We start from the raw sequence: 112,268 nt of genomic DNA, 5'->3' as shown, positions 1-112,268 counted from the left end.
GGGTAGGCGGGGTTTTCTGCCATGTCGTTGCGGCTCCTCGCGAGGCGGGGTTGTGCTGGCCGCTGCGGCGGTGGAGCGGCGCTGACGTGCGGGTTCACTCTACGGCCCCACTCGTCTGCGGGCCGTGGGCGTTTGTGCCCACCTGTTCCATCCCCCAGTGCCTGAAGGGCCTGGGGGGGGGGACCCCCAGGCGGAACGGGTGGGCACAAACGGGGCGGCTCACGGGGTGGGCAGAGCCTGCGGAAGGCCTGCCCTCCCCGTGTCGGGCACGGCTACTTCTCGGTTACGCCCGCCGAGTCGAACGTTGCCACCTCGTGCATCGCCCTTGCCGCGCTCTGGACCACCGGGAGTGCCAGGAGGGCGCCTGTGCCCTCGCCGAGGCGGAGATCCAGGTCGACCAGGGGGCGCAGGCCCAGTTTGTTGAGGGCTGCCACGTGGCCCGGCTCCGCGCTGCGGTGGCCCGCGATGCAGGCCGCGAGGACCTCGGGGGCGATGGCACGGGCGACCAGGGCCGCCGCGCCCGCGCTCACGCCGTCCAGGATCACGGGGGTACGGAGGGAAGCGCCGCCGAGCAGCAGGCCCACCAGCGCCGCGTGTTCCAGGCCGCCGATCGCCGCGAGGACGCCGATCGGGTCCGCCGGGTCGGGCTTGTGAAGCTCCAGGGCACGGCGTACGACGTCGACCTTGCGGCTGTGCATCTCGTCGTTGATGCCGGTACCACGGCCGGTCACCTCACCCGGGTCCGTGTCCGTGTAGACGGAGATGAGGGCCGCGGACGCTGTCGTGTTCGCGATGCCCATCTCGCCGGTGAGCAGGCCCTTGTTGCCCGCCGCCACCAGGTCGCGGGCCGTCTCGATGCCCACCTCGATGGCCGCCTTGACCTCCTCGCGGGTCAGGGCCGGGCCCGTCGTCATGTCCGCCGTACCCGCACGGATCTTGCGGGGCAACAGGCCGGGAGTAGCCGGGAGTTCACTCGCCACGCCCACATCGATGACGCAGACCTCGGCGCCCACCTGGTTGGCGAAGGCGTTGCAGACCGCGCCGCCGCCGAGGAAGTTGGCGACCATCTGCGCGGTCACCTCCTGGGGCCAGGCGGTGACGCCCTGGGCATGTACGCCGTGGTCGCCCGCGAAGATCGCGACGGCCGCGGGCTCCGGGATCGGCGGCGGGCACTGCCGGGAGAGCCCGGAGAGCTGCGCGGAGATGATCTCCAACATGCCGAGCGCGCCCGGCGGCTTGGTCATGCGCTTCTGCCTGTCCCACGCCTCGCCGAGCGCCTTCGCGTCCAGCGGCCGGATGTGGGAGACGGTCTCGGCGAGCAGGTCGTGCGGCTCCTCGCCGGGCAGGGCACGGCGGCCGTACGTCTCCTCGTGGACCACCCAGGAGAGCGGGCGGCGCTTGGACCAGCCTGCCTGCATCAGTTCGGGCTCGTCGGGGAACTCGTCGACGTAGCCGACACAGAGATAGGCCACCACTTCGAGGTGCTCGGGCAGGCCGAGGGTTCTGACCATCTCGCGTTCATCGAAGAAGCTGACCCAGCCGACGCCGAGGCCCTCGGCGCGCGCCGCGAGCCAGAAGTTCTCGACGGCGAGGGCGGAGGAGTACGGCGCCATCTGCGGCTGCGTGTGACGGCCGAGGGTGTGGCGGCCGCCGCGGGTCGGGTCGGCGGTGACGACGATGTTCACCGGGGTGTCGAGGATGGCCTCGATCTTCAGTTCCTTGAACTGCTTCGCGCGGCCCTTGGGGAGCGACTTCGCGTACGCGTCCTTCTGGCGCATGGCCAGTTCGTGCATCGTGCGGCGGGTCTCCGCCGAGCGGATGACGACGAAGTCCCAGGGCTGCGAGTGCCCCACGGAGGGCGCCGCGTGGGCCGCCTCCAGGACGCGGAGGAGGACCTCGTGCGGGATGGCGTCGCTGCGGAAGCCGTTGCGGATGTCGCGGCGTTCGCGCATGACGCGCAGGACCGCTTCGCGTTCGGCGTCGTCGTACGCGGGCGCGGCGGGGGTTTCCGTGTGCGGGGCCGGGGCCGGGACCGGGTCCGCGGGGGCAGGCTCTTCGGCGACCTCCGCCGGGTGAGCGACCTCCGCCGCCTGAGCGGGCTCGGGTTCGGGTTCGGCCACGGGCGCTGCTGCCTCCGGCTCCGGGGCCGGGGCCGGCTCCGGCTCGTCGGCGGTCACGGCCGCCGCTTCCGGCGCTTCCGGCGCTTCGGCGGGGGCGTCGATCACTTCGAGGGGCGTGGCCTCGGCCACGGGCACTTCCGCCTCGTCCGGTACGGGAGTTACTGCCGCAGGCTCTCCCCCGTCACGCGGCGCGGGCACGGTGGCCTCGGGCTGCGGGGCGGGCTCGGCGGAGTCGATGAGCGCCGACGGCTCCTGGGCTTCCTGGGCGTCAGGGGCGTCCGGGGCGGCTTCTTGTACGGCTTCCGGTGCGGGGGCCTCAGGCTGCGGGGCCGGGGCCTCGAAGTGCTCCGGCGGTACGGACAGGGGGTGCGGCGGTGTCGGTGCCAGGTGGGGCGTGGTCGGCACCGAACCCTCGACCGGCACGAACTGGCCGAGGGGCGCGGGAGCGTGGGCCGCGGGGGTGTCTGTGTACTGGGGGGCCTGGGGGGCCTGCGGGGCCTGCGCAAGGTGCGGGCCCTGGGGCGCGTGCGCGGCGCCCTGGAGCGGTGCGTCCGACCAGGGCTGTGCGGCGGCCACGGCGAACTGCGGCAGGCCGGAGCCCGAGGCGTGTGCGGGCATACCGACGGCTGACAGCTGCGCCTCGTCGACGGGGAGCGGGAACTCCTGGCTCGCTTCCGGAGCGGGCGCGGCCTGGCCCACGGCCAATGACTGCTCGGCGGCCACGGCGAACGCGGGCTGCCCCACCTCGGCGACGGAGTGCGCGAACTGGTCGGCGGCCTCGGTGCCCTGCGTGATCGCGGGGTCGGCGGCACCCGCAGCCTGCGGGAAAGCGGCGGCGGGCGTTCCGGCTGCCGGGGTTTCGGGAGTGGCAGGAGCTACAGGAGTGGCAGGAGTGGCCTCTGCGGGCTGGGGCAGCTCAGCGGCCTGTGCGGGCTGCGGAGTCGGCGACTCAGCGGCCTGTGCGGGCTGCGGAGTCGGCGCGGCCTCGGCGGCGAGCGAGTCCTGCGTGACCTGTGCGCCCTGCGTGCCGTGTGTGACCTGTGCGTCCTCTGATGCCGGAGCGGCCTCCGGGACGACCGTTTCTGCTGGTTCGACAGCCTGCGCGGGCTGAGACGGCTGCGGCGTCCACGGCGTCGCCCCCTGGGGCGTGATCTCACCGAGCTGCGGACCCGGCAGCATCCCTTCCTCGTCACGCGGGATGTCGAGGTACTCGGGCCCCACGGTCGGCGGCCCCGCGTGCCGCACGGGCACGGCGTGCTGCGGCGCACCACTGGGGCCGCGGTCGGCGAGGGAACGTACGGGACTGCCCGTGCCGTCCGGCACGACGGGCCCCGAAGGCCCCCGGTGGAGCGGGCGGCGGGCAGGGCCCTGGTGCGACGCGGACGTCCCGGCATGCGCGCCGGGCAGCTGGACGCCGTTCAGATCGACCGAGCCGCTGTCGCGCCCCGCCGTCTCGTGCGGGCCCGGCTGGTGCACGACCTGCGGCTGCGGCTGACCGGCCGGGTACGAGTCCGCCACCGGCTGACCGGTCGCGTGCTGGCCCACAGGCTGAGCAACCGGCTGCTGCTGATACTGACCGGCCACGGGCTGAGCGACCCCGTGCTGAGCGGTCACCGGCTGCTCCGGCTGCGGCTGAGCCGACTGCGGCTCGCTCCAGGCGCCCTGGGAGCCCGGCATGAGGAGCAGGTCGTCGTCTTCGGCGGTGGCGACGCTCTCGGCGGGATTTTCGGAGGGGTCGAGGTAGGTGTACGCACCCGGGGCGGGGACGCCCGGCTGCTCCACCATGCCTGCGTTCTCCGGCAGTCCCTCGCCCGGGACCTGGCCGGTGTCGGTCATGCGTAACCCCTCGCCCATCGGTTAGTGCTTCTTCGACCGCCCCTCAGCCTTCGGCCGGGGAAGCCCCATTGCCCGGAGCGGCGCACCGACCGCCCGTCCTTCTCAACGAGCGTGCGCGCCGCGCGGCACGAACCGCGTACGGACTACAGGCATTGTCCCGGTCGGCATGCCTCCGCGGCAGCTTGATCCGCAACGGCCCGCTGTGGACTGCGCCACGTTGCGCGCCCTCCGGTCCTGCCGTACCACACACCCCCCAAAACGGGCGAGTTTTCCGGACATTGACCAACTATTTGCCGGGCACTCGGGTGCGGTACAACGATCGGCCAGCCTACCCCGCACCGTGGCGCGGCAGGGTCACGGGGCGCGATCGGGCAACTGTCCGGAGAGCAGGAACACCACGGTCCGCTCCCGCTCCGTCCACGCGCGCGTGTCGAGCTCGACGGACTGGAGCAGCGCGCACTCCACCACGTATCCGTGCTCCGTCAGGTCCCTGCCGATGAGTTCGGCCGCGTCACGGGTCGACGCGTGCGTCACGATGCGTGCCGGGCGGCGGTCGGCGACGGCGGAGACCACCGCGACTCCCCCGCCCCCGACGCGTACGACATCGGGCTCGGGAAGGTCTTCGAGGATGTACGGCGCCGTGCCGTGCACGATCTGCGGCTGTACGCCGAAGTGGCGGGCGACCGCCGTGGTGCGGGCGCAGGCGTCGGGGTCGGCATCGACGGCGATGACGGCGGCGCCGAAGCGCGCGGCCTCCGCGGTGAAGGCGCCACTGCCGCAGCCGATGTCCCAGACCAGGTCGCCCACGCGCGGGCCGATGCGGGCGAGTTGGGCGGCCCGTAGCCGGTCGCTCTCGCCCTCGCCGAGCTGGGCGTCGCCGCCGTAGGCGGGGGCGGGCAGCGCCCAGCCGCGCGGAGTTCCCTGGTCGCGTCCCGCGATCCAGCCGGTGTCGGACGCGGCGACCGGGCCGCCCATGACGATCACGACGTTCGGGTCGCGCCAGGTGTGGTCGGCTGCCTTGTCCGAGGTGAGAACGGTGACCTGTTCGCGCTCGGTGCCGAGCTCCTCGCAGATCACGAAGGTGCGGTGGACACCATCGAGCAGCAGTCCGAGCTCGGCGGGGCCCGCACCCGGCGAGGTGAGGACGGCGACCTTGGTGTGTGCGCGGCAGACATTCACCGCGCGGCGCAGGGTGCGGGGGTGGGCGACGACGACCTCGGCGTCGTCCCAGGGCATCCCGGCGCGGGCGAAGGCCTGGGCGACGGAGGAGACGGCGGGCACCACTTCGACCTCGAGGCCGAATTCGGGGGCTCGCAGGGTGCGTACGACGCCGAAGAAGCCCGGGTCGCCGTCGGCCAGGACGACAGCGGTGCCGCGGTGCGCCGCGATGCGGCGGGCGGCCAGGCTCACGCTGCCGAGGCGGATCCTTTCGGCGCCCCCGGGCACTTCGGAGAGCGCCAGATGGTGGGCGGCGCCCGCGACGAGGGTGGCGGCGCCGAGCGCCGAGCGTGCCGCGGCGGTCAGCGGCGAGCCGTCCCAGCCGATCACCGTGACGCGGTCGGCCATCGTCGTCAGTCTCCTGGGTTCGTTCTCGCGGGTCGTTCTGAGGGTCCTGGCGTCGCGTGTAGGGGGCAACCGCGTGCGACCAGGGGCGAGCGTACCTGCTGGGGCCCGGTGGTGCCCGAGGGGTCAGTTCCAGTCGGAGAACGCGCTGAATCCGCTGTCCGCGAGCTGCTCGCCGACTCCTTCGAGATCCTCGGGGAGCAGGCTCCAGATGATGAGGTCGGTGCGGACGTCGAGCCAGCCGCCGAACGGATCCCCGCCATTCCTCGTACGCGCTATCCAGGCGCCCCGCAGGACGCCCTCGCTGATGCAGCCGATCTTCTGGGCGACCTGCTGGGCGGCGGTGTTGTCGGCCGCGGTGCGCAGCTCGATGCGCTCGAAGCGCTGGTCGTTGAAGAGCCACTGGGCGGTGGCGAGCGCTGCCTCCGACGCGTAGCCCTCGCCGCGGGCCCAGGGGGCGACGACGTAGCTGAGTTCGCTGGAGCGCACGCGCCAGTCGGTGTCCCGCAGTTGCACTATGCCGACCAGGCGCTGGGTGAGGAACTCGGTGACGGCGAGGGCGATGCCGCGACCCTCGGTGCGCTCGGCGGGCGCGATCCGGGTGATCCAGTCGCGGGCGTCGTCCTCGGTGTAGGGCTGAGGCACGGAAGTCCAGGCGGTGACCATCTCGTCGTTCATCATCTCCGCGTAGGCGGAGACGTCGGCGTCCTCGAACGGGCGCAGCACCAACCGCTCCGTGCTGATGGAGATGTCAGGGAAGGTGGTTGTCATGCGCTGCTCCGTAACCTGGAACCCTCGGGCCTGCTGAAGAGCCCAGCATGCAGCATGTCGGCGCGCAGACCCACCACGGGGTCCGCTCCTTCATCAGGAGAGGACCCCGTGGTGAGGGCGGAAACGGACTGTGCGTCAGCTCGTTTCGACGGGCAGGACGGAGCCCTTGTACTTGTCCTCGATGAACTGCTTCACCTCAGTTGAAGTGAGCAGTTTCGCCAGCTTCTTGACGCGGGGGTCGTCCTCGTCGCCCTTCTTGACGGCGAGCACGTTGTTGTACGGATTGTCCTTCGGCGACTCGAGAAGGATGGCGTCCTTCTTGGGGTTGAGTCCGGCGCCGAGCGCGTAGTTGCTGTTGATGACGGCGGCGTCGACGTCCTCGAGGGCACGCGGCAGCTGGGCGGGTTCCAGCGGCTTGATGACCAGCTTCTTCGGGTTGGACGTGATGTCCTCGGGGGTCGCGGTCGTACCGGCCCCCTTCTTGAGCCCGATGACGCCCTTGGAGGCGAGGAGTTGGAGCGCCCTGCCTTCGTTGGTGGTGTCGTTCGGAACGGCGACGGTCGCACCGGCTGGCAGTTCGGTGACGTCCTTCGTCTTGTTCGCGTACACCCCTATCGCAGGCAGGTAGACCTCGGTGACCGGCACGAGATCCGTCTTCTTGGACTCGTTGAAGTCCTTGAGGTACGGGGTGTGCTGGAACAGGTTGGCGTCGAGGGAGCCTTCCTGGAGCGCGGTGTTCGGCGTGACGTAGTCCGTGAACTCCGTGATCTGGAGGTCGAGTCCCGCCTTCTTCGCGAGGTTGTTCTTGATGTACGTGAGGACTTCGCCGGCCGGGGTCGGGGTGGCGCCGACGGTGAGTGTGTCACCGGCGGCGCTTCCCGATCCTGAGGCCTTCTCCGTGCCGCACGCGGTCAGGCAGAGCGTGAGGGCGAGTGCCCCGGCGGCGGCCGCTATGACGGGCGTACGCATGATCAGAACGCCGCGACGACGGCACCGTCGTACTTGTCGTCGATGAACTTCTTGACCTCGGGCGAGGTGAGGAGCTTGGCGAGCTTCTTCACGCGCGGGTCGTTCTCGTCGCCCTTCTTGACGGCGAGGAAATTGCCGTAGGGGTTGTCCTTGGCGGGCTCGGCGACGATGGCGTCCTTGGCCGGGCTGAGCTTGGCCTCGAGCGCGTAGTTGCCGTTGATCACCGCGGCGTCGACGTCACCGAGGGAACGGGGCACCTGGGCCGCCTCGAGCTCCTTGAACTTGATGTTCTTGGGGTTCTTGGAGACGTCCTTGGGGGTGGCCTCGTAACCGACACCCTTCTTGAGCTCGATCACGCCGTTGTCGGCGAGGAGCTTGAGGGAGCGGGCCTCGTTGGTGGTGTCGTTCGGGATCGCGACCGTCGCGCCGTCCTTCAGGTCCGTGACCTTCTTGACGCTCTTGGAGTAGACGCCGAGCGGCTCCAGGTGCACCGTCGCGTTCGGGACGGGCACGATGTCCGTGCCGTTCTTCTTGTTGAAGTCGTCGAGGTACGGCTTGTGCTGGAAGTAGTTCGCGAAGACCTCGCCCTGCTGGACGGCGGTGTTCGGCGTTACGTAGTCGGTGAACTCCTTCACCTCGAGGTCGAGACCGGCCTTCGTCGCAAGGTTCTTCTTGACGTAGTCGAGGATCTCGCCCTGCGGCGTGGGGGTCGCGGCGACGACGAGCTTGCCGTCCTTGTCGCTAGCGGAGTCTTTGTCGGAGCCGCAGGCGGAGAGCCCGAGGGTGAGGGCTCCGGTGGCGAGGACAGCGGCGGTGATCTTGGTGGTGTTACGCACGAAAAGTGCCTTTCTCCATGGGTGGTACGCCCCGCGATGGGGTGTGCGGGGTGGTTCAGATCGAGGGGGTCGAGGGCGCGGGCGTCTTGAGCTTGAGCAGGCGCAGCTTGGGAGCGGCGCCCGAGTGGCCGCCGCGCCGGTGCAGCCTGCGGGCCGCGTAGTCGCCCGCGAACTGGATGACCGAGATGACGACGGCGAGGACACCGACGGTGATCCACATCAGCTCGGTCTCGAAGCGCTGGTAGCCGTAGCGGATGGCGATGTCACCGAGGCCGCCCGCGCCGACGGCGCCGGTGATGGCCGAGTAGCCGATGATCGTGACGATCGTCGTGGTGGTGCTGGAGATCAGTGAGGGCAGCGACTCCGGCACGAGGACCTTGCGCACGATGGTCCAGGTGTTGCCGCCCATCGACTGCACGGCCTCGACGAGACCGCCGTCGACCTCGCGCACCGCGGTCTCCACGAGCCGCGCGAAGAAGGGCGTCGCGCCGATCGCGAGCGGCACGATGGCGGCCTCGCGGCCGATCGTCGTACCCGTGATCATGCGCGTGAAGCCCATCAGAGCGACCATGAGGATGATGAAGGGCATCGAGCGCGCGATGTTCACGATCTGCCCGATGAGCTTGTTCAGGACCGTGTTCTGCAGCAGCCCGCCGCGGTCGGTGAGGACCAGCAGGATGCCGAGCGGCAGTCCGGCGACGACGGCTATCAGCGTCGACCAGCCGACCATGTAGAGGGTGTCCCAACAGGCCTGCTCCAGCAGGGGCTGCATCTCCGACCAGGTCACTTGGCACCTTCCTTGACCAGCAGCGTGGCGTCCTTCGGCGTGCTCACGGGATCTTCGCCCGCGATGTCCACCTGTAGTCCCTGCTCCCGCAGGAAGCCGATCGGGACGACGTTCTCCTCGAAGCGGCCCGGCAGCTCGATGCGCATACGGCCGACCTGCCTGCCCGCGACGGTGTCCATCGCGGCGCCGAGGATCGAGATGTCGATGTTGTACGTGCGCGACAGCTGGGAGATGACCGGCTGGGTCGCGGCTTCGCCGTGGAAGGTCACGTCGACGACGGTGCGGTCATCGCCCGTCGCCTCGCCGCTGACCGGGAAGAGCGCGGCGGCGAGCTCGGATCCGGGCGTCGCGAGCAGTTCGGTGACGGTGCCGGACTCGACGATCCGGCCGTTCTCCATGAGGGCCGCAGAGTCGCAGACGCTCTTGACGACGTCCATCTCGTGCGTGATCAGCAGGACGGTCAGGCCGAGCTGCCGGTTGAGGTCGCGCAGGAGCTGGAGGATGGAGCGGGTGGTCTCCGGGTCGAGGGCGCTGGTCGCTTCGTCGGAGAGCAGCACCTTCGGGTCGCCGGCGAGCGCGCGGGCGATGCCGACGCGCTGCTTCTGGCCGCCGGAGAGCTGCGCCGGGTAGGACTTCGCCTTGTCGGCGAGGCCGACCAGGTCGAGGAGTTCGAGGGCCTTGCGGGAGCGCTCGGCGCCGCTGAGACCGAGGATCTCCAGGGGCAGCTCGACGTTGTCCTGCACGGTGCGCGATGACAGCAGGTTGAAGTGCTGGAAGACCATGCCGATGCGGCTGCGCGCCCGGCGCAGATCCTTGCTGGCACGGCTGCCGCGGCCCGCGAGGGCGGTGAGGTCCTGTCCCGCGACGGTCACGGTGCCGGAGGTGGGGCGCTCCAGGAGGTTGACGCAGCGGATCAGCGAGGACTTGCCGGCGCCTGACTGACCGATGACGCCGTACACCTCGCCTTCGCGGACGTGCAGATCGACGCCGTCGAGCGCAGTTACTTCACGACCGCGTGAGCGGTAGACCTTGGTGAGGCCGGAAGTGGTGATCACAGGGGTTTCCGTCACTGTCGAGTGCGCGGCCGGGTAAAGCCGGGCACGGGGCATTCGTGGGGAACGCGGCACGGTTTCTCGCGGTGGCGAAAAGAACCGGAGGAGGTGTGCGCGGGGCGGGCTCGCTTCCTACGTCAGGTCGCCGGTAAGGCGTACGTCGCATAGGGGCGCGGCACAGCGGCTTCGCTTCGGGGCGCGATGCTCAGGGGTGGTGCGGGGGCCCTCAGAAGGCGCACATTCGACACATACAACGAGCACCGGGCGTCGTGATCGCCTCGGTCGCAAGGGTGCGGTTGCTCGTCGTGGTCATGTGGACCAGTAAAACACGCGTGCGTCCGCGACCCGCCCCGGCAGTCCGCTATACGGACAACTCGTGGACAGGTGCGGACGGCCGCGGACGCCGCCCTGCGGGCGCTCAGCCCGCGGTGACGATCTCCACTCCACCCGCGATGGCCTGCGCCGACACGGCCGAGAGGTCCTCGACGACGACATCGGCGGAGAGCTCGTCGGCCTGGTGCGTTGTGGTCAACGCCACGGTGGTCATGCCCGCCGCGCGTCCCGCCGTGAGACCGGCGGGGGCGTCCTCGAAGACCACGCAGCGCGCCGGATCGACGCCCAGCTTCGCCGCCGCGAGCAGGAAGGGCTCCGGGTCGGGCTTGCCGCGCGTGATGTCGTCGGCGGCTATGAGCAGCTCCGGGCGGATGCCGACCTCCGCGAGCCGGGCCTCGGCAAGGCGGCGCCCGGCGGAGGTGACGACGGCCCAGCGCTCCGGGGGCAGCGATCCGAGCAGCTCGAGGGTGCCGGGGAGCAGCTTGACGCCGCCCGCGACGTCCGAGACCTCGAGCTCCTCGATGCGGGCGACGGCCTCGGCCACACGCTCGGCGGGCAGCATGTCCGCGATGATCTCGGCGGCGGGGCGGCCGTGCAGCTCTACCCGGGCGAACGTCTCGGCGGTGATTCCGTACTCCTGCGCCAGGCGCGTCCAGCAGCGGTACACCGACTCCATGGAGGAGATGAGGGTGCCGTCGTTGTCGAACAGGAGCGCTTCAGCGTGGATCTTCATGGTGTCCGAGCGTACGGGCCACCCCAGGGGCGAGCGCATCGGGTCAGGTGCCACCCCAGGGGCGAGCGCATCAGGTCAAAGGGCCCGTAATAAAGTCACGTCATGCTTGTTGCCCTGACGATCGCGACCGCCGTGGCCGCGCTCGCGCTCGCCGCGTGGTGCGGTTTCGCCGCCTACCGGGACCAGCCGACCAAGGACTGGCACTTCATCGGCATGGGCGTGGTGACGTTCCTCGCCACCCTCCAGCTGATCGTCGGCATCGTCCAGCTCGCACGCGGCGAGCAGGCCGAGCAGGGCACGACGATCTTCGTGGCGTATCTGATCGGGGCCTTCGCCTGCATCCCGGCGGCGGGCTTCATGTCCCTCGCGGAACGCACCCGTTGGGGCTCCATCACGGTGGCCGCGGGTGGCGTGGTCCTCGCGGTGCTCGAAGTGCGGCTCTACGACATCTGGGGAGGCTGAGGTGACGGTGGCCGAGGAAGAGAAGCCGGGTGCCCGGCAGAAGCTGATCGGCGGGCCCGGCATCCTGCTGGTGTGGCTGTACGGGGTGATGGTGGTCGGTGCCGTGTCGCGCTCCGCCGTGCAGATCTCGACGGACTTCGACAAGGCCCCGCTCGCGTACACGCTGTCCGCCGTCGCGGGGCTCGTCTACGGCTTCATCACGTACTCGCTCGTGCGGGGCGGCGAGAAGGCCCGCACGGCGGCGCTGGTGTGCTGCGCCGCCGAGCTGGTGGGCGTCCTCGCGGTGGGGACCTGGACGCTGGCCGAGCCGTCCGCTTTCCCCGACGCGACGGTGTGGTCGGACTTCGGGATGGGCTATCTGTTCATCCCGGTGATCCTGCCGGTTACTGCGATCTATTGGCTGAACAGGGCACGAAGGGCCCGTTAGGGGCGCGAGGAACTGCGCGACCAGCCACGACCGGCCCGCAGTGCCCGTTCAAGCGCTGGCCACTTCAAGCGCTGGCCACGTAGGCGCTCGCGCCGACCTCCTTCGCGAGGGTGACGAGTGTGAGCCGGTCGTTCACGTGCTGGGTCTTCACCGCCGCGTAGCCATGCTTCCGGTACAGCTGGAGATTCTGCTCGCTGCGATGCCCGCTGAAGAGCTGGAAGCACTTGGTGGCGCCGCCCTCACCGAGGCGCCCCTCTATCGCGTCCAGGAGCCTGCCGCCCAGGCCGTGTCGCTGCATCCTGGGGTGGACGATGAGCTTGTTGATCCGCGCCGTGCCGTCGGGGTCGACCGTGCCGCGCACCGAGGCGACCACCTCGTCGCCGAGGCGGGCCACCAGCACGCTGCCGGTGGTCAGTTCGGCCTTGATGGAGTCGAGGGACTGCGTGAGCGGCTCGATGGAATAGTCGCCGTACAGCTCGGCCTCGCTCTGGTAGCACAGGTACTGCAGTTTGAGGATCTTCTCGGCGTCCTGTTCGTCCGCCTCCGAGATGGTCACGCTCATGCCCATGTGTGCATGCCTCCCGCTCACCTGCTCCGCCGGTTGTCTATCGCTCCTTTCCCCACGGTTCAGGAGCTGCAACCTCCGCCGCGAGCATTCTGCGCAGGCATCCCAGGCAACGGGAACGTTCCGGCCCCAGGCTGCCCTGTGACATTCCCAACTCGCCTGCGATCTCCCGGTAGGTGAGGTCCTTCGGGGAGAGCAGCGCCGCCATCAGGCCGGGGCAGCGGCCGGGCAGTCTGCGGACCGCCGCGTACAGGGTGCGGTCGCGGTCGGCCCGCAGGGCGCGCTGTTCGGGGCCGCGCTCGGTGTCGTCGGCTGGCTCGGCCGCGTACGCCACTTCGCGCTCCGCCGTACGCCGGGTGCGGCGGGCCTCGGACGCGACGGCGGCGCGCAGCCAGGTGGCGGGGTCGGCGGGTGGGTCGGCGGCGTCCATCCGTTCCAACAGACGCAGCCAGACGGCCTGTTCGAGGTCACCGGGGTCGGTGCCCGAGGCGTGGGCCGCGGCGGATGCCTCGGCGGCGAGGAGCGGACGCAGGGTGGGGATGAGCTCGTGAGTCATGCACGGCGGGACGCGGCCGCTCCGGCAGGAGGTTGCCGGAGCGGCCGTCTGTCACCCCAACCGGGGCCGGGCGATCAACGGTTGACGCGGCACCACAGCCCCTGTGTCACCACAGCCCCTGTGTCACCTCAGCCCTTGAGGAAGTCCTCACGGGCGAGCAGCGCGGTGTCGCAGTTGTCCGAGAAGAGCCCGTCGATGCCCGTGGAGAGGTAGGCCTTGAACGCGCCGAAGGCGTCTCCGTAGGCGTTCGGGTCGGTGCCCTTCTTGAAGTTCGTGGGCAGGAAGGTGTTCTCGTTGCGCATCGTGTACGGGTGCAGGATCAGGCCCGCCTTGTGCGCGTCCTCCACCAGCGTGGACGGGGTGCCCAGGCTGCCGTCCGGCTTCTTCGGGATGACCAGGTCGAGCGTGGGGCCGATGCCCTGCGCGAACGACGCCATCCACTTCAGGCCCTCGGGCTTGATGAGGTCGGCGACGGTGCGCGGGTCGCCCGCCTCGACGAAGTCCCAGGGGCGGGAGCTCGCGGTGGACAGGAGCACCACGCGCGGCGGGTCGACCAGCTTGCTCAGGCGCTGGAGGCTGCTGGGCTCGAAGGACTGCAGGAAGTTCGGCGAGTTCTTCTTGTGCCGCCCGTACTGACGAAGGAGCTTGGCCAGCGGCTCCTCCAGGCCGAGACCCAGCTTGCGGAAGTACGTGGGGTGCTTGGTCTCGATGTGCAGCCAGATCCGCCTGCCGTGCTCGCGGCCCTGCTTCTCGGCCCACTGGAAGACCTCCTCCAGGGTGGGCACGTCCCAGCGGCCGTCGTAGAGGGTGTTGCGCTGGCGGGTGCCGGGGATGCGCTCCTTGGCACGCAGCGTCTTCAGCTCGGCGAGCGTGAAGTCCTCGGTGAACCAGCCGGTGAGCGAGGCGCCGTCCACGGATTTGGTGGTCTTGCGGGACGCGAACTCGGGGTGCGCCGAGACGTCCGTCGTCGCGGTGATGTCGTTCTCGTGACGGCATACGAGATGGCCGTCCTTGGTGGGCACCACGTCCTGCTCGATGACGTGGGCGCCCATGTCGAGGGCGAGCTGGTACGAACCGAGCGTGTGCTCCGGCCGGTAACCGCTGGTGCCGCGGTGCGCCACGATCGTGGGCACCGGCAGACCCTTGTAACCCTCGTGCCCGTGCTTCGCGTCGGCTCTCGCCACGCCGGGCAGTCCTACGACGGCTGTGCCCGCCCCGAGGACCGCCGCTCCCAGTACCGCGCGCCGCCCCGGCCGCTGCTCCCCCGGCCCCGACTGCTTCGACTTCTGCGTACCCATAGAGCGCTCCTCCCGATGTGCTGCCTTGCACCTGACAAAGCGGCACGATCGTAGGTGTCCGCGCGTGACAGATGGGAGACCCTGGACCGAACGGAAGGGTGACGCCGGATGGCTACTGGTGTGCGGGGCGGGATCCGTTCGGTGGGTGTTGATGCGGTTCGGTGGTCCCTTCGTGCGGGGGCGGCCCGCTTCGAGGTGGCAGCGCGTGACCACCGCGCGTGACAAGGACCACTAGGACGAGCCACATCGTCCACACGGGGATACGGTCGTCACAGGGAGGGCGGTTCGAGGGCAACGCGACCCAAACTCAGGTCAACTCTGCGTATCGAGTACGTGAACCCGATGTGCGGTGAACGGGGACCCGCGAGTATCGTCCTCACCTGCACATACTCGTCGTTGACCCGTTGACACCGGAGGGCTCGTTGTCCCGTCTCGCGCTCATCAAGGCTGTGCTCGGACCGATCTTGCGTCTGATGTTCCGCCCACGGGTGGAAGGCGCCGAGAACATTCCGGGCACCGGTCCGGTCATCATGGCCGGAAACCACCTCACTTTCATCGACTCGATGATCATGCCTCTCGTCTGCCCGCGCCCGGTGTTCTTCATCGGCAAGGACGAGTACGTCACCGGCAAGGGGCTCAAGGGCCGCCTGATGGCCTGGTTCTTCACGGGCTCCGGCATGATCCCCGTGGACCGCGACGGCGGTCACGGTGGCGTCGCCGCCCTGATGACCGGGCGCCGCGTCCTGGAGGAGGGCAAGCTCTTCGGCATCTACCCCGAAGGCACCCGCTCCCCCGACGGCCGCCTCTACCGGGGCCGTACGGGCATCGCGCGGCTCACCCTGATGACCGGCGCGCCCGTGGTCCCCTTCGCGATGATCGGCACCGACAAGCTCCAGCCCGGCGGCAAGGGCCTCCCGCGTCCGGGCCGCGTCACGGTGCGGTTCGGTGAGCCGATGGAGTTCTCGCGGTACGAGGGCATGGACCGCGACCGCTATGTGCTCCGCGCGGTGACGGACTCCGTCATGACGGAGGTCATGCAGCTCTCCGGCCAGGAGTACGTGGACATGTACGCCACGAAGGCGAAGGCAGCCTGACGGCACGGGATATACGAGGAGGGCCGTACCCCGCGGGGTACGGCCCTCCGTCGTGCTCGGCAGCGCCCCGAAGGGGCGCGGGGAACTGCGCGCCCAGCCACGACGCGCCCGCACACGGCAATCCCCGCGGACGACTCAGTCGCCGTCCTCCAGCTTTGAGCCCTTCAGGAGGAACCACGCCGCCACGGCAGTGGCGATGAGCACCACCGCGCCCGCCCCCGCCGCAAGGCGAAGGCCGTCCACGAAGGCGTCCTGGGCCGAGGCGAGCAGGGCCTGGGACTCGTGGGCCGGGAGCCCCGCCACCGATTCGACGGCGCCCCCGAGCGACTCGTGCGCCGCCGACGCCACGTCGGGCGGGGTCCCCGCCGGAGCGGTGAAGTCCCGGTAGACGCCGGTCACGATGGAGCCGAGCAGGGCGATGCCGAGCGCCGCGCCCAGTTCGTACGCCGTCTCCGAGACCGCGGACGCCGCACCAGCCTGCTCCTTGGGCACGCTGGAGAGGATGACGTCGGCGGTCACCGTGAACGAGAAGCCCGCGCCGATGCCGACGACCAGGAGCGAGGCTCCGAGCAGCGGATAGCCGGTGCTCTGGCTCAGCGTGGTGAGCGCAGCGAGGGCGAGGCCCACCGCCGCGAGCCCGCCGGCGACCACCGCGCGCACGGAGAACCGCCGTGCGACCATGCCCGCGATCAGACCGGCGGCCACCGCGCCCACCGCGGCCGGCAGTTCGGCGAGGCCCGCCTCGAACGGCCGCCGCCCCTGGACCAGTTGCAGGAACTGGGAGAGGAAGAAGACCAGGCCCGAGAGCCCGAGGACCGTGAGGAGATCGGCGAGCACCGCCCCCGAGAACCCCCGGTTACGGAAGAGCCGCATGTCGAGCAGCGGTGCCGTAAGGGTGAGCTGGCGCCGCACGAACCAGGTGAGCGCCGCCACGCCGAGCAGGCCGGCCGCTCCGACGTCCCAGCGGATGCCGTGCGCCGCCGCCTCCTTGATGGCGTACACGATGCCGATCATGCCGATGAGCGAGAGCACGACGCTGATCAGGTCCCAGGGGCCCGGCGCCGGATTCTTCGACTCGGGCAGGAGCTTGATGCCGACCACGACCAGGACGGCCATCACCGGCAGGTTGATCAGGAAGACCGATCCCCACCAGAAGTGTTCGAGCAGGAAGCCGCCGACGACGGGGCCGACCGCCGCACCCGCCGACGCCGCGGCGCCCCAGATGCCGACGGCGAGGCTGCGCTCGCGCGGGTCGTGGAAGATGTTCCGGATCAGCGCGAGGGTGGACGGCATCAGCGTCGCGCCCGCGACACCGAGCAGTGCCCTGGCCAGCATGAGGAGTTCGGGAGTCGTCGCGTAGGCGTTGAGGACCGAGACCGCGCCGAAGGCGACGGCGCCGGTCAGCAGGAGCTTCTTGCGGCCGATGCGGTCACCGAGGCTGCCCATGGAGACGAGCAGACCGGCGATGACGAACGAGTAGATGTCACCGATCCACAGCAGTTGTGTGCCGGAGGGCTTGAGGTCCTCGCTGATGTAGGGCGTGGCCAGGCCGAGCACCGTCGCGTCGACGGCGACGAGCAGCACGGCGAGGACCAGCACGGCGAGCGCGAGCCACCGGGCGGGGCCGCGCTCCGACTTCGCCGACGCGGTCCCCTGTTGGGTGCTGGTCATGATTCCACTCTCCGTTGCGCGCCGCCGATCAGCAGCTCGGCGATCATGTATGAGAAGTCCTTGGCGGCCACTCGGCCGTCCAGTACGGCCCAGGCGCCCGAGCCGATGAGCCCGTACAGCGCCTCCGTGAGCCAGACGGGGGTCAGATCGATGCGGAACTCGCCGCTCTCCTGGCCGCGCCGGAAGAGCGCGCCGATGCTGTCGTCGAGCCGGGCCCAGCCGTCGTGCTGGGCGTCCTCCTCGAAGAGCTGGTTCTCGGTGACGAGGAACGCGAGGAGACCCGCGGCCGGTTCGATCTCCTTCACCAGGCGGCGCAGCGCTTCCCCCGCGCTGTCCGCACCGAGCCTGGCCGCGGCCAGGGCGGCCTCGCACTCCTGGATCCCGAGCTCTTCCAGGGCGCGTACGAGGGCGTCGCGCCCGGCGAAGTGGCGGTGCAGGGTGGCCCGGCTGATCCCCGCCGCGCGGGCCACCTCGTCCATCGTGGCGGAGCCTTTGCGGGTGAGGAGCGCCGCGGCGCGGCGCAGCACCTGGTCGCGATCGACTGACATGAGACAACCATAATCCATGTGAGACAAATTTGTCTCACGAGATATGCGCGGCGCTCACCGAGAGGTCTGACCGGAGTGATCAGAGCGATCAGTGCCAGGGCAGCTGCCCGCGCCGCTCCCAGTACGCGGCGGGCTCCTCGACAAGCCCCGCAAGCCTCTCCAGCTGCTCCGCGTCGAGGTCGACGGCCGCCGCGTGCAGGTTCGACACGAGCTGCACGGAGGTGGCGGCGCCGGAGAGCGCCACGCCCGCCCACGGCTGACGCAGGACAAGCGCGAGGGCCACCGCGTCGCAGCCGAACCCGGTCTCCGCGGCGATCTCGCGCAGCGGCGCCGGAGCGTGCCCGTCGGCGAGGCGGCCGTTGGCCATGGCCTCCTTGACCAGGACGGTGAGCCCCGCGTCATGGGCCTCGGCGAGCGCCGGGCCCGCCGAGGTCTCCAGGGCGTTGTACGTGGCCTGGACGGTACGGAAGAGCGGCTCACCGTCGACGGTCACGGCGAGGGCGGCGCGGATCGCCGCGGCCTGCTCCGGGCCGCTGACGGAGAGCCCGACACTCACGCCGTCAGCCGCCGACTCGGCCAGCCTGGCGTGCAGTTCCTTGTCGGTGAGGGCGGGGCTCTCCGGTGTCACGGAGTGGATCTGATAGAGGTCGAGCCGCTCGCCGAGCAGCTCGGCGCTCTCCTCTCGCTGACGGGCGTACGCGGTGACGCTGTGGTCCTTGACCTCGTGCGGGCCCGCGGCATCGGTGGCCCAGGCAGCCGTGTACGTATAGCCCCACTTGCTGCCGACCACGACGTCACGGATGTCGGGCCTCGCGTGCAGCCAGTCGGCGAGGAACTCCTCGGAGCGGCCGTAGGAGCGCGCCACGTCGATGTACCGGACGCCCAACGCGTAGGCGGCGTCGAGGAGTTCGAGGGTGCGCTCACGCAGGGCCTCGACGCTGCGTGACGGCGGCAGGTCGGCGTCACGGTCGAGCGTGATGTAGCCGGGCCTGCCGACGGCGGCGAGGCCGAAGCCGATGTGGGCGGTGGGGGTGGTCGCTGCGGCCAAGCGGGAGAAGGGCATCGCGGGCTCCGTTCGGTCGGCTCCTTGCACAAGACGACCAACGTAACCCGCGATGCCCACGTCAACGCGGCACCCGCCGCCCCGGCATCACTTACGCGCCGCGGCCCACTCCTGCTGAACCGTCAGATCGGCCTTCACCTCGGCGAGCTGGGCGGCGACGGCCGAGGGGGCGGTGCCGCCGCGACCGTCGCGCGATGCGAGGGCGCCCGGGACGTTCAGGACGGTCCTGACCTCGGGGGTGAGGTGCTCGGAGATCTTGGCGAACTGCTCGTCCGTGAGCTGGTCGAGCTCGATGCCGTGCGCCTCGCACTCCTTGACGCACCCGCCCGCGACCTCGTGCGCGACACGGAACGGCACTCCCTGCTTGACCAGCCACTCGGCGATGTCCGTGGCGAGCGAGAATCCGGCCGGGGCCAGCTCTTCCATGCGCTCGCGGTGGACGGTGAGCGTCGCCATCATGCCGGTGAAGGCGGGGAGCAGGACCTCCAGCTGGTCGCAGGAGTCGAAGACCGGCTCCTTGTCCTCCTGGAGGTCGCGGTTGTACGCGAGCGGGAGTGCCTTCAGCGTCGCCATCAGGCCCGTCAGATTGCCGACAAGACGCCCCGACTTGCCGCGCGCCAGCTCGGCGATGTCCGGGTTCTTCTTCTGCGGCATGATCGACGAGCCGGTCGAGAACGCGTCGTGGAGGGTGACGAAGGAGAACTCCTTCGTGTTCCAGATGATGATCTCCTCGGCGATCCGGGAGAGGTTCACGCCGATCATCGCGGTGATGAACGCGAACTCGGCAGCGAAGTCCCGCGAGGCCGTACCGTCGATCGAGTTGCCCACCGAGCCGTGCTCGAAGCCCAGATCCGCGGCGACGGCCTCGGGGTCGAGACCGAGGGACGACCCCGCGAGGGCGCCGGAGCCGTACGGCGATACGGCCGTCCGCTCGTCCCACTGCCGAAGGCGTTCCGCGTCCCGGGCGAGGGGCTGGACGTGCGCGAGGACGTGGTGCGCGAAGAGCACGGGCTGGGCGTGCTGGAGGTGCGTGCGCCCCGGCATGGCGACGTCCGGGTGCGCCTCGGCGAGGCCGACGAGTGCGCCCTGGAGGTCGGCGATCAGGCCGCCGATGATCCGGGCGTGGTCCCGCAGGTACATCCGGAAGAGCGTCGCCACCTGGTCGTTGCGGGACCGCCCCGCGCGGAGCTTGCCGCCGAGGTCGGGGCCGAGCCGGTCGAGCAGGCCACGCTCGAGGGCGGTGTGGACGTCCTCGTCGGCGATGGTGCCGACGAAGTCGCCCGAGGCCACGTCGGCCGCCAGCTGGTCGAGCCCGCCCGACATGCGGGTCAGCTCGTCGTCGGTGAGCAGCCCCGCCTTGTGGAGCACGCGCGCGTGCGCGCGGGATCCGGCGATGTCGTACGGCGCGAGGCGCCAGTCGAAGTGGACCGACGCGGATAGCTTCGCCAGGGCCTCGGCGGGCCCGTCGGCGAACCGTGCACCCCAGAGCCGGACGTCACCGCCGTTGTTGCTGCTCACTTCACGTGCTCCTTACCCTGCATTCGAGGTCATGCATGAGTATGCAATGTTCCGTATGTTTCGTCAATCTGCCCGTCAATCCGACCCATGGCGCGAGACGCCGCACGAAGTCGTTAGACAGGCGAATGATCTCTGGTGAATAATCCTTAGACATGGGAAAGACTTACGAACGCATAGACGGCAGACTCCGCTCGTTCATCGAGGCACAGCCTCTCTTCTTCACCGCGACCGCGCCCCTCTCCGACGACGGCACCATCAATCTCTCCCCCAAGGGACTCAGCGGCTCGTTCGCCGTCATCGATGAACACACCGTGGCCTATCTGGACTTCGCGGGCAGCAACGCGGAGACGGTCGCGCACCTGCGCGAGAACGGCCGCATCACCCTGATGTGGACCGCCTTCCAGGGCCCGCCCAACATCGTCCGGGTGCATGGCCGCGGCGAACCCGTCTTCCGCGACGACCCGCGCTGGGCAGGGCTGCTCGGGCATTTCCCCGACATCGACCCGACCCCGCACGGCCTGCGCGCGATCATCGTCGTGACGGCCGAACTCGTCCGTGACACCTGTGGATACGCGGTGCCCTTCATGTCGTACGACAAGGACCGCGACCTGCACGGCAAGCGCTTCGCGCGCGAGGACGACGCGTCACTGAGCGAGTACTTCACCAAGAGGCAGATCGCGGAGAGCATCGACGGCCTGCCCGGAGTGCCGTTGCCCCTGCCTCCCACTACCGTCTGAGCCATGCGCCCCCGTGCCGCCGTCCTCGCGTCCGCAGCCGTCCTCGCACTCGCCGGCACCCTCGGCGCCGCGCCCGAGGCACGCCCCCCGCTGCCGGACCGGATGGCCGACACGGGCGGCGGCACCCAGCTCATCACCGCCCGCGCCACGCGCACCGGCTCCACCACCGGCACGGTCACCTGGTGGGACCGGCGCTACGGGCGGTGGGCGAAGTCCGGCTCGGCGGCAGCGAGGTTCGGCGCGAAGGGCCTGACGGAGGGCGGCTCGCGCAAGCAGGGCACGAACACGACACCCACGGGGATCTTCGGCCTCCCGTACGCCTTCGGCATCAGGGCGAAGCCGTCCGGCACGCACTTCACGTACCGCCGTGTGACGAAGAAGTCCTGGTGGTGCCAGGACAACAAGTCCCGCTCCTACAACCGCTGGACCCAGCCACGCCCCGCCGACTGCCGCGCCGCCGAGTCCGAGCACCTCATGACGTACGACCCCCAGTACGCGCACGCCCTGGTGATCGGCTTCAACTACGACCGTCCGGTGCGGGGGCGCGGCGCCGGGATCTTCCTGCACGTCAACGGACGCGGGGCGACGGCCGGTTGCGTATCGGTGTCCGGGGACGCGATGCGGCGGATCCTCGCGTGGGCGGAGCCGGGGCGGCGGCCGCACATCGCGATCGGGACGGCGTCGGGGGCGACGGCGATCACGCGGTACTGAGCGGCCCACGGACGGTTTCGGGCAGTTCCGGGCAGCTTCGTGTAGCGACCACATATCGAGACGGGGTTGCGTCCGCGCGGCACGGCGGCGTTGCATCGCCGGGTGCAAACCGAACAGACGACCCCCAGCTCCGGCTCCAGCTCCAGCTCCGCGGAGAACGGCGACAAGGCCGCACGCCTCGCCGTCACCGTCTTCCCCGTCCTCGTGCTCGCCGCGGGCGCGCTCGGCCTGATGGCGCCGGACGCCTTCAAGAGCTGGGGCACGAACGTCCCGTACCTCCTGGGGCTCGTGATGTTCTGCATGGGGCTCACCATGACCCCGCTCGATTTCCAGGGTGTCGTCAAGCGGCCCTGGGCCGTCGCGCTCGGGCTTGTCGCGCACTACGTGATCATGCCGGGCCTCGGCTGGCTGATCGCCCACGCGCTCGGGCTCTCGCCCCAGCTGGCGGCGGGCGTGATCCTTGTCGGCTGCGCGCCCAGCGGGACCGCGTCCAATGTGGTGACCTATCTGGCCCGCGGCGACGTGGCGCTCTCCGTCTCCGTGGCCACCGTGTCGACCGTGCTCGCGCCCCTCATCACACCGCCGCTGACGCTGCTTCTCGCGGGCGAGTACCTGCCCGTCGACGCGGGCTCGATGGTCACGGACATCCTGAAGACCGTGCTGCTTCCGGTCATCGCCGGTCTCGTCGTACGTCTCCTCTTCGGGCGCTGGATCGGTCGCGTCCTCAGCGCGCTGCCGTGGCTCTCCGCCCTGACCATCGCCGTCATCGTGGCGATCGTGGTCGCGGGCAGCGCGGCGGCCATCAAGTCGGCCGCCCTGCTCGTGTTCCTGGCCGTCGTCCTGCACAACGGCCTCGGCCTCGCGCTCGGCTACGGCGCGGGCAAGCTGGCCCGGCTCGGCCCTCCGGCATCGCGCGCCATGGCCTTCGAGGTCGGAATGCAGAACTCGGGGCTCGCCGCGTCGCTCGCCACGGCCCACTTCAGCCCGCTCGCGGCACTGCCCGCCGCTGTGTTCTCCGTGTGGCACAACGTGTCCGGGGCGCTGGTCGCGGCCTGGATGTCGCACCGGGCACGGCGGTCGGAGCAGGCGGAGCAGGCCTGACGGCCAGCTGACCGGTCCCTTATGCCCGCAGTCGCTTGCCCTGGCCGTCGCAGGGCAGGTCAGCGGATCGGTGGTGGACGAGAAAGTCGCGGGTGGCCTGGCGTTGGACCTCCGCGATGGCCGTCGGCTGGACGTCGATGATGCCGCCGAAGGGGCGGTCGACGTCCCGGATGATGCACAGCGTCGTCGTGAGCAGTGCGGTGATCACGGTGAGCGTGATCAGTTGTCCGCGGTTGCTCCTGCGGGGCAGGCAGATCCCAAGAGCCATCACGGTGATGACGAGGGTGGCGAGCAGGAACCAGAAGATGGCGCCGGGGATGCTGGCGGTCGCCTGGGTGAGGCGTTCCTCCCGATCGTCGGAGCGCTTGTTGTCGGCGGCGACCAACATGCCGAAGACCGGCTTGCCCTCCAGTTCCCGGAAGGTGTGGCGGAAGTCGGTCGACCAGACGCTCGGCGCCCGGGAGCCGTGGCCGTCCGACATGGCGGACCACTCCTGGGTGCGGACGGCACGTGCGTAGCAGACGGCGCCGGCCTGGATCCGCGCGCGCTGGGCCTCGGGCCCGTACTCGGCGGTCTCCACCAGCTGGTCCAGGGCGCGGGCCTCGCCGCGGGAGGCGACCTCGGCCTTGCCGTACGAGCCGTTGGCGGTGACGAGGACGAAGGCCAGCAGCAGGACGGTCAGGGTGAGCAGCGGACCGACGAGATCCTTGACGGCCATGCCCGTGTCGTCGTCCTCACTGACGAGCCGGGGGCGCAGGTAACGGTTCGCCGCGAGACCCGCGAGAAGAGCGAGCACGGCGACAACGATGACGAGAAGCACAGGAATGCACCTCCGGGAGGGGGCGTCCGGGCGGGGGGCATTCATGATCATTTCGTGACCCACGGTATGGGACCCGCAGAAACGCCGGACGGGCTGAGATTCCGCGGTCCTGCGGGAATCTCAGCCCGTCCGGCGTGTGAGGACGAACTCGGCGAAGCCGGTGATGTACAGCCGCCCAAAGGGCCAAGGCTCAAAGCCCAACGCCCAAGGCCCAAGGCCCAAGGCCCAGCTAATGCTCGTTCGACGCCAGCCGCAGCAAATGATCCGCCAGCGCCTGACCCCCCGTAGCCTCCCGGCTGATCAGCATCAGTGTGTCGTCCCCCGCGATCGTCCCGAGGATGTCGTGCAGCTCCGCCTGGTCGATCGCCGACGCCAGGAATTGCGCGGCCCCCGGCGGCGTACGAAGGACGACCAGGTTGGCCGACGCCTCCGCGGAGATCAGGAGCTCCGCGGAGAGCCGCCGCATCCGCTCTTCCTTGGCGGACTCCCCCAGCGGAGCGCGCGGCGTGCGGAAGCCGCCCTCGCTCGGTACCGCGTAGATGAGGTCGCCCTCGGCATTGCGGATCTTCACCGCGTTCAGCTCGTCCAGGTCCCTGGAGAGCGTCGCCTGCGTCACCGTGAGGCCGTCGTCGGCGAGCAGCTTCGCCAGCTGGCTCTGGGAGCGCACCGGCTGCCGGTTGAGGATGTCCACGATCCGGCGGTGGCGTGCGGTGCGGGTCTGCGGCACCGCGGGCCCGGCGTGATCCGGGTGCTCCGCGTGCTCATTGCCTTGCGCCTGGCTCATCGTCGTCTCATTCTCCGGATCGTCCGTCCCCGTCGGCCGCGGTGGCCTGGTCAAGCACGCCGGGCAGGGCCCGGAGGAACGCGTCCACCTCGTCGTCGCGCACGTTCAGCGGCGGCATCAGCCGTACGACATCGGGGGCGGGGGCGTTCACCAGGAAGCCGGCGTCCTGAGCCGCCTGCTGCGCCTGGGGCGCGAGCGGCTCGGTGAGCACGATACCCAGCAGCAGGCCCGCACCCCGGACATGGCCCACCAGCGGGTGCCCCAGTGACTCGATTCCGCCGCGCAGCTTCTCGCTCGCCCGCTTCGTGTTCTCGAGCAGGCCTTCGGCCTCGATCGTGTCGAGCACCGCGAGTCCCGCGGCGCACGCCACGGGGTTCCCGCCGAACGTCGTTCCGTGGTGACCGGGCTTGAGCAGGTCCGCCGTGGCTCCGAAAGCGACCGTCGCGCCGAGCGGCAGGCCGCCGCCGAGGCCCTTGGCGAGCGTGACGATGTCCGGCTGCACGCCCTCGTGCGCGAGATACTCGAACCAGTGGCCGGTACGGCCGATTCCGGTCTGCACCTCGTCGAGGACGAGAAGGGTTCCGGTGGCGGCGGTGATCTCGCGGGCCGCCTTCAGGTAACCCGCGGGCGGCACTACGACGCCGATCTCGCCCTGGATGGGTTCGATGATGACGAGGGCGGTCTGGTCCGTGACCGCCGCGCGCAGGGCCTCGACGTCGCCGTACGGCACGTGCGTGACGTCACCCGGCAGCGGCAGGAACGGCTCCCGCTTCCCGGGCTGGCCGGTGAGCGCGAGGGCGCCCATCGTGCGGCCGTGGAAGCCGCCCTGCGTGGCGACCATGTGCGAACGCCCGGTCAGGCGGCCGATCTTGACGGCGCCTTCGTTCGCCTCGGCGCCCGAGTTGCAGAAGTACACCCGGCCCGCGCGTCCGAAGAGCTGGAGCAGCCGCTCGGCAAGCGCGACCGGAGGCTCGGCGATGAAAAGGTTCGAGACGTGGCCGAGGGAGGCGATCTGGGCGCTGACCGCCTCGACGACCGCCGGGTGGGCGTGGCCGAGCGCGTTGACGGCGATGCCGCCTACGAAGTCGACATACTCCTTGCCGTCGGCGTCCCACAGCTTGCTGCCCGCGCCGCGGACGAGGGGCAGCCTGGGGGTGCCGTAGTTGTCCATCAGCGCGTCCTGCCAGCGCTTGGTCAGTTCCTGATTCCCCGTCATGACCGCACATCCCCCTCTGCGTCCGGCACGACCATCGTGCCGATGCCTTCGTCGGTGAAAATTTCCAGCAGAATCGAGTGCTGGACCCGCCCGTCGATCACGCGGGCCGTCTCGACGCCGTTGCGTACGGCGTGCAGACAGCCCTCCATCTTCGGAACCATGCCGCTCGCCAGCTCGGGAAGGAGCTTCTCCAGCTCCTTCGCGGTCAGGCGGCTGATCACCTCGTCGCTGTTCGGCCAGTCCTCGTAAAGACCCTCGACGTCCGTGAGGACCATGAGGGTTTCGGCGTCCAGCGCCGCAGCGAGTGCCGCAGCCGCCGTATCAGCATTGACGTTGTAGACATGGTGGTCGTCCTGGGAGCGTGCGATCGAGGAGACGACCGGGATGCGGCCGTCCGCGAGCAGCGCCTCGATGGCGCCGGTGTCGATCTCGGTGATCTCGCCGACCCGGCCGATGTCGACCAACTCGCCCTCGATGCGGGGCTGGTGCTTGGTGGCGGTGATGGTGTGCGCGTCCTCGCCGGTGAGGCCGACGGCGAGCGGACCGTGCTGGTTGAGCAGGCCGACGAGCTCGCGCTGGACCTGTCCCGCGAGGACCATGCGTACGACATCCATGGCGTCCTCGGTGGTGACCCGCAGGCCCGCCTTGAACTCGCTGACGATGCCGTGCCGGTCGAGGGCGGCGCTGATCTGCGGTCCTCCGCCGTGCACGACGACGGGCTTGAGGCCCGCGTGGTGCAGGAAGACGACGTCCTGCGCGAAGGCGGCCTTCAGCTCCTCGTCGACCATGGCGTTGCCGCCGAACTTGATGACGACGGTCTTGCCGCGGTGCCGGGTCAGCCAGGGCAGCGCCTCGATGAGGATCTGCGCCTTGGGGAGCGCGGTGTGCTTCCGCGCGGTCGGGTTGCTACTGCTGCTGCCGCTCATGACGCGTACGCGCTGTTCTCGTGGACGTAGTCGGCGGTGAGGTCGTTGGCCCAGATCACGACCGGCTCGGCGGTGCCCGCCGACAGATCCGCGGTGATCTTGATTTCCCGGTACCGCATGTCGACGAGGTCGCGGTCCTCGCCCACACTGCCGTTCTTGCAGACCCATACGCCGTTGATGGCGACGTTCAGCTGGTCCGGCTCGAAGGCGGCCTTCGTGGTGCCGATGGCCGAGAGCACCCGGCCCCAGTTGGGGTCCTCGCCGTGGAGGGCGCACTTGAGGAGGTTGTTGCGGGCGATGGAGCGGCCCACCTCGACGGCGTCGTCCTCACTCGCCGCGTTGATGACCTCGATCCGGATGTCCTTGCTCGCGCCCTCGGCGTCGCCGATGAGCTGGCGCGCCAGGTCGTCGCAGACGGAGGTGACGGCTTCGGTGAACTCGGCGTATTCCGGGGTGACGTGAGCTGCTCCGGAGGCCAGCAGCAGCACCGTGTCGTTCGTCGACATGCAGCCGTCGGAGTCGACCCGGTCGAAGGTGACCTTCGTGGCGGCGCGCAGCGCCTTGTCCAGGACGTCCGCTTCGAGGTCGGCGTCGGTGGTGAGGACGACGAGCATCGTGGCGAGTCCGGGGGCGAGCATCCCCGCACCCTTCGCCATGCCGCCGACTGTCCAGCCACCGTCCTTGGTGACCACGGCCGTCTTGTGCACGCTGTCGGTGGTCTTGATGGCGATGGCGGCCTTCTCGCCGCCGTGCGCGGAGAGTTCACCGGCCGCGGTATCGACTCCCGGCAGGAGCTTGTCCATGGGGAGCATGACGCCGATGAGTCCGGTCGACGCGACGGCGACCTCGCCCGCGTTCAGGTCGAGCACCTCGGCGACCTTCTCGGCGGTGGCGTGCGTGTCCTGGAAGCCCTGGGGTCCCGTACAGGCGTTGGCACCACCGGAGTTGAGGACGACGGCCGAGACGAGCCCGCCCTTGACGACCTGCTCCGACCAGAGGACGGGGGCGGCCTTGACGCGGTTGGAGGTGAAGACGCCCGCGGCGGCCAGGCGGGGCCCGGTGTTGACCACGAGGGCCAGGTCCGGGTTGCCGTTCTCCTTGATTCCGGCCGCGATGCCCGCCGCCGTGAATCCCTGCGCTGCCGTGACGCTCACGGTGCCACTCCGATCGTGGAAAGACCGAGCTCCTCAGGGAGCCCGAGTGCGATGTTCATGCTCTGCAGGGCGCCGCCCGCGGTGCCCTTGGTGAGGTTGTCGATGGCGCTGATCACGATGACGCGCCCCGCCGCCTCGTCGTACGCGACCTGGATCTGTACGGCGTTCGAGCCGTACACGGCGGCGGTCGCGGGCCACTGCCCCTCGGGGAGCAGGTGGACGAACGGCTCGTCCGCGTAGGCCTTCTCGTACGCGGCACGCACGGACTCGGCGGTGACGCCCTCGGTGGCCTTCGCGCTGCACGTGGCGAGGATGCCGCGGGGCATCGGCGCGAGGGTGGGCGTGAAGGAGACGGTGACGGGGGTACCCGCGGCGGCGGACAGGTTCTGGATCATCTCCGGGGTGTGCCGGTGCACGCCGCCCACGCCGTACGGCGACATGGACCCCATGACCTCGGAGCCCAGGAGGTGCGGTTTGAGCGCCTTGCCCGCGCCCGAGGTCCCGGTGGCGGCGACGATCACCGCTTCGGCCTCGGCGAGCCCGGCGGCGTACGCGGGAAAGAGCGCGAGCGAGACGGCGGTCGGATAGCACCCGGGCACGGCGATGCGCTTGGACCCTGCCAACGCCGCCCGCCCGCCCGGCAGTTCGGGCAGTCCGTAGGGCCAGGTCCCGGCGTGCGCGCTGCCGTAGAACTTCTCCCAGTCCCCCGCGTCCTTGAGCCGGAAGTCGGCGCCCATGTCGACGACGAGCACATCCGGACCGAGCTGCTCGGCGACTGCGGCGGACTGACCGTGGGGCAGCGCGAGGAAGACGACATCGTGCCCCGCGAGCACCTCTGCGGTGGTCGGCTCCAGAACGCGGTCGGCGAGCGGAAACAGATGCGGCTGGAGCGCACCCAGGCGCTGGCCCGCGTTCGAGTTGCCGGTCAGGGCGCCGATCTCCACCTCGGGGTGGGCGAGAAGCAGACGCAGCAATTCACCGCCCGCGTACCCACTCGCCCCTGCCACTGCTGCGCGTACCGCCATGGAACCCTCCTCCTAGAGAGCATGACTATACGCATTGCCGCAGTTTTATGCAATGTAAATGCATACGGCCGGGCGCGACGCCGAGCCGCGACTGAGCAGCCGATCTGGCCGAAGCGTCCGCCGGAGACCCAGCCGCTCGTCGCAGTTCGGTGACCCGGGTCACACCCGGCTCCTGTCAGCAATCGGGGCGCCATCCCGTTCAAAGGGCACGCGAACGAGACAGGAGCAACGCCATGAAGCACCGCATCGTCGTACTCGGCGCCGGATATGCCGGGGCCTTCGCCGCCGGAAACCTGGCCCGCCGGCTCTCCCCCGCCGACACCGAGATCACCGTCGTCAACGCCTTGCCCGACTTCGTTGAGCGGATGCGGCTCCACCAGTTCGCGATCGGCAAGGACGTCGCGTTCCGCACGCTCGCCGACGTATTCGCGGGCACCGGGGTGCGGCTGTGCCTGGCCCGCGTCACCGGCGTCGATCCCGAGCGCAGGACCGTTGCCCTGACCGGCGAGGACAACGACAACGACGGGGCCGGCGAGCTCGCGTACGACACGCTTCTCTACGCGCTCGGCAGCTCCGTGGCCCACCACGGCGTCCCCGGCGTGGCCGAGTACGCCTTCGATGTGACCGGCCGGTCCTCGGCGCTGCGGCTGCGCGAGCGCCTGGCGGGCCTGGGTGAAGGCGGCACCGTCCTTGTCGTCGGTGAGGGTCTTACCGGCATCGAGTCCGCCACCGAGTTCGCCGAGTCCCGGCCCGACCTCTCGGTCGCGCTCGCCGCCCGCGGCGAGCTGGGCGCCTGGCTCTCCCCGAAGGCCCGCCGTCACCTGCGCCGGGCCTTCGACCGGCTCGGCGTCACCGTCCACGAGCACACCGGCATCGAAGCCGTCGAGCCGACACGGGCGATCGCCGCAGACGGCACGTCCGTCCCGGCCGACGTGACCGTGTGGACGGCCGGGTTCGCCGTGCACCCCATCGCGGCCGCCAGCGGCCTGGAGGTCGCCGAGACCGGCCAGATCGTCGTCGACCGCACCATGCGCTCGGTCTCGCACCCGGACGTCTACGCCGCCGGTGACTGCGCCTATGCGATCGGCGACAACGGCCGCCCGCTGCCGATGTCCTGCGCATCGGCCGGCTTCACCAACATGCAGGCGACGGCCGCGATCATCGCGCGCCTGACGGGCGGCAAGGTGCCGACCGTCGGGATGCAGTACTACGGAAACCACATCAGCCTCGGGCGGCGGGACGCGATCTTCCAGAAGGTGGACGGGGACGTCCGGTCGAAGTCCTGGTACCTGGGCGGCTGGGCCGCCACGCGGCTCAAGTCGAGCATCCTCAAGGGGGCCCTGTGGAGCATCGTCCACCCGACCTTCGGTGTGCCGAAGCGCAGGCGCCGCCTGGCCACCGCGCCCGACCGGGCCGGTGTGCGGGTCGCCGCATAGGTTGTCTCACATGAACAGCGCAGCCATCGATCGGTTCGAGGCCAGCCGGGGCAGGCTGGCCTCGCTCGCGTACCGTCTGCTCGGCTCGGCCGCCGACGCCGAGGACGCCGTGCAGGACACGTTCCTGCGCTGGCAGGCCGCAGACCGCGCACGGGTCGAGGCGCCGGAAGCATGGCTGACCAAGGTCGTCACCAATCTCTGCCTCGACCGGCTCCGCTCGGCGCAGGCACGCCACGAGCGAGCGGCCGGTGCCTGGCTGCCCGAGCCGCTCCTCGATGGCGACCCGATGCTCGGCCCTGCCGACACCTTCGAGCAGCGCGAATCGGTGTCCTTGGCCGTACTGACCCTCTTGGAGCGCCTCTCGCCGGTCGAGCGGGCCGTCTACGTCCTGCGTGAGGCCTTCTCGTACAGCCACGCCGAGATCGCCCGGATCCTCGACATCACCGAGTCCACCAGCCAGCAGCATGTCCACCGGGCCCGGATCCGGGTCGCCGCCGAACGCCGCCGCGGCGGCGAGGCCGACCCCGCGTCCGCGCGCCGGGTCGTCGAGGAGTTCCTCGCGGCCGCCATGTCGGGGCGCACCGAACGGCTGGTGGCGCTGCTCACCGACGACGTGACGGCCTTCTCGGACGGCGCCGGACTGGCCAAGCGGCTGTTGCGCTACACGACGCGCGAGCGGGTCGCCTCCTACGTACGGGCCGGCTTCAAGCCCACGCCGGCGAAGCGACGCCTGGCCGGCGGCTCGCCCGCGATGCATATCGCGGTGGTCAACGGCTCCCCGGCCGTCCTCGCCGTGGTCGCCGACCGGGTCGTGGGCGCCGTGGCGTTCGAGGTCAGCGACGGCAAGGTCGCGTCCCTGCGCGGCATCGGCGCCGCGGACCGGCTCGCGCGCCTCAATAAGGCCTGGCAGCAGCACGAACCCGACGTGCCGGTCATCACCGCATGGTGACCAGAGCCACCGCCGATGAGTTCCGGTGAGTGCGAGGGTCAGTACAGGGAGAGGCGAGAGGCCCGAGCGCGGGTCTCCCGCGCTCCGCAGAGGAGCAGACCAGCAGACGACAGGAGAGAGCCATGCCCCGCATCACGCCCAACCTCTGGTTCGACACGCAGGGCGAGGACGCCGCCAAGTTCTACGTCTCGGTGTTCCCGAATTCCAAGATCACGAATGTCTCCTACTACGGCGAGGCCGGCCCTGGCCGGACCGGGACCGTCCTGACGGTCGAGTTCGAGCTCGACGGTCAGCGGTACACGGCGCTCAACGGCGGGCCCCAGTTCACCTTCAGCGAGGCGGTCTCCCTCATGGTCGACTGTGCCGACCAGGAAGAGGTCGACTACTACTGGACCAAGCTCGCCGAGGGCGGCGAAGAAGGCCCCTGCGGCTGGCTCAAGGACAAGTTCGGGCTCTCCTGGCAGATCACCCCCCGAGAGCTGATCACGCTCGTCAGCGACCCCGACGAGGGGCGCGCTCAGCGGGCCATGACGGCCATGCTCGGCATGAAGAAGATCGACGTGGCGGCGCTGTACGCGGCGGCGGACAAGGCGTGAAGGCCGCAGAGCCCGCAAGGCCCGGCTAAATGGCTTGACTTGGAGTCGACTCCAACTCCTAGGGTCGGAGCCGTCCGCCCGAACAGGGCACACGGCTCCACCTGGAGGTACCGGCATGACCAGCATTCCCACCCGCCGTCTCGGAGCACTGACCGTCTCGGCGCAAGGGCTCGGCTGCATGGGGATGAGTCACGCGTACGGCGCTGCGGACGACGCCCAGTCGATCGCGACGCTCCACCGTGCCCTCGACCTCGGGGTCAGCCTGCTCGACACCTCGGACTTCTACGGCGAGGGGCACAACGAGGAGCTGATCGGCCGCGCGCTCGCCGGACGGCGCGAGCAGGCCGTCCTCGCCACGAAGTTCGGCTTCGCCAACCGGCTCGGCGAGCCGACGAAGATCAGGGGCGACGCGGCGTACGTACGAGAGGCGTGCGACGCCTCGCTGGGGCGCCTCGGGGTCGATCACATCGACCTGTACTACCTGCACCGCGTGGACCAGAGCGTGCCGATCGAGGAGACCGTCGGTGCGATGGCCGAGCTCGTCGAGGCAGGGAAGGTGCGCCACCTCGGGCTCTCCGAGGCGAGCGCGCAGACGATCCGGCGGGCCCACGCGGTGCATCCGATCGCCGCGTTGCAGAGCGAGTGGTCGCTGTGGACGCGGGACCTGGAGGCGGAGATCGCGCCGGTCTGCCGGGAGCTCGGCATCGGCGTCGTGCCGTTCTCGCCGCTCGGGCGTGGCTTCCTGACCGGGCGGTACACCTCCCTCAACAGCCTCGAGGAAGGCGACATGCGCCGCAAGCAGCCGCGGTTCGCCGACGGGAACCTCGAGCGGAACCTGGCCATCGTGGAGGCCCTGGACGCGCTCGCCGCCGAGAAGGGCGTCACCGCGGGGCAGCTCGCCCTGGCCTGGGTGCAGCACCGCGGCGACAACGTAGTGCCGATCCCGGGCACGCGCCGGGAGAAGTACCTCACGGAGAACCTGGGCGCCCTCGCCATCGAGCTCTCCGCCGATGAGCTCGCCGCGATCGACGCGGTGGCGCCGGCGGGCGCGGTCGCCGGGACGCGCTACGACGAGGGCAGTCTCGGCTTCGTCGACAAGTAGATGTGGCGGGTGGGCGGGGACGTAGCCTGCGGGTATGCCGTTTCCCGATGAGCCTGATGAGCTCGCCGACGCATTGGTGTTCCACCCGGTGCCTGACGTCCTGGCGTACCTGGCCGGGGAGTGGCAGGTGGCCCGGACGGCACAGGATGTGGCGGGGAACGCGGAGGGGCACTTCAGGGGGACGACGGTGTTCTCGTGGGCGGCCGACGGCGGCCTCCTGCATCACGAGTCCGGCACCTTCACCTGGCGCGGCACCCCGCGCCCCGCCGAACGCACCCTCCGCTTCCTGCCGGGCGCCGGCCCGGCCACCGCGCATGTCCACTTCGCCGACGGCCGCCCCTTCCACGACCTGGATCTGCGCACCGGCCACCACTTCGCCGACCATCCCTGCGCGCTCGACCTCTACCGGGGCGAGTTCGAGGTGTACGACGCGGACCGCTGGCGGACGCGGTGGCGGGTCGCAGGGCCCGCCAAGGATCTGATCCTCACCACGGATTACGTCCGGTCGCCGCCGCCCGCATGAGGGGCTAGAGCGCGGCCGCGCCCTCCCCTTCCGTCGCGATCCGCAGGTTCCAGCGGCCGCCGTACCCGGTCAGGGTGACCGTGGAGAGGGGGCGCACGTCGATGTTCCAGTACGTCGACGGGGGCGCCTTCAGGGCATAGACGAGGGCGGCACGGACCACCGCGGGTTCGGCCACCGCGAGGATCCGTGAACCGTCGCCGACCGGGCGCGTGTCCAGCCAGCCGCCGATGCGCGAGATGAACGCGAGCAGCGATTCTCCGCCGTGCGGCGCCGAGCGCGGATCGCTCAGCCAGGCATCGACGGCGGCAGGCTCCCGGGCCGTCACATCGGCGAGGGTCAGACCGCGCCAGCGCCCCATGTCGCAGTCCCGCAGGGCCGGTTGGGCCAGCGGTGCGAAGCCGAGGGCGTCGCCGGTGGTGCGGCTGCGCGGCGTGGGCGAGCAGTAGCGCAGCTCGGCCACCCCGAGCGGCACGAGCGTGGGGGCGGCGAGTTGTACCTCGTGCCAGGCCGCCTGGTCGAGCGGCCGATCGTCGTCGAAGCGCTCGGCGAGCAGCGAGCCGCTGCGGGCGGCGGCGATGAGCGAGACGCGAAGGTGCATTCGGTGATCGTGGAGTGCGCGACTGCGCGGGTCAAGGCTTCACGAGCAGTACGCGGACGGCTCGCACGCCCCGGCAACGGCTCACTGCCGACCGAGCGCCATCCACTTCTCGGGCACGTCGAGGACACTGAATCCGACTTTCTCGTACACCCCGTGCGCATCGGCCGTAGCCAGCAGAATCCGCCGCAGACCGCACGGCTCCAGGTGGTCCCTGACAGCGGCCACGAGCGCGCTGCCGAAGCCCTTGCCGCGCACCGAACGGTCGACGTACACATCACAGAGCCACGCGAAGGTCGCGTGATCGGTCACCACGCGTGCGTACGCGACCTGCTCGCCGGAGGCCGTGTCGTAGACCCCGAAGTTGAGCGATCCGGCGATCGCCCGATCCTGCTTCTCGCGGGGCCGCCCCATCGCCCAGTACGCGTCCGTGGAGAGCCACTGATGGACGCGGGCGGCATCGATGCGAGCGGCATCGGCTGATATCTCGTACCCGGTGGGGAGGGTGGGGAGGGTGTCGTGTGCGTCGGTCATGGCGGCAGGCTCGCAGGCGCCCCGCTCGGCCGTCGAGCGGGTTTCACCTGGTGGGACCGCATGGATCTCAGCCCGATTACTCTCAGCCCGCCGCACCCCACACCTCGTCACATGCGGCCCGCAGCCTCCGCACCCCTTCCTTGATCTCCCCCACCCCCGCGACCGCCGCGAAGCTCAACCGCAGGTACGCCGCGGTGGGTTCGGCCGCGAAGTACGGGCGGCCGGGGGCCACCGCGACGCCCGCGCGCAGGGCCGCGCCCACCAGGGCCGCCTCGTTCGTGCCGTCGGGGAGGCGGAGCCACAGGAGGTAGCCGCCCGCGGGGATGTGCGGCACGGCGAGTTCGGGGAGCCCCAGGCGCAGGGCCGCCACCATCGCGTCCCTGCGGTCCTTCAACTCCCCTGCCACCTGCCGGAGATGGCGCGGCCAGGCCGGGGAGCCGACCAGTTCGAGCGCGGCCTCCTGCAACGGCCTCGGCACGAAGAAGTGGTCGACGACCTGGATCGCGCGCAGCCGCTCGAGGACGGGACCGCGGGCGGACAGCGCGCTCACCCGGAAGCTCGGCGATGTCGCCTTGGTGAGCGAGCAGACGTGCACGACGACGCCGTCGGGGTCGTCGGTCTGCAGCGGCCTGGGCAGCGGCCCCGCGTCCTCGTGGACGAGGCGGCGGACGAAGTCGTCCTCGATGACGAACGCCCCGGCCTCACGGGCGATGCGCAGCACCTCCGGGCGGCGCGCGGCGGAGAGCACCGCCCCCGTCGGGTTCTGGAACAGCGGCTGGCAGACGAACACCCGGGCCCCGGTGGCCTTGAACGCCGCCTCGAGCAGTTGGGGGCGTACGCCGTCGATGTCCACCGGCACCGGCACGGGACGCAGCCCCGCCGCGCGGGCGATCGCCAGCATTCCGGGGTAGGTCGGCGACTCGACGAGGACCGGCGATCCGGGCGGGGCGAGCGCCCGCAGTGCCGTGGTGAGCGCGCTCTGGCCGCCCGCCGTGATCAGCACCTCGGCAGCTGTGATCGCGCCGCCGATGCCCCGCGCGAACCACTCCCGCAGCTCGGGAAGCCCGTCGATGGGCGGGCGCCCCCACGCGCCGGGCCGCCGCCCCGCCCGCGCGAGCGCCGCGGCCATCGCCCGCTCGGGCTGGAGGGAGGGGTGCAGATAGCCGCCGTTGAACTCGATGACGCCCGGCGGAGGCGCGGCGAGCGTGACGAGCACTCCGGAGGCGTCCACGGCGCGCGGCACCAGCTCCGTCGCCGCGTCGGCGCTCAGGGACACCTCCTGCCACGAGGTGTCCCCCGCGGGCGCGGCGGCGGCCTGCGGCTCGGCCCGGTAGACGCCCGCGCCGGGCCGCGTGACGACCAGGCCCTCGGCGGCCAGCTGTCCCAGGGCCCGCGAAACGGTCACTGGACTCACCCTGAACCGCTCGATCAGAGCCCGGCTCGACGGCAGCTTTCCACCTGGTGAGTAGCGGTCCAGCTCGGCCCGCAGCTGTTTCGCCAAGTCACCCACACTGCTACTCTCATGCATGACAGCACAGGATAGCGCTACTCGCCCGAGTCGGATAGCAGTCACCGAAGCCGCAGCCACCAGCTCAGGCACAGGCGCAGGCACTCGAGAAGCCGCGCGCACCCGGCAGGCGGGACCCCCGCAGCACAGCTCCCACCGCGCAGGCACCGTCATGGCCGCGCTCGGCGTCACCGCTTTCTCGCTCACCTTCCCCGCCACCGCCTGGGGCCTCGAGGGCATCGGCCCCTGGTCGTTCGTGGCCCTGCGCGTCGTGCTGAGCGCGGTCATCGCGGGCGGCGCGCTGCTCGCCCTGCGTGTCACGTTCCCGGCACGCCGCCACTGGGCGGGGCTCGCGGTCGTGGCCGCCGGAGTCGTCTTCGGCTTCCCGCTGCTCACCACGCTCGCCCTACAGACGTCCACCACCGCCCACGCGGCCGTGGTCGTCGGCCTGCTTCCGCTGACCACCGCCGTGTTCTCGGCGCTGCGCACGGGGGCGCGGCCCTCACGGATGTTCTGGGCCGCCGCGCTCGCGGGGGCGGCGGCGGTGATCGCGTTCACCGTCGTACAGAGCGGCGGCGCCCTGTCGACCGCCGACCTCTACCTCTTCGGCGCGCTCCTCATCTGCGCGGCCGGTTACACCGAGGGCGGCCGCCTCGCCCGCGAGATGCCGGGCTGGCAGGTCATCGGCTGGGCGCTCGTCCTGTGCCTGCCGCTGGCCCTTGCCGGGGCGGCTCTGGCCCTCCAGCACGAGTCCTTCCAGCTCACCGGGCACAGCACCGCGGGGCTGCTCTACTCCGCCATCGGCTCGCAGTTCCTCGGCCTGGTCGTCTGGTACCGCGGCATGGCCGTGATCGGCGTCCCCAAGGCGAGCCAGCTCCAGCTCGCGCAGCCGCTGCTCACCCTGGTCTGGTCGGTGTTCCTGCTCGGCGAGCACCTGACGCCCGCGGCTCCGCTGACCGCCGCCGCCGTCCTCGTCTGCATCGCGGTCACCCAACGGGCCCGCGGTTAGGGCCAGGCTCGCGGCACCGGACGTAGACTGACGGCCACGGACAGCAACCGCAGGGTGGGACGAGGAGGTCGCTCCAGATGCGTGCAACCGTAGGCGACAAGCTGGTGGTCCACGGCAGGACCGTCGGACAGCACGACCGGATCGCGGAGGTCGTCGAGGTGCTCGGCGCGGACGGCGGCCCGCCCTATCGCGTCCGCCTCGAGGACGGCCACGAGACGCTGATGTCGCCGGGCCCCGACACTGTCGTACGGCACGAGGACCCGGCCCAGTAGCTGCTGGACCAGTAGCTCCCGGTCCAGCAGTTCCCGGCCCGGCACGGGATCAGCGCGGGGGCTGCACGCGCTTCCGGTAGTGGTCGGCGACCAGCTGTGTCATCGCGCCGATCTTGTCCACGCCCACTTCCTTCGCGGAGAAGTAGACGTGCCCGCGCACCTGCGGGAACCCCTTGGCGTACGCGAGGTGGCGGGACAGCTCGGCCGGGTCCTGCCAGGCGGCGGGCTGCGCGGGATCGCCCGCCTTGTAGAGGGCCTCCCCCACGTAAAGACGCACGCCCGTGCCGTCGACGACATCGGCCCACCAGGGGAGCAGCTTGCCGTAGTCCGCGACGGTGAAGCCGATGTTCCAGTAGAGCTGCGGGCAGATGTAGTCCAGCCAGCCCTTCTTGACCCAGCCGCGGGTGTCGGCGTGCAGGTTGTCGTAGGTCTGCACGCCCGCCTGGGTGTCCGAGCCGAGCGGGTCGGTCGACGCGTTGCGCCAGACCCCGAAGGGGCTGATCCCGAACTCCGTGCGCCGCCGCACCTCCTTCACGCGCGTGGCCATCTCGCGCACCAGGCGGTCGATGTTGTCGCGCCGCCAAGCCGCCCGGTCGGGGAAGCCGCCGCCGTAGCGCGCGAAGGCGTCGTCGTCGTCGAAGACCTGCCCGGCGACCGGATACGGGTAGAAGTAGTCGTCCCAGTGCACCGCGTCGATGTCGTAGCGCCGGACGGCATCGAGCATCGCGTCCTGGACGAAGCGCCGCACCTCGGGCAGGCCGGGGTTGTAGTAGAGCTTCCCGCCGTACGGCACGACCCAGTCGGGGTGCATCCGGGCCGGGTGCGTCGGAACGAGGCGTGAGGGGTCCGTGTGGTTGGCGATGCGGAAGGGGTTGAACCAGGCGTGCAGTTCGAGCCCTCTGCGGTGCGCCTCCCGCACGGCGGTGCCCAGCGGGTCCCAGCCGGGGTCCTGCCCCTGCACGCCGGTGAGGTACTGGGCCCACGGCTCATACGGCGAGGGCCACAACGCGTCGGCGGTGGGCCGCACTTGGAAGACCACGGCGTTCAGTCTTCGCCGTACGGCCGTGTCGAGGTGACCGATCAGCTCGGCGCGCTGCTGTGCCGCCGTGAGGCCCGGCTTCGAAGGCCAGTCGCGGTTGGCGACCGTGGCGAGCCACATGCCCCGTAGTTCGCGACGCGAAGGCGCATGCCCGGGAACGGCCGCCGCGTCCCCCGCCGCTGTGAGCCCCGCCACCATCGCGGCCGCCGCCACCGTGAACCCCCGGCGTGACATACGCCTCATCCGCTCGCCCCCTGAGCTGTATATCCCGCGGCACCGTTGCCGTCAGGGGACAGCATGCCCGACCCGGCACGTCATGCACCCGAGGTTCCGGAGTAACGTTCACGGCCGAGGCAGGCACCGAAATCGTACGGGGACCTGCCTGCCCCGTTCATCAGCGAAAGGCACGAGGTGACCGACTCTATGCCCGACATCGCACGCGTCGGAGTAGTGGGCTGTGGCCAGATGGGCGCCGGGATCGCGGAGGTCTGCGCCCGCTCCGGACTGGATGTGAAGGTCGCGGAGACCACCGGCGAGGCCCTGGAGATCGGCCGTACCCGGCTGCACAACTCCCTCTCCAAGGCTGCCGAACGCGGCAAGATCTCGGAGGAGGAGCGGGACGAGACGCTCGCGAGGCTGAGCTTCACGACCGACCTCGGGGAGTTCTCCGACCGCGATCTGGTGATCGAGGCGGTCGTCGAGAACGAGGCGGTCAAGACCGAGATCTTCCAGGTGCTCGACCAGGTGGTGACCCGGCAGGACGCGATCCTGGCCTCCAACACCTCGTCCATCCCGCTGGTGAAGCTGGCCGTCGCGACGTCCCGCCCCGACGCGGTCATCGGCATCCACTTCTTCAACCCGGCCCCGGTGCAGCAGCTCGTCGAGCTGATCCCCGCGCTGACGACGTCCGAGGGGACGATAAGCCGGGCGCAGTCCATGGTCGAGAAGGTGCTCGGCAAGCACGCGATCCGCGCCCAGGACCGCTCGGGCTTCGTGGTCAACGCGCTGCTCATCCCGTATCTGCTCTCCGCGATCCGGATGTTCGAGTCGGGCATCGCGAGCCGCGAGGACATCGACAACGGCATGGAGCTCGGCTGCGCCCACCCGATGGGCCCGCTCAAGCTTGCCGACCTGATCGGCCTCGACACCGTCGCCTCGGTCGCGGACAGCATGTACGCCGAGTACAAGGAGGCGCTGTACGCCGCCCCTCCGCTGCTCCAGCGGATGGTGGACGCGGGCCGGCTCGGCCGCAAGTCGGGCTCGGGCTTCTACCCCTACAGCTGATACGACCGATACGCCTGATACGGCTCGTACAGCTGAAATCAGCCAACTGCCGCTTGATCTGCGGCACTTGACACCCCGAGTGGGCCCGGCACTCTTTCGAGTGCCGGGCTCACGTCGTTCACACACCGTGTGCGCCACGGGCTCGCATATGCCCTTCGCACACTCTCGCGCCGTGGCCGCCGGGCAGGGTTCACTTTCCGTGCGCTCAGGGGGAAGGACAGCTACAGAGAGGAACGGGCTTGTGACCGCCGACCCTGAAACTCGCGTGGTCCCCGGAGAACTCGCCGAGTTACGCCGAAGCTTGGACGTGGGTCTCGCCCGCGTCGACGGACAGCTGGCGCTGCTCACCCAGCACGACGAACAGAGCATCAAGAGCCAGGACGACCTGACCCTCAGGATCGCCGCACTGGAGCACACGCGCTGGCCGCTGCCCGCCCTTCTCGCCCTGACGGCGGTCGGCGCGCTCGCCGTGGCGGTCTGGCAGGCCATCGGCCGTTAGTCAGTCAGTGCGTGTCCTGGCCTAGTCGCAGATGGTGCAGGAGGAGGAGCGCCGCCGCCATATTGGCGGCCGGCACTTCACCGCGCGCCACCATGTCAGGGACGAGTTTGAGCGGGACCCATTCACGGCGGTCGGACTCGAAGTCGTCTTCGGGATGACCGATGTAGGTGCACTCGTCCGACCAGTAGATGTGGTGCTTGGCATCGGTGAGCCCATTGGACGGCTCGACACTCAGCAGGTGTCGTAACGGGCCCGGCCGCCAGCCGGTCTCCTCCTCCATTTCCCGGGCGGCCGCGTACGCGAGATCCTCCCCGTCCTCGACGACACCCGCGGCGAGCTCCCAGCCCCAGCTGTCGGTGATGAACCGGTGCCGCCACAGGAGCAGCACCTCATTGGCGTCATTGACGACGGTCGCCACGGCAACGGGCCGCAGCCGTATGAGGAAGTGGTCGAGGTGCCGGCCGTCGGGCAGTTCGACATCCGCCAGATTGACCGTGAACCATCGGTTTTCATACACAGTTTGTTCGCTTTGTTTCGTCCACTGCACGGTTCTGCCACCTTCCGCCGAGTAGATGGCAATATCGCAGCAGGAGGGTGTTCAGAGCAGTGGTACGCGGTTCACATCACAGGGGCACGCGCAGCGCTCCGTCGATGAGTTCGGCCGCCTCGGCCGTGCCCGCGCAGTCGCTGCGTACGAGATGCTCCCGCACGGCCCGCAGCCGGTCGCGCAGCCGCTGGGACTCCATCCCCCGTGCCTGTTCTGCCATTTGCACCGCCGTGGCCACGGCCTCGTCGGTGTTCCCCTGGCGCAGTTCGATCTGGCTGAGCATGGCGAGCCGGTGGACCCGGCCCCGGTCGTGCGCCGGTGTGTCCACGGCTGCCGCAGCGTGCTCGTACGCTCCCGTGAGGTCGCCGAGGCTGAGCAGCGCCTCCGCCACTTGTACGTTGACGAGTCCGGGCTGGACATAGCCGGTCTCGTCCGGCTCGCGCCCACGCCGGATGCGTTCCGCGGCGACCTCCGCACGCCGGATGCAGGACAGCGCGCTGCTGCCGTCGCCCAGGTGTGCGTACGACTTGGCCTGCATGGCGTAGAGATCGGATGCGAGCGCCGGGGTGAGTTCGCGCCCCGCGGCGCGCAGCGCTGCCTCCGCGAAGGCCACCGCCTGGCGGTACTCCCTCATGAACAGCGACTGGTTGACAAGCAGCGCGATGACGTACGCCCCGAGCCCCCGGTCCCCGCTGGCCTTCGCGAGACGCAGGGCCTGGTGGAAGTAGCGCTGGGCCAGGCCGTGTGCGTCCGAGTCGTAGGCGCAGATCCCGGCGATGGCGACCAACCCGCCGGTGGAGCGGTGGAGTTGGCGTCCCGTCTCGTCCGTGTAGCTGCCGCGCAGCAGAGGCGCGGCCTCGGCGTTGAGGAAGCCGACGATGCGGGTGCGGGTCGCGATGCCGCCCGTCTTGCGGTACATCTGCTCGTAGTGGGCGCGGGCCGCGCGCATCATGTCGATGTCCGCCGTGCTGACGGCGTGCCGCCCGCCACGCGAGACGTCCACGTCCTCGGGAGGGTTCTCCCACTCCCAGACGGGCATCACGGCGGGCGTTCCGGTCACCGCGGGGGCGCCGAGCAGATGCGGGCGCTGCTGTTCGTCGGAGCGCCACAGGGCGGTGGCTCTCTCCACGAAGCCCGAGAGCGTCGATCCCGCGGAGCCGTGCCTCGCCGCCGGTACACCGGGCACGCCGAGGCCGATGTCGTCGAGGGTGACGGTGCGCTGGAGCCGTCCCGCGAGGACCTCGCAGATCAGGTCCGGCACCTGGCCGCGTGGGCGCTGGCCCTTCAACCACCGGGAGACCGCGGTGTGTTCGTACCGCAGGGCGAGGCCTCGTTTCCTCCCCGCCTGATTGACGTGGGCGGCTAGGCCCGCGTGAGAGATTCCCGCTTCGTCGAGGATCGCGTCGAGCAGGGTATTGGGCTGCATGGAGGCCCTCCGGTCGCTCGGTGGTGTCAGCGTAGTAGAGGTGACTTCACACGGGGTGTGAACGGAATACCCGAATCCGGGGGGTGTGCGCTCTGCCGTCGACACTCCTGTCACGCTTGACTGAGGTTCCTCACAAGGAGGCCGGCCGGGCCGCCGGCTCCCCCTCGAAAAGTGCGGCGGCCCTCACTGCCGCCGTCCGACCCGCCGTCTGCCCGACACTCCAAGGCGGGGCCGGACGGCGCATGGCCGGGACGAGGAGACGGTGCGTCATGTCATGGTGCTTTCCCGGCGCGCCGTCTCCCCCTGTTGCAGCGGCACGCGTTTGCGGTCGTTGCGCAGGATGAGAAGCGCGGCATCGTCGACCGGCAACCGCCCGGTGTGACGCAGGAGTCGGGAGTAGACCGCGCGGATCACAGTCTGGGGCGCGACCGGTGGGACCCGCACCGCTTCGGTGAGCGCCGCCTGGAGCGGGAAGAACCGTCCGGCCGCGTCCCGTGCGTCCTCCATCCCGTCCGTGTGCAGCGCGAGCGCCTCCCCCGGCAGGAGTGCTCCACAGTGCAGTACGGAAAGGTCGGCGGGGAGCGGGAACGGGCCGAGCGGTGGCAGCGGATCCCCACCGCGGACCGGCTCGGCATGGCCGCTCAGGCGATAGGGCCAGGGGTGGCCGCAGTTGAGCGCGGTCACCTCGCCGTCCGGGCTGATCTCGATGAGGAGCACGGTGACGAACTCCTCGGCCAGTGGGCTGTCCGGCGCCGCACCGCCGTTCGCCGGATGCTCGGCCCGCGACCGCTCCCGAAGATGCCGTCCGAGGGCCCGCTCCAGTCTCCTGAGCACCAGCGGCAGTTCGGGCTCCTCGTGCGCGGCCTCGCGGAAGCTGCCGAGCACGGCGGCGGCGGTCGCGATGGCGGCCAGACCGTGCCCGCGCACATCGCCCATGACGACACGGACGCCGTGGTCGGTGGCCGCCACCTCGTACAGATCGCCGCCGACGGAGGCGCCGCGTGACGCGGAGAGCCGCCCGGCCGCGACCGCGAGGCCCTCGACGCGTGGCGGCAGCGGACGCAGGAGCACGTTCTGAGCGGCGCCCGCGATCTCGCGGAGCTGACGCACCTCCCGAAGGAGCGCGCCACGGACATGAAGTATCAGACCGGTGCCGACCGCGAAGAAGACGGCGCTGGTGACGATGCGCGCGCCGAGGCCGTTCTGCTGGGCGAGCGGGCAGACCAGTTTGTACGTGATGGCGACGGCGCCCCATGCCGTCGGCAGGCCGAGCGCGAGAGCACGCCGGATCCGCGGCGGCGCCATGCACCGCGCCCTCTTGCCGCCCTTCGCCCGGAGTGTGGTGCGGCCCCTCACCCGGAGCGGCATCCGGCGGGGAGCCCAAGACCTGAAACGCATCATGCCGACGGCCCCCCTAAGGCCCTGTCCAGCGTGCAGGCTGTGCGGTCCGCGGGAGAGATCACTGCCCCCTGCGGCCGGACTGATTCTGTCGACCGCCTGGGCCGATCGGGCCAGAGAGGGCTTACTTGCCACTCAAACGAGTGAAGGGCGCACCCGGAAGCCCGGATACGCCCTTCTTTGCGCCTCTTGTGCGCCTGGCGGCGACTACTGGCGGTGACTACGCTCCGCGCAGCACTGCGCCCGTACGCTCGGTCGCCAGGGCGACGGCCGCGTCACGGGCCGCGGAGGCCTCGTCGACGGTCAGCGTGCGGTCTGCGGCGCGGAACCGCAGCGCGTACGCCAGGGACTTCTTGTCCGCACCGATCTGCTCGCCGGTGAAGACGTCGAACAGGCGCAGGGACTCGAGGAGTTCACCCGCGCCCTCGCGCAACGCCTTCTCGACGTCGGCGGCGGGGACGCCCCCGTCGACGACGAGCGCGACGTCCTGCGTGGCGACCGGGAACGTGGAGATCTTCGGCCCTCGCGGAACACCCGCGCTCGCGTCCTCGAGACGGTCGAGGTCGAGCTCCATCGCGCAGGTGCGCGCGGGCAGACCGAGCGCCTTGACGACGCGCGGGTGCAGCTCGCCCGCGTGCCCGATGACCTGCTCCGCACCGTCGATCACGACTGCGAGCTCGGCACACCGGCCCGGGTGCCACGGGCCGTACTGCCCCTGGCGCACAAGCAGTTCGGTGCCCGACTCGGCGGCCAGCGTGCGCGCGGCCTGGACCGCGTCCGCCCACTCGGCAGGACGGCCCTTGCCCCACCAGCCCGCCTGCTCGCGGGCGCCCGCGAGGACGACGGCGGCATGGCGGGGCTGCACGGGGAGCGCCTCGGTCAGGGAGGCGATCTCCTCGTCGGTGGGCCGCCGGTCGACGGGAAGGCGCACCGCGATACGGGCTTCCTCACGCGGCTTGAAGACAAGCCCCGTCTCGAAGAGCGCCAGGTCGTGGCTGCCGCGGCCCTCATTGCGGCGCAGCGCGCCGAGCAGCCCCGGAAGCAGCGTCGTACGAAGAGCGGGCTCCTCGTCGGAGAGCGGGTTGACCAGCTTCACGACGCGACGAGCGGGGTCGCCGGGCTCCAGGCCGAGCTGGTCGAAGACCTGCTCGCCGATGAAGGGGTAGGTCGGCGCCTCGACGAATCCGCTCCCGGCGAGCGCGCGGCCGATGCGGCGGTGCAGCCGCTGCCGGTCGGTCAGGCCGCGGCCCGCGGGGGGCTTGGGCAGCGTCGACGGGAGGTTCTCGTACCCCTCGAGCCGGATGACCTCTTCGGCGAGGTCGTTCGGCTCGGCGAGGTCGGGACGCCAGGACGGCACGGTGACGGTCAGGGCGTCCTGGCCGTAGACGTCACAGCCGACCTCCTGAAGACGGCGGACGACGGTCTCGCGGCCGTAGTCCACGCCCGCGACCTTGTCAGGGTGATCGGCGGGCATGTTGATCGTGTGGGGCCCGGAGGGCGCGATGACCTCGGTGACCCCGGACTCGGCGGTGCCGCCCGCGAGCGCGACGAGGAGATCCACCGTGCGCTGCGCCGCGGCGGACGCGGCCTGCGGGTCGACGCCGCGCTCATAGCGCTTGGCCGCCTCGGAGGGCAGCTTGTGGCGCCGGGCCGTGCGGGCGATGGAGATCGCGTCGAAGTGCGCGGCCTCGATGACGACGTCGGTGGTTCCGGCCGTCTCCGCGTGATCCGCGATCTCGGTGTTGGCGCCGCCCATGACGCCCGCGAGACCGATCGGCCCGCGGTCGTCGGTGATGACCAGGTCCTCGGCGTCGAGGACGCGCTTGGCGCCGTCGAGCGTCGTGAACTTCTCGCCCTGCTCGGCACGGCGCACACCGATCGTGCCCTCGATGCGGGAGCGGTCGTACGCGTGCAGCGGCTGGCCGAGCTCGAGCATCACGTAGTTCGTGACATCGACAGCGAGCGAGATCGGCCGCATACCCGCCTTCTGCAGGCGGCGGCGCAGCCAGATCGGGGAGCGGGCCTCGGGCTGCAGGCCCGTGACCGTGCGCGCGGTGAAGCGGTCGCAGCCGCGCGGGTCGGAGACCTTGACCGGGTAGCCGGACGAGTTCGGCGCGGGCACGTCCAGGAGCGCCGGGTCGCGCAGCGGCAGGCCGTACGCGATGGCGGTCTCGCGGGCGACGCCGCGCATCGAGAGGGCGTAGCCGCGGTCGGGCGTGACGGCGATGTCCAGGACCTCGTCGACCAGCTCGAGCAGCTTGATGGCGTCGGTGCCGACCTCGTGCTCGGGCGGAAGAACGATGATGCCGTTACTTCCGTCATCGCCCATGCCGAGCTCGTCGCCGGAGCAGATCATGCCGTGCGAGGTCTTGCCGTACGTCTTGCGCGCGGCGATCTTGAAGTCGCCGGGCAGGACGGCGCCGGGAAGCACGACGACGACCTTGTCGCCGACGGCGAAGTTGCGCGCGCCACAGACGATCTCCTGCGGCTCACCCGTTCCGTTTGCCTGGCCGACATCGACCGTGCAGAAGCGGATGGGCTTCTTGAACTCCGTCAGCTCCTCGATGGTGAGGACCTTGCCGACGACCAGGGGGCCGGTCAGGCCGGCGCCGAGCTGCTCGACGGTCTCGACCTCGAGGCCGACATCGACGAGCTTGGCCTGTACGGCACGGCCGGACTCGGTGGCGGGGAGATCGACGTACTCCCGCAGCCAGGAAAGCGGGACCCGCATCAGATCTCCATCCCGAAGGGCCGGGTGAACCGGACGTCACCCTCGACCATGTCTCGCATGTCTTCGACGTTGTGGCGGAACATCAGCATCCGTTCGATGCCGAACCCGAAGGCGAATCCGCTGTACTTCTGGGGGTCGACGCCGCAGGCGGTGAGCACCTTCGGGTTGACCATGCCGCAGCCGCCGAGCTCGATCCAGCCCTCGCTGCCGCAGGTGCGGCAGGGGCGGTCGGGGTTGCCCACGGACTCGCCGCGGCAGACGTAGCAGACCATGTCCATCTCGGCGGACGGCTCGGTGAACGGGAAGTAGTTCGGGCGCAGGCGCGTCTTCATGTCCGCGCCGAAGAGCGACTGGACCATGTGGTCAAGGGTGCCCTTGAGGTCGGCCATGGTCAGGCCCTCGTCCACGGCGAGCAGCTCGATCTGGTGGAAGACCGGGGTGTGCGTCGCGTCCAGCTCGTCCGTGCGGTACACACGGCCGGGGCAGACGATGTAGACGGGCGGCTCGCGGTCGAGCATCGCGCGGGCCTGCACGGGCGAGGTGTGCGTGCGCAGCACGACACCGGACTCGTCTCCTTCAGTGCCCTTGGGGCCCTGCACGAAGAAGGTGTCCTGCATCTGCCGGGCCGGGTGGTCCGGGGTGAAGTTCAGGGCGTCGAAGTTGAACCACTCCGCCTCGACCTCGGGGCCCTCCGCGATCTCGTAGCCCATGGCGACGAAGACGTCCGCGACGCGCTCCATGAACGTGGTCAGCGGGTGCCGGGCACCGGCCGGGACGCGGTCGTACGGCAGCGTGACGTCCACTGCCTCCTCGACGAGCACCCGGCTGTCGCGCTCGGCCTCGAGCTCACCCTGGCGGGCGGCGAGGGCCTTGCTCACCGCGCCGCGCGCCATGCCGACGCGCTTGCCGGCCTCGGCCTTGGCCTGCGGGGGCAGTGCGCCGATCTCGCGGTTGGCGAGCGCCAGCGGCGAGGTGCCGCCGGTGTGCGCGATCTTGGCCTCCTGAAGCTGTTCGAGGTCGCCCGCGGCGGCGAAGGCGGCGAGCGCCTCGTCCCGCATCCGCTCGATCTCTTCAGGTTTCAGTGCCTCGACCTCAACAGGGTCGTACGACTTGTTCGGTGCCGACATCTCTTCCCGTGCTTCCGTTTGGCTGGTGATGGTCCCCGTCTACGACTCGGAGACGAATCGTCCACATAGGGGGACGCAAACGTGCCAAGGATCGAGTCTAACGGGGGTGGCGCAGGTGAATGAGCCCGCGGGCTGTGCTCGGGCGGATCAGAGGAGATACGCCGGAGTGCCCACGGGCAACGTAAATCGGAACTGGGCGCCGCCACCGGGCGCGCGGCCGACGGTGATCGTCCCGCCGTGCGCTTCCACGATGCCCTTCACGATGTACAAGCCGAGTCCCGTCCCGCCGCGCTTGCTGCCCCGCCAGAAGCGGGTGAAGACGCGGCCCATCGATTCCTCCGGAATGCCGGTGCCCTCGTCGCTCACGGTCACGGCGGTCTCGGCCCCGCCCTGCTCACGCGGGGACGATGAGGGTGCCACGTCGATGGTGACGGTTCCTTCGCCGTGCCGCACGGCATTTTCCAGGAGGTTGCTGAGCACCTGGTCGATCTTGTCGGGGTCGGCCCAGAGATCGGGCATCGGCTGCTGCACCCGGACGAGGAAGCGGTGCGCGTCCTCGCCGGATGCGACATGGGCCTGGATGTGGCGGCCGACGGCGGCACCGATGTCCACGGGCTGGCGGCGCAGTTCGAGGCGCCCCGAGTCGATCCGTGAAATGTCGAGGAGCTCGGCGATGAGCCGCGTGACGCGGTTGGCGTCGGCGTCCACCGTCTCCAGCATCAGTTTCTTCTGGTCGTCGGTGAACCGCTCCCACTTGGCGAGCAGCGTCGCTGTGAAGCCCTTCACGGAGGTGAGGGGCGAGCGGAGCTCATGGGCGACGGTGGCGATCAGCTCCGCGTGGCTGCGCTCGGTGCGGCGGCGGGCCTCGGTGTCACGGATGGAGACGACGACGCGGCGGACGGGGCCGGTGGGCGCGGCGCGGACGTAGCGCGCGGAGACGAGGACCTCACGCCCGCCGGGGAGCAGCAGATTGCGCTCGGGCTGGGCGAAGCGGGTGGCGATGCCGCCGTAGGGATCGGTGAGCTGCCACCAGCGGCGCCCTTCCAGGTCCTCTAAAGGGAGGGCGCGCTCCAGCGGGGCGCCCAGGGCGTCGGCGGCATGGACCGCGGTGATGCGCACGGCCGCGGTGTTGAAGCAGATGACGCGGCCGGTCTCGTCCGCGACGACGAGGCCGTCAGGCAGCTCGTCCGGGTCGAGGCCGAGCCCGCCGAGATCACCGAGGGCGCCATGGTCCGCGCGAGTACCCAGGATGTCCTGTACTCCCGGTGATCTGCTCGTGCCGATGCTCATCTTCCCCGTACCCCACCTCTCGGACCGGCGCAGGAGGCCCCCGAGCCCGTCACACTACTAGCTGGGAGTGACGGAACGGCACCCTCCAACGGCACGCTGTGCACGGGCGGACGCATAGAGGCACACGGCCGCCGCCGTCGCGAGGTTGAGGCTCTCGGCCCTGCCGTGGATCGGAACGCGCACCACGGCGTCGGCGAGTGCGCGGGTCTCCTCCGGGAGCCCCCACGCCTCGTTGCCGAAGACCCAGGCACTGGGGGTGCCCATGGTGCCCTTGTCGAGCTCGTCGTCGAGGTCGTCATCGCCCACCCCGTCCGCCGCGAGGATGCGTACGCCCGCGTCCTTCAGCCCTTGGACGGCCCGCTCGACGGGTACGCCGACGGCCACGGGCAGATGGAACAGCGAGCCGACGGACGCGCGGACGCACTTGGGGTTGTAGAGATCCACGGAGGCATCGGTCAGCACGACCGCGTCGGCCCCGGCGGCATCGGCACACCGCAGTACGGTGCCGGCGTTCCCGGGATCACGGACATGCGCGAGGACAGCGACGAGCTTGGGCCGTGCGGCGAGGATGTCGTCGAACGGGGTGTCCAGAAACCGGCAGACCCCGACGAGCCCCTGCGGGGTCACGGTCGTCGAGATGTCGGCGATGACGTCCTCGTCCGCGAGGTGCACCCGGGCCCCCGCACTCCGGGCCTCCCCCACGATGTCGGCGTACCGCTCGGCGGCCTCGACGGTCGCGAAGATCTCGACGAGCGTGTCCGGATAAGCAGCGGCCTCCCGCACGGCCTGCGGCCCCTCGGCGAGAAACAGCCGCTCCTTCCCCCGGAAGTTCCGCTTGGCCAGCCGCCGTGCGGCGCTGACGCGGGGTGACTTGGGGGAGATCAGCTCGGGAGCGGCGGTCATGAACTCACCTTCGGGTGATGGAGCCCCCGTCAGGGGCGCGGGGAACTGCGCGACCGGCCAAGAACTGACCCGCGGACGGCAACGGACAGACGACGGCAGACGAGAGGCCGAACGCACTCGGACCCGCAAGCCGCTCGGCTTACGGGTCCGATGTCACGCTCAGCTCAGCGCAGCGTTACGCGGCAGCCTTGGGCGCGTTGACGTCGCTCGGCAGAGCCTTCTGCGCGACCTCGACCAGCGCGGCGAACGCGTTCGGGTCGTTGACGGCCAGCTCGGCCAGGATCTTGCGGTCCACCTCGATGTTGGCGGCGTTCAGACCCTGGATGAGGCGGTTGTACGTCATGCCGTTCTCACGGGCCGCAGCGTTGATGCGCTGGATCCACAGCCGACGGAAGTCGCCCTTGCGCTTCTTACGGTCGTTGTAGTTGTAGACCAGGGAGTGGGTGACCTGCTCCTTGGCCTTGCGGTACAGGCGCGAGCGCTGGCCGCGGTAACCCTTGGCAGCCTCGAGGATCGCCCGACGCTTCTTGTGGGCATTGACTGCCCGCTTGACGCGTGCCACTTGTTAACTCCTTGTAGCGGGGCCGTGGTTGGACTCACACGACCCGGTATCGATTGGGTCCCGGTCAGAGTTCAGGCGCGGTGTGCGCCCGGACTCACTTGCCGAGAAGCTTCTTGATCTTCTTGGCGTCGCCCGGGGCCATCTCGGCGTTGCCACTGAGGCGACGCGTCAGACGGGACGACTTGTGCTCGAGCAGGTGGCGCTTGCCGGCGCGCTCACGGAGCACCTTGCCGGAGCCGGTGATCTTGAAGCGCTTGCTGGCACCGCTGTGCGTCTTGTTCTTCGGCATAGCGCCGTTCTCTCCTCGTCATTGGCACTCCCTGCCGGTCTCCGGTTCCTGCGAACCGGGGCAGGGAGCGTCAGATGTATCGGTTGTCATCCAAGGCGCGCGTGGGATGCGCGTCCCGGATCAGGCCTCGGCGGGCTCCTCGGCGGGCGCCTCGACCTCGGCGACGGACTCGGCGACGACCTCGTCGGGCGTCTCCTCGTCGGCGGCGTCGTCCGTGCGGCCCTGTCGCTCGGCCTTACGGGCGGCCTGGGCCTCGCGGGCCTCGGCCATGGCTTCGGTCTTCTTCTTGTGCGGACCGAGGACCATGATCATGTTTCGGCCGTCCTGCTTCGGGTTCGACTCGATGAACCCGAGGTCTTCGACGTCGTTCGCGAGACGCTGCAGCAGTCGGAAGCCGAGCTCCGGCCTGGACTGCTCGCGACCACGGAACATGATCGTGATCTTGACCTTGTCGCCCTGCTTGAGGAACCGGACGACGTGACCCTTCTTGGTGTCATAGTCGTGCGGGTCGATCTTCGGCCGGAGCTTCATCTCCTTGATGACCGTGTGCGCCTGGTTCTTGCGCGCTTCACGGGCCTTCATGGCCGACTCGTACTTGAACTTCCCGTAGTCCATGAGCTTGCACACGGGGGGACGGGCGGTAGCCGCCACCTCGACCAGGTCGAGGTCGTACTCCTGTGCAAGCTCCAGGGCCTTGGCAAGCGGAACAATCCCGACCTGCTCGCCGCTGGGACCGACAAGTCGCACCTCGGGAACGCGAATCCGGTCGTTGATGCGGGGCTCGGCGCTGATGGATCCTCCTCGGTAGCACCACGCGGCGGTCTGGCGGACGGCCGCGTTACGTCTGTTATCTCGACTATCTCGACCAACCGAGTGAGTACATAAAAAATGCCCCAACCGATCACAGGAAGGGGCTCCATTACTACCGGAGCACCTCCGCGGTGATCGCGGGGCGCAACTCGGGCCTGCCGTAGTCTCGAGGACCGCGGCTGCCTGACCGGTGACCTGCCGCTCCAAGGAGCGACTAGGTGGGAAGCGGAGCCTCCACTTGTGGGCCGGGTCCCTGCGTTGGCACGCGAGTATCCGGCCGGTCGTTACACAAGGTTAGCAGCTCTCCGGGGGTGGGGCTAACCAGCGGCACTCACGGACTCCCGCGGCTCAGGCTCTGCGGGGCTCCGCATATCGTGTGGGACATGAGCGACGCCACCCCTGCCCCCGAGTCCGCCCCCACTGACTCCCCCAATTTCGACGCCCTGACCCGTGACATCGCGGACGTCCCCGCGGTCGAGGTGATCACCACGGTCGCCGTCCACCTGATGAGCGCCGCGGCCGTGAACCTGGGCCTCGCCGAGGGCGGCGAGGGCCACAAGGACCTGGACGAGGCACGCAAACTGATCCACTCGCTCGCCGGTCTGATGGACGCGAGCGCCACGGAGATCTCCTCGTTCCACGCGGCCCCGCTGCGCGACGGCCTGAAGTCGCTGCAACTGGCCTTCCGCGAGTCGTCCGACGTGCTGGACGAGCCGGGCCAGGGTCCGGGCGAGAAGTACACGGGCCCGGTCTACGGCTGAGTTCTCACACCGTACGTACGTAGAGGGGCTCGCCCGGTGGCGTCGCCTCGGCCGGCAGCAGTGCCAGGTCGAGGCCGCTCACCAGGCGGGCCCTCAGTGTTTCATCGGCCGCGATGTGCCGGGCCACGCGCCGGGCGGCTTCGGCCGGGTCGGTCGCCGGGTCGAGGACGAGCGCGAGGGTGCCGTCCGCGGTGCCCGCGCCGAGGTAGGCGCGCAGGACGGCAGGCTCGGCGGCGACGGCCGCGCGCACGGCTGCCGTGACGGCGGGGTCGGCGAGCGGGTCCCGGGTGTGGCGCCCTTCGGAGAGAGCGATGAGCGCGGGCCGGTTGATCTCGTACGGGACGGGCCCTGCCAGGTCGAGGACGATCGTGTCGGCCTGCTCGTGGGCGGCGGCCTGGAGCGCCTGGTGCAGCGGGACAGCGACGGGCCTGGCCTCCGGGTCCCACAGGGCGAGGGCCCGGGTCGAGGTGAACGCGGGCAGCGCCTTGCGGTCGCCCGCCTTGAGGGTGGGGACCGCCATGTCGCTCGTCTTCTCGCGGCGCAGGCCGTTCTCGTCTTCCTCGACCTCGCCGAGGACAGCGACGACGGGGACGAGCAGCCGGGCGCCGGTGAGCGCTTCCAGGACGGGGCCGTGGGCCGTGCGGTCAGCGGCCCACGCGGTCAGGGCCGCGGTGAGCCGGGGGTCGGCGGAGCCGTCGTCGTCGGAGAAGCCGGGGTCCGGGATGTTCTTGTTCGCCACGGTCCTGACCCTATCCAGCGAGGCCGTGGACCTGCCGGGCGGTGCCGTGGACTATCGGGCGGTGCCGGGACGGGTTCCCCGGCGGCCACGCCAGAGGTAGACCGCCGCCACGAGGAGCCCTACGCCGAGGGCGCCCGCCACCGGACCGACCCAGCCAGCGGGACCGTCCTCGCCCGGGTCCGCGGCAGGCCCCGAACCGAAGTACTTCTTCCCGTACGCCGCGGAGCTCAGGTCGTCCGGCTTCTTCTTGGCGCCCTCGGTGATGGCCGCCGCCGGGTCGATGAAGCCGAAGCCGTGCGAGTCGTCGCGACCGCCGCTGGGAACGTTCCGTGCGGTGCTCTCCAGCAGCTGCTTGATCTGGGGCGGGGTCAGGCCGGGGTGGGCGGCGCGGATCAGGGCGACGGCGCCCGAGACGAACGCCGACGCGGCGCTTGTGCCCCAGCCTTCGTAGTACTCGCGGTCGGGGTCGGCGATGACGATCTTCTTGCCGGGGGCGCTGACAGTGGCGTACCAGCGGCGGGTGGAGAAGGACGCGCGGTCGCCGTTCTTGTCGACGGCGGTGGCGGCGATGACTCCGGGGTAAGCCGCGGGGTACGAGATGTGGTCGCCGCGCTCGCCGCCGTTGCCCGCCGACGCGACGACGACCGCGCCCTTCTTCAGGGCGTACTGGACGGCCGCGTCCTCGGCGGGTTCGGGGTGGGCCGACTTGGAGTCGTCGCCGAGGGAGAGGTTGATGACGTCGGCGCCGTGGTCGGTGGCCCAGCGGATGCCGTCGGCGAGGGCGTTGCCCCGGGTGTTGCGGGCCTTCGCGCGCGAGGGGTCGCCGTCCTCCAGGATCACGCGGATCGGCAGGATCTTCACTTCCGGTGCGATGCCCAGTACGCCGTCGCCGCCGCCCGAGCCGTGTCCGTGGCCCGCGATGATGCCGGCCATGGCGGTGCCGTGCCTGGCCCAGGGGCGGTCGCCCCTCTTCGCGCCGAAGCCGACCATGTCCTTGCCTTCGAGGACGCTGCCGGTCAGGTCGGGATGCTCGCGGTCCACGCCGGTGTCCAGGACGGCGACCGTGACGCCCTTGCCCTTGGTGGTCCCCCAGGCCTGACCGGTGTGCATGGCGTCGAGGGCCCACTGCTGAGCGCGGATGCCGTCGTCGGCGTGCGCGGCGGTGGGCAGGAGCGCGAGCGACGCGGCGAGGGCGACGATGCCCAACTGGCGGATTCTCATGAGGACTTCTCCGTGGCCGCGATGGCCTTGCGCAGGCGCCGCTCGACGCGGTCGGCGATGCCCTTCGCCTCGTTGCCGAGGCCCGCCTGGGCGGGGGCGGTGGTGGCGGAGGACTTGACGGCCTCTTCGGCGGGTTCGGGTTCGGGGACCTTGCGGCCGTCGGCGAAGCCGGAGACGGCGAAGGCGACGACGGGGGCGTCCGGGAGCACGGACACAGTCCAGGAGGCGCGCTGGGCGTCGCCGAAGTCCGCGGCCGGGGTGCCCTTGGCCGCGTACGGCCGTGGCATCAGGTCGGGGCGCCTGGCGAGGCCCTCCTCCGTGAAGCGGGTGCGCAGGGAGCGCATGGCGTCGGCGTCGGCCTTGGTGAACAGCAGGCCCACGGTGGTGACATGGCTGCGGGTCGCGTCCATGTAGGTGGCGCGCAGCAGCCGGAGGCAGCCCGCCGATGCGAGGGCCTTGCGCAGGAGGGGGTCGAAGGCACCCTCGCAGTTGCTGTCGGGGGCGACGGCGATGCGGGTCCAGGTGCGGTCGGCGCCGCCGGGTCCCGCGCCCTCGCCCTTGATGGTGGCCGGGAAGAGCTCGTCCACGGGGACGCTGTGCCACAGGTCGCCCGCCACGGCGTACGCGTTCGGCGTGGCGCTCACCCCTTCGGCGCCCCCGGTCAGCCAACTCCCGGTGGCCGCACCCCCGATGAGCCCGAGCCCGAGCACCACACAGGCAGCGGCGGCGGCCGCGCGGGGCTGCGCCCAGGAGCGGACAGGCCGCAGCCGCGTGGTGCTGTCGTCGTACAAGGCAGGCCGGGCGAACGACACGAAGGGCCGTCCCGAACCGGGCCCGGGAGTCAGATCGACGGCACCGACCGCGCGGCGGGCGGCGGTTGTCCGGGGGGAGGCGGTGGGCGCGGGTATGGCTCTGTCCGCGGGCTCGGCGGGCTCGGCGGGCTCCGATGCGGGTGCGGGGGCCCACGCGGACCAAGGCGGTGGCGCGAGGCCGGGGAGCGGTGCGGGGGTCGGGTCCGCGTCCGATATGCCCTCGGGCGCGGCCGCAGAGCCCAGCGGCGGTGTCGCGGGCATCGGGGGGAGGAGCCGGTAGTCCGCGCCGCTCGGCCCCGGCTCGCTCTCCGCGTCCGGCACGTCCGCCTGCGCCGGGGTTGGCGGGGCAGGTGGGCGCGGTGGCAGGAGCGGGGCTTCGGAGTCCGGCACGTGCGTCCGCGTCATCGTCGACGACGAGGGCGGCGGCGTATCGGGGAATCGCGCAGAAGCGGGCGGAGGGGGCGGAGAGTCCGACGCCCCGGCATCGGTATCGGCGTCGATGTCCGCGTCGGCATCGGAACCCTCGTCGTCCGACGACACCGTGGGCCTCGGCAACCGCACCCGGTCGAAGGGCGCCAACAGGTCCCCGAGTACGGAGTCCTGGTCCCCTTCCTCCACCTCGCGTTCCTGCGGGCGCTCGTCCGGGAAGCGCGCGGACGGAGCGGGAGGCGGCAGGGCCGTGGGCGGGCCCGGCGGTGGGGGCGGAGTCGTGGGACGTGGCGGGACGGGAGCCCGTCGCGCTTCCGTGCTCATGCACCCCCCGTTTCCTGGCTCTTCTGCGCGTAACTCTAAGGGCAGATTCCGGTCCCGAGGGAACCAGTCCGCACCCCCGGGCGATCTGCCCGGATCATCCCCCTACCCTCGGGTAATCGTGTCTGGCAGGCTTCGGCCATGACCTCCCGTGCAGCAGACCGGGCCCGCTACGACCGGGCCACCGCACACCTCGACGCCCCTCTCGCGATCGTCGATCTGGAGGCGTTCGACGCCAATGCCGACGACCTGGTGCGCCGGGCGGGCGGAAAGCCGATCCGGGTCGCCAGCAAGTCCGTACGCTGCCGGGCCCTGCTCGAACGCGTCCTGGCCCGCGACGGCTTCGCCGGGATCATGTCCTTCACGCTCGCCGAGTCCCTCTGGCTCGCGCGGTCCGGCTTCGATGACGTCCTGCTCGCCTATCCATCGGCGGACCGCGCCGCCTTCGCCGAACTCGCCGCCGACCCGAAGCTCGCCTCCTCCGTGACCGTGATGGTCGACGACCCGGCGCAGCTGCGGCTCATCGACGAGGCCAGGGACGGCGGGCGCGAAGAGGTGCGGGTCTGTCTGGAGCTGGACACCTCGTACAAGGTCCTCGGGGGGAAGGTCCGGATCGGGGCGCTGCGATCGCCCCTGCACTCCCCCGTCCAAGTCGCCGCTCTTGCCCGCGCCGTGGCCCGGCGGCCCGGTTTCCGGCTCGTGGGCGTGATGGCGTACGAAGGTCATGTGGCGGGGGTGGGTGACGCGGTCGCCGGGCATCCGGCCCGCTCGCGGGCCATCCGGCTGATGCAGACCGCAGCCCGCAAGGAGCTTGCCGCCCGCCGGGCCCAGACCATCCGCGCGGTGCGGGCCGTCGCGCCGGACCTGGAGTTCGTCAACGGCGGCGGCACCGGCAGTGTGCAGCACACCGCGGCCGAGCGGGCCGTGACCGAGATCGCCGCCGGGTCGGGTCTCTACGTACCGCGGCTCTTCGACAACTACACGTCGTTCAGCGGACGCCCCGCCGCGCTCTTCGCCCAGCCCGTCGTACGCCGCCCCGGCGTCGGCACGGTGACGGTCCTCGGCGGCGGCTACCCCGCGTCCGGTGCCGCGGGCCCTGACCGCTCCCCGGTGCCGTACCTCCCGGAAGGGCTGCGCTACGACCCGCAGGAGGGCGCGGGCGAGGTGCAGACCCCGCTGCTCGGCGCGCCCGCCGACGATCTCCTCATCGGCGACAAGGTGTGGTTCCGGCACGCCAAGGCCGGGGAGATGTGCGAGCGGTTCGACGCGCTCCACCTCGTCGAGGGCGACCGGGTGACGGCGACTGTTCCGACGTACCGGGGAGAAGGCCACACGTTCCTCTGAGGGACCGCCCTCCGGGGCGGGTCAGGGCGTCGCGCCCACGCTGTTGCCCACGCCGCCGCTGGTCGCCCCGCCGCCGACCGCGCGGATCCCCTTGGTGATCTTGTCCATGTCTGTGAGGGGAGGGGGGCCTTCGCCGTCGGCTCCCCCTTCGCCTTCCCCGGATCCCCCGGACTCCGCGTCGATCGCGAAGCGGACGATCACCATCGCCTCGGACCCGGCGCTGGAGGGGAACGCGAGGGACTGGACGTACCCGCCGGGGCCCGTCTTCGTACGGACCCGCCAGCGCACGTAATAGCCGGAGCGGCCTGCCACCGCGACGGTCCCCGCCTTGACCTTCTGGTGGCTCACGATGCCGTCGAACGGCTCCATGCCGACTCGGTCCTCGTCGTACGCACCGTCCGCCGCTTCCTTGATATCGCCGAGGGCCAGCGCCTTGGGCGAACGCTCGTCGGTCCCCGTAGCCGTGCGCGAGTAGACCGTGCCGTGGCGGCAGAGGCTGCCCTCGCCGGGACAGTCGTAGGTGTCCGGGGTCCGCACGGTCGGGTCGCCGCCGACCGTGCTGTCGGCCTTCTCCCAGCCGTCGGGGACGGGGATCGTGATGCCGTTGAGCTGATCGACGAGGTTGGCGGGGTCGGGGTCGGGCGCCGATGTGGTGGGTGTCGGCGAGGTCGGCGATGAGGTGTCCACCGGCTCCGAGGTGCTCGGCGCGGGAGCGCCCGCCTCCGGGGCGTCATCGTCCTTGCCGAGAATCACGACTCCCGTGACGATGGCCGCGACCAGGACGACCCCGGCCGCCGCCAGCGCGACGGCCTTGGCCCTGCCACCGCCTCCCGAAACCACCGGCTGAGCGGGCGCTCGCCGGTGTTCGGTCCACGCGGACCCGTCCCACCAGCGCTCGACGTGCTGTGCCGGTGGGGCAGACGGGTCCGTGTACCAGCCGGGAGGCGGCGACATGCTCATCCGGGCACTCTAAGACGTGCCCCGAAGATCAGAACACCAAGTCCGCCTGATCAGGCACCACCGAGCCGTCCTCGCGCAGGACCGGGCCCTTGCTGCCGTCCGGTGCGTTGTACGCGGCGGTCGAGCACGGGTAGAGGTCCGGCTTCTGCTTCATGGGCTCGATGAACATGGGGTTCACGACCCAGCGGCCGTCGGCGTTGTCGTACGCACGGCACATGACCTCGTTCTTGTTGCGGTTCAGGACGAGGTGCGCGCCGGTGGCGTCGCCGACGAACGTCACGTCCGTGTCGGCGTCACCGCCGCCGAGCGCGATGCGGTGGGACGGGTCCTGCTTGCCCCAGGCCGACTTGCCCTTGACGCCGTAGATCTCCTGGTTGATCCAGCAGCGCTTGCCGTCGATGTAGGGGATGGCTTCGCCCTGGTTCACGGGTACGTCGCCACAGCCCTGGTTCCAGGTGGTGATCCGCCCCTTGCTGTCGAGGACCGAGCGGATGGCGACGGTGTGCTTCCGGTCGATGCCGATGCCCTTGGACCAGACCTCCGTCACCGGTTCCGAACCCGCCGAGACGATGTAGACGTCGAACCCGGCCTTCTTCAGCGTGCGGATGAGGTCGCGCTGCTGATCGTAATAGCGGGCGTAGCCGGGGATCTCGTGCGTGCCGACGGTCTGGGTGGCGCCGACGGGGGCCGCGAGCACCTGCTTGCGGGCTTTCGCGGCGTACGACTCCAGTTCGGGGACGGTGTGCCCGGCGAACAGCTGGGGCACCCAGGCGTACTGCGGGACGGTGTGCCGGTGGTCCCACTCCCCCGCGAAGGCGGCGGCGCCGCTCATCGTCTTGCCGTCCTCGCGGACTTCGAAGATCTCGTCGGCGCAGGCGGTGTCGGTGGAGGTGGGCAGCGGCGCACCTACGGGCACGTCGGTGCCGCAGGCGGCGGTGAGTGCCTTGTCGGCCTCGTCCGTCATCCACTTGCTGGTGGACTTCCAGCTCGCGGGGCGCAGGATCTTGTCGTGGTGGAGGGACCAGGCGATGGTCGCGTCGGTGATGTCGTTCTTGACGACGGTGTTGTCCCAGTCGAAGGCGGCGACGGGACGCTTCTCGTCGTGCCCTCGCTGGTCGTGACCCGAGTGGGAGCCGCATCGTCCGCGCTCGTCGATCATCTGCTGGAGCTTGGCGCGGTTGTCGCCGTACCAGGTCAGCTTCTTGGAGAGCTGCGGGCAATGAGCTTTCGCAGCGGTGGAGTTCGCGGGCGTGGCGGCGGCCGCGGGGAGCGACGCCGGCGCGGCCACCAGGGTGGCGGCCGTGGCCAGCGTCAACGCCAAGGCATGTCTGTTACGCATGCGCATGGACCGTACATCAATCCCTCGGGTCCGGTCAGGGTCCGTGCACCGTGTCCTTCTGATCGGGGACGATGGACCCGTCCGCGCGGCGCACTGGGGCTTCCTTGCCGTCCCGTTCGGTGTAGCCGGTGCTCGCGCACGGGTACGGCTTCGCGAGCTTGCCCTTCGGCTCGATGAACATGGGGTTCACCAGCCAGCGGCCGTCGCCGTTGTCGTACGCACGGCACATGAGCTCGTTCTTGTTGCGGTTCAGTACGAGCCGCAGGGCCGTGGCGTCGCGCAGGAAGGAGATGTCCGTGTCGGAGTCGCCCGCCGCGAACACCGGGCGGTTGTAGGGAGGTTGGACCTTCTCGGCCGCCGCGCCTCGCACGCCGTAGATCTCCTGGTTGATCCAGCAGCGCTTGCCGTCGATGTACGTGATCATCGAGTCGTCGCCGTCCTTGACGGCGCCGCAGCCCTTCAGACGGGCCGTCAGTTTCCCGTGCGCCGTGACGTTGCGGATACCGATGGTGTGCCGGGTGTCGACGCCGACGCCCTTCGCCCAGACCTCGGCGATGGGCTCGGGCGACGCGGAGACCACGTAGACGTCGAATCCGGCCTTCTTGAGCGTACGGATCAGATCGCGCTGCTGGTCGTAGTAGCGGGCCCAGCCGGTGAACTTGCCGGTGCCCACCCGCTGTTCGGTGCCGATGGGCGCGGCGAGGTTCTCCTTGCGGGCCTCGGCGGCGAAGTCCTTGACCTGGCGGGTGGACCAGCCGCGGGTGAGCTGGGCGAGCCAGGCGTACTGGGGCTCCATGCGGCGGTGATCGAAGCCGTCGAAGGCCGTGGTGCCGTCCGTGGTGGTGCCCTCGCTGTAGACCGAGGCGATCTCGTCGGCGCAGTCCGTGTCGCTGCCGGTGGGCAGCGTCTTCGCGGTGGCGGGGCAGGCCGCGGCGAGGGCCTTGGCCGCCGGGGCGGTGAGATAGCGGCTCGTGGTGTGCCAGTCGGCGTTCAGTGGCGTACGTATCTTGCTGTTCCGCAGGAGCCAGAACATGGTGGCGTCGCCGACGTCGTTCTTGATGACCGTGTTGTCCCAGTCGAAGGTGGCGACGGGCTTGGCCGCGCCCGTGCCCGCGCCCTGATGACCGCCGTCGCCGCAGCGGCCGTACTGGTCCACCATGCGCTGGAGTCTGGCCCTGTTGTCGCCGTACCACCCCTTGGTGATGCTCAGCGTGGGGCACTTCCCGGCGTTCGACGGAGACGGCTGCGTTGCTTCGGCCGTGGCCTGGACACCGAGGAGGCCGGTTCCCGCGACGGCGAGCACGGCGGCCGCGGCGGTGCAGCGGCGCTTGAAGTTCATGTACACACTCCTGTGTCTACGCAGGTCAGCCGGGCGTCGTGCGACGCCCGGCTGACGGGATGATTACTGGAAGATGAACTACACGGGCGTGACGTACGCCCCGGAGATGCCGCCGTCCACGAGGAAGTCCGTGGCGTTGACGAACGAGGAGTCGTCGCTGGCGAGGAACGCCACGGCCGCGGCGAGCTCGTCGGCCTCGGCGAAGCGGCCCACCGGGATGTGGACGAGGCGGCGCGCGGCGCGCTCGGGGTCCTTGGCGAACAGCTCCTGGAGGAGCGGGGTGTTGACCGGACCCGGGCAGAGCGCGTTCACGCGGATGCCCTCGCGGGCGAACTGCACACCGAGCTCGCGGGACATGGCGAGGACGCCGCCCTTGGAGGCCGTGTACGAGATCTGGGAGGTCGCGGCGCCCATCCTCGCCACGAACGACGCGGTGTTGATGATCGAGCCCTTGCCCTGGCGCCGCATGTAGGGGATGGCGGCCTTGCAGCACAGGAAGACGGAGGTGAGGTTGACCTCCTGGACGCGCTTCCAGGCTTCCAGGCCCGTGTCCAGGATGGAGTCGTCGTCGGGCGGCGAGATGCCCGCGTTGTTGAAGGCGATGTCGACCGAGCCATAGGTGTCGTACGCGGTCTTGAAGAGCGCGTCGACCTGCTCGGCGTCCGTGACGTCGACCTTGACGAAGGTCCCGCCGACCGACTCCGCGGCGGCCTTGCCCGCGGTCTCGTCGATGTCGCCGCAGACGACGTGCGCACCCTCGGAGGCCAGGCGGCGCGCGGTGGCGAGGCCGATGCCGCTGCCCGCGCCGGTGATGACGGCGGTGCGGCCCACCAGGCGGCGGCAGATGTTCTGTTCAGTCATGAGTGGCTCAGGCCTCCGAACTTTCCGTGCTGATGAAGACGTTCTTGGTTTCCGTGAAAGCGGCGAGCGCGTCCGGGCCGAGCTCACGGCCGAGTCCGGACTGCTTGTAACCCCCGAACGGGGTCCAGTAGCGCACGCTGGAGTGCGAGTTGACGGACAGATTCCCGGCCCGGACGGCCTGGGAGACCCTCAGCGCCCTACCGACGTCCCGCGTCCAGATCGAGCCGGAGAGCCCGAACTCGGTCGCGTTGGCGAGACGGATCGCGTCGGCCTCGTCCTCGAAGGGGAGGACGACCGCGACGGGACCGAAGACCTCTTCCACGGCCACCGCGGAGTCCGGGCCGACATCCGTGAGCAGCGTCGGCGGGAACCAGAAACCGGGGCCTTCGGGGGCCGTGCCGTGGATTCCGGCGCCTTCCGGAACGTACGAACGCACGCGCTCCAGCTGAGACTTGGAGATCAGCGGACCCATCTGGGTCTTCTCGTCGGACGGGTCACCGACGACGATCGACTCGATCGCGGGCCGGACGATCTCAAGGAAGCGGTCGTACACCGACCGCTGTACGAGGATGCGCGTGCGGGCGCAGCAGTCCTGGCCTGAGTTGTCGAGATACGACATGGGAGTGGCGAGGGCGGCTGCTTCCACGTCCGCGTCGGCGAAGACGATGTTCGGGCTCTTGCCGCCGAGTTCGAGGGTCACGCGCTTCACGCGGTCGGCGCACTTGGCCATGATCTGCTTGCCGACGCGGGTGGAGCCGGTGAACACGATCTTGGCGACGCCGGGGTGCTCGACGAGTGCGTTGCCCGCGATGTCGCCCGCGCCGGGCAGCACCTGGAAGAGACCTTCGGGAAGGCCTGCCTCCAGGGCGAGTTCGGCCAGTCGGAGCGCGGTGAGAGGGGTCGTCTCGGCGGGCTTGAGGATCACCGCGTTGCCCGCCGCGAGCGCAGGAGCCGCGCCCCAGGCGGCGATCGGCATCGGGAAGTTCCAGGGTGCGATGACGCCGACGACCCCGAGGGGTTCGAGGATCGTGACGTTCAGGCCGCCCGGTACAGGGATCTGACGGCCATTCAGTCGCTCCGCTCCCCCGGCCGCGAAGTCGAGGAGATCGCGGACGTTGCCCGCTTCCCAGCGCGCGTTGCCGATGACGTGACCGGCTTCGCGTACCTCCAACTGGGCGAGTTCTTCGACGTGTTCGTCGACGGCCGCGGCGAAGCGGCGCAGCAGCCGGGCACGGTCGGCGGGGGCGGTGGCCGCCCACTCGGCCTGCGCCCTGGTCGCGCGTACGACAGCGGCGTCCACGTCCTGGGGGGTGGCGGCGGGGACAGTCGCGATGACCTCTCCCGTCGCCGGATTCAGTACTTCGAGGTTCTGTACGTCGAGGTTCTGTACGTCGAGCAAGGGTGCCTCACAGACGTTCGAAGGAGCGGCGGAGCTCCCAGTCGGTCACCACGGAGTCGAAGGCGTCCAGTTCGACCCGGGCCATGTTGCTGTAGTGCGCGACCACCTCGTCGCCGAAGGCGGCCTTGGCGATGGCGCTGTTCTCCCAGAGCTCGGCGGCTTCGCGCAGGGTGGTGGGGACGTGGGCGTAGTCGCCGGTGTAGGCGTTGCCCGTGCACTCCTCGGGCAGTTCGAGCTTCTGCTCTATGCCGTGCAGGCCCGCGGCCACGAGTCCGGCGACCGCGAGGTGCGGGTTCACGTCGCCGCCCGGGAGGCGGTTCTCGAAGCGCATCGAGCGGCCGTGGCCGACGACGCGCAGGGCGCAGGTGCGGTTGTCGTAGCCCCAGGCTGCGGCGGTGGGCGCGAAGGATCCCGGCCGGAACCGCTTGTACGAGTTGATGTTGGGCGCATAGAGGAGCGAGAACTCCCTCAGCGCCGCGAGCTGCCCGGCCAGGAAGTGCCGCATGACGGCCGACATGCCGCCGGGACCGTCACCGGCCATGGCGTTGGTACCGTCCGCGTCGGCGAGCGAGAGGTGGATGTGACAGGAGTTGCCCTCGCGCTCGTTGTACTTGGCCATGAAGGTGAGTGAGACACCTTCCTGGGACGCGATCTCCTTGGCGCCGGTCTTGTAGATGGCGTGCTGGTCGCAGGTGACGAGGGCGTCGTCGTAACGGAAGACGATCTCGTGCTGGCCCGGATTGCACTCGCCCTTGGCCGACTCGACGACGAGTCCTGCGGCCGCCATGTCGTTGCGGATGCGGCGCAGGAGCGGCTCGATGCGGCCCGTGCCGAGCACGGAGTAGTCGATGTTGTACTGGTTCGCCGGGGTCAGGGCCTGGTAGCCCGCGTCCCAGGCCTGCTCGTAGGTGTCCTTGAAGACGATGAACTCGAGCTCCGTGCCGACGTTGGCCGTGAAGCCGTGCTCCGCGAGCCGGTCGAGCTGGCGGCGCAGGATCTGGCGCGGGGCGGCCACGACGGGCGTCGCGTCGTTCCAGGCGAGGTCCGCGATGAGCATCGCGGTGCCTTCGTTCCAGGGGACGCGGCGCAGGGTGCTGAGGTCGGGGCGCATGGCGAAGTCGCCGTAGCCGCGGTCCCAGGAGGACATCGCGTATCCGTCGACGGTGTTCATCTCAGTGTCGACGGCCAGGAGGTAGTTGCAGCCCTCCGTGCCGTTCTCCAGGACGTCGTCGAGGAAGAAGGGGGCGGCGAACCGCTTGCCCTGGAGCCGCCCTTGCATATCGGGGAAGGCCAGGACGACAGTGTCGATCTCGCCGCTCGTGACGAGAGCACGCAGCTCCTCGATCCCGAGCGGGGGTGTGCGGTCTGCCACGGGAAAATCCTCCTTGGGTCAGCCGAGAGCCATAAGGTATTGCCGAGAACCATTGATTGGGAAGGGGGTACGGCCAGATGTCGCACACGGATGCCGACGCGACGGCTTCTGCCGCCGGTTCTGCCGCCGACGACCGGCTGACGCCGGTCCTTCGCCCCGTGCGGGCGGGCAACGGTTTCGAGGAGGCCTTGGAGCAGATCCTCCAGGTCGTACGCCTCGGCCTGGTGCCCGGCGGTGAACGTCTGCCGTCGGAGCGGGAGTTGGCCGACCGGCTCGGCATCAGCCGGGTCACGCTGCGCGAGGTTCTGAAGGTGCTCCAGGACCAGGGGCTCGTCGAGTCGCGGCGGGGCCGTTACGGCGGTACGTTCGTCCGTCCGCGCCCCGCAGCGGCGGGCGAGGACGAGCTGCGTCGGCGCGTGGCGGACGTGGACGTCGAGGACGCACTGCGCTTCCGCGAGGTCCTGGAGGTGGGGGCCGCCGGTCTCTGCGCGGCGCACGGCCTGACCGACGAGCAGCGCGACCGGCTGCGCACGGCCCTGGCGCAGACCCACGAGGCGCCCCTCTCCGAGTACCGCCGCCTGGACACCCTCCTGCACCTCACCCTCGCCGAGCTCTGCGGCTCCCCCTCGCTCACCGCGCAGTACGCGGCGGTCCGCGCGACCGTCAACGACCTCCTGGACTGCATCCCCCTGTTGGTACGGAACCTGGAGCATTCGCAGCGCCAGCACACCGCGCTCGTCGAGGCGGTGCTCGACGGGGATGCGGACGGCGCACGGGAAATGATGCGCGAGCACTGCGGCGGCACGGCCGCCTTGCTGCGGGGCTTCCTGACATAAGGGGCGGGGTGAGGGGTGATTAACGGCGGTGTAACGCAGGGGTCTTGATTTCTGGCACCCGGCACGGCAAAGGTATGGATCCGTTCCATTGAGTCACACCGTCACACCGCCGCCCCGTCACCCCGTCACCCCGTCACCCGGCCGCGTTGCCGCCGCCGCATAGGAGCCGAGCCATGACAGTGGAGTCCACCAAGCCGAGCACCGCCGAACCGGCGGACGACTATCTGGAGCGCAGAACACTGCGCCGGGGCAGCGCGGGCTGGCTCCTGCTCACCGGACTCGGCGTCGCGTACGTCGTCTCCGGCGACTTCTCGGGCTGGAACTTCGGCCTCGCCGAGGGTGGCTTCGGCGGCCTCGGGATCGCCATGGCGCTCATGGGCGTGATGTACACGTGCATGGTCTTCTCGCTGGCCGAACTGTCGTCGGTCCTGCCCACCGCGGGCGGCGGCTACGGCTTCGCACGCCGGGCGCTCGGCCCCTGGGGCGGCTTCCTGACCGGCACGGCGATCCTCATCGAGTACATCCTGGCGCCGGCCGCCATCTCCATCTTCATCGGCGACTACGTCGAATCGCTCGGCCTCTTCGGCCTGACATCGGGCTGGCCGGTCTACCTGGCGTGCTTCGTGATCTTCATCGGCATCCATCTCTGGGGTGTCGGCGAGGCGCTGCGCTTCAGCTTCGTCGTGACCGGCATCGCGGTGGCGGCGCTGCTCGTCTTCGCGGTCGGCGCGTTCATGGACTTCGATGCGTCGAAGCTGAACGACATCCCGGTCGATGCCTCGGCCTTCGGGTCCAACTCCTGGCTTCCGATGGGCCTGTTGGGCATCTGGGCGGCGTTCCCGTTCGGCATGTGGTTCTTCCTGGGGGTGGAAGGTGTCCCCCTGGCGGCGGAGGAAACGAAGGACCCGGCCCGCACACTGCCGCGCGCGATCCGCTGGTCGATGGCCATCCTCGTCGTCCTCGCGCTCCTCACGTTCTTCGCCTCGGCCGGCGCGCGCGGCGCGAACGCCATCCAGGAGGCGGGCAATCCGCTGGTGGCGGCCCTGCAGCCGGGCGGCAAGGCGACGGCACTCAGCCGCATCGTCAACTACGCGGGCCTCGCTGGCCTGGTGGCCTCGTTCTTCTCGCTGATCTACGCGGGCTCGCGCCAGCTCTTCGCCCTCTCACGCGCGGGCTACCTCCCCCGCTTCCTCTCCTTGACGAGCACCCGCAAGGCGCCCTACCTGGGCCTCCTGGTCCCCGGAGCGATCGGTTTCGGCCTGGCGGCGGCCACCGGGGACGGCGCCAGGATGCTGAACGTCGCGGTGTTCGGCGCCACGATCTCGTACGCCCTGATGTCGCTCTCGCACATCGTGCTGCGCCGCAGGGAGCCGGACCTCGAACGGCCGTACCGCACGCCGGGCGGCATGTTGACATCATCGGTGGCTCTGGTCCTTGCCTGTGCGGCACTGGTCGCGACGTTTCTGGTGGACGTGACGGCGGCGCTCATCGCGCTCGCGGTATACGTGGTGGCGATCGCGTACTTCGGCTTCTACAGCCGGAAGAGGCTCGTGGCACGGGCGCCGGAGGAGGAGTTCGCGGCGCTGGCCGCCGCGGAGGCGGAACTGGAACGCGACTGAGATACATGAGGGAGAGCGGAGTGAACGTGAGCGGCAGGCCGCTGATCGGCGTCAGCACGTACCTGGAGTCGAAGACGAGCTGGGGCGTATGGGAACTGCCGGCGGCGCTGCTGCCCGCGGGCTACCCGCGCCTCGTACAGGCGGCGGGCGGTCTCACCGCGATGCTCCCGCCGGACGATCCTTCGTACGCCGATGCTGTCGTCGCCCGTCTCGACGGCGTGGTCATCGCGGGCGGCCCCGATGTCGAGCCGGTCCGCTACGGCGCCGAGCGCGAGGAGCGGACGGGCCCGCCCGCCCGGGAGCGGGACGCGTGGGAACTCGCCCTGATCGGGGCGGCGTTGACCTCCGGAACGCCCCTGCTCGGCATCTGCCGGGGGATGCAGCTCCTCAACGTGGCGCTCGGTGGGACGCTGGTGCAGCACATGGAGGGGCATGTCGAGGCGATCGGGGTCTTCGGTACGCACGAGGTGAGGCCGGTGCCGGGGACGCTGTACGAGTCGATCGCACCGGAGACATCCGTGGGCGTCCCCACCTATCACCACCAGGCGGTGGATCGCCTGGGCGAGGGTCTGCTCGTATCGGCGCACGCGGCGGACGGCACGATCGAGGCCGTCGAACTTCCGGCGGATTCCTGGACGTTGGGTGTCCAGTGGCACCCGGAGATGGGCGAGGACACGCGCGTCATGGCGGCCCTGGTCAGCCGAGCCGCTTCCTGAGCCAGTCGACGGCGGCGACACCCTGGGCGTACTGGAAGGCGCGGAGGGTCGGCAGTCCTGGCGGGGCGGGCTGGAGGGCGTTGCGTACGAAGGATCCAGCGAGCGCGGCGAGGGTGGCGGTCACGCCGTCCGGATCGGCGTCGCGGCTCACCCGGTGGGCGGTGAACACCGCCTCCGGGTCCGGTCCGCCCTGGGCGCGCGCGCACGGCAGCATGAGGAGCAGGTCGAACCAGGGGGCGGCGAGGACGGCGTGCGGCCAGTCGACGAAGACGACGCGTTCTTCGGCGCGTTCGTCGACTCCGGCGTCTTCGGCACCGTCGCCGGTGAGCAGCATGTTGTCGGCACGCAGATCGCCGTGGGCGAGGGTATTGCCTACGGCGAACTCGGCCCAGGGGGCGGCGAGTTCGGCGAGCGCGTGGAGATTGCGCCGGGCCCACGGGTCCAAGACGTCCGGATGCGTATGCGCGACGCCCGCCTCGATCAGTCGCTGCCAGCCGCGGAAGGACACCGCGTCGGCGACGGACCGCGCGTCGATGGGGGATGGGGTCAGCAGCGACGCGAGCTCGCCGACAGCGTCAAGAACACGCTCGAACTCCTCTCCCCGCCACGGCACTTGGGGATGTCGCCCGTCGATGTCCTCGAAGGCGAGGGCGACCCAGGTGCCGTCGTCGTAGGAAGTGAGAAGCCGGGGTGCGGGCACGGAGTCGGGCAGGGCGGCCGCGTTGTGGGCCTCGGCGCGGTGCAGGTCCGGGCTGCTCGGGTTGGTCCCGGCACTGACCGCCTTCACGAAGACGCGCCGCCCGTCGGAGAGCCGCAACCGTGCGGCCACACCGGGCGAGAACCCTCCGGACTGGGTGACCGCCTCGGTCACGGCCGCGCCGAAGCGCTCCTCCAGGGCGCCACGGACCGCGGCCGGGAGCTGATGCCACGGGGTGCGGAGCCCGGTGGCGGGAGGTGCGACAGGGGTCATGCGCTTCATGGTCGCGCGGCGCACGCTTCGGCCGCCAGCCGATTAGGGCGCTTCTGATGGATCTCCGTGGGAGAAGGAGCGGCGTTCGGTGCGTGCGCTGGGGGTCCCCCTGCTCGAAGAGCTTGGGGGAGTGCGGTGTGAAGGGTCATGTGGCGGAGCCACCTGTCCCTTCGCGCCGTGCGTTGAGGGTGCGTGCCGGGCGTCGCGACGCCGCGGAGATCCATCAGAAGCGCCCTAGTGGGGCGGCGCCCCCGCCCGAGTGAGCGAAAGCAGGTCCCGCGCCGGGCCTGTGGGACGGTGGCCCGTGGGCCAGACCGCTCGCAGCGAGCGGCTGAGGCGTACGTTCTCCAGCGGGATCTCGACCAGGCGGCGCGCGGCGAGTTCCTCGCCCACAGCGAGCTCGCTCAGGACCGCGGGCCCCGCGCCGTTGACCGCCGAGGCCTTCACCGCGGTGGTGGACGAGAGCTCGATCAACGGGCGCGCGAGACCACCGAGGGCCGCGTCGAGTACCTGCCGGGTCCCCGAGCCCTCCTCCCGGAGAATCAATGGCGTAGCCGCCAACTCCCCCGCGGCCAGCGGCTTCCGGCGCCGCGCCCACGGGTGGTCCGGCGCCGTCACGACGATCAGACGGTCGTGCGCGATGACGGCCGCGTCGAGCCCGCTCGGCACCGCGAGGCCCTCGACGAAGCCGAGGTCCGCATCGCCTGCGAGGAGCCGCTCGGCGACCGCGGTCGAGTTTCCGGCCGTGAGGGACACCGCCGTGTCGGGCCGCTGCGTCCGCAGCGCGATCAGCCAGCCCGGCAGCAGATACTCGGCGATCGTCATACTCGCCGCGACCCGCAACCGCGAGTCCCGCCGGTCCCGCAGCGCCTGCGCGCCCACGTCGAACGCCTCCGCCGCCTCCACGATCCGCCGCGCCCAGTCCGTGACGAGGGCCCCCGCGTCCGTGAGCCGCGAGCCCCGCGGCGACCGGTCGACCAGGCCGACCCCGAGCTGCCGCTCCATCGACCGGATCCGGCTGCTCGCGGCGGGCTGCGTGATGCCGAGCTCCTTGGCGGCCCGCCCCAGACTGCCGAGCCGCGCCACGGCGAGCAGCAGTTCCAGCGCTCCGAGGTCCGGCACGCGATGGGCGAGCGGCGCCCCGGGCGACGTATCGGACACACCGTTCACACCGCTCACACCGCTCACACCGCTCACACCGGCGGAACCAGCAGAAGACGTACTCATAAGCCCAGGTTATGCCCTCATACGTAACTGACTCCTGGTGGGGCACCTCCCGGCCGACGACCGTAGAAGCATGGTCACCGTCGCCCAACCGCAGGCACCCCAGCGCACCGCCACCACTGCCACCACCACCGGCACCCACAGGGCCCTCGCCACCCGCCACCTCGGCCCGAACTGGTACGCCTCCGTCATGGGCACCGCGATCATCGCCAACGCGGGCGCGACCCTGCCGGTCCACCTCCCCGGCCTGCGCACCGCCTGCACCGCGGTCTGGGCGCTCTCCCTGCTCATGCTGGTCGCCCTGCTCGGCGCCAGGACCCTGCACTGGATCCACCACCGCGACCAGGCCCGCGCCCACCTCCTCGACCCGGCCGTCGCCCCCTTCTACGGCTGCCTCTCCATGGCCCTGCTCGCGGTCGGCGCCGGCGCTCTCCTGGTGGGCGAGGACTGGATCGGGACCGGCGCGGCGGTCGCGCTCGACACCGTGCTCTTCGCCGCCGGTACGGCCATCGGGCTCGCGGCGGCCGTCGCGATCCCGTACCTGATGGTGGTGAAGCACCGCATCGAGCCCGGCCAGGCATCCCCTGTCTGGCTGCTGCCCGTGGTCGCGCCGATGGTGTCCGCGGCAGTCGGCCCGCTCCTCGTACCGCATCTCCCGGCAGGCCAGCCCCAGGAGACGCTGCTCTTCGCCTGCCTCGCGATGTTCGGCCTGAGTCTGCTCACCACCCTGGTGATGCTGCCGGTGATCTTCGCCCGCCTGCTGACCGGCGGCCCACTGCCGCTAGCGCTCACGCCCACCCTCTTCCTGGTGCTCGGCCCGCTGGGCCAGTCGACGACGGCGGCCAACAAGTTCGCGGACACGGCCGCGGCAGGCGTCGTCCCCGCCCCGTACGACCAGGGCTTCGCCGTCTTCGCGGTGCTCTACGGAGTGCCGGTGATGGGCTTCGCCCTGCTGTGGCTGGCACTGGCGGGCGCGATGGTGCTGCGGGCCCGCCGCAAGGGCATGGGCTTCGCGATGACGTGGTGGGCGTTCACGTTCCCGGTCGGTACGTGCGTCACGGGCGCGGAGGGCCTGGCCAAGCACACGGGCCTCGCGGTGTACGACTGGCTGGCGGTCGCCCTGTTCGTCCTGCTTGTGGCGGCCTGGGCGGTGGCGCTCACGCAGACGCTGCGCGGCCTGCTCAGCGGGAAGCTGCTCGCAGCGCCGCGCTGAGCACGGCGGGAGCCTCCGCCAGTGACGGCCCGTACCAGGTCAGATGGCGCCCGCTGACCAGCGCCGCGGGGATCGTGAACGCCTCGGGGCCGTCCTCCCGCGTGAAGCGGTACGGCTCGTCCGGCAGGATCACCAAGTCCGCGCCCGCGCCCCGCAGTTCCTCCACCGGAATACGCGGATAGCGCTCCTCATGCGACGCGTACGCGTTGTCGACGCCGAGCCGCCGCAGCAGGTCCCCGGCGAACGTGTCGCGCCCCAGGACCATCCAGGGGCGCCGCCAGATCGGGATCACCGCCGTCGACCGGGCGTCGGGCACCGGCAGTCGGGCCCACGCGGACTCCCCCTCGTCCAGCCACCGCGGCCGCCCCGCCCCGCACGCGGCGAGCACCCGGGTCAGCTCACGGAAGGCCCCCGGCAGATCGCGTACCTCCGTCACGAGCACCTCGACCCCCGCCGCGCGCAGCGCCGCGAGGTCGGGTGCGCGGTTCTCCTCCTCGTTGGCGATCACCAGATCCGGGGCGAGAGCGATGATCCGGCGCACGTCGGGGTTCTTGGTGCCGCCGACGCGGACGACGTCCAGATCCACCGGATGGCTGCACCATTCCGTGGCCCCCACCAGCGCGCCTGGCACGCTGACGGCCACCGCCTCGGTCAGCGAGGGCACCAGCGAGATGACCCGTACACCAGCCATCGGAACGAGCCCTCCCCCTCAGCGCCGCGAGTCGTCCATCGCCTCGATGTGGTCGGCGACCGCCACGACGAGCACCTGACTGTCGGGCACGGTCGCCCGCCACCTGTGCCGCACCCCGCCCGTCAGATACAGGCTGTCCCCGCGCCCGAGCCGATAGGCCCTGCCCTCCGCCTCGACCTCGACGGCGCCGCCCACGACGTACATCAACTCGTCGTTGCGATGCTGGAATTCACGTCCCTCGTCATGGTCGCCGGTGAACTCGATGGCGTGCAGCTGATGGTGACCGCGCACCAGATCGCGTACGGAAGGGGAGCCGTCGGCCTCGCTCTGGTCGGCGCGGACCAGGTCGACCGTGCACGCGGGGTCCGCGGCGGCGAGCAGTTCGACGTCGGTCGTCAGCAGCGCGTCGGCGACCCGCTGCAGGGAACGCCGGCTCGGCCGCGCCCGCTCGTTCTCGACCTGGCTCAGGAACGGCACCGAGAGGCCACTGCGCTCGGCCACGACGGCAAGGGTGAGCTCCAGCTGCCTGCGGCGTCGCCGCACGGCCGAGCCCACCCGGAGGGTTTCCTTCTGTTCGTCCACCGCCTCGGCTCCCTTCTGCGCGTCGGGCCATCGGTCCACTCTCAGCCCTGAGGGGTTTTCTGCACCCTACGCATGTTCGCCAAACGGTTTTGCCCCGTTGCGCGGACCGCTGCCTACAGCTTGTGCCAGTAGACGAGCTGCCCCGCCTCTCCGGGAGCCGCTCCTTCCCCCGGTATGAACAGGCTGACCAGCAAGGCGGGCCTGCCCTGTGGGTCGGTGAGGAGGGTCGCCGACGGGTTGGCGAAGGCGCGGCTGCCGCCGTGGGTCGAGATGGCGAGCCGGTCGGCCCGGCCGCTCACGGGGTCGTACGCGTACGTACGCCAGCTCCCGAAGTCGCCGCGCCACCGCTGCCCCTCTACGAAGAGCATCCGCCGCCCGTCGAGCTCGACGGGCGCCCGGTCCCCGAGGTTTCCGCTGTTGCCCCACGTCTGGAGGGCCCGGTCGAGCCGCCGGTCCGGCTCGGCGTGCCAGACGCGGAAGCCGGTGAGGGTGGCGCGCAGCTGGCGGTCGGTGTCGCAGTCGGCGCGGTAGTGCCCGGTGAGTTCGATGGTGTTCCCGCGTACGGCAGTGATGCTGGGCGTGCCCTCGGCGCACCGCGAGAGGGTGCGCGGCGCATCGAAGGCCTGTTCGGCGCGCCCGTCGAGCAGCGCCGCCTCGTCGGCGTACGCGCGCACGGCTATGTGGTTCTTCGGGTCCTTCTCGTAGGCCAGGACGTACCCGCCCCGCCCGTCAGCGGCGAGCGACGCCTGATGGGTGCCGGGGCCGAAGTCATGGCGGCGGTGCCAGTGGCGCAGGTCGGGGGAAGTGGCGACGGCGGCGTGGAAGCGGCCGTCGTCCAGGAGGGTGTGGTAGACGGCGAGGTACGTGCCGTCGGGGGTCTGCGTGATCTGCACGGCGTCCATGGTCCGGCCGCTGCTGTCCCGGGTGTCGTAGCGGTATCCGTCGGCGGCGGTCACATCGTCCGCCAGTGCGGCGAGCCGCGCGGTGCCCGCGGAGGCCGGGGCGGAACTCGCGTTGGCCAGATGCGCCAGGAGCAGCGCGCCCGCGAGGGCGAGAGCCACGGCGAGCAGCAGGCGGGGCGTACGGACGGTCACGGAGGGGCACTTACGTTCGAGCGGCGGGGAGGGTGCCCAGCCTAGGGAGCGGGGGTGCCCCCGGGAACGCCCCGAGGGGTGGGCTTCGCCACAAGGCGAGGCCCACCCCTCGGGGGTATTGGGTCGTACTCAGTCGTACTCTGTCGTACTCAGTCGCACTCAGTCGTGCTCGGTCGTGCTCGGTCGTACGAAGCAGCGAAGAGCTAGGACTGCGGAGCCATCTTCTGCTCGAAGCCCGGGTTCTTCTTCAGCCACGTGTCGACGGCCTCGGGCTCATGGCCCTTGCCCGCCTTGTTGATCTCGTTCTCCAGGCCGGCCAGTTCCTTCTCGCTCATCTTGAAGTTCTTGAGCCACTTCGTGAGCTGCGGGTACTGCTTCGGGAAGTCCTTGCTGGAGAGCGTGCGGATCGTGTCGCCCTTGCCGAAGGCGACCTTGGGGTCCTTCAGCTTGGTGAGCTTGTACTCGTTGTACGCCCAGTGCGGCGACCACAGCAGGACCGCGACCGGCTCCTTCTTGGCGTACGCCGACTTCAGCTCGGAGAGCATCGCGGGCGTCGAACCGGAGACGATCTTGTACTCCTTGTCGAGACCGTAACCGGGCAGGACCTTGTCCTTGAGCGCCGTCATGACGCCCGTGCCCGGCTCGATGCCGATGATCTTGCCGTTGAACTGGTCGCCCTTGCCCTTGAGGTCCTCGAGCGACTTCACACCCTTGACGTAGGACGGGACGGCGACCTCCAGCGACGTCGGGCTGTACCAGGAGCCCAGGTCGTTGAGGTTGGCCTTGTTCTTGTCCCAGTACTGCTTCTGCGTCGTGGGCAGCCAGGCGTCGAGGTTCAGGTCGAGATCGCCCTGACCGAGCGCGGTGTAGACCGGGCCGACGTCTGAGGGCGTCAGCTTCATCTTGTAGCCGCGCTTCTCCAGGACACGCTTCCAGAGATTGGTGACGGCGATGTTCTCGTCCCAGGCGAAGTACGCCGCGTTCAGCGGCCGCTTCGTCTCTTCCGAGTTGGACTTCTTCGGCAGCGGGGCCAGCTTGTCGACCACGCCCGGGTTCTTCTTCAGCCAGGCACGGACGGCGTCCTGCTGCTTGCCCTTGCCCGCCTTGTTGATCTCCGCCTCAAGACTCGTGAGCTGCTTCTCGCTCATCTTGAAGTCCTTCAGCCACTTGGCGACCTCGGGGTTCTCCTTGGAGAAGCCCTTGCGTGCGAGCGTGTGCACGCCGTCGCCCTTGCCCCAGGCACCCTTCGGGTCCTTGAGCTTCTTCAGGTCGAAGTCGCTGTAGGCCCAGTGCGGCGACCAGAGCGTCGTGACGATCGGTTCCTTCTTGGCGTACGCGCGCTTCAGCTCGGCCAGCATGGCGGGCGTGGAGCCGTCGACGACCTTGTACTCCTTGCCGAGGCCGTACTCCTTGAGCACCTTGTCCTTGAGCAGCCCCATCATTCCGGCGCTCGACTCGATGCCGGTGATCTTGCCCTTGAACGTGGAGCTCTTGCCCTTGAGGTCCTCGAGCGAGTCGACGCCCTTCACGTACGAGGGCACGGAGAGCTCGAGCGAGGTCGGGCCGAACCAGGAGCCCAGGTCCTCGAGCTTGTCGCCGTACTTCTTCCAGTACGCGGCGTGCGTCGTCGGCAGCCAGGAGTCTGTCTGGAAATCGACGCTGCCCTGCGAGAGCGAGGTGTAGAGCGGGCCCGCCTCGAGCTGCTTCGTCTGCGGCTTGAAGCCGCGCTGCTCGAGGATCTCCTTCCAGAGGAAGGTGGAGGCGACGCCCTCGTCCCAGGGGATGTAGCCGATGTTGACTTCCCTGCCCTGACCGACGTTGTTCGCGTCCGTCGTGGTCTCCTCGGACTTCGAACCGCCGAAGACGCCCATGCCGCCCGCGACGAGCGCGAGAACGACCACGCCGATGACCGCGACGGCGGCCTGCGGACGGTAGGTCCAGAGGTTCAGGCCGTGCGCGGCACGCAGCTTGGCGACGGCGCGGCGGCCGAGCGGGGAGACCTGGGTGCCGAGCGAGCTCGTCATCCGGTCCAGGTAGATCGCCAGGATGACGATCGCGACGCCCGCCTCGGAGCCGAGGCCGACGTTGAGCTGGCCGATGGCCTCGTTCACGTCGGCGCCGAGGCCCTCGGTGCCGACCATGCCCGCGATGGCGGCCATGGACAGGCCCAGCATGATGACCTGGTTGACACCGGCCATGATCGTGGGCAGCGCGAGGGGCAGCTGGACGCGCAGCAGGATGTTGCGCGGCGTGGTGCCGAACGCGTCCGCGGCCTCGACCAGTTCCTTGTCGACCTGGCGGATGCCCAGCTCCGTCATGCGGACGCCGGGGGCCAGGGCGAAGATCAGGGTGGCGACGATGCCCGCGGGGGCGCCCATCCCGAAGAAGAGGATGGCGGGGATGAGGTAGATCATCGCCGGCAGCGTCTGCATGAAGTCGAGCACCGGGCGGACGATGCCGCTGATGGTGCTCGACCGCGCCGCCCAGATGCCCACGGGCACGGAGATGATCAGCGCGATGATCGTCGACACCAGCACCAGGGCCAGCGTCATCATCGCGTGGTCCCACAGTTCCAGCGAGATGATGAACGCGAAGCCCGCGAACGTCAGCACACCGGCGACCACACCGCGCAGCCAGAAGGCGATGACGGCGAAGATGCCCGCGAGGAGCAACGGCTCGGGCGCCTGGAGCACGTCGGATATACCGTCGTAGGCGCCCTGGAAGACGGTCTGGAAGAAGTCGAACAGCCAGGCCATGTGGCTGAGCAGCCAGTCGACGCCGTCGTTGACCCACTCGCCGAAGGGAATCCTAGGCACCGCTGACCACCTTGCCCACAACCTGTCCGCCGTTGTCCTGCGTCTTGTCGAGCGGGACGGCGGTGTCCTGCGGCTCGTTCTCCGGTGCCATCGGCTCACCGAGCACCGCGAGCAGACGCGCCCGCGGTACGACGCCGATGAGCTTGCCCTCGTCGTCGATCACGGCGACGGCCACACCACTGGTGGAGCACGGCGTGAACAGCTCGATGATCGGGGTCCCGGCCTTGACCGTGGCGGGGGCCGCGGACAGCACGTCCTGTGCGGTCTTCAGCTCCTTGCCGTCGGCCGTCTTCGTACCGAAGGCGGTCTCGGGCTCGGCCATGATCGCGCCCGCCGTGAGGACACGGGAGCGGTCGACGTCCTGCGTGAACGCGGCGACGTAGTCGTTGGCCGGGGTGACGAGGATGTCCTCGGCATTGCCGATCTGGACTATCTCGCCGTCGCGCATGACGGCGATCTGGTCGCCGAGACGCATGGCCTCGTTCAGGTCGTGGGTGATGAAGACGATGGTCTTCTTCAGCCGCTTCTGGAGCTCGAGGAGCTGGTCCTGCATGTCGCGCCGGATCAGCGGGTCGAGCGCGCTGAACGACTCGTCCATGAGGAGCAGGTCCGCGTCGGTCGCGAGCGCGCGGGCCAGGCCCACGCGCTGCTGCATACCGCCGGAGAGCTCGTCGGGCCAGGACTTCTCCCAGCCCTTGAGCCCGGCGAGTTCGAGCGCCACCGTGGCACGCTCCTCGCGCTCGGCGCGCGGCACGCCCTGCACCTCGAGGCCGTAACCGGCGTTCTCGAGGACGCTGCGGTGCGGGAAGAGCGCGAAGTGCTGGAAGACCATGCTGATCTTCTTGGAGCGCACCTGGCGCAGCTCACGGGCGCTCAGTCCGGTCAGGTCCTGACCGTCGAACAGCACCTGTCCGGCCGTCGGTTCCGACAGGCCGTTGAGCATACGCAGCAACGTGGACTTGCCGGATCCGGAGAGACCCATGACGACGAAGATCTGGCCCGGCTCGACCGTGAAGGAAGCATCGATCACCGCGGCAGTGGTGCCTTCGGCGCGCAGCTCCTCTCGGTCGGTTCCGTGGCGGAGTTTCTCCACCGCGTCAGCGGGTCGTCTGCCGAATACCTTGTACAGGCGTTCGGCTTGCAGCCTGGACACATACACCTCTCGGGTTGAACCAAGACGGCCCGCCTCCCCCGCCGGCGGGCCGTGGAGCGCGTGGGTTCCGCCCACTTTCACCCGGCGAAATAGTTGAATACTCGACCGGAGCGCTCCGGATCGGCGCCTTCCCGTGCATACAAAAATCAAACACAGGAGTGGTCCAGTTCACATTTGTTGCATACTCTGCACGGCGCGGCACCATACGCAACGTAATCGCGCACTGTCAGTGCCGTGCGGCATGATGCGAAGGTGACTCAGCGAACGCGACGGCTCATGCTGCTCGACACGGCGTCCCTGTACTACCGGGCCTATTTCGGGGTCCCCGATTCCGTGAAGGCCCCGGACGGCACACCGGTCAACGCGGTGCGCGGCCTGCTCGACTTCATCGCCAGGCTCGTCCAGGACCACCGCCCGGACGACCTGGTCGCCTGCATGGACGCGGACTGGCGCCCGCACTGGCGGGTCGAGCTCATCCCGTCGTACAAGGCGCATCGCGTCGCCGAGGAGTTCGCGGAAGGCCCGGACGCCGAGGAGACGCCGGACACGCTCTCCCCGCAGGTCCCGATCATCGAGGACGTCCTGGACGCACTCGGCATCGCCCGCGTGGGCGTCGCGTCGTACGAGGCGGACGACGTGATCGGTACGTACGCCGGCCGCGCCACGGGCCCGGTCGACATCGTCACCGGCGACCGCGACCTCTATCAGCTGGTCGACGACGAGCGCGGCATCCGCGTCCTCTACCCCCTCAAGGGCGTCGCCAGCCTCCAGCTCACGGACGAGGCCTGGCTCCGCGAGAAGTACGGGGTGGACGGCCCCGGCTATGTCGACCTGGCCCTGCTGCGCGGCGACCCGAGTGACGGCCTGCCCGGCGTGCCCGGCATCGGCGAGAAAACAGCGGCCAAGCTGCTCGACGCGTACGGAGATCTGGCCGGAATCATGGCCGCCGTCGACGACCCGAAGAGCAAGCTGACGCCCTCACAGCGCAAGCGGCTGGACGAATCGCGGGCCTATGTGGCCGTCGCGCCGACCGTGGTCCGCGTCGCGGGCGACGTCGCGCTGCCGGACGTGGACCTCGCGCTGCCGAGCGAGCCGCGCGATCCCGCCGCCCTGGACGAGCTTGCCGCGCGGTGGAACCTCGGCGGGGCGCTCAAGCGGTTGCTCACGACTCTCCAGACCTGAGGTGTTAGCTTAGGTAAGCCTAAGCAGCATTTGATCAGGGGAGGCCGCCGCCATGGCAGAACGTCCTGCACGCAAAGCACCGAAGCTCCACACCGCACAGGTGGTGCGCACCGAGCGCCTCACCCCGCACATGCAACGCGTGGTCCTGGGTGGCGAGGGCCTCGCCGAGTTCACGACGGGCGGCTCCACCGATCACTACGTGAAACTGCTCTTCGACGCCGAGGGCGTGACGTATCCCGAGCCCTTCGACATCCAGCGGATCCGCGAGGAGTTCCCCCGCGACCAGTGGCCCGTGACGCGCACGTACACCGTGCGCTCCTGGGACCCGCAAGCCCGTGAGCTCGCCGTCGACTTCGTCATCCACGGCGACGAGGGTCTTGCGGGACCGTGGGCGCGGAGCGTCGAACCGGGCACGACGATCCGCTTCAACGGTCCGGGCGGCGGCTACGCCCCGGACGCCGGAGCCGACTGGCATCTGCTCGCCGGTGACGAGAGCGCGCTGCCCGCGATCGCCGCGGCTCTGGAGGCACTGCCCGAAGGCGCCAGGGCGTACGCCTTCGTGGAGGTCGCCGACGCGGACGAGGAGCAGAAGATCAGCTCGGCCGCGGAGATCGAGTGGCTGCACCGCGGGCAGCGCCCCGTGGGCGAGGCGCTCGTCGAGGCCGTACGGTCCCTCGACTTCCCGGCAGGCGACATGCAGGCGTTCGTGCACGGCGAGGCCGGGTTCGTGAAGGAGCTGCGTCGCTACCTCCGCGTGGAGCGCGAGGTGCCGCGCGAGCGCCTTTCGATCTCCGGCTACTGGCGCCTCGGTCACAACGAGGACGGCTGGCAGGCGTCCAAGCGGGATTGGAACGCGCAGGTGGAGGCGGAGCAGGAGTCGCACTCGGCTTGAGCTGGACAGGCGTGCCCCGGGGCAAGCCTGGACGCCCTCGGGCAAGCCTGCACGCCCTCGGCGCGGGACCACCCCGCCTGACCGGCCGCCGGGGGCTGGGCGCGCAGTTCCTCGCGCCCCTGACCGGGTCGGGTCCGCCGACGGAAAACCGGTCCCGCTCAGCGTCGGCCGCTGGCACGATGCCCCCATGCCCTTCAAGATCTCGGACGTAGTCGCGGCGGGTGCCCTCGCCCGGCAGGAGCAGCCGACCCTTCCCGTCCCCGGAGGGCTGAACATCCGCCCCTGGTCGCCCGACGACGCGCCCGCCGTGTACGAGGCGTTCCAGGACCCGGTGATCCAGCGCTGGCATGCCCGCGAGGCCGATTCCGTGGACGAGACGCGCGGCTGGATCGACGGCTGGCGGGGGGCCTGGTCCGAGGAGCGCGACGCACACTGGGCCATCGCCGACGCCGGGACGGACGAAGTGGTGGGCCGGATCTCGCTTCGCCTCATCGTGCTCGGCGACGGTCAGGCCGAAGTCGCCTACTGGACCATGCCGAAGGCCCGCGGCCGAGGCATCGCCCCGCGTGCCCTCACGGCACTGAGCGACTGGGCCTTCGACGAAGTCGGCCTACACCGCCTCGAGCTCACCCACGCCACGGGCAACGAAGCGTCCTGCCGCGTCGCGCTCAAGACCGGCTTCGCGCCGGAGGGCACCAAGCGCAGCGCGGTGCTGCACGCGGACGGCTGGCACGACATGCATCTGCACGCCCGCGTCAGCGCCCGCGTCCGCGTCCGGGGAGACGAGTCGACGCGCTCCTGACCTGGGACGGTCCGGAGCAACACGGCAAGGCGCCCCCGCCAGGCCCCGTACTCTTGCCCGTTGTGACCCGTAAGCCCCGTATCCCGCCCTCTCCCCTGCCGCAGCGGCGCGGGGTCGATCCCATGCGGGTCAAGCTGCCGGTCGACGGCGCCTGGGAGACCGTACGGGATCATCTCGTCGAGCGGCTCAAGGCCGGGCCCGGGGTGATCGACGGAATGCTGCGGGACGGTCTCATCGTCGGCGCGGACGGGGTTCCCGTGGCACCGGACGATCCCTATGTGCCCAGCACCTTCGTGTGGTTCCACCGCGATCTGCCGGACGAGGTCCCGGTGCCGTACGGCATCGACGTGGTGTACCGCGACGAGCACATCGTCGTCGCCGACAAGCCCCACTTCCTGGCGACCACCCCTCGCGGGAGCCACGTCGTCGAGACCGCGCTCGCCCGGCTCCGCAGGGAGCTCGGCATCCCCGCGCTCGGCGCCGCGCACCGCCTCGACCGGCTCACGGCGGGCCTTGTTCTCTTCACCGTGCGACCCGAGGAACGGGGCGCCTACCAGACACTGTTCGGGGAGCGGCGGGTGCACAAGCAGTACGAGGCCGTGGCCGCCCACGACCCCGCGGTCGAACTCCCCCGCACCGTGCGCAGTCACATCGTCAAGGAGCGCGGCATCATCGCCGCCTACGAAGTCCAGGGCGCCGACCCCAACAGCGAGAGCCGCATCGAACTCGCCGAGCGCACAGGCGCGTTGGCGCGCTACCGGCTCACCCCGCACACCGGCCGCACCCACCAGCTGCGCGTGCACATGAACACCCTGGGGCTGCCGATCCTCGGGGATCCGGTCTACCCCCGCGTCATGGGCCCGGTGCCGCCGGACGACTTCCGGCGGCCCCTCCAACTGCTCTCCCGCGTCCTGGAGTTCAGGGACCCCGTCACGGGCGCCGACCACCGCTTCGTCAGCGCACGTGAGCTGGGCGCCTGGACCTCGTACGACACCTGGGAGAACGGCTCAGCGGGCGGTCAGTAGCCCCGCCACCAGGTGACGAGGCGCCGCCACACCCCCTGCCTCGGCACGGTCGCCGCCACTGGCGCGGCTTCGGGCGCGGGCGGCGGCGGAGTGGGCCGCGCAGCCGGTTGGGGAGCGGCGGGAGCCGGGTGCACGGGCCGCGGCGCCGGGGACGACACCTGCCAGTCGTTGCGCGCGCCGGGCACCCGCGGCATGGGCCGCGCCATCACGTCCTGCGGCGGACGCGGCGCGAAATGCACCGGAAGTGACACGAGGTGCCGGGAGAGGACGGACGAGGTCCACTTCAACTCATGTTCGTCGATGGAGAGTTCCACGTCCGGGAAGCGCATCAGCAGCGCGTCCACGCCCGTGTCGGCGATGGCACGGCCGATGTCCTGTCCAGGACACTCGTGCGGTCCGCCGCCGAACGCCAGGTGCGAGCGGTTGCCCTGCATGTTGGCGGCCAGATCCGGGCGCACGACGGGGTCCACGTTGCCCGGCGCGATGCCGAAGACCAGCCCGTCGCCCGCCTTGATCTGCTGGCCGCCCAGCTGTGTGTCCTGCTTGGCGAAGTACCCCACCATGGCGCTGAACGGCGGTTCGTCCCACAGGGACTGCTCGACCGCCTCCGGGACCGTCATCTGGCCGCCGCTGAGCTGAGCGCGGAAGCGCGGGTCGGTGAGGACCATGCGCAGGGCGTTCGCGATGAGGTTGGCCGTCGCCTCGTACGACGCGATGAGCACGAGCCGCAGATGCGCGCCGACTTCCTCATCGGTGAGCTGCTGCGGCTGCGCGATGAGGTTGCTGGTGAAGTCCTCCTCGGCCTGCACCCGGCGCCGCGCCACCAGGCGCATCAACGCGTCCATGATGTACGCGTTGCTCGCGATGGCGGTCTCGGTGCCTCTGAGCATGTCGCGGGCGGCCTGCACCATCCGCTCGTTGTACTCCTCGGGCATCCCGAGGACATGGCACATCACCATCATCGGCAGATGCTCGGCGAACCCGCTCACCAGGTCGGCCCTGCCGTCCTGACAGATGTCGTTGAGCAGGAGGTTGCTGTAGCGGTTGATGTAGCGGCGGATGCCCCGGTGGTCGAGGCCCGCCATGGCACCGGTGACCGCGCCGCGCAGCCGCTGGTGCTCGTCCCCCTCCACGAAACTGGCCATGGGCTGCCAGGCGATGACGGGGGCGAGCGGGTGGTCGGGGCCCATGGAGCCGTCCCGGACGGCCCGCCACTGGCGCGAGTCGCGGGTGAACTGCGAGGGGGTGCGCACCATGTGGAGGTTCTCGCTGTGACCGAGGACCGCCCAGATGGGTACGTCGTTGTGCAGCAGGGCCGGGGCCACCGCGCCGTGTTCGGCGCGCATCTTCTCGTACACGCCCGCGAGGTCGGTGTCCGCCTCGGGACCGTAGAGACGGCGCAGGCCGTTCGGGCCGAGGCCGTGCGCCGGGCAGCCCGGCGGCGGCACGGCCGGGTCGTCCATGCCGGGGTGGGAGTGGGAGGGAGTCGTCACGTTCGTCGCTCCGGGGTCGCGGAAGGGGTTCCGGGGGTGCGGAAGGGATTCCGGGTTACGGATGAGATGAGGTGTCAGACGCGGGACACGGTCAGGGAGTGCAGGTACCGCATGAGGGTCAGCAAGGTGTCGCGGCTCGATGCGCGCTGCCTGGCATCGCACTTCACTATCGGCACCGCCTCGTCCAGGTCGAGAGCACGGCGCAGCGCATCCATCGGGTGACTGGGCGCGTCCGGGAAATCGTTGACGGCCACGACGAACGGCACGCCGCGCTCTTCGAGGCGGCCGATCACGTCGAAGCTGACCGCGAGGCGGCGGGTGTCGATGAGGACGACCGCGCCGAGCGCGCCTTCGAAGAGGCCGTTCCACAGGAACCAGAAGCGCTCCTGGCCGGGGGTGCCGAACAGATAGAGCACCAGCTCTTCGGAGATGCTGATCCGGCCGAAGTCCATCGCCACGGTGGTTGCCGTCTTGGTGTCGGAGCCGTAGTTGTCGTCGACGCCGATGCCGGCCTGGGTCATGGTCTCTTCGGTGGTCAGCGGTCTGATCTCGCTGACCGAGCCGACCATCGTCGTCTTGCCGACCCCGAAGCCGCCCACGATCACGACCTTCACGGCCGCCGTGGCCGTGTGCGGCAGATGGTCCTCGCTGCTGGGACCGGTGATCGTGTCAGAGTTTTTGAAGTCCATGCATCACCGCTTCGAGGAGGGAACGATCGGGGAGCGTGGAGCGGACGATCGGCGCCCGCGCCTGTACCAGGTCGGCCCCGAGCATCTTCGTCAGCAGGATGGTCACCACGCTGAACGGCAGTGCGAGATACGCCGAGAGCTCGGCGACGGACAGCGGCGACGTGCAGAGCCGCAGGACGACGGAGTGCTCGGGCTGCGCCGTGGGAGGTGCCTCGCCGTCCGCGACGATCAGCGTGACGAGGTCGAGCGGCGCCCTCTCCGTGTCCTCGCCGGTCAGGATGTAGAGCCGCTCGGGATTCGCCGGGCTGCGCCGTTCCCGTTGGGGAGGGTCGTCTCGGTGGGAGGGGTTCTCGCCTTGCGGAGGAGTCATACGGCCTGCCCGTCGCGCCTGGGCGGGCTCGTCAGATGGGCGCCGATCCGGACGACGAGGTCCCGCATACGGTTGCCGATGAGGCCCGCGTCGACCGTCGCGTCGGCGAGGACGGCGAGATACGCGCCCGCCCCCGCTGCCATCAGGTAGAAGTAGCCGCCGTCGACCTCGATGATCACCATGCGCATCCCGCCCTCGCTGTGCGGGATCTCGGTCGCGACAGCAGCGGCAAGGGACTGAAGTCCCGCGCAGGCGGCGGCGATCCGGTCGGCGGCGTCGGGGTCGCCGCCGTAGCGCGCGATGCGCAGGCCGTCCGCGGAGAGCACCACGATCTGCCGGGTCTGCGGCACCCCGTCGGCGAGCTCCTTGAGCATCCAGTCGAAATTGGCCCGTTGCTGGATCACTTCCAGCCCCCCTCGTCGGCGTTGTCGGCACTGTCGGATGTGCCGTGGTCGTTCTCGCTGTGGCCCTTGGGGAACAACGGGTCATCGGCTGCGGAGTCGTCGCCGTTGACGCCCTTCATGAAGGCCTCGATCCACAGACCGGGCTCCTTCTCCTCCTTCTTCACCTGTTCGGGTACGACCGGTGCGGCCGCCTGCGGGGAGTACTTGGCCTTCTGCGCGGCGTACCGCTCGTCCTCGGCCTCCTGGGCGAGCCGCTCGGCCAGCGGGGTGCGGACCCGGCTGCGGCGCTGCGGAAGGCCGTTCGTCGTCCACTCGGTGATCTCGGGCATCTCGTCCTCCATGGCCGCGGTGAGCGACTTGGAGAGCGGCGGGCCCGCCGTCATGACGCGGGGCTTCTTGCGCCGGATGCCGTGGGGCTCCTCGATGAGCTGGCCATCGGAGTTCACCCGGGGCACCGCGGAGGCGCCGATGCCGTGCGCGAGGCCGGGCGCGGGCCCCGTCGTGATCATCTCGCGCGGGACGATGAGCACCGCGCGGACGCCGCCGTACGCGGACTGCCGCAGCGAGACCTGGAGGTTGTACATCTGCGAGAGCCGGCCCACGACGGCCATGCCGAGGCGCGGGGACTCCCCGAGGTCGTTCAGGTCGATACCGGCCTGCGCCTGCGCGAGCATCCGCTCGGCCCTGGCCCGCGCCTCCTCGCTGAGGCTGACGCCGCCGTCCTCGATCTCGATGGCGATGCCGGTCTGCACCTCGACGGCGGTGACGTGCACGCGGGTCTGGGGTGGCGAGTAGCGCGTGGCGTTGTCGAGCAGTTCGGCGCAGGCGTGGATGAGCGGTTCCACGGACGTGCCGCCGATGGCGACCTTGGCGATGGAGTGCAGGTCGACGCGCTGGTACTCCAGGATCCTGGACATGGCGCCGCGCAACACGCTGAACAGCGGTACGGGCTTGGGCCATTGACGTCCGGGGCGGGCGCCGCCGAGCACGGTGATCGAGTCGGCGAGGCGGCCGATCAGCGCGGTGCCGTGGTCGATGCGGAGCAGGTCGTCGAAGACCTCGGGGTTGCGGCCGTGGAACTCCTCCATCTCACGCAGTTCCGCGGACTGCTGGTGGACGATGACCTGGACGCGCCGGGCGATGTTGACGAAGGCGCGCTGCGAGGACTCGCGCATCGCCTCTCCGGTGTCCAGGGTGTCCAGGACGTGACGGAGCATCTTGCGCTGTGACTGCGGGAGTTCGGAGAAGGACTCGTCGCCGTCGACGAGGTGGCGGATGACTTCGGACGGTGCTTCGCCCTGCCGGAGCCTGAAGACGGCTTCGGGGATGATCTCCCTGCCCAGGCGGGCGGTCTCGTCGTCATGGGATGCGATGCGCCGTTCCAGGAAGGCGATCCGCTGTGTGTACCGCGTGTGCAGCTCCCTGATGGTCCGGCCACGGCGTACGGCCTCGGCGCCGACCGCGATGACCACGAGGGTCGCGATCGCGCCGCACCAGCCCACCGCGATGCGGGCGGGTTCCGTCACCGCCGCGACGGCGGCTCCGGTTGCCGCGGCCATCACCATGGCGGGCAGCAACAGCACGCGTGCGTAAGGGATTTCTCGGCCACCGGGAGGCGATTGAACACTCACCATGTATGCCCTCTGAACAGTCGTCTTGGGGGGTGAATTGGGGGAACGAACGGGGGTGAATGAGGGGTGATTCTCGTAAATGTGGGGAGATTACGGGGAGTTGGGATCGGAGAACGTATGGGAACTACCGACAGATCTGGGAACAAGCGCGCGAATCTATCGCAACTCGTTTCAACTCGCCGCGCTCCGGGCGAGCTTAGTCCGCCGGAATCACCACCGAGTCATATTCAGGAACCCTCTGCAGCCGCCTCATCGACGGGCATACACTCGGCTCCATTTGCACGCGTGGCGATCAATCGAACACGCGGAGTGATGGTGTCGAACATCAGGGAACAAGCCTCCGAGCGCCCCCGGGAATGGCCGCCGCGCGGCCGTAGTTGACGCTCCATATGAACGCCTGTTCAACTGGGGCCATGCGCCCTCAGCTGCGTCTCACCACCCGCGACCACATCGACTTCGGTCGCGTGTGGTCCGCGTCGTGTTGTTCCTGACTGCCCCCAAGTCGGTTCACACCAAGACCAGTTGAGATGAGAGGCACCACCATGCCTGTCGAGTTCCTCGGCATCGCCGCGACCAATGAAGGCTCCGAAGTCACCCCGCGCTCGGGCGTCTCCTTCGACAAGGAGTACACACTCCGGCTCGCCAGGGCCCACGAGGACCACGGCTGGGACCGCGTCCTGTTCGCCTACGGCTCGGGCTCCCCCGACCCCTCCCCCGCCGCCGCCTACATCGCGGCGCGCACGGACAAGCTCCAGATCCTGGTCGCGCACCGCCCGAACGTCTCGTACCCCACCTTCGCCGCGAAGACCTTCGCGACCCTGGACCGCATCAGCGACGGCCGTCTGGCCGTCCACTTCATCACCGGCGGGAACGACCACGAGCAGCAGCGCGAGGGCGACTTCCACACCAAGGACGAGCGGTACGCCCGTACGCGCGAGGCCATCCAGATCATCAAGAAGGCGTGGACCTCGCACGAGCCCTTCGACCACGAGGGCGAGCATTATCGCTTCCACGACTTCGTCAGCGACACCTTCCCGCTCCAACAGCCGCATCCGCGCGTCTCGTTCGGGGGTTCGTCTCCCGCGGCGTACGCGGCCGGGGGCGCCGAGGCCGACATCTACTGCCTGTGGGGCGAGCCGCTCGCACAGACCGCCGAGCAGATCGAATCGGTGAAGGCGGCGGCGAGGGCGGCAGGCCGCACAGACGTTCCCAAGATCCAAGTGGCGTTCCGCCCGATCATCGCGCCGACCGAGGAACTGGCCTGGGAGAAGGCCTACGCGACGCTCGAGCGCATCAAAGCCCGTAAGGCGGGCGCTCCCCTGTCCCGCCGCCACCCGTTGAAGAACCCGGAGAACTCGGGCTCACAGCGGCTCCTCGCGGTGGCCGCGTCGGGTGAGCGCCACGACCGCGCCCTGTGGACCCCGACCGCGGCGGAGACGGGCGGCGCGGGCAACTCGACGGCGCTGGTGGGCACTCCGGAGACGGTCGCGCAGGCCCTGCTCGACTACTACGACCTGGGAGTGGAGATCCTTTCGGCCCGCGGCTACGACCTTCTGGACGACGCGATCGACTTCGGCCGACACGTGATCCCGATCGTGCGGGAAGAGGTCGCCAAGCGGGACGCTGACCTATCCAGCCCGTCCGGCGTTTGAGGACTCCTCAAACGCCGGAGGGCCCGCCCGGCCCGGCTCACCGTCAGCCGACCGAGCTGTACGCCACCACACCCCGCAACAGCTGGTCCACAGCCTTCCGGGCATTCTTGGCCACGGTCGACCCCTCGCGGGGAGCAGCCGCGGAAATCTGCCCCAGCACATCGATCACCTGCTTGCACCACCGGACGAAGTCCCCCGCGGGCATCTCGACCTCCCGGAGCACCTCATCGAGGCCCTTGTCGGACGCCCACATGTACGCCGCCCAGGCGAACCCGAGATCGGGCTCCCGCTGCCCGACCCCCTCAGCCTGATTGATCTTGAAGTCCTCCTCCAGGGCATCGAGCCGCCCCCAGATCTTCACCATCTCACCGAGCGAGGCCTTCACGTTCCCGGACGGCAGCTTGGGGGCGAGCGCGTCGTCCGCCATCCGCGCCTCGAACACCAACGCCGAGACGCACGCGGCCAGTTCAGCCGGGCTGAGCCCTTCCCACACACCCTCCCGCAGGCATTCGCTCGCCAGGAGATCCAGCTCTCCATAGAGCCGGGCGAGCCGCTTCCCGTGCTCGGTGACCTCGTCGCCGCGCAGATAGTCGAGCTCGGTGAGCAGCGCGACGATGCGGTCGAAGGTGCGCGCGATGGTGTTCGTACGCCCCTCGATGCGCCGCTCCAACTGCGAGGTGTCCCGCTGCAGCCGGTAGTAGCGCTCGGCCCACCGCGCGTGGTCCTCACGCTCGTCGCAGCCGTGGCAGGGGTGCGCCCGCAGTTCCGTACGGAGCCGGGCGATCTCCTGGTCGTCGGCGGCGGCAGCGCGCCCCTTGCGATGACGCTCCGGCACGATGTGCCCGGCCTTGGTGCGCAGCGCGGACGCCAGGTCCCTGCGCGACTGCGGTGAGCGCGCGTTGAACGACTTCGGGATGCGCATCCGGTCCAGCGCCTCGACCGGCACCGGGAAGTCCATCGACGCGAGCCGCTTGACCTGCCGCTCGGCGGTGAGGACCAGCGGCCGTGGCCCGTCCTGATGCTCGAAGCCCCGGTGGCCGTTGACCCGCCCTGCGGGAATCCCCGGATCCAGGACGAGTGCGAGGCCCGCGTACTTGCCGGTCGGCACATGGATGACGTCGCCCGGCTTCAGCTTCTCCAGGGCGGCAGCCGCGGCGACCCTGCGCTGGTTGGCGCCCTGCTTGGCGAGCTCGGTCTCCCGGTCCTTCAGCTCGCGGCGCAGCCGTGCGTACTCGTCGAAGTCGCCCAAGTGGCAGGTCATGGAGGCCTTGTAGCCCTCAAGCCCCTCTTCGTTCTTCTGCACCTGCCGGGAGATCCCGACGACCGACTTGTCGGCCTGGAACTGCGCGAAGGACGTCTCCAGGAGCTCGCGCGAGCGGTGCCGCCCGAACTGCTCGACCAAGTTCACCGCCATGTTGTACGACGGCTTGAAGCTGGAGCGCAGCGGATAGGTGCGCGTGCCCGCGAGGCCCGCGAGATGTTCCGGGCTCATGGCACGCTGCCACAGGACGACGGCATGACCCTCGACGTCGATGCCGCGCCGTCCGGCACGGCCGGTCAACTGGGTGTACTCGCCGGGGGTGATGTCGGCGTGCTGTTCGCCGTTCCACTTGACGAGCTTCTCCAACACCACACTGCGCGCGGGCATGTTGATGCCCAGGGCGAGGGTCTCGGTGGCGAATACGGCGCGCACGAGGCCGCGGACGAAGAGCTCTTCGACGACCTCCTTGAAGGTGGGCAACATGCCCGCGTGGTGCGCGGCGATACCGCGCTCCAGGCCCTCCAGCCATTCGTAGTACCCAAGGACGTGCAGGTCCTCGTCCGGGATGGCGGCCGTGCGCTCCTCGACGATCTCCCTGACCCGCATCCGCGCGTCGTCGTCGTTCAGCCTCAACCCCGCGTGCAGGCACTGCTGCACGGCGGCCTCGCAGGCCGCGCGGCTGAAAATGAACGTGATGGCGGGCAGGAGGCCTTCGGAGTCGAGCCGGTCGATGACCTCGGGCCTGCCCGGCGTCCAGATCCGCGACCGCTGTCTGCGCTCGCGCTCACGGTCGGCCTCGCGGACCATCTTGCCCTTGCGGCGATCACGCGGGTTGTACGAACGGCTGGCCTCCATCCGCGCCATGCGCGTGAGGTCGGGGTTGACGGCCTTTCGCTGGCCCTCCCCCTCCTCGAAGAGGTCGTACATCCGACGCCCGGCGAGCACGTGCTGGAACAGGGGGACGGGCCGGTGCTCGGAGACGATCACCTCCGTGCGACCGCGCACGGTGTCCAGCCAGTCGCCGAACTCCTCCGCGTTCGACACAGTCGCCGACAGGGAGACCAGCGTCACCGACTCCTGGAGGTGGATGATCACCTCTTCCCAGACGGCGCCACGGAAGCGGTCGGAGAGGTAGTGCACCTCGTCCATCACCACATAGCCGAGGTTGAGCAGCGACTGCGAGCCCGAATACAGCATGTTCCGAAGGACTTCGGTGGTCATGACGACCACCGGCGCATCGGAGTTGACGCTGTTGTCGCCGGTCAGCAGACCGACCTTGTCGGCGCCGTATCTCTTGGAGAGGTCGGCGTACTTCTGGTTGGAGAGCGCCTTGATCGGCGTCGTGTAGAAGCATTTCTTGCCCTGCAGCAGGGCCAGGTGCACGGCGAACTCGCCGACGATCGTCTTGCCCGAGCCCGTGGGGGCGGCCACGAGCACACCCTTGCCCGACTCGAGCGCCTGACAGGCCTCGATCTGGAAGGGGTCGAGGCCGAATTCGTACATCTCGCGGAAGCCGGCGAGTGCTGTGGCCTGCTCGACAGCGCGCTCGCGCGCCGCCGCGTACCGCTCGGCCGGTGAGAGGTCCTCTGTCATCGTGCTTTCGAGACTACCGGCCACCACTGACAACGGACGATCATTATCTGCCTTACGGTCCCTGCGGCCCCTCGGGCCCGAGCACCCGTACGGCCCCCGGCACGCACTCCGCCGTCAGCGGCAGCCCGCCGAGCTGCTCCCCGTCCGCGTACCCGGTGACTCCGGAGGCGGCGAGTTCCACCTTCGCCGCCCGGAACACGGTCACCTTGGGATGGTCCAGGTGCGTTCCCTTGTAGACCCGCGGGAAGACCTTCAGGAGGGTCGTACGGCTACAGTCGCCGACGACCGTGATGTCGAAGAGACCGTCGCTCATGTCGGCCCGCGCGCAGATCTTCATGCCACCGCCGTACGACGACCCGTTCCCGATGGCGACGAGCGTCGCGTCGACCTCGTGGACCCGGCCGTCGTCCAGCATGATCCGGTACGGGATGGGCCGGAAGGCGGCCAGCTCGGCGGCCATCGCGAGGTCGTACTTGAAGCGTCCGGTGGGCCAGCGCATCCGGTTGCCCCGGTCGTTGACCCGTGAGTCGAAGCCGGAGGCGAGCACGGTGCCGAACCACGTCTTGCCGACCCTCCCCAGGTCGACATCGCGCGTACGCCCCGCGTCGAGCGCTTCGGCGATGACCGCGCCCGCGGCGCCGGGGTCGCGCACCGGGAGCCCGAGGGCACGCGCGAAGTCGTTGCCGGTGCCCACCGCGATCACTCCCAGGGGCGTCGGAGTCTCGGCGACGGCCTGCAACGCGAGGCTCGCCATGCCGTCACCGCCGACGGCTATCAGCGCGCGCGTACCGCTGTCGACGGCATCACGCGCCCGGCGCAGCGCGTCGGCGGAGTCCTCGCCGATGACCGTGCGCACGGAGAAGCCCGCGGCCCGCAACGCCGAAGCGGCCGGCTGCGCCGCGTGGGCGCCCCGGCCGCGGCCTGCGGTGGGATTGACGAAGAGGGTGATCTCGCTGGTCACGGCCGGACCATACAAGATCAGGTCACGTCATCGAAACCGTTTACTCGATCTCGGTTCGTGCTGTCGCCGCTCGCCTGCTCGGGCAGCGCACGATTCGCGGAGACGGGTTCGATCTCGCCGACGTCCTCGGGCGTGAGATCGAGGTCGGACGCCTCGTCGTCGTCGGGCCCGGCCGCTTCGATCCTGGCCTTGCGCCGGTCGTTGAGGAGCGAGAAGGCGGTGGCCGCGAAGTACAGCACCCAGATCGGCCCGGCGAGCATCATCATGGTCAGCGGGTCGGTGCTGGGCGTGGCCACGGCCGCGAAGACCGTGATGCCCATGATCATGCCGCGCCACCAGCCGAGCATCCGCTTGCCGGTGAGCACCCCGGTGAGGTTCAGCATCACCAGAAGAAGCGGCAGCTCGAAGGAGAGGCCGAAGACGATCACCATGCGGGTGACCAGGTCGAGCAGCTCGTCAAGGGGCAGCTGGTTGTCGACACCGCCCGGCGAGAAGTCGAGCAGCACCCGGGCCATCGTCGGCAGCGTCTTGTACGCGAAGAACCCGCCGCCGAGGAACAGCGGGAAGCCCGCTCCCACGAATCCGTAGGCGTACTTCTTCTCGCTGCGGTGCAGCCCCGGCGCGACGAACGCCCAGAGCTGGTAGAGCCAGACCGGCGACGCGAGCACCACGCCGGCCATCAGGGAGACCTTGAGGGCGAGCGTGAACGGCGTGAGCAGACCGTTCAGCACGATGCGCGCGCAGGTCTCCTGGCCGCCGTTCTTCGCCAGCTCGGCGAAGCTGGACTCGCACCCCACGGACTTCAGGATCGGGTTCGTGAAGAACTCGATGATGTCCTTGTAGAAGAACGCGGCGACGATCGCGACGACGATGATGGCCAGCACGGCCTTCGCGAGCCGGTTGCGCAGCTCACGCAGGTGCTCCGCAAGCGGCATCCGCCCCTCGGGATCCTGTTCCTTCTTGCGGGCAGACTTGAGCAACCCACGTCCTCATCTCGTGCGGCAGGCCGGCCGTCGCCGGCCTTGGATCAGCGCTGAGTGGTGCTGTCGGTGGGCTCGGTGACCGGGCGGGAGCTGGTCACGTCGCCGGGCGCGGCCTGGATGGTGCGCGGCTGAGCGGCGGCGGAGGGGTCGTTGGGCGGGTCTGCCGGAGCGGCCTCGTCCTTCTTGCCGTCCGTCTTCATCGCCTTGGCCTCGCTCTTGAGGATGCGCGCGGACTTGCCGAGCGACCGGGCCATGTCGGGAAGCTTCTTCGCGCCGAACAGCAGAACGATGACGACGAGAATGAGAATGATCTCGGGGGCGCCGATCTTTCCGAACATAGGTCTTTACCTTCTCACCGAGGCGGCAGGGGCGGGGCTGCCGGACAGGCCGGACCTGCTGTCCGGCCACCGTGCTGGCAGCGATCGTAACGCTCAGGGGTGAACGCAGGGCAATCCCTGTGCGTACTCCCAGTTGCGGCCCGCGCCTCGCAACTCCGGGCCACGCCAGCAGCGTACCTTCCGGACAAGGGAAGTTGACAGGCCGAGGGGGCAATACGCGCCTCTGTGAGACCTGGAGTATGCACAGGATCTAAAGGACATCTCGGCCCGCACGGGCCACACTCGCCGCCGCCGCCTCAAGATCCTCCGCCGCGCGGTTGATCCGCTGTGTGGTCTCCGTCACTTGACTGCCGAGGCGTTGCGCCTCCACGAAGACGCGGATCGCCAGTACGCCGAGCACGGCGAGGCCACAGAACCCCGCGGCAATCGCCACCATCGCCCAGAACATGCGCCGAGCCTAGACGGTCGAGTGCAGACGCAGCGTCCGCACCCCGCCGCCGGTGAGCAGTTCGACGATGCGCTCGCCCGCCGGTTTGCGGACCGCGGTGTCGCACTCGGGGCAGGTGAACGAGTAGAAGGTGGTGCGGGCCGATGCTCCGATGGCCAACCGCAGGGAACCCGCGGAGAGTTCGAAACGGGCGCGGCAGTCGGGGCAGGCCGCCCTGAAGAGCACAGGGGCGATTCTCGACATTCCGGGAATCTCGGACATGATGCTGGTGTTCAACGCCCTTGCTCCTGCCTGTCGTACGACCCGTCGGGGGCTCTGTCATAGGCCGCGAGCGCCTCACGTGCCGCCAACCGCGCGCTGTCCGCGAGATCGGCGGGAGAGACGATGTGCCCGTCCCCGCCGAGCCGCAGCGCCAGCCTGCGCAGCGAGGTGGGGTCCGGGGTGCGCAGTGTGATCCGCAGGCCCCCGTCGGGAAGCTCGTCGGCGCTGTCGTGCGGGTAGTACTCGGCGACCCAGCGCCCGCCGGGGCCGACCTCGATGACCACCTCGGGGTCCTCGGCCGCGGGCTGCACCAGGCCCTCGGAGAGATCACGCAGCTCGACCTCGGGCGGCGACGACGGCTCGTCGAGGATCCTGATCTCGGCGACCCGGTCGAGGCGGAAGGTGCGGCGCGCCTCGGAGAGGTAGCACCACGCCTCCATGTACGTGTGCCCGACGGCGAAGAGCCGGATCGGGTCGACCTCGCGCTCGGTGAGCTCATCGCGCGCGGGCGAGTAGTAGCGAAGCCAGAGCCTGCGCCGCTCGGAGATGGCACGGTCGACGTCGGCGAAGACACCGCCCTCGGACTCGAAGGTCACCGAGAGCCGCGCGCTCGCCCCGGCGGCTTCACCGGCCGCCGTCTCCAGCTTCGCGGTGGCACGGAGCAGCGCCTGCCGGTCGCTCTCACGCAGCCCCGGAAGGGTGGAGACCGCGCGGGCCGCCACCAGGAGCGCGGTGGCCTCGTCGGCGGCCAGCCGCAGAGGGGCCGCCACGTCGTCCGGGTTGTGCCACCAGATGCGGTCGCCGTCGGTGTCGATGTCCAGGAGGTCGCCGCCGCGGAAGCTGGTCCCGCACAGCGGCAGCACGTCCAGGTCGGAGATCAGCTCGTCCTCGGTGATCCCGAAGGCGCGCGCCACGTCCGTGACGTGCGCACCCGGCCGCTCCCGGAGATAGGTCACCAGGGAGAGCATCCGCCGGGTCTGGTCGATGGCGTTCGAGGCCATGGTTGTACGTCCCCTCAGCCCTTGGCCACGGCGCGCAGCCGGTCCACTACGTCGGCCCGCAGCTCGGCCGGCTCCAGGACCACCACATCGGGCCCGAACTCCACCAGCCAGGCGTCGAGCCCGTGCCCGTACGGAATCTCCAACTCGTCCCACCCCTCGCCCACTTCACGTATGCGGGCGGCCTTGGCGCGCAGCGGATAGCCCGCGCCCGTACGCAGCCTGATCAGGGCGGAGCGGTCGGCGCTCTCCCCCGCCCAGCTCGCGACGGTCTCGCGCACCGTGACCACGTCGGGAATGTCGGCGGTGAACTTCCCGGCGCGGGTCCGGACCTTCCCGGTGATGCGGGAGAGCCTGAAGACGCGCTCGGCACCGCGGTCGCGGTCCCAGCCCGCGAGATACCAGTGGCCGCGCCAGCACTCAAGGGCCCACGGCTCGACGTGCCGCGGCTCGGGGCGGGCGGCGGTGGCCTTGCGGTAGTCGAAGACGACCGGGCGGCGGTCGCGGCAGGCGAGCATCAGCGGCTCGAAGGACGCCTCGTGCACGGGGATGCGCGGCTCGAGCGCGCTGTGCGCCTCGTGCGGGTTGAGGTCCTCGGGCAGCCCGGCCGCGCGCAGCTTCTGCAGGGCGCCGCTGGCGGCTCCGGCGAGGCGTGCCTGCTGCCAGACCTTGGCGGCGAGGCCGAGCGCCGCGGCTTCCTCGGCGTCGATGGTGACGGGCGGAAGCCGGTTGCTGTCGCGGCGCGCGAGGTAGCCCACGTCGCCGTCCAGGTTCTCCACGGTCTCGATGACCAGGCCGAGTTCGCGCAGATCGTCCTTGTCGCGCTCGAACATCCGGTTGAAGGAGTCGTCGGAGCCCGCTTCCAGATAGGCCTCGATGGATTCGCGCAGCTCGCGCTTGCTGAGCGGCCGCCGCGTCCCCAGCAGACACAGCGCCAGGTTCATCAGCCGCTCGGCCTTGGCAATGGCCATCGACGCCCTTTCTCAACAGTGCTTCCGACCGCCGACCGTACCGCCCCGGGGTGTCGTGGCAAAAGCCGAGGGCTCAGCCCGGAAAAGCCGAGGGCCCATGCCCGAACAGGCATGGACCCTCGGTGGACAGGTCTGATCAGACCCTGCCCTCAGCCGTCGCTCAGACGCTGACGAGATCGCAGACGAAGATCAGCGTCTCGCCGGGGGCGATGGCGCCGCCACCGGCGCCACGCTCGCCGTACGCGAGGTGCGCCGGGATGGTCAGCCGGCGGCGTCCGCCGACCTTCATGCCCTGCACGCCCTGGTCCCAGCCGGAGATGACCTGTCCGGCGCCCAGCTCGAACCGAAGCGGGTTACCGCGGTTCCAGGACGCGTCGAACTCTTCGCCGGTGGAGAAGGCGACGCCCACGTAGTGGACGGAGACGGTGGCGCCCGCCTTCGCCTCCGGGCCATCGCCCTCCCAGATGTCCACGATCTCGAGGTCGGTGGGGACCGGACCGTCGGGGAAGTCGATCTCGGGCTTCTCGATGCTCACGTCTAATGCTCCTGCTTTGATACGAATGGCCAGCTGGGACAGTGTTACATCTTTGCGAGGATGTCCACGGTGAAGACCAGCGTGGAGTCCTTCTTGATGGTGCTGCCCTGCGGCGGCTTGTCTCCGTACCCGAGCTTCGGCGGGACGATGACCAGGACACGGCTGCCGACCTTCTTGCCGGTCAGGCCCTGCGCCCAGCCCTTGACGACCTGCGCGAGCTGGAACGAGGCGAGCTGGTCGCGCTTGTACGACGAGTCGAACTCCTTGCCGTCGGCCCACAGCACGCCCTTGTACTGGCACAGGAGGCTGTCGGTCTCCTTGATCTCGTCACCATCGCCCTCGAGGATGTAGCTCGCGACGAGCTTCTTCGGGGCTTCCTTCTTCGGGACGTCGATCGAGGGGGCCTTGCCGTCCGTGTTCGTGCCGACCTTGGGCAGGGAGATGTTGGACTGCGCGACCTCCTTGCCCTTGGCCGAACTCTTGGCGGTGAAGGTGCCCACGAGGTCCACGACGAACACCAGCGTGTCCGAGCCCTTGATGCCCGCCTGCTTGTTGCCCTCGGTGCCGTAACCCATCTTCGGCGGGATGCCGAGCTGCACGCGGCTGTCGAGCTTCTTGCCGACCAGGGCCTGGTCCCAGCCGGGGATGACCTGGCCGACGCCGATCGGGAAGACCGTGGGGTTACCGCGGTCGTAGGAGTTGTCGAAGACCTTGGCCGTGGCCCAGATCTGGCCCAGGTAGTTGGCCTGGAGGTAGTCGCCCTTCTTGACCTCGGCCCCCTTGCCCTCGATCAGGGTCTTGACCGCGAGGTCGGAGGACGGCTTCCCCGGCCCCTTGGCGACGGTCGGCTTCTGGCCGAACTTCGTGCCCTTCGTGATCTCGGGCAGGGGCCCGGACACGATCTTCGCGGTCGGCGCGGCCGACGTCGAGTTGGAAGGGGACGGGCTGTCGCTGGGCTTGGCCTTGTCGGCCTTCTTGTCGTCACCACAACCGGCCAGCGTGAGCAGGCCGGCCGGAACGGCCAGGAGAAGTGAGCGTCGGCGCACGGTGGGGGCCTCGTATCGGTCGATCTTGTCGGTTGGCGTGCGCGCAACTCTACGCATGGAGAAGGGCGCCGTACGAGGAACGTACGGCGCCCCGCGTTGCGTTCCCGCAACGCACCACCTGTCGCAGGGGTTACATACCGGCGATCAGCTTCTCCACGCGGTCGTCCACGGACCGGAAGGGGTCCTTGCACAACACCGTGCGCTGTGCCTGGTCGTTGAGCTTCAGATGCACCCAGTCGACCGTGAAGTCGCGACGCTGTTCCTGGGCCCTGCGGATGAAGTCACCGCGCAGCCGCGCGCGGGTCGTCTGCGGCGGCACCGACTTGCCTTCGAAGATCTTCAAGTCGTTGCAGATACGGGCGGCTTGTCCCTTCCTCTCCAAGAGGTAGTACAGGCCGCGACGGCGGTGGATGTCGTGATACGCGAGGTCTATCTGAGCGACCCGCGGATGCGACATGGTCATGTTGTTCTTCGCGCGGTACCGCTCGATGAGCTTGTACTTCATGACCCAGTCGATCTCGGTGCCGATCCGGTCGAGGTCCTCGGCCTCGATCGCGTCGAGCGTGCGGCCCCACAGCTCCAGGACCTGTTCGACCGTGCCCGTGCGGATGCCGCGGCGGTCCACGAAGTCCACGGCCTTCTCGTAGTACTCCCGCTGCACTTCGAGGGCCGAGGCCTCACGGCCGCTGGCCAGGCGCACCTTGCGGCGGCCCGTGATGTCGTGACTGACCTCGCGGATCGCCCTGATCGGGTTCTCCAGGGTCAGGTCCCGCATCACCGTGCCCGCCTCGATCATGCGAAGCACGAGGTCGGTGGCGCCGACCTTCAGGAGCATGGTCGTCTCGGACATGTTCGAGTCGCCGACGATGACGTGCAGCCGTCGATAGCGCTCGGCGTCCGCGTGCGGTTCGTCGCGGGTGTTGATGATCGGCCGGGAGCGGGTGGTCGCGGAGGAGACCCCTTCCCAGATGTGCTCGGCACGCTGACTCACGCAGTACACGGCACCGCGCGGAGTCTGCAGCACCTTGCCCGCGCCGCACAGCAGCTGCCGTGTGACGAGGAAGGGAATGAGGATGTCCGCAAGCCGCGAGAACTCTCCGTGGCGGGCCACGAGATAGTTCTCGTGGCAGCCGTACGAGTTACCCGCCGAGTCGGTGTTGTTCTTGAAAAGATAGACGTCGCCCGCGATTCCCTCCTCGTGCAGGCGGCGTTCGGCGTCGACGAGCAGGCCTTCCAGAATGCGCTCGCCCGCCTTGTCGTGCGTGACCAGCTCGGTCACGTTGTCACATTCCGGTGTTGCATATTCCGGATGTGACCCGACGTCAAGATAGAGGCGGGCGCCGTTCCGCAGAAAGACGTTGCTGCTGCGGCCCCATGACACAACACGGCGGAAGAGGTAGCGCGCCACCTCGTCAGGAGACAGACGGCGCTGTCCCCTAAACGTGCACGTGACGCCGTACTCATTCTCCAGCCCGAAAATGCGGCGGTCCATGACTGAACATTACGCCTGATGCCCTGCCCTGAAACCGGGTTCGACGGCACCGTTTCGATCATTTTCAGATGAACCCGCAACGACCGCCGAATCCGTGGGGATCTCGAGCACCCGGCCCGTGGCCAGCAGAACAAGCAGCGCGGCCACCCCGGCGACCCCGGGGATGACGAAGCCCGCCGTGGTCCCACCCCACTCGACGACCGGGCCCGCGCCCGCCGTTCCCAGGGACGCGCCGACCATGAAGGTGGTCACCAGCCAGGAGAACGCCTCCGTCACCGTGCCCGCCGGAGCGTGCCGGTCGACGACGATGAACGCACAGGCGAGCGAGGGCGCGAGGAAGACCCCGGCGAGAACCGTGAGCGCCGTCATCGCGACGGGGCCCGGCGTGAGCATCAGAGGCAGATAGCCGACGGCGAGCAGCCCGACGAGGACGGTGAGCCGCTTCTCCGGCACGCCTTTCCACTCACGCGCCCCGTACACCACACCGCCGGCGAGCCCACCGAACCCCACCGCCGCCATGAGCCACCCGTACACGGCGTCGCCGCCGTTCCCGTCCGCGTACGACGAACCGGCGACGTTGATGGACCCGAGCGCCATGCCGACAAAGAGATACGCGCCGAGGAGCGCGAGGAGTCCGGGCGAGCGGAGCGCACCGAGCCAGTGCGCCTCGCGGTCGGCCGAGCGCCACGCGCGCGAAGGCTTGGACACCACTACGGAGAGGGCGCCCAGGATTCCGACGGCGTTGACGACGAGCAGCGCGGCCTGCTCCGACCAGAGCGCGACGCATCCGGTGACGAGGAGCGGCCCTACGGTGAACATGATCTCCTGCGCCACCGCGTCCAAGGCGTATGCGACGTGCACCTGCTTCTCCTCGCGCAGCACGCTCGGCCACAGCGCCCGCAGACCACCCTCGAGGGGCGGTGTGGTCACTCCCGCCGCGGCGATCGCGACGTAGGCCCAGGCGAGTTGGTCGGGTCCCGTGAAGGCGAAGGCCGCCATGCCGACGGCGGAGAGCAGCGCGGCCGGCAACTGCACACGCGGCTGGCCGTAGAGGTCCACCAGGCGTCCGAGGAGCGGCTGTCCGACCGCGTTGGCCACTCCGTAGACCGCGGCGAGCGCGCCCGCCAGGCTGTACGAGCCTCCCTCGGCACGGATGAAGAGCACGATGGCGATCGGCGCGGTCGCGTTCGGCAGCCGCCCCACCAGAGTGCCCGCGAGCAGCCGCGTCACGTACCGCGCACGGAGGATCTCCGCGTATCCGGAAGCCATGAGCCGCTCCCTCCCCCGCGCTGACGCGCCTAGGTGTTACGTATAACGTCGAGGGTCATACGTACCATGAGCGCTGTCCACGGGTCCACCGCTGCCCCGCCCCGCGGGCACGACCAGGGAGGTACCGGTGGCCGGACCACAGCAGGAGACCGGGGGCCCACGCCCCACGAGCCGCGACGTCGCACGCGTGGCCGGCGTCTCCCAGGCCACCGTCTCCCTCGTGTTCGGCGAGAAATGGCGCGGCCGCGTCGCCGCGCGCACCGCAGAACGCGTCCGGGCCACCGCCCGGGAACTGGGCTACCGCCCCAACCTCGCGGCCCGCAACCTTCGCCTCGGCCGCACCAGGACCGCACTCCTCGTCGTCCCCGCCCTCACCAACGAATTCTTCGCCCGCCTCTACACAGGAGCCGCCCGCGTCGCCACCGAGAACGGCTTCGGAGTCGTCCTCTACCCCTCCCCCGACGGCATGGGCCCCGCCCGCGACCCCTTCGACTCCAGCCGCGCCGCCCTCGACGGCATCCTCGCGTCGTCCATCGCCTCCGACGCCCTCGCCGCCATCCAGGGCGACGCGCTCCCCCTGGTCATGCTGGACAGCGACCCGGCGGGCAGCCTCGGCGCGGCCACCGTCAACCTCGACATCGCCGACGGAATGCGCCGCGTGACGGAGCATCTGCTCGCCCTGGGCCACCGCGACTTCCTGCACCTGGCCGCCGACGTCGACTCCTGGACCTTCGACGTACGCTCCGCCGCCCTCGCAACGGCCCTGCGCGGCACCGGCACCGCCGTGCGCACCGTCCGGGCACCCCTCACCGTCGACGACGCCCGCACAGCCACAGAAGCCGCCCTGGCCATTCCGGGGCCCCGGCCCACCGCGCTCATCAGCGACGACGACATCCTCGCCGCGGGCGCCTGCAAAGCGGCCCGCCGCCTCGGTCTGCGCGTGCCCGACGACCTCTCGGTGACCGGCTTCGACGACCTCACCCTGGCGACCGCCGTCGAACCCGAACTCACCACCGTGCGACTGCCCGCCGAACAGTTCGGCGAGCACGGCATGACCTCCCTGCTCGCCGTCCTCGACGGCGGCACACCCCAGCCCGTCACCCTCCCCGTCGAACTCGTCATCCGCGGCTCGACGGCTGCCGCGCCCTAGCCGCACACACGTGTGCCCCCGTCGCGGCCTTCCGGCCGGGACGGGGGCACGCGACGAACCGAACTACTCCTCGGCGGACCCGGAATCGGAGTCCGTCTCCTCGTTGTCGGAAGCGGCGTCCGTGGGCGCCGAAGCATCCCCCTCGAGAAGACGCGCGAGCTGACGCCCGACGATCCGCTTGAACTTCCGCTGCTGCGGCCGCGTCCGGTCGAGGACCGCCACCTCGAGCCGCTCCGCGGGGATCTCCCGCTCACTGCCGTTGGTGTCGCGGGACAGCGACTCCACCGCCAGCTTCAACGCCTCCGCCAGCGTCATCCCATCGCGATGACGCTGATCCAGATACGTACTGATCTGCTCCGCGTTGCCGCCGACCGCGACCGAGCCGTGCTCGTCCACGATCGAACCGTCATGCGGCAGCCGGTAGATCTGATCGGAGTCAGCCGTGGCACCCACTTCGGCGACGACCAGCTCCACCTCGTACGGCTTCTCCGCCTGGCTCGAGAAAATCGTGCCCAGCGTCTGGGCATAGACATTCGCGAGCCCACGGGCCGTCACATCGTCACGGTCGTACGTGTATCCACGGAGGTCGGCATAGCGCACGCCGCCGATCCGGAGATTCTCGTACTCGTTGTACTTGCCGGCGGCGGCGAAGCCGATCCGGTCATAGATCTCGCTGAACTTGTGCAGCGCACGGGACGGGTTCTCGCCGACGAACACGATGCCATCGGCGAACTGCAGCACAACAAGGCTGCGACCACGGGCGATGCCCTTGCGGGCGTATTCCGCCCGGTCGGCCATGGCCTGCTGGGGTGAGACATAGAACGGCGTCGACACCGGCTATCCGTCCCTTTCTGTCAGTGACTCAGTCAGTGGCGAATAGATCGATCAGAGCAGCGAGGCCCGCGGGCCGTCGGGCTGCTCCATGCGGCGCTCCAGGATCGCGCGGGCGATCTCGGAGGACTCCTCATCTCCCAGCCGCCGGAAACCCTCGTCGGAGATCACAGTGACGATCGGATAGATCCGCCGGGCGACATCCGGACCGCCCGTCGCCGAGTCGTCGTCCGCGGCGTCGTACAGCGCCTGGATGACGAGCGTCGTCGCTTCCTGTTCCGTCAGATCGTTGCGGTAGAGCTTCTTCATCGCACCCCGCGCGAAGACCGATCCGGAGCCGGTGGCCGCGAAGCCATGCTCCTCGGAACGGCCGCCCGTGACGTCGTACGAGAAGATGCGGCCCCTCTCGCGATCCACGTCGTACCCCGCGAAGAGCGGGACAACGGCCAAGCCCTGCATGGCCATTCCCAGATTCGACCGGATCATCGTCGACAGACGATTGGCCTTGCCCTCCAGGGAGAGCGTGGCGCCTTCGACCTTCTCGAAGTGCTCGAGCTCCAACTGGAAGAGCTTGACCATCTCCACGGCGAGACCGGCGGTGCCGGCGATGCCGACCGCCGAGTACTCGTCGGCCGGGAAGACCTTCTCGATATCGCGCTGCGCGATCACATTGCCCATGGTCGCCCGCCGGTCACCGGCGAGCACCACGCCGCCGGGGAACGTCGTCGCCACGATGGTCGTGCCGTGCGGCGCCTCGATCACACCCTGCGTGGGCGGCAACTGCCGGTTGCCCGGCAGGATGTCGGGCTGATGCTCGGACAGAAAGTCCATGAAGGACGAAGAACCAGGCGTCAGGAAGGCAGCTGGTAGACGCCCGGTGCTACGAGTGTTGGCTTCCACGCGTTTCCTTCCACGTATGCGGCTGCACGCCTTATGGCGTCCGGCCGATCCTTGAACTGCCCCAGCGCCGCATTGCAGCTGAAGCACAGTACGCCTCGGACCTTACCCGTCTCGTGGCAGTGATCCACATGCTCTGCCGGAGCAGCCAAGCAGATGCAGCACACGCCATGCTGGGACGCGATCAGCTGGTCCAACTCGGCTGGCGTCAAGCCGTACTTACGCTGAAAGTAGCTGATCCGATTTCGCTCCGCTCGGCACTCCCGGCAGTAGCTCGCCCAGCCATCGGATGAGGACTTGTTTCGCTCCCAGGCAGAGTGCGGCTTCACTTCACAGCACTGGGGACAGCGCTTGTGCCCGCGCGCGACGGGCACTTTGATGCGCACCGCTTTCCCTTTGGCCTCCTGACGCTGCCGGTAGTACTCGGCAGAGCACTCCCGGCAGTACGCCTGAAGACCGTCACGCATGGACTTGTTCCCTGCGAACGCACTTCGCTCCAGCGCCTGTTGGCATCGAGAGCACTTCCTCAAAGGCGCGTTCATATCCGTGAACTACTGTCCACCCTTCTGAACGAAGGACCTCACGAAATCCTCAGCGTTCTCTTCGAGCACATCGTCGATCTCGTCCAGGACGGAGTCCACGTCGTCGCTCAACTTCTCCTGGCGTTCCTTGAGGTCCTCGGAGCCCTGTGCTTCCTCTGTCTGCTCCTCGACCTCCTCGGTGGAACGCGTTGCCTTCTGCTGTCCGCCGCCGGTGTCCTTGGTCGCCATCTACCTCACCCCGCTCGTTCGGTTCGATGCACTTGATCAGACCCTATAAGCCAGGTCTGACATCGGCCCCGTAGTTACTGCAACGTCCGGGGACCACCTCGATGATTCCCATACGCCGGGTCTTTCAGCCTCCGGAGAGCACCCTTACTAGGTCCTCTGCCGTGCGGCAGCGGTCCAGGAGCTCCTTGACGTGGTTCCGCGTCCCGCGCAGTGGCTCCAGTGTGGGCACACGCTGGAGTGAGTCGCGGCCCGGCAGGTCGAAGATGACCGAATCCCATGAGGCCGCGGCCACGTCGTCCGCGTACTGCTCGAGGCAGCGGCCGCGGAAGTACGCCCGGGTGTCCTCCGGGGGCTTTGTCTGGGCCCGCTCGACCTGTGGCTCCTCCACGAGGCGCTTCATCTTGCCGCGAGCCACCAGGCGGTTGTAGAGGCCCTTGTCGGGCCGTACGTCCGCGTACTGGAGGTCGACCAGGTGCAGGCGTGCCGCGTCCCAGTCGAGGCCGTCACGGCGGCGGTAGCCCTCCATGAGTTCCCGCTTGGCTACCCAGTCGAGTTCCCCGGAGAGGCTCATCGGGTCGCTCTCCAGGCGGCCCAGGACGTCTTCCCAACGGGTGAGGACATCCTTGGTCTGCTCGTCGGCGTCGGAGCCGTACCGCTCCTCGACATACTTGCGGGCCAGTTCGAAGTACTCCATCTGGAGCTGTACAGCGGTGAGTGTGCGGCCGCTACGGAGCGTGACGAGCCGCTTGAGGGTCGGGTCGTGGGAGACCTGATGCAGGGTGCGCACGGGCTGGTCGACGGCGAGATCCACCGCGATGAAGCCGTCCTCGATCATGGCGAGGACCAGGGATGTGGTGCCGAGCTTGAGATAGGTCGAGATCTCGGAGAGGTTCGCGTCGCCGATGATGACGTGCAGGCGGCGGTACTTCTCCGCGTCGGAGTGCGGCTCGTCCCGGGTGTTGATGATGGGCCGCTTGAGGGTGGTCTCCAAGCCCACCTCGACCTCGAAGTAATCGGAGCGCTGGCTGAGCTGAAAGCCGTGCTCGTGACCGTCCTGGCCGATACCGACGCGTCCCGCGCCGGTGACGACCTGCCGGGAGACGAAGAACGGCGTCAGGTGGCGCACGATGTCCGAGAAGGGGGTCTCCCGCTTCATCAGGTAGTTCTCGTGCGTGCCGTACGAGGCGCCCTTGTTGTCGGTGTTGTTCTTGTAGAGGTGGATCGGCTGGGCGCCCGGCAGCTGAGCGGCCCGCGCGGCCGCCTCCGCCATGATGCGCTCGCCGGCCTTGTCCCACAGGACGGCGTCCCAGGGATTGGTCACCTCGGGTGAGCTGTATTCGGGGTGCGCGTGGTCCACGTAGAGCCGCGCACCGTTGGTGAGGATCACATTGGCGAGGCCGATGTCCTCGTCGGTGAGCTGACTGGCGTCGGCGGTCTCACGGGCGAGGTCGAAGCCCCGCGCGTCCCGCAGGGGGTTCTCCTCCTCGAAGTCCCAGCGAGCGCGTCGCGCCCGGTGCATCGCCGCGGCGTAGGCGTTGACGATCTGGGACGAGGTGAGCATGGCATTGGCGTTCGGGTGGCCAGGGACGGAGATGCCGTACTCCGTCTCGATGCCCATTACTCGCCGTACGGTCATGCGGCCCTCCTTGCCCGGCGGCGCTCCCCTTCGGGAACGGCGCTCAAGTACCGCTGGTTCTCCGGTGCGTGTGCGGTGCCCGTCGCCGCATCGCGCGACTCGGCGGTACCGAAGAGCCTAGAGCGCCTTTGCGCTGGTGGGGAGATCATTGCCTTCATTGAAAAACAGACAGCTGCGGGTACCCACGAAGGACACCCGCAGCCGCCCTGCTTTCTACAGGTACTGACCGGTGTTGGCCACCGTGTCGATGGAGCGTCCGGTGTCCGCGCCCTGTTTTCCGGTGACGAGCGTGCGGATGTAGACGATCCGTTCGCCCTTCTTGCCGGAGATGCGGGCCCAGTCGTCCGGGTTGGTGGTGTTGGGCAGGTCCTCGTTCTCCTTGAACTCGTCGATGCAAGCCTGGAGGAGGTGGGAGACCCTGATGCCCTTCTGGTTGGCGTCGAGGAAGGCCTTGATGGCCATCTTCTTGGCGCGGCCGACGATGTTCTCGATCATGGCGCCGGAGTTGAAGTCCTTGAAGTAGAGGACTTCCTTGTCTCCGTTGGCGTACGTCACCTCGAGGAAGCGGTTCTCCTCGGACTCCGCGTACATCTGCTCCACGACGGACTGGATCATGCCGTCCACGGTGGTGCGCCGGTCGGCGCTGTGTTCGGCGAGGTCGTCCGCGTGCAGCGGGAGCCGCTCGGTGAGGTACTTGGCGAAGATGTCCTTCGCCGCCTGGGCGTCGGGGCGCTCGATCTTGATCTTCACATCGAGTCGTCCGGGCCGCAGGATCGCGGGGTCGATCATGTCCTCGCGATTGGAGGCGCCGATGACGATGACGTTCTCCAGGCCTTCCACGCCGTCGATCTCGGCGAGCAGCTGGGGGACGATAGTGTTCTCCACGTCCGAGCTGACTCCGGATCCGCGGGTGCGGAAGAGGGATTCCATCTCGTCGAAGAAGACGATGACGGGGGTTCCCTCACTCGCCTTCTCCCTCGCACGCTGGAAGACCAGGCGGATGTGGCGCTCGGTCTCGCCGACGTACTTGTTGAGGAGCTCGGGGCCCTTGATGTTGAGGAAGAAGCTCTTCCCCGCTGCCGCCCCGGTCACCTCGGCGACCTTCTTGGCAAGGGAGTTGGCGACTGCCTTGGCGATCAGTGTCTTGCCGCAGCCGGGGGGCCCGTACAGGAGGACACCCTTGGGCGGCCTCAGTTCGTGCTCCCTGAAGAGGTCCGGATAGAGGTAGGGCAGTTCGACCGCGTCGCGGATCAGCTCGATCTGGTTGCCCAGGCCGCCGATCTGCTCGTAGCCGATGTCCGGGACCTCTTCGAGGACGAGCTCTTCGACCTCGCTCTTGGGAACCACTTCGTAGACGTACCCGGAGCGTGGTTCGAGCAGGAGTGCGTCGCCGGGACGGATGGTGACGTCGAGGAGTGGTTCGGCGAGCCGTACCACCCGTTCTTCGTCGGTGTGTCCTACCACCAGGGCGCGCTCGCCGTCCTCGAGGATCTCCTTGAGGGTGACGATGTCTCCGACGCTCTCGTACTCCATGGCCTCGACCACGTTGAGCGCTTCGTTGAGCATTACTTCCTGGCCGCGCCTGAGCTCTTCGAGCTCCACGCTGGGGCTGACGTTCACCCGGAGCTTGCGGCCCCCGGTGAAGATGTCCGCCGTGCCGTCCTCGTTCGCCACGAGGAAGACTCCGAAGCCGGCCGGCGGCTGCGCGAGCCGGTCGACTTCCTCCTTGAGGGCCACGATCTGGTCTCGGGCCTCACGGAGCGTGTTGGCGAGCCGCTCGTTCTGTGCGGACACGCCGGCCAGGTTTGTCTGCAGCTCGACGATCCGCTCTTCGAGAATCCTCGTATGCCGCGGAGAGTCGGCGAGCTTGCGTCGCAGGACGGCGATTTCCTGCTCGAGATAGGCAACCTGACCGGCGGGGTCTTCAGACCCTCGCCCCGGCCGGATGCCGCGGTTGATGTCGTCGTCGTGGGCTGCCACGGTCCTCACCTCCTCCAAGGGGAGCTGGACGCTTCCAGACCCTACCTGGGTGGATGTCGATTGAAACCCCTAGATCAAAAAGACTGTCGAGGTGTGTCCGATCTTCACCCTTGCGCTCTCCCTCACACCAGCTGAATACCCACCCAACAACATCGGAAAGCGGGCGGTTGTATCGTCGAAGTGTTCAACACCCGTCAGCGCTGGCCCGACTTGCTGCCAAGTCGCCTCGCTCGACGCAGCGATCGGCAGGAGAGATGACCGTGCAGAACGAGGATGGGACCGGCCCCGAAGGCCGCGATCTCCTGGAGGTCTGGATCGACCAGGACCTCTGTACCGGGGACGGCATCTGTGCGCAGTACGCGCCCGAGGTCTTCGAGCTGGACATCGACGGTCTGGCCTATGTGAAGAGCGGTGACGACGAGCTCTTGCAGGCGCCGGGCGCCGCAACGCCCGTTCCGCTGCCGCTTCTGCGCGATGTGACGGACTCGGTGAAGGAGTGCCCTGGCGACTGCATTCATGTGCGGCGCGTTTCGGACAGGGTCGAGGTCTACGGTCCCGACGCGGCCTGAGGGCCGCGAACTCACGCATGAGCAAGGGCCTGTGCCCGCCGTCCAGCGGCGGGCACAGGCCCTTGTTCGTGTCAGTGTCGTCACACGCTGTGCGCTCCGGCCGGGGTCGACCGCGCAAACGTGCCGTCCTTCCATTGCCACTTGGCCTTGTCCTGCATGTCCGGGCAGCAGCTGGGCACGTCCGGCGAGGAGTACCCGAGGAGCGTGGCGGTGATCGCACTGTCACGTACGGCGAAGGCGCTGACGTTCTGGCGGTCCTTGGGGTCGACGAGGGTGGCGACGACCCGGGGCTTGCCTTCCGTGGGCTGTGTGACCACGTAGACGCCGTCGGGCGGGGTGCCTGATCCGGCGGCGCAGTGCACCACGGCGACGGTCTCGGGTCTGCCGTCGCCGTCGAGGTCCCCGGAGGCCTTCTTCTTGACCACGGGTTTCACGTTGCCGCAGGCGATGGGGAAGGTGACGGTGGCCGGATCTGGAGCCGGCGCGGGGGCCGCCGCGGTCTTGGTCGACGGCTGGGTGCTCGGCTGGGCGGCGTTCGCGTGGTCGGGCTGCAGGAACGACGATCCCGCGATGACGGCGGCGAGCGCGGCCGCGGTGGCCAGCCAGTGGATGGGGCGGGTGGTGTTGTGTGCCAGTTCCGGGACGGCGGGGTGCTGCACTAGGAGTGTCTCCTGTGAGGGCTGTGCCGGTGGGGGAGGTGGCCAGCATCGTGCCATACCTCACAGTGAGGTGGAACACCGGGGGTCGATGAACGGGTCCAAGAACGGGTCCATGAACAGAAAGACGCCGCCGCCGAGTTCCCCGGTCGAAGGGGGAACTCGGCGGCGGCGTCCGGGCGTTCAGCGAGTACGCGGGTGTCGGCTTTGTCAGCCTTCCGCGCGGGGCGTGCCGCCGCCCGCATTGGGGCCGGTGTAGTCGTCGCCGTAGGCGCCCTTGGAGGGGCGGCGGCGGCGCATGGGGGGCTCGACGCCGTCCGCGAGGCGGCGGGCGGTGAGCAGGAAGCCGGTGTGGCCGATCATGCGGTGATCGGGGCGGACGGCGAGGCCTTCGACGTGCCAGTTGCGGATCATCGATTCCCAGGCGGTGGGCTCGTTGAAGCCGCCGATCTCGCGGATGGACTCGACGGTCCTCGCGAGCTGGGTGGTGGTCGCGACGTAGCAGCAGAGGATGCCGCCGGGGACGAGCGCCTTGGAGACGACGTCCAGGCACTCCCAGGGAGCGAGCATGTCGAGGATGACGCGGTCGACATCGGTGTCGCTCAGGTTGTCCTGGAGGTCGCCGACGGTGAGCTGCCAGGCGGGGTGCGGGGAGCCGAAGTAGCGCTCCACGTTCTGCGTGGCGATCTCGGCGAAGTCCTCGCGGCGCTCGTACGAGTGCAGCATTCCCTGGTCGCCGATGGCGCGCAGGAGGAAGCTGCTGAGAGAGCCGGAGCCCACGCCCGCTTCGACGACGCGGGCGCCGGGGAAGATGTCGGCGAAGGCCAGGATCTGCCCCGCGTCCTTGGGGTAGACCACGGCGGCGCCGCGGGGCATGGACAGGACATAGTCGGGGAGCAGGGGGCGCAGCGCGAGGTAGGCGACGTTTCCCGTGGTGCGGACAACGCTGCCCTCGGGAGCACCGATCAGCTCGTCGTGGGGGAAGGAACCCTTGTGGGTGTGGAAGTTCTTCCCGGCCTCGAGCGTGAACGTGTAGTGGCGGCCCTTGGGGTCGGTGAGCTGAACCTGGTCCCCGACCTTGAAGGGCCCGCGTCGGCGGGCGGCACCGGTCGGTTCGGACATGTGACCAGCCTACCGGCCCGTTCGGGGGCCGGAGACCAGGGTGGCGGCGTCAGCTGGGGCGGGCCATCGCCTTGACGAAGGCGCGCTCGACGTCGGCGGCGGAGAGCACTCCGTAGATCTCGCCGGAGGCCTCGACCACCAGGTATTCCGTGGCGGGTGTCGCCCGGAGGGTGTCGAGGAGCTCCTCTCCGGAGAGCTCGGCGGAGATGCGCATGCCTTCGGTGATGTCCTGGGCGAGGCCGCTGACGGTGACCCAGGGGCGGCGGTGTTCGGGGACGCCGACGATGGCGGCCTCGCGGACCACGGACATGGGGTCGCCGTCGGCGTCGACGACGACGAGGGCGCGGGCCCCGGCGTCGTTGGCGCGGCGCAGCGCTTCGGAGAGGGGGGTGGCGTTCTCCACGGGGACGGCTCGGCGGGTCAGAGCGCGGGCGCGGAGTTCCGGCAGGTGCTCACGGAGGCGGGCCATGCGGAGGCTGTTTCCGGCGCCGGTCCAGATGATCGCGGCGAGGATCGCGGCGAGCAGGGCGTCGGTGACGGTGTCCATGCCGCCGATGTCCTGGGTCTCGCCGCCGAGCGCGCCGGACTGGTTGAGGATCGGCAGGCCGATGAGGACGGCGATGGCGAGGGCGCGGCCCACCCAGGCGGCGGCGATCGTGCCGCTCATGGGCTTGCCGGTGATCTTCCAGACGACGGCGCGGAGCATACGGCCGCCGTCGAGGGGAAGGCCGGGCAGGAGGTTGAAGGCGGCGACGATGAGGTTGGAGATCATCAGCCCCGCGAGCAGGACGCCGGGCACGGTGCCGGGCTCGACGGCGCGCATTCCGCCGTAGAAGACGCCCGCGAGGACGAGGGAGAGCAGCGGGCCGACGAAGGCGAGGATGAATTCGCGCCCCGGGGTCTCCGACTCCTTCTCGATCTCCGAGACGCCTCCGAAGAACTGCAGCTGGATGCGGCGCACCGGCAGTTTGAAGCGCAGGGCGGCGACGGTGTGGGCGAGTTCGTGGACGAGCACGGAGGCGTAGAAGGCGACGGCGAAGAAGAGGGAGACGAGGTAGCGGGCGGCGCCGAGTTCGGGCAGGACACGGTCGAGCTGACCGCCGAAGACCCAGGTGATGAGGGCGGCGACGAGGAACCAGCTGGGTGCCACGTACACGGGTACGCCGAACGGGCGGCCCATGAGCAGCCCCCCGCCGGGCCCCTTCTGCTTCTTGGGCGCTCCGGACTTCCCGGTGGGGCCGTGGGTGGCGTGCGCGTAGTCGGGGTGCGTGTCGTGCGGGGGCGTCTTCCCGGGCGTGTCCTGCGGGGTCTTCGTGAGGCGGTCGCCGGGCCGCTGGGGTTCGGCCGCGGGGCGCGGTGTCTCGTCGGGCTCCTGCCGGGGCTCTTGCTCGGGTGCCTGCGGCCGGGTGGTGTCATCGGCGCTGTCCGCACCGGCAGCGCCGTCGGGGCCCTGCGTGCCCTCGGAGCCGCCTTGCGTGGGCGTCGCGGAATCGGCCGTGTCCACCGGGCGTGGCGACTCCGGCCGGCCGGAGTCTTCCGCGGCACCCGAACGCCGATCGTCCGTGCCGTCGGACTGCGGCCTGCCGCTCCCGCCGCTCTGGTCCACGATGTCCCCTCGTTCGAAGCGTCCCTCACCCCTGTCCGGCGCGGTACACGCACGATCATGCAGGGCGAGAGGGTCTGTCGTCGATGGTATGCGGCCGTTGTCAGTGGCGGGTCGTAGGGTCTGTCCTCATGGAAACCAGCACCGACGGTGCCGTGACGGCCGTGCGTCCGGCGTCCTTGTCGCCCTCGCGCGCCAGTGACTTCATGCAGTGTCCGCTGCTCTATCGCTTCCGGGTGATCGACAAGCTGCCGGAGAAGCCGAGCGAGGCGGCGACCCGCGGCACGCTGGTCCATGCCGTTCTGGAGCGGCTCTTCGACGCGCCTGCGGGTGAGCGGACGGCGCCGCGTGCCAAGGCCCTGGTGCCGGGCCAGTGGGACCGCCTGCGCGAGGCCAAGCCTGAGCTGATGGAGCTGTTCGCCGACGACGAGCGGGGTGAGCGGCTCGCGCGCTGGCTCGGGGACGCGGAGAAGCTCGTCGAGCGGTGGTTCACCCTGGAGGACCCCACTCGTCTGGAGCCTGCCGACCGTGAGCTGTTCGTGCAGGCGGAGTTGGAATCGGGTCTGAAGTTGCGCGGCATCATCGACCGCGTGGACGTGACGCCGAGCGGCGACGTGCGGATCGTCGACTACAAGACGGGCAAGGCACCCCGCCCCGAGTATTCCGAGGGCGCGCTCTTCCAGATGAAGTTCTACGCCTTGGTGGTGTGGCGTCTGAAGGGCGTGGTCCCGCGCCGTCTCCAGCTGGTCTATCTGGGCAGCGGCGACGTCATCACGTACGACCCGAGGACCGAGGACCTGGAGCAGGTCGAGCGGAAGCTGCACGCGCTGTGGGAGGCGATCACGCTCGCCACCGAGACGGGTGACTGGCGGCCTCGGCCGACGAAGCTGTGCGGCTGGTGCGACCACCGGGCCGTATGTCCGGAATTCGGCGGGACTCCCCCGCCGTACCCGCTTGCGGTGAGGGTGCCCGAGTCCGACGAGGGCGCGCAGGGCAGAATGGCCCCGGGCTAGCGAAGGAGAGTTACGTGGCGATCCGTGTCCTACTGGTCGATGACCAGCCACTGCTGCGCACCGGATTCCGGATGATTCTGGAGGCCGAGCAGGACGTCGCGGTCGTCGGCGAGGCCGGGGACGGCCTACAGGCTCTCGACCAGGTGCGGGCGTTGCAGCCGGATGTAGTGCTGATGGACATCCGTATGCCGCGGATGGACGGCGTCGAGGCGACCCGGCAGATCACCGGGCCTGGCCGGGACGGACCGGCGAAGGTCCTGGTCCTGACCACCTTCGACCTCGATGAGTATGTGGTGGAGGCGCTGCGCGCGGGTGCCAGCGGCTTCCTCCTGAAGGACGCTCCGGCGAACGAGCTGGTGCAGGCGATCCGGGTGGTCGCGTCGGGTGAGGCGATGCTCGCGCCGAGCATCACGCGTCGGCTCCTGGACAAGTACGCCGAGCATCTCCCGTCGGGTGACGAGCCGGTGCCGGACACCTTGCACACGCTCACCGAGCGGGAGGTCGAGGTCCTCAAGCTGGTGGCGCGCGGCCTGTCGAACGCGGAGATCGCGGCGGATCTGTTCGTGAGCGAGACGACGGTCAAGACGCATGTGGGCCATGTGCTCACGAAGCTCGGCCTGCGCGACCGGGTGCAGGCCGCTGTGTACGCGTACGAGAGCGGTCTGGTGCGACCGGGCGCCCAGTAGCGGCCGGACCCCGCAGACATAGGAAAGTGGGCGCCCCCCGGGGGGGGCCCGTGGCGGTGTGCAGGCGGCGGGGCGCCCCAGCGGTGGGGCCCCCAGCCGCACAACCGCCGCCCCGCGCGGCCCCCTGACACCCCCGACAACGAC

At 70.0% G+C, this 112,268-nt stretch carries 108 protein-coding genes (1 of these 108 only partly in view); 30 read left to right on the top strand and 78 right to left on the bottom strand.

Annotated features, from left to right (window positions below):
* From cobA to ACGFSB_RS12735, 9 genes are all read right to left on the bottom strand, one after another.
* A protein-coding gene (gene cobA, locus ACGFSB_RS12775; protein ID WP_393397738.1) for a uroporphyrinogen-III C-methyltransferase crosses the window boundary here: on the bottom strand, positions 1-23 show its 5' end (the start). Its footprint begins 1,210 nt before the window's first position; 23 of the gene's 1,233 nt are visible here — the first part of the coding sequence; it begins with the start codon at positions 21-23; the stop codon falls past the left edge of the window.
* 249 nt (positions 24-272) lie between these two features.
* A complete protein-coding gene (cobT, locus tag ACGFSB_RS12770) occupies positions 273-3,956 on the bottom strand; it encodes a nicotinate-nucleotide--dimethylbenzimidazole phosphoribosyltransferase (RefSeq protein WP_393397736.1) in 3,684 nt (1,227 codons plus the stop codon).
* Positions 3,957-4,310: 354 nt separating this feature from the next.
* Positions 4,311-5,522, bottom strand: a complete 1,212-nt coding sequence (cbiE, locus tag ACGFSB_RS12765; RefSeq protein ID WP_393397734.1) for a precorrin-6y C5,15-methyltransferase (decarboxylating) subunit CbiE — start codon at positions 5,520-5,522, stop codon at positions 4,311-4,313.
* Positions 5,523-5,645: 123 nt separating this feature from the next.
* Positions 5,646-6,290, bottom strand: a complete 645-nt coding sequence (locus ACGFSB_RS12760) for a GNAT family N-acetyltransferase (protein ID WP_393397732.1) — start codon at positions 6,288-6,290, stop codon at positions 5,646-5,648.
* 135 nt (positions 6,291-6,425) lie between these two features.
* Positions 6,426-7,259 carry a MetQ/NlpA family ABC transporter substrate-binding protein gene (locus ACGFSB_RS12755; protein WP_393397730.1) on the bottom strand — a complete coding sequence of 278 codons (834 nt, stop codon included), beginning with the start codon at positions 7,257-7,259 and terminating at the stop codon, positions 6,426-6,428.
* Positions 7,260-7,261: 2 nt separating this feature from the next.
* The gene (locus ACGFSB_RS12750; protein WP_393397728.1) at positions 7,262-8,095 is read right to left on the bottom strand and encodes a MetQ/NlpA family ABC transporter substrate-binding protein; all 834 of its coding nucleotides are present in this window, start codon (positions 8,093-8,095) and stop codon (positions 7,262-7,264) included.
* Between the two features lie 55 nt (positions 8,096-8,150).
* Positions 8,151-8,882 carry a methionine ABC transporter permease gene (locus tag ACGFSB_RS12745; protein ID WP_393397726.1) on the bottom strand — a complete coding sequence of 244 codons (732 nt, stop codon included), beginning with the start codon at positions 8,880-8,882 and terminating at the stop codon, positions 8,151-8,153.
* Positions 8,879-9,937, bottom strand: coding sequence for a methionine ABC transporter ATP-binding protein (locus ACGFSB_RS12740; RefSeq protein WP_393397724.1), 1,059 nt, complete (start codon positions 9,935-9,937; stop codon positions 8,879-8,881). Before ACGFSB_RS12740 ends, ACGFSB_RS12745 begins: the two co-directional genes overlap by 4 nt.
* A gap of 415 nt (positions 9,938-10,352) precedes the next feature.
* Positions 10,353-11,000, bottom strand: a complete 648-nt coding sequence (locus ACGFSB_RS12735; RefSeq protein ID WP_393397722.1) for an HAD family hydrolase — start codon at positions 10,998-11,000, stop codon at positions 10,353-10,355.
* A gap of 102 nt (positions 11,001-11,102) precedes the next feature.
* Here ACGFSB_RS12735 and ACGFSB_RS12730 point away from each other — a divergent pair, with 102 nt between their 5' ends.
* On the top strand, positions 11,103-11,462 hold the full coding sequence (locus tag ACGFSB_RS12730) for a hypothetical protein (protein WP_393397720.1): 360 nt from the start codon (positions 11,103-11,105) through the stop codon (positions 11,460-11,462).
* Positions 11,463-11,469: 7 nt separating this feature from the next.
* Positions 11,470-11,889 (top strand): hypothetical protein, encoded by a 420-nt coding sequence (locus ACGFSB_RS12725; RefSeq protein ID WP_393398070.1) that lies wholly within the window; start codon positions 11,470-11,472, stop codon positions 11,887-11,889.
* Between the two features lie 64 nt (positions 11,890-11,953).
* Here the strand turns inward: ACGFSB_RS12725 and ACGFSB_RS12720 are convergent, their stop codons facing one another.
* The 3 genes from ACGFSB_RS12720 to ACGFSB_RS12710 form a co-directional block, all read right to left on the bottom strand.
* Entirely contained in the window at positions 11,954-12,457 is a 504-nt protein-coding gene (locus ACGFSB_RS12720; RefSeq protein WP_393397718.1) for a GNAT family N-acetyltransferase, read from the bottom strand.
* Positions 12,458-12,494: 37 nt separating this feature from the next.
* Entirely contained in the window at positions 12,495-13,010 is a 516-nt protein-coding gene (locus ACGFSB_RS12715) for a sigma-70 family RNA polymerase sigma factor (RefSeq protein ID WP_393397716.1), read from the bottom strand.
* A gap of 128 nt (positions 13,011-13,138) precedes the next feature.
* A complete protein-coding gene (locus ACGFSB_RS12710) occupies positions 13,139-14,308 on the bottom strand; it encodes a glycerophosphodiester phosphodiesterase (protein WP_393397714.1) in 1,170 nt (389 codons plus the stop codon).
* Between the two features lie 473 nt (positions 14,309-14,781).
* On the opposite strand from ACGFSB_RS12710, the gene ACGFSB_RS12705 reads away from it, so the two are divergent.
* A complete protein-coding gene (locus tag ACGFSB_RS12705; RefSeq protein ID WP_237330157.1) occupies positions 14,782-15,402 on the top strand; it encodes a 1-acyl-sn-glycerol-3-phosphate acyltransferase in 621 nt (206 codons plus the stop codon).
* A gap of 135 nt (positions 15,403-15,537) precedes the next feature.
* Here the strand turns inward: ACGFSB_RS12705 and ACGFSB_RS12700 are convergent, their stop codons facing one another.
* The 4 genes from ACGFSB_RS12700 to argH all read right to left on the bottom strand — a co-directional run bounded on the left by ACGFSB_RS12700 (position 15,538) and on the right by argH (position 20,202).
* Entirely contained in the window at positions 15,538-17,073 is a 1,536-nt protein-coding gene (locus tag ACGFSB_RS12700; protein WP_393397711.1) for an MFS transporter, read from the bottom strand.
* A complete protein-coding gene (locus tag ACGFSB_RS12695; protein WP_393397709.1) occupies positions 17,070-17,621 on the bottom strand; it encodes a TetR/AcrR family transcriptional regulator in 552 nt (183 codons plus the stop codon). The genes ACGFSB_RS12700 and ACGFSB_RS12695 overlap by 4 nt, the downstream gene beginning before the upstream one ends.
* A gap of 88 nt (positions 17,622-17,709) precedes the next feature.
* Positions 17,710-18,684, bottom strand: coding sequence for an aldo/keto reductase (locus ACGFSB_RS12690; protein WP_393397707.1), 975 nt, complete (start codon positions 18,682-18,684; stop codon positions 17,710-17,712).
* A gap of 87 nt (positions 18,685-18,771) precedes the next feature.
* The gene (gene argH / locus ACGFSB_RS12685; RefSeq protein WP_393397705.1) at positions 18,772-20,202 is read right to left on the bottom strand and encodes an argininosuccinate lyase; all 1,431 of its coding nucleotides are present in this window, start codon (positions 20,200-20,202) and stop codon (positions 18,772-18,774) included.
* Positions 20,203-20,354: 152 nt separating this feature from the next.
* Here argH and ACGFSB_RS12680 point away from each other — a divergent pair, with 152 nt between their 5' ends.
* The 3 genes from ACGFSB_RS12680 (at position 20,355) to ACGFSB_RS12670 (ending at position 22,751) form a co-directional block, all read left to right on the top strand.
* A complete protein-coding gene (locus tag ACGFSB_RS12680; RefSeq protein ID WP_393397703.1) occupies positions 20,355-20,939 on the top strand; it encodes a pyridoxamine 5'-phosphate oxidase family protein in 585 nt (194 codons plus the stop codon).
* A 3-nt stretch (positions 20,940-20,942) separates the two neighbouring features.
* Positions 20,943-21,650: a L,D-transpeptidase gene (locus tag ACGFSB_RS12675; RefSeq protein WP_393397701.1), complete on the top strand. Its 708-nt coding sequence runs from the start codon at positions 20,943-20,945 to the stop codon at positions 21,648-21,650.
* Between the two features lie 102 nt (positions 21,651-21,752).
* Complete coding sequence (locus ACGFSB_RS12670; RefSeq protein ID WP_393397699.1) at positions 21,753-22,751, top strand: bile acid:sodium symporter family protein; 999 nt, start codon at positions 21,753-21,755, stop codon at positions 22,749-22,751.
* A gap of 19 nt (positions 22,752-22,770) precedes the next feature.
* Here ACGFSB_RS12670 and ACGFSB_RS12665 read toward each other — a convergent pair whose 3' ends face one another.
* The 6 genes from ACGFSB_RS12665 to argC form a co-directional block, all read right to left on the bottom strand.
* Positions 22,771-23,571: a hypothetical protein gene (locus tag ACGFSB_RS12665; protein ID WP_393397697.1), complete on the bottom strand. Its 801-nt coding sequence runs from the start codon at positions 23,569-23,571 to the stop codon at positions 22,771-22,773.
* 229 nt (positions 23,572-23,800) lie between these two features.
* Entirely contained in the window at positions 23,801-24,355 is a 555-nt protein-coding gene (locus ACGFSB_RS12660; RefSeq protein ID WP_160503870.1) for an arginine repressor, read from the bottom strand.
* 7 nt (positions 24,356-24,362) lie between these two features.
* Positions 24,363-25,571 carry an acetylornithine transaminase gene (locus ACGFSB_RS12655; protein WP_393397695.1) on the bottom strand — a complete coding sequence of 403 codons (1,209 nt, stop codon included), beginning with the start codon at positions 25,569-25,571 and terminating at the stop codon, positions 24,363-24,365.
* Positions 25,568-26,497, bottom strand: a complete 930-nt coding sequence (gene argB, locus ACGFSB_RS12650; RefSeq protein WP_393397693.1) for an acetylglutamate kinase — start codon at positions 26,495-26,497, stop codon at positions 25,568-25,570. Before argB ends, ACGFSB_RS12655 begins: the two co-directional genes overlap by 4 nt.
* The gene (gene argJ, locus ACGFSB_RS12645) at positions 26,494-27,651 is read right to left on the bottom strand and encodes a bifunctional glutamate N-acetyltransferase/amino-acid acetyltransferase ArgJ (protein ID WP_393397691.1); all 1,158 of its coding nucleotides are present in this window, start codon (positions 27,649-27,651) and stop codon (positions 26,494-26,496) included. The genes argB and argJ overlap by 4 nt, the downstream gene beginning before the upstream one ends.
* On the bottom strand, positions 27,648-28,676 hold the full coding sequence (gene argC / locus ACGFSB_RS12640) for an N-acetyl-gamma-glutamyl-phosphate reductase (RefSeq protein WP_393397689.1): 1,029 nt from the start codon (positions 28,674-28,676) through the stop codon (positions 27,648-27,650). Before argC ends, argJ begins: the two co-directional genes overlap by 4 nt.
* Positions 28,677-28,909: 233 nt before the next feature.
* On the opposite strand from argC, the gene ACGFSB_RS12635 reads away from it, so the two are divergent.
* The 5 genes from ACGFSB_RS12635 (at position 28,910) to ACGFSB_RS12615 (ending at position 33,282) form a co-directional block, all read left to right on the top strand.
* Positions 28,910-30,112: an NAD(P)/FAD-dependent oxidoreductase gene (locus tag ACGFSB_RS12635; protein ID WP_393397687.1), complete on the top strand. Its 1,203-nt coding sequence runs from the start codon at positions 28,910-28,912 to the stop codon at positions 30,110-30,112.
* A 10-nt stretch (positions 30,113-30,122) separates the two neighbouring features.
* On the top strand, positions 30,123-31,061 hold the full coding sequence (locus ACGFSB_RS12630) for a sigma-70 family RNA polymerase sigma factor (RefSeq protein WP_393397685.1): 939 nt from the start codon (positions 30,123-30,125) through the stop codon (positions 31,059-31,061).
* Positions 31,062-31,183: 122 nt separating this feature from the next.
* Complete coding sequence (locus ACGFSB_RS12625) at positions 31,184-31,657, top strand: VOC family protein (protein ID WP_393397683.1); 474 nt, start codon at positions 31,184-31,186, stop codon at positions 31,655-31,657.
* A 115-nt stretch (positions 31,658-31,772) separates the two neighbouring features.
* Positions 31,773-32,759: an aldo/keto reductase gene (locus ACGFSB_RS12620; RefSeq protein WP_393397681.1), complete on the top strand. Its 987-nt coding sequence runs from the start codon at positions 31,773-31,775 to the stop codon at positions 32,757-32,759.
* Between the two features lie 34 nt (positions 32,760-32,793).
* Complete coding sequence (locus tag ACGFSB_RS12615) at positions 32,794-33,282, top strand: DUF6314 family protein (RefSeq protein WP_393397679.1); 489 nt, start codon at positions 32,794-32,796, stop codon at positions 33,280-33,282.
* A 4-nt stretch (positions 33,283-33,286) separates the two neighbouring features.
* Here ACGFSB_RS12615 and ACGFSB_RS12610 read toward each other — a convergent pair whose 3' ends face one another.
* The 3 genes from ACGFSB_RS12610 to ACGFSB_RS12600 all read right to left on the bottom strand — a co-directional run bounded on the left by ACGFSB_RS12610 (position 33,287) and on the right by ACGFSB_RS12600 (position 35,939).
* Complete coding sequence (locus ACGFSB_RS12610; protein ID WP_393397677.1) at positions 33,287-33,880, bottom strand: histidine phosphatase family protein; 594 nt, start codon at positions 33,878-33,880, stop codon at positions 33,287-33,289.
* Between the two features lie 81 nt (positions 33,881-33,961).
* Complete coding sequence (locus tag ACGFSB_RS12605; protein ID WP_393397675.1) at positions 33,962-34,411, bottom strand: GNAT family N-acetyltransferase; 450 nt, start codon at positions 34,409-34,411, stop codon at positions 33,962-33,964.
* Between the two features lie 82 nt (positions 34,412-34,493).
* Positions 34,494-35,939 (bottom strand): PLP-dependent aminotransferase family protein, encoded by a 1,446-nt coding sequence (locus tag ACGFSB_RS12600; RefSeq protein ID WP_393397673.1) that lies wholly within the window; start codon positions 35,937-35,939, stop codon positions 34,494-34,496.
* Between ACGFSB_RS12600 and ACGFSB_RS12595 the strand changes: the two genes are divergently transcribed.
* Positions 35,938-36,927, top strand: a complete 990-nt coding sequence (locus tag ACGFSB_RS12595) for a DMT family transporter (RefSeq protein WP_393397671.1) — start codon at positions 35,938-35,940, stop codon at positions 36,925-36,927. The genes ACGFSB_RS12600 and ACGFSB_RS12595 overlap by 2 nt on opposite strands.
* Positions 36,928-37,004: 77 nt before the next feature.
* Positions 37,005-37,199 carry a DUF1918 domain-containing protein gene (locus ACGFSB_RS12590; RefSeq protein ID WP_393397669.1) on the top strand — a complete coding sequence of 65 codons (195 nt, stop codon included), beginning with the start codon at positions 37,005-37,007 and terminating at the stop codon, positions 37,197-37,199.
* Positions 37,200-37,248: 49 nt separating this feature from the next.
* On the opposite strand, the gene ACGFSB_RS12585 is transcribed toward ACGFSB_RS12590, so the two are convergent.
* The gene (locus ACGFSB_RS12585) at positions 37,249-38,481 is read right to left on the bottom strand and encodes a glycoside hydrolase family 10 protein (protein ID WP_393397667.1); all 1,233 of its coding nucleotides are present in this window, start codon (positions 38,479-38,481) and stop codon (positions 37,249-37,251) included.
* Positions 38,482-38,661: 180 nt separating this feature from the next.
* On the opposite strand from ACGFSB_RS12585, the gene ACGFSB_RS12580 reads away from it, so the two are divergent.
* Complete coding sequence (locus tag ACGFSB_RS12580) at positions 38,662-39,522, top strand: 3-hydroxybutyryl-CoA dehydrogenase (RefSeq protein WP_393397665.1); 861 nt, start codon at positions 38,662-38,664, stop codon at positions 39,520-39,522.
* A gap of 241 nt (positions 39,523-39,763) precedes the next feature.
* Positions 39,764-40,021: a hypothetical protein gene (locus ACGFSB_RS12575; RefSeq protein ID WP_393397663.1), complete on the top strand. Its 258-nt coding sequence runs from the start codon at positions 39,764-39,766 to the stop codon at positions 40,019-40,021.
* 4 nt (positions 40,022-40,025) lie between these two features.
* Here ACGFSB_RS12575 and ACGFSB_RS12570 read toward each other — a convergent pair whose 3' ends face one another.
* From ACGFSB_RS12570 to infC, 10 genes are all read right to left on the bottom strand, one after another.
* The gene (locus ACGFSB_RS12570) at positions 40,026-40,568 is read right to left on the bottom strand and encodes an NUDIX hydrolase (protein WP_393397661.1); all 543 of its coding nucleotides are present in this window, start codon (positions 40,566-40,568) and stop codon (positions 40,026-40,028) included.
* A 76-nt stretch (positions 40,569-40,644) separates the two neighbouring features.
* The gene (locus ACGFSB_RS12565; RefSeq protein WP_393397659.1) at positions 40,645-41,994 is read right to left on the bottom strand and encodes a transcriptional regulator; all 1,350 of its coding nucleotides are present in this window, start codon (positions 41,992-41,994) and stop codon (positions 40,645-40,647) included.
* Positions 41,995-42,261: 267 nt separating this feature from the next.
* Positions 42,262-43,299, bottom strand: a complete 1,038-nt coding sequence (locus ACGFSB_RS12560) for a PP2C family protein-serine/threonine phosphatase (protein ID WP_393397657.1) — start codon at positions 43,297-43,299, stop codon at positions 42,262-42,264.
* 313 nt (positions 43,300-43,612) lie between these two features.
* Positions 43,613-46,123 (bottom strand): phenylalanine--tRNA ligase subunit beta, encoded by a 2,511-nt coding sequence (pheT, locus tag ACGFSB_RS12555; RefSeq protein ID WP_393397655.1) that lies wholly within the window; start codon positions 46,121-46,123, stop codon positions 43,613-43,615.
* Positions 46,123-47,250 carry a phenylalanine--tRNA ligase subunit alpha gene (gene pheS, locus ACGFSB_RS12550; protein WP_393397653.1) on the bottom strand — a complete coding sequence of 376 codons (1,128 nt, stop codon included), beginning with the start codon at positions 47,248-47,250 and terminating at the stop codon, positions 46,123-46,125. The genes pheT and pheS overlap by 1 nt, the downstream gene beginning before the upstream one ends.
* Before the next feature lie 147 nt (positions 47,251-47,397).
* The gene (locus ACGFSB_RS12545; protein ID WP_393397652.1) at positions 47,398-48,540 is read right to left on the bottom strand and encodes an ATP-binding protein; all 1,143 of its coding nucleotides are present in this window, start codon (positions 48,538-48,540) and stop codon (positions 47,398-47,400) included.
* 57 nt (positions 48,541-48,597) lie between these two features.
* Positions 48,598-49,443: a TrmH family RNA methyltransferase gene (locus ACGFSB_RS12540; protein WP_393397650.1), complete on the bottom strand. Its 846-nt coding sequence runs from the start codon at positions 49,441-49,443 to the stop codon at positions 48,598-48,600.
* 175 nt (positions 49,444-49,618) lie between these two features.
* Positions 49,619-50,005: a 50S ribosomal protein L20 gene (gene rplT / locus ACGFSB_RS12535; RefSeq protein ID WP_266655864.1), complete on the bottom strand. Its 387-nt coding sequence runs from the start codon at positions 50,003-50,005 to the stop codon at positions 49,619-49,621.
* 94 nt (positions 50,006-50,099) lie between these two features.
* Positions 50,100-50,294 (bottom strand): 50S ribosomal protein L35, encoded by a 195-nt coding sequence (gene rpmI / locus ACGFSB_RS12530; protein ID WP_135330421.1) that lies wholly within the window; start codon positions 50,292-50,294, stop codon positions 50,100-50,102.
* 120 nt (positions 50,295-50,414) lie between these two features.
* A complete protein-coding gene (gene infC, locus ACGFSB_RS12525) occupies positions 50,415-51,086 on the bottom strand; it encodes a translation initiation factor IF-3 (protein ID WP_393398068.1) in 672 nt (223 codons plus the stop codon).
* Between the two features lie 401 nt (positions 51,087-51,487).
* On the opposite strand from infC, the gene ACGFSB_RS12520 reads away from it, so the two are divergent.
* Entirely contained in the window at positions 51,488-51,865 is a 378-nt protein-coding gene (locus ACGFSB_RS12520; RefSeq protein WP_393397647.1) for a DUF1844 domain-containing protein, read from the top strand.
* Between the two features lie 4 nt (positions 51,866-51,869).
* On the opposite strand, the gene ACGFSB_RS12515 is transcribed toward ACGFSB_RS12520, so the two are convergent.
* The 3 genes from ACGFSB_RS12515 to ACGFSB_RS12505 are packed head-to-tail and all read right to left on the bottom strand — an operon-like array spanning position 51,870 to position 55,390.
* Complete coding sequence (locus ACGFSB_RS12515; protein ID WP_393397645.1) at positions 51,870-52,604, bottom strand: SseB family protein; 735 nt, start codon at positions 52,602-52,604, stop codon at positions 51,870-51,872.
* Positions 52,605-52,655: 51 nt separating this feature from the next.
* A complete protein-coding gene (mycP, locus tag ACGFSB_RS12510) occupies positions 52,656-53,825 on the bottom strand; it encodes a type VII secretion-associated serine protease mycosin (protein ID WP_393397643.1) in 1,170 nt (389 codons plus the stop codon).
* On the bottom strand, positions 53,822-55,390 hold the full coding sequence (locus ACGFSB_RS12505) for a hypothetical protein (protein WP_393397641.1): 1,569 nt from the start codon (positions 55,388-55,390) through the stop codon (positions 53,822-53,824). The genes mycP and ACGFSB_RS12505 overlap by 4 nt, the downstream gene beginning before the upstream one ends.
* 138 nt (positions 55,391-55,528) lie before the next feature.
* Between ACGFSB_RS12505 and ACGFSB_RS12500 the strand changes: the two genes are divergently transcribed.
* The gene (locus ACGFSB_RS12500; protein WP_393397639.1) at positions 55,529-56,731 is read left to right on the top strand and encodes an amino acid deaminase/aldolase; all 1,203 of its coding nucleotides are present in this window, start codon (positions 55,529-55,531) and stop codon (positions 56,729-56,731) included.
* Positions 56,732-56,752: 21 nt separating this feature from the next.
* On the opposite strand, the gene ACGFSB_RS12495 is transcribed toward ACGFSB_RS12500, so the two are convergent.
* The 6 genes from ACGFSB_RS12495 to ACGFSB_RS12470 form a co-directional block, all read right to left on the bottom strand.
* Positions 56,753-57,691, bottom strand: a complete 939-nt coding sequence (locus ACGFSB_RS12495) for a DUF2510 domain-containing protein (protein ID WP_393397637.1) — start codon at positions 57,689-57,691, stop codon at positions 56,753-56,755.
* A 28-nt stretch (positions 57,692-57,719) separates the two neighbouring features.
* On the bottom strand, positions 57,720-59,030 hold the full coding sequence (locus tag ACGFSB_RS12490) for a haloacid dehalogenase-like hydrolase (RefSeq protein WP_393397635.1): 1,311 nt from the start codon (positions 59,028-59,030) through the stop codon (positions 57,720-57,722).
* 34 nt (positions 59,031-59,064) lie between these two features.
* Positions 59,065-60,369 (bottom strand): HAD family hydrolase, encoded by a 1,305-nt coding sequence (locus tag ACGFSB_RS12485; RefSeq protein WP_393397633.1) that lies wholly within the window; start codon positions 60,367-60,369, stop codon positions 59,065-59,067.
* Between the two features lie 78 nt (positions 60,370-60,447).
* On the bottom strand, positions 60,448-61,230 hold the full coding sequence (locus tag ACGFSB_RS12480) for a 3-oxoacyl-ACP reductase (RefSeq protein ID WP_393397631.1): 783 nt from the start codon (positions 61,228-61,230) through the stop codon (positions 60,448-60,450).
* Positions 61,231-61,237: 7 nt separating this feature from the next.
* Complete coding sequence (locus ACGFSB_RS12475; protein ID WP_393397629.1) at positions 61,238-62,629, bottom strand: aldehyde dehydrogenase family protein; 1,392 nt, start codon at positions 62,627-62,629, stop codon at positions 61,238-61,240.
* Between the two features lie 7 nt (positions 62,630-62,636).
* Positions 62,637-64,001, bottom strand: a complete 1,365-nt coding sequence (locus ACGFSB_RS12470) for a glutamine synthetase family protein (protein ID WP_393397627.1) — start codon at positions 63,999-64,001, stop codon at positions 62,637-62,639.
* Positions 64,002-64,078: 77 nt separating this feature from the next.
* On the opposite strand from ACGFSB_RS12470, the gene ACGFSB_RS12465 reads away from it, so the two are divergent.
* The 3 genes from ACGFSB_RS12465 to ACGFSB_RS12455 all read left to right on the top strand — a co-directional run bounded on the left by ACGFSB_RS12465 (position 64,079) and on the right by ACGFSB_RS12455 (position 67,172).
* Positions 64,079-64,837 (top strand): FadR/GntR family transcriptional regulator, encoded by a 759-nt coding sequence (locus tag ACGFSB_RS12465; protein ID WP_393397625.1) that lies wholly within the window; start codon positions 64,079-64,081, stop codon positions 64,835-64,837.
* Between the two features lie 173 nt (positions 64,838-65,010).
* Positions 65,011-66,456, top strand: a complete 1,446-nt coding sequence (gene eat / locus ACGFSB_RS12460) for an ethanolamine permease (protein WP_393397623.1) — start codon at positions 65,011-65,013, stop codon at positions 66,454-66,456.
* 5 nt (positions 66,457-66,461) lie between these two features.
* Positions 66,462-67,172, top strand: a complete 711-nt coding sequence (locus tag ACGFSB_RS12455; protein WP_393397621.1) for a gamma-glutamyl-gamma-aminobutyrate hydrolase family protein — start codon at positions 66,462-66,464, stop codon at positions 67,170-67,172.
* Here the strand turns inward: ACGFSB_RS12455 and ACGFSB_RS12450 are convergent.
* Together ACGFSB_RS12450 and ACGFSB_RS12445 are read right to left on the bottom strand one after the other, a co-directional pair.
* Positions 67,153-68,142, bottom strand: coding sequence for a phosphotransferase family protein (locus ACGFSB_RS12450; RefSeq protein WP_393397619.1), 990 nt, complete (start codon positions 68,140-68,142; stop codon positions 67,153-67,155). The two genes, ACGFSB_RS12455 and ACGFSB_RS12450, sit on opposite strands and share 20 nt — an antisense overlap.
* A 234-nt stretch (positions 68,143-68,376) precedes the next feature.
* On the bottom strand, positions 68,377-69,369 hold the full coding sequence (locus ACGFSB_RS12445) for a LysR family transcriptional regulator (RefSeq protein ID WP_393397617.1): 993 nt from the start codon (positions 69,367-69,369) through the stop codon (positions 68,377-68,379).
* A gap of 70 nt (positions 69,370-69,439) precedes the next feature.
* Between ACGFSB_RS12445 and ACGFSB_RS12440 the strand changes: the two genes are divergently transcribed.
* Complete coding sequence (locus ACGFSB_RS12440; RefSeq protein WP_393397615.1) at positions 69,440-70,579, top strand: TDT family transporter; 1,140 nt, start codon at positions 69,440-69,442, stop codon at positions 70,577-70,579.
* Here the strand turns inward: ACGFSB_RS12440 and ACGFSB_RS12435 are convergent.
* The 5 genes from ACGFSB_RS12435 to ACGFSB_RS12415 all read right to left on the bottom strand — a co-directional run bounded on the left by ACGFSB_RS12435 (position 70,548) and on the right by ACGFSB_RS12415 (position 76,915).
* Positions 70,548-71,270 (bottom strand): helical backbone metal receptor, encoded by a 723-nt coding sequence (locus ACGFSB_RS12435; protein WP_393397613.1) that lies wholly within the window; start codon positions 71,268-71,270, stop codon positions 70,548-70,550. The two genes, ACGFSB_RS12440 and ACGFSB_RS12435, sit on opposite strands and share 32 nt — an antisense overlap.
* Before the next feature lie 18 nt (positions 71,271-71,288).
* Positions 71,289-71,852: a helix-turn-helix domain-containing protein gene (locus ACGFSB_RS12430; protein WP_393397611.1), complete on the bottom strand. Its 564-nt coding sequence runs from the start codon at positions 71,850-71,852 to the stop codon at positions 71,289-71,291.
* A gap of 113 nt (positions 71,853-71,965) precedes the next feature.
* Positions 71,966-72,946, bottom strand: a complete 981-nt coding sequence (locus ACGFSB_RS12425; RefSeq protein WP_393397609.1) for a hypothetical protein — start codon at positions 72,944-72,946, stop codon at positions 71,966-71,968.
* Between the two features lie 203 nt (positions 72,947-73,149).
* Entirely contained in the window at positions 73,150-75,762 is a 2,613-nt protein-coding gene (locus ACGFSB_RS12420) for an ABC transporter permease/substrate binding protein (protein WP_393397607.1), read from the bottom strand.
* The gene (locus ACGFSB_RS12415; RefSeq protein WP_393397605.1) at positions 75,755-76,915 is read right to left on the bottom strand and encodes a glycine betaine/L-proline ABC transporter ATP-binding protein; all 1,161 of its coding nucleotides are present in this window, start codon (positions 76,913-76,915) and stop codon (positions 75,755-75,757) included. The genes ACGFSB_RS12420 and ACGFSB_RS12415 overlap by 8 nt, the downstream gene beginning before the upstream one ends.
* A 276-nt stretch (positions 76,916-77,191) precedes the next feature.
* On the opposite strand from ACGFSB_RS12415, the gene ACGFSB_RS12410 reads away from it, so the two are divergent.
* The 4 genes from ACGFSB_RS12410 (at position 77,192) to ACGFSB_RS12395 (ending at position 80,816) form a co-directional block, all read left to right on the top strand.
* Positions 77,192-78,097, top strand: coding sequence for a 5'-3' exonuclease H3TH domain-containing protein (locus ACGFSB_RS12410; RefSeq protein WP_393398066.1), 906 nt, complete (start codon positions 77,192-77,194; stop codon positions 78,095-78,097).
* A 52-nt stretch (positions 78,098-78,149) separates the two neighbouring features.
* Positions 78,150-78,989 (top strand): siderophore-interacting protein, encoded by an 840-nt coding sequence (locus tag ACGFSB_RS12405; protein WP_393397603.1) that lies wholly within the window; start codon positions 78,150-78,152, stop codon positions 78,987-78,989.
* A gap of 187 nt (positions 78,990-79,176) precedes the next feature.
* The gene (locus ACGFSB_RS12400) at positions 79,177-79,791 is read left to right on the top strand and encodes a GNAT family N-acetyltransferase (RefSeq protein WP_393397601.1); all 615 of its coding nucleotides are present in this window, start codon (positions 79,177-79,179) and stop codon (positions 79,789-79,791) included.
* A gap of 62 nt (positions 79,792-79,853) precedes the next feature.
* Positions 79,854-80,816 (top strand): RluA family pseudouridine synthase, encoded by a 963-nt coding sequence (locus tag ACGFSB_RS12395; protein ID WP_393397599.1) that lies wholly within the window; start codon positions 79,854-79,856, stop codon positions 80,814-80,816.
* Here the strand turns inward: ACGFSB_RS12395 and ACGFSB_RS12390 are convergent.
* From ACGFSB_RS12390 to ACGFSB_RS12370, 5 genes are all read right to left on the bottom strand, one after another.
* Positions 80,810-82,309, bottom strand: a complete 1,500-nt coding sequence (locus tag ACGFSB_RS12390; RefSeq protein ID WP_393397597.1) for a cytochrome P450 — start codon at positions 82,307-82,309, stop codon at positions 80,810-80,812. The two genes, ACGFSB_RS12395 and ACGFSB_RS12390, sit on opposite strands and share 7 nt — an antisense overlap.
* A 74-nt stretch (positions 82,310-82,383) precedes the next feature.
* A complete protein-coding gene (locus ACGFSB_RS12385) occupies positions 82,384-82,998 on the bottom strand; it encodes an ATP/GTP-binding protein (protein WP_393397595.1) in 615 nt (204 codons plus the stop codon).
* Positions 82,979-83,368 (bottom strand): DUF742 domain-containing protein, encoded by a 390-nt coding sequence (locus ACGFSB_RS12380; RefSeq protein WP_393397593.1) that lies wholly within the window; start codon positions 83,366-83,368, stop codon positions 82,979-82,981. Before ACGFSB_RS12380 ends, ACGFSB_RS12385 begins: the two co-directional genes overlap by 20 nt.
* A complete protein-coding gene (locus ACGFSB_RS12375) occupies positions 83,365-83,772 on the bottom strand; it encodes a roadblock/LC7 domain-containing protein (protein WP_393397591.1) in 408 nt (135 codons plus the stop codon). Before ACGFSB_RS12375 ends, ACGFSB_RS12380 begins: the two co-directional genes overlap by 4 nt.
* A complete protein-coding gene (locus ACGFSB_RS12370; RefSeq protein WP_393397589.1) occupies positions 83,769-85,406 on the bottom strand; it encodes an ATP-binding protein in 1,638 nt (545 codons plus the stop codon). The genes ACGFSB_RS12375 and ACGFSB_RS12370 overlap by 4 nt, the downstream gene beginning before the upstream one ends.
* Before the next feature lie 539 nt (positions 85,407-85,945).
* On the opposite strand from ACGFSB_RS12370, the gene ACGFSB_RS12365 reads away from it, so the two are divergent.
* The gene (locus ACGFSB_RS12365) at positions 85,946-87,055 is read left to right on the top strand and encodes an LLM class flavin-dependent oxidoreductase (RefSeq protein WP_393397587.1); all 1,110 of its coding nucleotides are present in this window, start codon (positions 85,946-85,948) and stop codon (positions 87,053-87,055) included.
* Positions 87,056-87,098: 43 nt separating this feature from the next.
* Here the strand turns inward: ACGFSB_RS12365 and ACGFSB_RS12360 are convergent, their stop codons facing one another.
* From ACGFSB_RS12360 to ACGFSB_RS12305, 12 genes are all read right to left on the bottom strand, one after another.
* Positions 87,099-89,909, bottom strand: a complete 2,811-nt coding sequence (locus tag ACGFSB_RS12360) for a DEAD/DEAH box helicase (RefSeq protein ID WP_393397585.1) — start codon at positions 89,907-89,909, stop codon at positions 87,099-87,101.
* A 52-nt stretch (positions 89,910-89,961) separates the two neighbouring features.
* Positions 89,962-90,870, bottom strand: coding sequence for a diacylglycerol kinase (locus tag ACGFSB_RS12355; RefSeq protein WP_393397583.1), 909 nt, complete (start codon positions 90,868-90,870; stop codon positions 89,962-89,964).
* A gap of 17 nt (positions 90,871-90,887) precedes the next feature.
* Entirely contained in the window at positions 90,888-91,850 is a 963-nt protein-coding gene (gene tatC, locus ACGFSB_RS12350) for a twin-arginine translocase subunit TatC (protein WP_393397581.1), read from the bottom strand.
* 47 nt (positions 91,851-91,897) lie between these two features.
* Complete coding sequence (tatA, locus tag ACGFSB_RS12345; protein ID WP_393397579.1) at positions 91,898-92,191, bottom strand: Sec-independent protein translocase subunit TatA; 294 nt, start codon at positions 92,189-92,191, stop codon at positions 91,898-91,900.
* Positions 92,192-92,441: 250 nt separating this feature from the next.
* Complete coding sequence (locus ACGFSB_RS12340; protein WP_393397577.1) at positions 92,442-92,639, bottom strand: hypothetical protein; 198 nt, start codon at positions 92,637-92,639, stop codon at positions 92,442-92,444.
* Positions 92,640-92,648: 9 nt separating this feature from the next.
* A complete protein-coding gene (locus ACGFSB_RS12335) occupies positions 92,649-92,900 on the bottom strand; it encodes a hypothetical protein (RefSeq protein WP_393398064.1) in 252 nt (83 codons plus the stop codon).
* An 11-nt stretch (positions 92,901-92,911) separates the two neighbouring features.
* The gene (locus tag ACGFSB_RS12330) at positions 92,912-93,901 is read right to left on the bottom strand and encodes a helix-turn-helix transcriptional regulator (RefSeq protein ID WP_393397575.1); all 990 of its coding nucleotides are present in this window, start codon (positions 93,899-93,901) and stop codon (positions 92,912-92,914) included.
* A 14-nt stretch (positions 93,902-93,915) separates the two neighbouring features.
* Entirely contained in the window at positions 93,916-94,869 is a 954-nt protein-coding gene (locus ACGFSB_RS12325; protein ID WP_393397573.1) for a helix-turn-helix transcriptional regulator, read from the bottom strand.
* A gap of 160 nt (positions 94,870-95,029) precedes the next feature.
* Positions 95,030-95,404, bottom strand: a complete 375-nt coding sequence (locus ACGFSB_RS12320) for an FKBP-type peptidyl-prolyl cis-trans isomerase (RefSeq protein WP_393397571.1) — start codon at positions 95,402-95,404, stop codon at positions 95,030-95,032.
* Positions 95,405-95,448: 44 nt separating this feature from the next.
* Positions 95,449-96,450: an FKBP-type peptidyl-prolyl cis-trans isomerase gene (locus ACGFSB_RS12315; protein ID WP_393398062.1), complete on the bottom strand. Its 1,002-nt coding sequence runs from the start codon at positions 96,448-96,450 to the stop codon at positions 95,449-95,451.
* Between the two features lie 130 nt (positions 96,451-96,580).
* Positions 96,581-97,942 (bottom strand): Pup--protein ligase, encoded by a 1,362-nt coding sequence (pafA, locus tag ACGFSB_RS12310; protein ID WP_055550703.1) that lies wholly within the window; start codon positions 97,940-97,942, stop codon positions 96,581-96,583.
* 9 nt (positions 97,943-97,951) lie between these two features.
* Complete coding sequence (locus tag ACGFSB_RS12305; RefSeq protein WP_393397569.1) at positions 97,952-99,211, bottom strand: MFS transporter; 1,260 nt, start codon at positions 99,209-99,211, stop codon at positions 97,952-97,954.
* 127 nt (positions 99,212-99,338) lie between these two features.
* Here ACGFSB_RS12305 and ACGFSB_RS12300 point away from each other — a divergent pair, with 127 nt between their 5' ends.
* Positions 99,339-100,361: a LacI family DNA-binding transcriptional regulator gene (locus tag ACGFSB_RS12300; RefSeq protein WP_393397567.1), complete on the top strand. Its 1,023-nt coding sequence runs from the start codon at positions 99,339-99,341 to the stop codon at positions 100,359-100,361.
* Between the two features lie 63 nt (positions 100,362-100,424).
* Here the strand turns inward: ACGFSB_RS12300 and prcA are convergent, their stop codons facing one another.
* The 6 genes from prcA to arc all read right to left on the bottom strand — a co-directional run bounded on the left by prcA (position 100,425) and on the right by arc (position 106,475).
* A complete protein-coding gene (gene prcA / locus ACGFSB_RS12295) occupies positions 100,425-101,195 on the bottom strand; it encodes a proteasome subunit alpha (protein WP_393397565.1) in 771 nt (256 codons plus the stop codon).
* A gap of 51 nt (positions 101,196-101,246) precedes the next feature.
* A complete protein-coding gene (prcB, locus tag ACGFSB_RS12290) occupies positions 101,247-102,092 on the bottom strand; it encodes a proteasome subunit beta (protein WP_393397563.1) in 846 nt (281 codons plus the stop codon).
* Positions 102,044-102,556, bottom strand: coding sequence for an endonuclease VII domain-containing protein (locus tag ACGFSB_RS12285; RefSeq protein ID WP_393397561.1), 513 nt, complete (start codon positions 102,554-102,556; stop codon positions 102,044-102,046). The genes prcB and ACGFSB_RS12285 overlap by 49 nt, the downstream gene beginning before the upstream one ends.
* An 84-nt stretch (positions 102,557-102,640) precedes the next feature.
* Positions 102,641-102,859 carry a ubiquitin-like protein Pup gene (locus tag ACGFSB_RS12280; RefSeq protein ID WP_249590985.1) on the bottom strand — a complete coding sequence of 73 codons (219 nt, stop codon included), beginning with the start codon at positions 102,857-102,859 and terminating at the stop codon, positions 102,641-102,643.
* Between the two features lie 124 nt (positions 102,860-102,983).
* On the bottom strand, positions 102,984-104,495 hold the full coding sequence (gene dop, locus ACGFSB_RS12275; protein ID WP_393397559.1) for a depupylase/deamidase Dop: 1,512 nt from the start codon (positions 104,493-104,495) through the stop codon (positions 102,984-102,986).
* 213 nt (positions 104,496-104,708) lie between these two features.
* Positions 104,709-106,475, bottom strand: a complete 1,767-nt coding sequence (arc, locus tag ACGFSB_RS12270; RefSeq protein WP_160503984.1) for a proteasome ATPase — start codon at positions 106,473-106,475, stop codon at positions 104,709-104,711.
* Positions 106,476-106,729: 254 nt separating this feature from the next.
* On the opposite strand from arc, the gene ACGFSB_RS12265 reads away from it, so the two are divergent.
* On the top strand, positions 106,730-107,044 hold the full coding sequence (locus tag ACGFSB_RS12265; protein ID WP_393397556.1) for a ferredoxin: 315 nt from the start codon (positions 106,730-106,732) through the stop codon (positions 107,042-107,044).
* Between the two features lie 80 nt (positions 107,045-107,124).
* Here the strand turns inward: ACGFSB_RS12265 and ACGFSB_RS12260 are convergent, their stop codons facing one another.
* From ACGFSB_RS12260 to ACGFSB_RS12250, 3 genes are all read right to left on the bottom strand, one after another.
* Positions 107,125-107,703, bottom strand: a complete 579-nt coding sequence (locus tag ACGFSB_RS12260) for a hypothetical protein (protein WP_393397554.1) — start codon at positions 107,701-107,703, stop codon at positions 107,125-107,127.
* 207 nt (positions 107,704-107,910) lie between these two features.
* Positions 107,911-108,822, bottom strand: a complete 912-nt coding sequence (locus tag ACGFSB_RS12255; RefSeq protein WP_393397552.1) for a tRNA (adenine-N1)-methyltransferase — start codon at positions 108,820-108,822, stop codon at positions 107,911-107,913.
* Positions 108,823-108,871: 49 nt separating this feature from the next.
* Positions 108,872-110,428 (bottom strand): site-2 protease family protein, encoded by a 1,557-nt coding sequence (locus ACGFSB_RS12250; RefSeq protein ID WP_393397550.1) that lies wholly within the window; start codon positions 110,426-110,428, stop codon positions 108,872-108,874.
* 128 nt (positions 110,429-110,556) lie between these two features.
* Here ACGFSB_RS12250 and ACGFSB_RS12245 point away from each other — a divergent pair, with 128 nt between their 5' ends.
* Positions 110,557-111,438 carry a RecB family exonuclease gene (locus tag ACGFSB_RS12245; RefSeq protein WP_393397548.1) on the top strand — a complete coding sequence of 294 codons (882 nt, stop codon included), beginning with the start codon at positions 110,557-110,559 and terminating at the stop codon, positions 111,436-111,438.
* Positions 111,439-111,452: 14 nt separating this feature from the next.
* Positions 111,453-112,124 (top strand): response regulator, encoded by a 672-nt coding sequence (locus ACGFSB_RS12240; protein ID WP_383334478.1) that lies wholly within the window; start codon positions 111,453-111,455, stop codon positions 112,122-112,124.
* Positions 112,125-112,268 lie beyond the last annotated feature (144 nt).

This window comes from Streptomyces sp. NPDC048441, assembly GCF_043200235.1.
GTDB lineage: Bacteria > Actinomycetota > Actinomycetes > Streptomycetales > Streptomycetaceae > Streptomyces.
This window is presented reverse-complemented; position numbering and strand designations above follow the sequence as displayed.

Excerpts from the sequence above, each read along its gene's own strand:
- ACGFSB_RS12655 (WP_393397695.1), bottom strand. The coding sequence starts at position 25,571 with ATGACGGGGAATCAGGAACTGACCAAGCGCTGGCAGGACGCGCTGATG.
- mycP (WP_393397643.1), bottom strand. The coding sequence starts at position 53,825 with ATGAGAATCCGCCAGTTGGGCATCGTCGCCCTCGCCGCGTCGCTCGCG.
- cbiE (WP_393397734.1), bottom strand. The coding sequence starts at position 5,522 with ATGGCCGACCGCGTCACGGTGATCGGCTGGGACGGCTCGCCGCTGACC.
- ACGFSB_RS12635 (WP_393397687.1), top strand. The coding sequence starts at position 28,910 with ATGAAGCACCGCATCGTCGTACTCGGCGCCGGATATGCCGGGGCCTTC.
- ACGFSB_RS12540 (WP_393397650.1), bottom strand. The coding sequence starts at position 49,443 with ATGACCGCCGCTCCCGAGCTGATCTCCCCCAAGTCACCCCGCGTCAGC.
- ACGFSB_RS12730 (WP_393397720.1), top strand. The coding sequence starts at position 11,103 with ATGCTTGTTGCCCTGACGATCGCGACCGCCGTGGCCGCGCTCGCGCTC.
- ACGFSB_RS12735 (WP_393397722.1), bottom strand. The coding sequence starts at position 11,000 with ATGAAGATCCACGCTGAAGCGCTCCTGTTCGACAACGACGGCACCCTC.
- ACGFSB_RS12695 (WP_393397709.1), bottom strand. The coding sequence starts at position 17,621 with ATGTCAGTCGATCGCGACCAGGTGCTGCGCCGCGCCGCGGCGCTCCTC.
- ACGFSB_RS12505 (WP_393397641.1), bottom strand. The coding sequence starts at position 55,390 with ATGAGCACGGAAGCGCGACGGGCTCCCGTCCCGCCACGTCCCACGACT.
- ACGFSB_RS12405 (WP_393397603.1), top strand. The coding sequence starts at position 78,150 with ATGGCAGAACGTCCTGCACGCAAAGCACCGAAGCTCCACACCGCACAG.
- ACGFSB_RS12590 (WP_393397669.1), top strand. The coding sequence starts at position 37,005 with ATGCGTGCAACCGTAGGCGACAAGCTGGTGGTCCACGGCAGGACCGTC.
- ACGFSB_RS12385 (WP_393397595.1), bottom strand. The coding sequence starts at position 82,998 with ATGGACTTCAAAAACTCTGACACGATCACCGGTCCCAGCAGCGAGGAC.
- ACGFSB_RS12360 (WP_393397585.1), bottom strand. The coding sequence starts at position 89,909 with ATGACAGAGGACCTCTCACCGGCCGAGCGGTACGCGGCGGCGCGCGAG.
- ACGFSB_RS12450 (WP_393397619.1), bottom strand. The coding sequence starts at position 68,142 with ATGACCCCTGTCGCACCTCCCGCCACCGGGCTCCGCACCCCGTGGCAT.
- ACGFSB_RS12615 (WP_393397679.1), top strand. The coding sequence starts at position 32,794 with ATGCCGTTTCCCGATGAGCCTGATGAGCTCGCCGACGCATTGGTGTTC.
- ACGFSB_RS12480 (WP_393397631.1), bottom strand. The coding sequence starts at position 61,230 with ATGACTGAACAGAACATCTGCCGCCGCCTGGTGGGCCGCACCGCCGTC.
- ACGFSB_RS12545 (WP_393397652.1), bottom strand. The coding sequence starts at position 48,540 with ATGAGCATCGGCACGAGCAGATCACCGGGAGTACAGGACATCCTGGGT.
- ACGFSB_RS12490 (WP_393397635.1), bottom strand. The coding sequence starts at position 59,030 with ATGCGTAACAGACATGCCTTGGCGTTGACGCTGGCCACGGCCGCCACC.
- ACGFSB_RS12705 (WP_237330157.1), top strand. The coding sequence starts at position 14,782 with ATGTTCCGCCCACGGGTGGAAGGCGCCGAGAACATTCCGGGCACCGGT.
- ACGFSB_RS12520 (WP_393397647.1), top strand. The coding sequence starts at position 51,488 with ATGAGCGACGCCACCCCTGCCCCCGAGTCCGCCCCCACTGACTCCCCC.
- pheT (WP_393397655.1), bottom strand. The coding sequence starts at position 46,123 with ATGCGGGTCCCGCTTTCCTGGCTGCGGGAGTACGTCGATCTCCCCGCC.
- ACGFSB_RS12600 (WP_393397673.1), bottom strand. The coding sequence starts at position 35,939 with ATGCATGAGAGTAGCAGTGTGGGTGACTTGGCGAAACAGCTGCGGGCC.
- ACGFSB_RS12500 (WP_393397639.1), top strand. The coding sequence starts at position 55,529 with ATGACCTCCCGTGCAGCAGACCGGGCCCGCTACGACCGGGCCACCGCA.
- ACGFSB_RS12455 (WP_393397621.1), top strand. The coding sequence starts at position 66,462 with ATGAGGGAGAGCGGAGTGAACGTGAGCGGCAGGCCGCTGATCGGCGTC.
- ACGFSB_RS12255 (WP_393397552.1), bottom strand. The coding sequence starts at position 108,822 with ATGTCCGAACCGACCGGTGCCGCCCGCCGACGCGGGCCCTTCAAGGTC.
- ACGFSB_RS12380 (WP_393397593.1), bottom strand. The coding sequence starts at position 83,368 with ATGACTCCTCCGCAAGGCGAGAACCCCTCCCACCGAGACGACCCTCCC.
- dop (WP_393397559.1), bottom strand. The coding sequence starts at position 104,495 with ATGACCGTACGGCGAGTAATGGGCATCGAGACGGAGTACGGCATCTCC.
- ACGFSB_RS12465 (WP_393397625.1), top strand. The coding sequence starts at position 64,079 with ATGTCGCACACGGATGCCGACGCGACGGCTTCTGCCGCCGGTTCTGCC.
- pheS (WP_393397653.1), bottom strand. The coding sequence starts at position 47,250 with ATGTCGGCACCGAACAAGTCGTACGACCCTGTTGAGGTCGAGGCACTG.
- argC (WP_393397689.1), bottom strand. The coding sequence starts at position 28,676 with ATGGCGGTACGCGCAGCAGTGGCAGGGGCGAGTGGGTACGCGGGCGGT.
- ACGFSB_RS12565 (WP_393397659.1), bottom strand. The coding sequence starts at position 41,994 with ATGCAGCCCAATACCCTGCTCGACGCGATCCTCGACGAAGCGGGAATC.
- ACGFSB_RS12580 (WP_393397665.1), top strand. The coding sequence starts at position 38,662 with ATGCCCGACATCGCACGCGTCGGAGTAGTGGGCTGTGGCCAGATGGGC.
- ACGFSB_RS12305 (WP_393397569.1), bottom strand. The coding sequence starts at position 99,211 with ATGGCTTCCGGATACGCGGAGATCCTCCGTGCGCGGTACGTGACGCGG.
- ACGFSB_RS12700 (WP_393397711.1), bottom strand. The coding sequence starts at position 17,073 with ATGACCAGCACCCAACAGGGGACCGCGTCGGCGAAGTCGGAGCGCGGC.
- rpmI (WP_135330421.1), bottom strand. The coding sequence starts at position 50,294 with ATGCCGAAGAACAAGACGCACAGCGGTGCCAGCAAGCGCTTCAAGATC.
- ACGFSB_RS12280 (WP_249590985.1), bottom strand. The coding sequence starts at position 102,859 with ATGGCGACCAAGGACACCGGCGGCGGACAGCAGAAGGCAACGCGTTCC.
- ACGFSB_RS12630 (WP_393397685.1), top strand. The coding sequence starts at position 30,123 with ATGAACAGCGCAGCCATCGATCGGTTCGAGGCCAGCCGGGGCAGGCTG.
- ACGFSB_RS12410 (WP_393398066.1), top strand. The coding sequence starts at position 77,192 with ATGCTGCTCGACACGGCGTCCCTGTACTACCGGGCCTATTTCGGGGTC.
- ACGFSB_RS12485 (WP_393397633.1), bottom strand. The coding sequence starts at position 60,369 with ATGAACTTCAAGCGCCGCTGCACCGCCGCGGCCGCCGTGCTCGCCGTC.
- ACGFSB_RS12715 (WP_393397716.1), bottom strand. The coding sequence starts at position 13,010 with ATGACTCACGAGCTCATCCCCACCCTGCGTCCGCTCCTCGCCGCCGAG.
- ACGFSB_RS12620 (WP_393397681.1), top strand. The coding sequence starts at position 31,773 with ATGACCAGCATTCCCACCCGCCGTCTCGGAGCACTGACCGTCTCGGCG.
- ACGFSB_RS12445 (WP_393397617.1), bottom strand. The coding sequence starts at position 69,369 with ATGAGTACGTCTTCTGCTGGTTCCGCCGGTGTGAGCGGTGTGAGCGGT.
- ACGFSB_RS12760 (WP_393397732.1), bottom strand. The coding sequence starts at position 6,290 with ATGACAACCACCTTCCCTGACATCTCCATCAGCACGGAGCGGTTGGTG.
- ACGFSB_RS12340 (WP_393397577.1), bottom strand. The coding sequence starts at position 92,639 with ATGTTCTGGGCGATGGTGGCGATTGCCGCGGGGTTCTGTGGCCTCGCC.
- tatA (WP_393397579.1), bottom strand. The coding sequence starts at position 92,191 with ATGTTCGGAAAGATCGGCGCCCCCGAGATCATTCTCATTCTCGTCGTC.
- ACGFSB_RS12330 (WP_393397575.1), bottom strand. The coding sequence starts at position 93,901 with ATGGCCTCGAACGCCATCGACCAGACCCGGCGGATGCTCTCCCTGGTG.
- ACGFSB_RS12400 (WP_393397601.1), top strand. The coding sequence starts at position 79,177 with ATGCCCTTCAAGATCTCGGACGTAGTCGCGGCGGGTGCCCTCGCCCGG.
- ACGFSB_RS12325 (WP_393397573.1), bottom strand. The coding sequence starts at position 94,869 with ATGGCCATTGCCAAGGCCGAGCGGCTGATGAACCTGGCGCTGTGTCTG.
- cobT (WP_393397736.1), bottom strand. The coding sequence starts at position 3,956 with ATGACCGACACCGGCCAGGTCCCGGGCGAGGGACTGCCGGAGAACGCA.
- ACGFSB_RS12690 (WP_393397707.1), bottom strand. The coding sequence starts at position 18,684 with ATGCCCTTCTCCCGCTTGGCCGCAGCGACCACCCCCACCGCCCACATC.
- ACGFSB_RS12595 (WP_393397671.1), top strand. The coding sequence starts at position 35,938 with ATGACAGCACAGGATAGCGCTACTCGCCCGAGTCGGATAGCAGTCACC.
- eat (WP_393397623.1), top strand. The coding sequence starts at position 65,011 with ATGACAGTGGAGTCCACCAAGCCGAGCACCGCCGAACCGGCGGACGAC.
- ACGFSB_RS12675 (WP_393397701.1), top strand. The coding sequence starts at position 20,943 with ATGCGCCCCCGTGCCGCCGTCCTCGCGTCCGCAGCCGTCCTCGCACTC.
- ACGFSB_RS12370 (WP_393397589.1), bottom strand. The coding sequence starts at position 85,406 with ATGGTGAGTGTTCAATCGCCTCCCGGTGGCCGAGAAATCCCTTACGCA.
- ACGFSB_RS12265 (WP_393397556.1), top strand. The coding sequence starts at position 106,730 with ATGACCGTGCAGAACGAGGATGGGACCGGCCCCGAAGGCCGCGATCTC.
- ACGFSB_RS12365 (WP_393397587.1), top strand. The coding sequence starts at position 85,946 with ATGCCTGTCGAGTTCCTCGGCATCGCCGCGACCAATGAAGGCTCCGAA.
- ACGFSB_RS12495 (WP_393397637.1), bottom strand. The coding sequence starts at position 57,691 with ATGAGCATGTCGCCGCCTCCCGGCTGGTACACGGACCCGTCTGCCCCA.
- ACGFSB_RS12560 (WP_393397657.1), bottom strand. The coding sequence starts at position 43,299 with ATGGCGCCGCCGCGGATCCGGCGTGCTCTCGCGCTCGGCCTGCCGACG.
- pafA (WP_055550703.1), bottom strand. The coding sequence starts at position 97,942 with ATGGACCGCCGCATTTTCGGGCTGGAGAATGAGTACGGCGTCACGTGC.
- ACGFSB_RS12335 (WP_393398064.1), bottom strand. The coding sequence starts at position 92,900 with ATGTCCGAGATTCCCGGAATGTCGAGAATCGCCCCTGTGCTCTTCAGG.
- ACGFSB_RS12440 (WP_393397615.1), top strand. The coding sequence starts at position 69,440 with ATGGTCACCGTCGCCCAACCGCAGGCACCCCAGCGCACCGCCACCACT.
- ACGFSB_RS12660 (WP_160503870.1), bottom strand. The coding sequence starts at position 24,355 with ATGAGCCAGGCGCAAGGCAATGAGCACGCGGAGCACCCGGATCACGCC.
- ACGFSB_RS12605 (WP_393397675.1), bottom strand. The coding sequence starts at position 34,411 with ATGACCGACGCACACGACACCCTCCCCACCCTCCCCACCGGGTACGAG.
- ACGFSB_RS12585 (WP_393397667.1), bottom strand. The coding sequence starts at position 38,481 with ATGAGGCGTATGTCACGCCGGGGGTTCACGGTGGCGGCGGCCGCGATG.
- ACGFSB_RS12435 (WP_393397613.1), bottom strand. The coding sequence starts at position 71,270 with ATGGCTGGTGTACGGGTCATCTCGCTGGTGCCCTCGCTGACCGAGGCG.
- ACGFSB_RS12680 (WP_393397703.1), top strand. The coding sequence starts at position 20,355 with ATGGGAAAGACTTACGAACGCATAGACGGCAGACTCCGCTCGTTCATC.
- ACGFSB_RS12245 (WP_393397548.1), top strand. The coding sequence starts at position 110,557 with ATGGAAACCAGCACCGACGGTGCCGTGACGGCCGTGCGTCCGGCGTCC.
- ACGFSB_RS12755 (WP_393397730.1), bottom strand. The coding sequence starts at position 7,259 with ATGCGTACGCCCGTCATAGCGGCCGCCGCCGGGGCACTCGCCCTCACG.
- ACGFSB_RS12710 (WP_393397714.1), bottom strand. The coding sequence starts at position 14,308 with ATGGGTACGCAGAAGTCGAAGCAGTCGGGGCCGGGGGAGCAGCGGCCG.
- ACGFSB_RS12610 (WP_393397677.1), bottom strand. The coding sequence starts at position 33,880 with ATGCACCTTCGCGTCTCGCTCATCGCCGCCGCCCGCAGCGGCTCGCTG.
- ACGFSB_RS12625 (WP_393397683.1), top strand. The coding sequence starts at position 31,184 with ATGCCCCGCATCACGCCCAACCTCTGGTTCGACACGCAGGGCGAGGAC.
- ACGFSB_RS12285 (WP_393397561.1), bottom strand. The coding sequence starts at position 102,556 with ATGCGTGACGGTCTTCAGGCGTACTGCCGGGAGTGCTCTGCCGAGTAC.
- ACGFSB_RS12720 (WP_393397718.1), bottom strand. The coding sequence starts at position 12,457 with ATGGGCATGAGCGTGACCATCTCGGAGGCGGACGAACAGGACGCCGAG.
- argB (WP_393397693.1), bottom strand. The coding sequence starts at position 26,497 with ATGAGCGGCAGCAGCAGTAGCAACCCGACCGCGCGGAAGCACACCGCG.